The sequence below is a fragment of the Gilliamella sp. LMG 34361 genome, from assembly GCF_984569075.1.
On record NZ_OZ474903.1, the window covers coordinates 3,052,152 to 3,147,974 of the forward strand.

Genomic DNA, 95,823 nt, shown 5'->3' on the forward strand with positions numbered 1-95,823 from the left:
TTATATATAACACTTTAGACCGTTTTCGACGCAAGAAATAAGGATGTCATAATGAAGATTTTCGAGACGATTTTTGTATTTATTTTAGTCGCCATTATTATGGCAGCTGGTAACACAGTGGGATATAAAATTGATTTGATTTCATCGCTTGAAGCAGTAGCGATGCTAGTTATTATCTCTATTGTAGGGCTGTTAATAAGTAAGTTACCCGGATTTAATAAATTACCGGTAATTTTATGGGTATCTGTGGTTGCAGCTATCATGTCAGCACCAATATTCCCATACCATCAAGAAATTGTTGCAATTACTGATCAAGTGTCATTACTTGCTGTTTGTACACCTATACTTGCTTATGCGGGATTAGCTATCGGTAAAGATCTTGCACTATTTAAAAATATCTCTTGGCGCATTATTCCCGTATCTTTAGCTGTTTTTTCTGGTACATTTATTTTTGCAGCTATAATTGCTCAAGTCACACTACACTGGGAAGGCGTTATCTAAATTTAGATAAGGATTTTATTTATGACAAAAGAAGAACTAAAGAAAAAAGTTTGCGATGCAATTGCAAATCGAAAAGCAGATATCAAGTCAATTGCCGAGGCAATTTGGTCAGAACCAGAGCTTGGATACAAAGAACACAAAACCGCTAAAAAAGTAGAAGATACTTTTGAGAAATTAGGTGTTCCTTTTAAAAATAAATTAGCCTTAACCGGGGTAAAAGGTCGTCTTAAAGGCGGTAAAGGTAGCAAATATAGTATAGCGGTTATTGGTGAGCTAGATGCGATCATCTGTGCCGACCACCCTGCTGCTGATGAAACATCAGGTGCGGCTCACTGCTGTGGACATAATGCGCAAATAGCCAACATGATGGCGGTTACCATGGGATTAATTGACTCAGGTGCAATGGAATTTTTAGCTGGTGATGTAGTACCATTTGCCGTTCCAGCCGAAGAATATGTTGAAATTACGTATCGAAATCGATTAATAGAAGAAGGTAAGATTAAATATATTGGTGGTAAACCAGAATTAATTTCTCGTGGTGATTTTGATGATGTTGATATGGCATTACAAATACATTTAACCAGTGTTCCTGCTGAACGCCAAGATGGTTTTATTGAGATCTCAACTACAAGCAATGGCTTTATTGGTAAACTAATTAAATATAAAGGTGAAGCATCTCATGCTGCCGCAGCTCCTCATGCTGGTGTAAATGCATTAAATGCAGCTATGATGGGAATGATGGGTGTACATGCTATCCGTGAAACATTTCAAGAAAAAGATTACATTCGTTTTCATCCAATTATAACCCAAGGTGGTGATTTAGTGAATGTTGTACCAAGCGATGTCAGAATGGAAAGTTATGTGCGAGCAGGTAATGTACCAGCCATGATTGACGCGAATGAAAGAATTAATCAAGCACTAAAGGCAGGAGCAATGGCTGTTGGTGCTACTTGCGAAATTAAAGATCTTCCAGGTTATCTGCCGTTAAATAATAATCCAACACTCAATGATTTTCTAAAACAAAATGCTGAAAATTTAATTGGTGAAGAAAATGTTTCAATTGCACCCCATATGACAGGAAGTACCGACACAGGTGATCTATCGCATATTATGCCAGTAAGTCATCCTTGGATTGGTTCGGTTAGAGGCGTGTTACATGGTAAAGATTACACAGTATTTGATGAAGATATGGCTTATATCCGCCCTGCACAAATGATGGCATGTACCATTATTGATCTACTTTATGACGATGCGAAATCAGCTCAAACATTAATGACAAATTACAAGCCACTTATGACAAAAGAAGAATATTTAACATTCCTATCTGGTTTTGATAAATAAAGTTAAAAACTTGGCACAATCATGTGCCAAGTTTTTGTTATACTATACAAATCATTATCAACAATAACTATCACTTCATATGTTAACGCTTTCTGATCAAGAATTGCTACGCTACGACCGACAAATCACTTTGCATGGTTTCGATATCGACAAGCAGCAAATTTTAAAAAATAGTACAGCATTAATTATAGGATTAGGCGGATTAGGTTGTGCTGCTGCCGTCTATTTAGCTGCATCAGGTATCGGTAAACTAACATTGATTGATTTTGACACAATATCAGCGTCGAATTTAAATAGACAAATTTTATATACTCAACAATCAATAAATCAATATAAGGTTGAAGTCGCAAAACAAACATTGCGTAATATTAATGCTAATATGATTATTGAAACTATTAATCAGAAACTGAGTGATAATGAGCTAATTTCGCTAATCAAACAGCATGATATCATTATTGATTGCACCGATAATTTAATTAGCCGTGAACAAATTAATCGCTGTTGTTTTCTCGAAAAGAAACCTTTAGTTTCTGGTGCGGCAATCCGCATGGAAGGTTTACTCACTGTATTCAATTATCAAGATAATCAACCATGCTATCAATGCTTAAGTCAATTATTTGGGCAAAACCAGCTGACTTGTATTGAAGCGGGTGTAATGGCACCATTAGTTGGTATGTTCGGTTCAATGCAAGCTCTAGAGGCAATCAAAGTACTTACCAATTATGGAAAACCTTTAATTGGTCGAGTTCTAATGATTGATACTATGACGATGGAATTTAACCAAGTCATATTTACTAAACAAACTAATTGTATTGTGTGTGGAAACCAACATGCTAAACAGGATCTAAAATGCAAATAAATCGCATCATTTTAGCACCAATGGATGGGGTTCTTGATTATCATGTGCGGCAAATATTAACTGAAATCAATCAATTTGATTATTGTGTCACTGAGTTTGTAAGAGTAACTCAGCATAAATTATCAAACCGAACTTTTTATCGACTATGTCCAGAACTTTATAATGAAGGAAAAACCTTATCAGGAACGCCAGTCCGAGTTCAATTATTAGGACAATCTCCTGAATGGATGGCTGAAAATGCCATTAAAGCGCTTGAACTAGGTTCTTATGGCATAGATATCAATTTTGGTTGTCCAGCTAAAACCGTTGTTGGCAGCCATGGTGGTGCTTATTTATTACAATATCCTGAGCAAATATTTAATATTGTAGCTCAAGTTAGGACAGCAATTGGCTCTGCCTCAACTTTATCTGTTAAAATTCGATTAGGTTGGGATGATAAATCTCACTGTTACGAAATAGCTGAAGCAATTGAACAAGCTGGTGCTAATGAAATTGTTATTCATGGACGAACCAAAATAGATGGATATAAAGCCGAGAAAATTGATTGGCCAACCATTGGTAAAATTAAACAAAAATTAACCATTCCTGTTATTGCTAATGGTGAAATATTTTCTGCTGAAGATGCTAAAAATTGCATAACACAAAGTCATACAAATGACATTATGCTAGGACGAGGAATACTTAATATTCCGAATTTAGCCAATACAATTCGTTTTAATCATTCACCATTAAATTGGCAAGAAGTAATGCAATTATTGCTTCGTTATGCAATGACATCCATCGAAGATGCTAAACCACTTTACCATTCGGCTAGGATAAAGCAGTGGTTAGCTTATTTAAGACAATATTACCCACAAGCATCAATATTATTACCTGAAATCAGGCAACTAAAATCACAAAATGAAATCTGTAATTTTTTGAAAACCAAATTAGATAATGAATCTAACTAATTTTGACTCTTTCTAAATACTGCCTTACCAAAATAATATTTAGTTGTTTTATTAATAGTTAGACAAATCAATGAAATAAGCAATATCACTAAAAGTAATTTATTAATATTGTTAAAAACAGATATAAATGAATCAATATAGTATTTTGATGGATTATTATCAATGATAGTAAAGGCAATAAAAATAAAGAAGAAAATTAAACCACTTGATATTGATACACTTTTAAAAAGTTTTTCATATTGAATTTTATCAAAGAAAACATGAAAAGATTGTTTGCTTAATACCAGACCGAACAATATCGCAAACAGATAAATAGCCATTAAATGGTTATAAATAGTCGTTAACTGATTATAAATGGAATTACTAAATACATTTCTTAAAAAGGCTTGGTTTAGAAAAATAAAACACTTAATCAATATAAAGTAACTAAAAATAGAAAAAAGTATAAAGTGAATTTTTGGGGAGTTTTTTTTAGTTAAAATAAATTCATTTGGACTCTTAATAAAATAACCTTTACAAAAAACAATCAAATAATATAAAAGTAAGACAGCAAATAAATAATAAATAATAGCTAATGCAATAGGAAATATTGGTAACAAAGAAAATACTGTTTTTAAATAAAAAGTTGTATAAATTTTAATGAAATTGGTAACTATAGAATAAACCGACATTATAATAATCAACAAAGTAATATTAACTTTATTAACAACATAAACATGAACAGAATGAAAGAATAGAGTTAAAAGACCAAAAATAAATAAGGTATCCGTAAAATAGTGTTCAAAAAAAAGTCGTAATAAAGATGAAAAAGATACATAAAAAAACACATGCCAAGAAAAATTACCTAGGAAAAATTCTTCTGCGTGCAAATATAAAAAAAATATGTTAAATATTTTGCTTAACAAAAAATAGATTAAACAACCTATCAACGGTAATTTAAAAAAACTCTTTTCCATATGTATATTACACTCCATTTCATTGATTATTTTTTATTATCAAATTTTAAAAAATAATATTTAGTCACTTTATTGAATATCAGATAAGTTAATAAAAGAAAAAATACAACTAAAAAAAACAATTTAACATAATCTAAGATTAACGAGGAATAATCAAAATAAAAACTGTTAGACTCTCCTCTAAAAAGTAAACAAATTAAAACATTAAGTAACAACAAGACACTGGATACGAATACACTTTTAAATAACCTTGCATATTGAATTTCATCAAAAGAAATCATGAAATTTTTTTTACTAATACGCATACAAAATAGCATAAAAAGAACAAAAGTAAATTTTAAATTAGGATTAAAAGATTTATGGCAAAATAACATAATTAAATTTTCAATTATACTAAATCCACTATACAAAATTGGACAAATAAATGCTAATAAAAGTATCGCATGAATTAAACTACTATTTTGAGGTGTTAAACGAAAAGCTTCTCGATTTTTCAAAAAATATTTTTTTGATAATTCAACCAAATAATATAAAAGTAAAGAATAAAAAATATAATGAAGAAAAATGAATGCAGATTCACATAATACACTCTGTGATGAAGAAGATAGCTCATCAATATAAGTGTAAATAGAACGCCATATACAAAAAGTAATGCCTGAATACGCTAATATTAATAGCAATAATAAAAGGACATTATGTATGTTAACAAGATAAATATTATTAAAATGAAGAAATAATGTTAATAAGCCAAAAAGCCATAACGCTTCAAAAAAATGAGATAAAAAAAACGGCGAATATAAGTTAATAGAGTTAAGATATACCCAAAATAATTCTTGAGAGAAACCTATATCTGGTTTACAAGAACGATACAATATAATCAATAAAAGACTGAGAAACAAATAAATTGTACTACCTATCATCGACAATTTAAAAAAAGATGTTTTCTCCATCTTACTTCCTTGTTATCTATATTTATTCAATTCGTTTAATAAAATGCTTTATTTTAAAACCCATTAAAGCCAGTGATCCAAAATAGATGCCAATACCAATTATAACCAACAAGAATAGACGGCTAATTCTAGTTAACATTGAGCCAGTAGACCAATCTGGTAATAACGCTGCCCCAAACCACAATACTGCCGACATCAATAAAACTGCAGTAATGACCTTGATTAAAAATCGATACCAACCTGGCTGTGATTGATAGAGTTTCTTTTTACGAAGTTGCCAAAATAACAGCCCAGCATTAAAACATGCTGCCAGCCCAATTGATAATGAAAGTCCAGCATGTTGTAATGGCCCAATAAAAGCCAGATTCATCAATTGTGTTAAAATAAGGGTAATTAATGCAATTTTCACCGGTGTTTTAATATCTTGTCGGGAATAAAATGCAGGAGCTAATACTTTAATTAAAATAAGTCCAAGTAAACCAATTGAGTAAGCGACTAAAGCACGTTGAGTCATCAAAGTATCATTCAAAGTAAATTGTCCATACTCAAAAAGAGTTGATATTAATGGCTTTGAAATAACACCCAATGCTACGGTACTTGGCAAAGCTAATAAAAAACAGAGACGAAGCCCCCAATCTAATAGCTCTGAATATTGTTTTTGGTCACCTTTGGCAAAACTTTTGGCTAACGATGGCAATAAAATAGTACCCAATGCAACACCTAATACCCCGGCTGGGAATTCCATTAGTCTATCGGCATAATACATCCATGAAACAGAACCTGAAATTAGAAATGAGGCAAAAATCGTATTTATAATCAGTGATATTTGCCCAACTGACACACCTAAAATAGCCGGCCCCATCTGTTTTAACACTCGCCAAACACCGCTATCTTTAAAACTAATTCGAGGCAAAACTAACATGCCAATCTTTTTCAAATAAGGTAATTGATAAAGTAGCTGTATAACACCGCCCACAACGACTGAAACCGCTAACGCAAGTACAGGCGGATTAAAATAAGGGGTTAAAAATAAAGTAAAAGTAATCATGCTTACATTTAGGAATGTTGGCACAAATGCTGGTACTGAAAAACGATTCCAGGTATTAAGTATGGCCCCCACTAATGAGGCAAGTGAGATAAAAAAGATATAAGGAAACGTAATTCGCAACATGACCGTTGCTAGTTCAAATTTATCGCTTGATTCTTGCATAAAACCTGGCGCAGTTATCATTATGATAAATGGCGCTGTCACAACACCAATTAACGTAACAATAGCTAATACTAACGTTAATAAACCTGCAATATAGGCTACAAAAGTACGTGATGCCTCAATGCCCTGCTGATTTTTATATTCAGCCAGAATGGGGACAAAAGCTTGAGAGAATGCACCTTCAGCAAAAATACGACGAAGTAAATTAGGCAACTTAAAGGCAACAAAAAAGGCATCCGTTGCCATTCCCGCCCCAAAAAAGCGGGCAATAATAGCATCACGGACAAATCCTAAAACGCGTGAAACCATTGTCATCGAGCTAACAGTAGCTAAAGATTTTAAAAGATTCATATACGATCTATGTACCAATTACATAGCCAAAAACGATTAATTCCACATAGTCTACAAACTATTGTTCTAAATCACCACGATTTTTTAATAAACAGTTATTTTAATATTACCGTCAGAATGATACTGACGGCAAATAAGCTAACGATCTTTTAAAGGAATAAAAGACCTAAGTTCGCCAATATTTTTATAGGCAGGACGGATAATTCGACGATCATCAAAATTAAGTTCTTCAATACGATGAGCACACCAACCTACAATTCGCGACATAGCAAATAATGGTGTATACACTTCTTTAGGTAAGCCGATCATGTCATAAACAAAACCAGAATAGAAATCGACATTAGCACAGACTTGTTTTTTTGTTCTGGCATTTTTACGATTCACTACTGCATAAATAGCTCGTTCCTCAAGTAAATTTAAGAAGTTATATTCTTCTTCACGTCCTTTTTCTTGAGCCAACTGATAAGCCATCTCTTTTAATAACATGGCTCTTGGGTCCGATACAGTATAAACAGCATGGCCAATACCATAAATTAACCCTTTTTTATCGAACACTTCCTTATTTAAAATACGTTGTAAATAGGCATCAATCTCATCGGCATCAGTCCAATTTTTAATCTCTTGTGCAAGATGTTTAAGCATTTTCCCTACCTGCAAATTTGCTCCGCCATGTAATGGACCTTTCAATGATCCTATTCCTGCTGCAATCGATGAGTAAGTATCAGTACCCGTGGAGCTCGTTACTCGAACAGTAAAAGTTGAGTTATTCCCACCACCATGTTCGGCATGAATTATCATGGCTAAATCAAGCACTCTTACATCAAGTTCTGTATATCGCCCTGATCCTTTCATCATATAGAGAAAATTTTCCGCAATAGAAAAATCTTCATGTGGGTGACGGATATGTAAGGATTTTCCTTTTGCACTATGACTTAACATATTGTAAGCATAAGCGATGATTGCCGGAAATTTAGCAATCAAATCAATAGATTGACGCATTAAATTATCGCGTGAAGTATCATCAGGCTCGGGATCATAAGTGTACATTTCAAGGACAGTTCTAGCCAAAATGTTCATTACATCATGACCTTCAAGTTCCATAATAGCAATCTTGGTTTGCTTTTCTAATGCCATAGATTCACAAAGTAAATGTGAAAAATCCCGCAATTCCTCCTTATCAGGTAAATAACCAGATAATAAGAGATAAATGGTTTCTTCAAAACCTGTTCGTCGCTCTTGTTGAGCATTATGCACAAGCTCTTCAATATCAATACCACGATATAATAATTTACCTGCAATTGGTTTTAGTGAGCCATCATCTAAGCGTTCATAACCTAATACATCACCAATTTTGGTTAACCCAACTAATACACCGGTATGGTCAGCATTACGTAATCCACGTTTTACATTAAATTGTTCGAATAGCCGAGATTCAATTTTACTGGTATTTTTAATGGTTTCCGATAATTTATAAACTAAAAACTTTTCTTTCATTAACCATCCCCTTTGAATTATAAATTATCGATAACTGCTTGAGTAAATTGAGTTGTTGATAATGATTGCCCATTTTGCATAAAACGAGCTAAATCTGCAGTTGCTTTGCCTGATTGAAATAAGCTTTCCATGGCATTAGTAATTAGTTGCCCAACTTCATGCCATCCTAAATATTCAAACATCATCACGCCAGATAATAATAGTGATGATGGATTGGCCTGATTTTGACCAGCAATATCAGGAGCGGTACCATGAGTCGCTTCGAATATAGCATGTCCGGTTAAATAATTAATATTGGCGCCCGGTGCAATACCAATACCACCAACCATGGCGGCAAGCTGATCGGAAACATAATCACCATTAAGGTTTAATGTCGCAACAACCGAATAATCCTCGGGTTTTAACAAGGTATTTTGTAAAAATGCATCACAAATCACATCTTTTATAATTAGTCTACCAGCTGATTTCGCGGCTTGTAATGCTTGTTCTGCTGCTGCCTTACCTTCGGCTTTTTGAATTTTAGCATATTGATTCATGGTGAACACTACGTCAGTAAATTCTCTTTCCGCAAGTTCATAGCCCCATTGCTTAAATCCACCTTCTGTGAATTTCATAATATTACCTTTATGAACTAATGTAACCGATGGTAATTTATGTTGTAATGCATAGTTAATTGCGGCTCGGATTAAACGCTCAGAGCCCTCAATAGAGACAGGTTTAACCCCGAAAGCCGAAGTGTTAGGAAAACGGACTTTGGTCACTTTCATCTGGTCAGCTAAAAAATGATAAAACTTTTCAGCTTCGACCGTACCTTGTTGCCACTCAATACCGGCATAAATGTCTTCAGTATTTTCACGAAAAATGGTCATACTGACTTTTTCTGGGTGCTTTAACGGTGATTCAACACCTTTAAACCAACGCACAGGGCGCAAACAGACATAAAGATCTAACTCTTGACGCAATGCAACATTGAGTGAGCGGATCCCACCACCAACTGGCGTCATTAATGGTCCTTTAATACCGATAAGATAATGTTTGAAGGCATCCATAGTCTCTTGCGGTAACCATGATCCATTTGCATTAAACGACTTTTCACCAGCAAGTACCTCTTTCCATTGAACACTACGTTTGCCTTGGTAAGCCTTTTCAACTGCTTTATCAAAAATAGTTTGAGCTGCATGCCAAATTTCTTTACCAACGCCATCGCCTTCAATAAAAGGAATCGTTGGATGATTCGGAACGACTAATTGTCCATTTTCAATTGAAACTTGCTGATTCATATTGTCTCTTCCTCTTATTTCTTATTTAAATTCTTCTTTTAACTTATTCAATGCGCTACCCGCTTTGAACCACTCAATTTGTGCTTGATTATAAGTATGCGCTACTGCAAAAGAATCTTGACTACCATCACGATGATGAAGGGTTAATGTCAAATTTTCACCTGGTGCAAAATCGCAAAGTCCAGTAATGCTGATTTGGTCATCTTCTTGAATTTTGTCGTAATCATCCTTATTAACAAAAGTTAGCGCTAACATACCTTGTTTTTTCAGATTAGTTTCATGAATACGCGCAAACGATTTAACCACAATTGCTTTAACATTTAAAAAGCGCGGCTCCATTGCGGCATGCTCCCTTGACGAACCTTCACCGTAATTCTCTTCAGCAACGACTATTGAACCAATTCCTTGTGCTTTTAATTTACGAGCCAACGCAGGGACTTCAACATAATCGCCAGTTTGTGCATCAAACACACTGTTGGTTTTCTGATTAAAAGCATTAAACGCACCAATTAACATATTATTGGAAATATTATCTAAATGACCACGAAATTTTAACCATTTACCGGCCATTGAAATATGGTCAGTGGTACATTTACCGGTTGCTTTAATCAATAATGGCTGCGAAAGAATATCTTTACCATCCCAAGGTGAGAAAGGTAACAGCTGTTGTAATCGTTCTGAATTAGGTGCAATACGAACTTCAACTAAACTACCATCAGCCATCGGCTCAATATAACCGGCATCATCGACAGCAAATCCTTGTCTTGGTAACTCATCGCCAATGGGTTCAGGGAGTTTCACTTTTTCACCTTTATCATTGATGAGATTGTCGGTTAATGGATTAAAACTTAATTTACCAGCAATTGATAGCGCTACTACAATTTCTGGCGAACAAACAAATGCATAAGTGTTTGGGCTACCATCATTACGTTTAGCAAAATTACGATTGAACGAAGTAACAATCGAATTTTTGTGTTCATCAGCAACATCATCCCGACGCCATTGCCCAATACAAGGCCCGCATGCATTAGCCATAATAGCTGCACCAGCTTGTTCAAAACGACTTAAAATACCATCCCGTTTTGAAGTATATTTAACTTGCTCTGAGCCAGGATTGATAATTAATTTGGCATTTACTTTCAAACCTAACTTATTGGCATTATCAATCACTGAAGCTGCACGCATCATATCTTCGTAAGAAGAGTTAGTGCATGATCCAATAAGTCCAACTTCCATATTATCAGGATAATCATGTTCCTTAACAGCAGAGGCAAGCTTGGAAATAGGATAAGCTAAGTCAGGAGTAAATGGGCCATTAACATAAGGTTCTAACGTCGATAAGTTAATCTCGATAACTTGGTCATAATAATTTTCAGGTTGTTCTAGTACCGCTTTATCAGGATTGAAACAATCGGTTAATGTATTAGCTAAATCAACGATTTCTTGACGACCGGTCATGCTAAGATAATCAGCAGATTTTTTACTATAAGGGAAGATTGAAGTCGTTGCTCCCACTTCTGCCCCCATATTACAAATCGTTGCTTTACCGGTGGCAGATAATGACTCAGTACCTTCACCAAAATATTCAATAATAGAATTAGTACCGCCTTTAACTGTTAAGATACCGGCTAGTTTTAAAATGACATCTTTTGGTGATGCCCAACCCGATAATTTGCCAATCAATTTTACGCCAATAATTTTTGGCATTTTCAGTTCCCATGGCATACCAGCCATTACATCAACAGCATCAGCACCACCAACACCAATTGCAATCATGGATAAACCACCAGCATTAGGAGTATGTGAATCGGTACCAATCATCATTCCTCCAGGAAAAGCATAATTTTCCAGCACCACTTGGTGAATAATACCAGCATCAGGCTTCCAAAATCCGATGCCATATTTGTTCGAAACATCACGTAAAAATTGATAAACTTCATGGTTATTACTTTCAGCAATAATCAGGTCATCATGGGCATTTTTATAAGCTTGGATAAGGTGATCACAATGAACAGTTGAAGGCACAGCGACTCGTTTACGGCCTGAATTCATTAACTGCAATAGTGCCATCTGTGCGGTTGCATCTTGCATCGCGACACGATCGGGGGAGAAATTTACATAATCTTCCCCTCGTTTATAAGCTTTAAGTTCCTCTCCTTCAGCCAGATGAGCATAGAGAATTTTTTCCGTCAATGTTAATGGTTTTCCAATTTTCTGGCGGATAAGATCAATTTTTTGTGGATAATGTTGATAAATATTTTTTATTAAATCAATATCGAAAACCATAATTAAGCTCCCATTGCTTATATTATAATATCCTTTAGAGCCTTACTCAAAATCGGGATAATTGAATATTTATTCTTTTTTTATGATTAAATATTCATAACAATATAGCATTATTTTTGTTTTATGCAATCTTACGATAATACTTGCTGTTAACTTTGATTAAAAACAACAAATTTAGATACTATCGTTAATAGAATTCCTATACTAGCGAAATATCAAATATTATGCACATTAAAGAAAATTCAAAATTAGCTAATTTCATAAGTAAAAATAATGTAAAAAAAGTTGAGGAGCGGGGTTTTTTAAGGCGCTAAAACATCACCAACACGTTGTTTACTTACATTATTAATCTATGTTAAATTGTTTTACCGAATAATATTTACCTTTATTTTTTCATGAATCAAACAAAAAATCCGTCACCAGTAAAAAACGGTGGCTTTTTAAATACAATAGAACGAATTGGAAACAAAATCCCTGATGTCACAACTCTTTTCTTTTATGCTCTAATCATTTGTCTGGTTGCTTCATTATTACTTTCTTTTGTCAGTTTTAATTATATTAATCCAGTAACTCAAGAAAAGCTGGCTGTGGTGAACATGTTAGCGCCAAACCAGTTAGTGACTTTTTTTACTAAGCTGGTATCAAATTTTGTCTCATTTCCACCACTTGGGATTACCATTGTTGCTACATTAGGAATTGGCATTGCTGAGAGTAGCGGTTATATTCATGTTCTGCTGAAAAAATTATTGGCAATCACCCCAAAAAAATTGGTTACTCCATCAGTTATTTTTGTCAGTATGGTTTGTCATATTGCGTCAGATTCTGCTTATGTGATTTTAATGCCAGTATCGGCAATGATGTTTTATGCTACCGGCCGTCATCCATTAGCGGGAATAGCTGCGGCATTCGCGGGGCTCGCGGGAGGCTTTAGTTCAAGTTATACGCCATCAATCATTGATCCGATAATGCAAGGTTTTACCCAAAGTGCAGCGCAAATTATCGATCCAACCTATCAAGTCAATGTACTTTGTAACTACTTTTTAAGTTTTGGCGGCACGTTTTTTGTATTGATAGCCTGCTGGTTTGTTACCGACAAAATTGTTGAACCGCGATTAAATGCAACTATGCCTTTAAACAATGATATTCAATTAGATAATCTTGCCGATTCACCCGAGATTTCAACAATTGAAAATAAAGGATTTAAAATTGCCTCAGCGGTATTTTTAATTATCGCTCTTGGTTTAGTACTGGTATTACTACCAGAAGATTCACTATTGCGTGCACCTGATGGCAGTATGACTAGCAATAAAGCGCCAATCATGCAGATTATTGTGCCATTATTATTTGTATTTTTTGCAATACCTGGATTAATTCATGGCTTTATCACAGGCGCATTTAAATCGTCGCGCGATATCGTCAAATCAATGGAAAATATCACTAAATCACTTATTCCATTTATTGTTTTTGCTTTCTTTTGCGCACAATTTTTATATGTATTTTCGAATTCACAGATTGGCACCTTAATCGCGATTGGTGGTGCTGAGTTTTTAAAAGCCTTACATTTACCATCGGTAGTGACGATTTTTGGCGTAATCATTCTAACCAGTCTGCTTAATTTGTTAATTACTTCTGCATCGTCTAAGTGGGCTATTTTAGCGCCTATTTTTGTTCCGATGCTGATGTCAGTAGGAATCTCGCCAGAATTAACCCAAGCGGCTTATCGAATCAGCTCAGCTGTGAATGTCAGCACGCCTATGTTTGCTTTCTATCCTTTGATTATTGCTTATTGTCAACAATATTGTAAAAACACCGGCGTAGGTACCTTAAGTTCGATGATGATCCCATATACGGCGGCACTCTTAATTGCTTTGACAATAAATTTATTACTATTTTGGTTCTTAGGCTTACCTATCGGTTTTGATAGTGGTTATGTCTATCCACTAGTAAATAGTTAATCGCAGATAAGGATTTAAATTATGAATATTACCGAACAATTAGTTGACCGATTTTTACGTTATGTAAGTATTCCTAGCCAGAGCAAAGCTGGCTCGGCAATTGTCCCCTCTACCCTAGGACAAACTGAGTTAGCTAAACAACTCAAACAAGAGTTAATTGCATTGAATATGCAAGATGTTTTTCTTGATGAACATAGCATTGTCACTGCGAAATTAGCAGGTAACACACCGCATGCACCGAAAATCGGTTTTGTTGCACACCTTGATACCGTTGATGTTGCGCTATCTGATAAGATTAATCCACAACGTGTAACTTTTACGGGGGAAGATATCTTATTAAACAGCGAAAAAGATATTTGGTTTAAGGTAGCTGAACATCCAGAATTGAAAAAATATCTGAATGAAGAATTGATTGTAACTGATGGTACTAGTGTTCTTGGTGCTGATAACAAAGCAGCAATTGCCGTTGTCATGACCATGTTAGATCAATTGCAACAACGAAATTGTCAACATGGCGATATTTATGTCGCTTTTGTGCCGGATGAAGAAGTTGGTTTAAATGGCGCCAAAAAACTTGATTTACAACGTTTTAAACCTGATTTTGCTTATACTATTGACTGTTGTGAATTGGGTGAAGTCGTTTATGAGACATTCAATGCCGGAGCAGTTACCATTGAGATTGAGGGGGTATCAGCTCATCCTATGTCAGCAAAAAATGTCTTAATCAATCCTATCCGCATCGCAAATGATATTATTAACTGTTTTGATAGCTGTGAAACACCTGAACATACTGAAGGTAAAGAAGGATATTTCTGGTTTAATGATATTATTGGCAACCAAAGCACGACTACATTAAAAATGAGTATTCGCGACTTTGATCTAACTCACTATGAAGCTCGTAAGACTTACATTCAAGAGGTGATTAGTTTTATCAGCCGTAAATATCCTAGAGCAAAAATTGAATGTCAAATTACCGATACCTATAGCAATATAGCTAACTACTTAGGTGATGACCGTCGTTGTATTGACTTGATTTATCAATCATTTGAATTATTGGGAATTAAACCAAATACTATCGCCATGCGTGGCGGAACAGATGGTTCAGCATTATCAGCAAGGGGCCTAACCACACCAAATTACTTTACTGGCGCCCATAACTTCCATTCTTGCTTTGAGTTTTTACCATTATCATCATTCTTAAAATCCTTTGAAGTCACCATGAAAATTATTGAATTAGCGGCTAAAGTTTAAGAAGAATAAAAAAGAGGGAATGCAATTCCCTCTTAAAAGCACCTATCAAGTTTATAATTTATAACTTGCAGTTAACAAGAAAGCTCTAGGAGTACCAGGCATACTACTGGAACGCCAATACTTTTTATCAAGTAAATTGGTTAATGCTAAGGTTACATCAACCGATCGCGTTTGATACCCAATTGCAGCATTCCAAACTCCATAACCTGGGCGTTTAACGAGATTCTTATCATCATTATACATTGAGCCCTTATAATTAAATTCCACTTCCGTGAACCAGTTCTCATATGGTAGGTAGCGTATTCCTAAATAGCCACTTTGTTTAGCAGTATTAGATAAATATTTATCTTGGTTAGCTGGTGTTTTTTTATCTTTATGAACTTTAGCTTGTTGATAACCAATACCACTATTGATATACCAATTTTTATTTAATTGTCCAATAGCACTTAGTTCTATCCCTTGGCTGCGATCACTTCCTCTTACTTGCCAATTATAAGGATCATTGACCGAGTCTGGTTGGTAACGAACATTATAAAGCTCTAAGTCATAGAGTGCGATTTGCGAAGAGAGTTTATCATCAAACCAATCACTCTTAACTCCGATTTCATACTGACGTGAATACTGAGGTTTATCATCGTAAACCGTCTTAGAATCAGTCGCAATAGTTATGAGGCCACGACCACCATAAGGTGCAAAGTTTTTACTATATGAAGCATAGAAACTTTGTGATGCCATCGGTTGCCAAATCAAGCCAACCCGAGGACTTAATGAGTTACCATCATATGAACGACTTTGATGATTCAATTTATTATTTGAAGCGAACTCATAATTGTCATAACGTAATCCAGCAAGTAATTTCCATTGTTCGGTGAAACTGATTAGGTCTTGCCAATAAAATCCTTTAGAGGTAGCTTTATGATTAGTCTTAGTACTCAGTTTATTATAGTGAGGTTTTTTCGAGTTCCAGTGAGGGTGGTACGGGTCAATAGCTTCCGGATATAGGCTAGTTAAAGCTAATCGTGGTTCGCGTTTTTCAATATTATATTCAACACCGATTAACATATCATGAGCAATACTTGCGGTATTAAATTTGCCAGCTAAATCAAGAGTATTACTGTAGGTTTTATTCGATGTTTCTTGCCAAGCACGCCGGAATTTCAACTTACCTTTATAGTTACAAAGATTACCATTACTTAATTTACCATTCAAATCACAATAATTACCAGCATAAAGATGATCGAAATTTTGATCAGCTTTACGATACATATTGGTTAATTTAATAGACCAAGCATGATTAAATTCATATCCCATCACAGAACGTAATGAATTAAAATTATCCTTCACATAATCATCGGGGTGAGCATAGGCTGTTTTTATTGAAACACCTTTTGGTAAATCATAATAAGCTGGCGCCCTATCTGGTTTACGCCACAATTTATCATTAGTATATTGTACTAACCAATTGAATCCTTCTAAATTATCATACAATATACTTGGTGATACCATCGTATCTCGTTGTTTAATGCCTTTACGAAAACCTTTATCGGATTGATGATCAGCTGTCATTCGTACCGCAAACTTATCATTTAAAACATGGTTAACATCTATCATTCCACCATATTTATCCCAAGAACCACCGCGCAAACTAAACGTTGATGGTGAATCAAAGTTTGCCTTTTTACTGATCATATTGATTATTCCACCACCTGAACCTCTTCCATAAAGTACGGAAGCAGGCCCTTTTAATACTTCAATTCGCTCTATATTAGCAGTACTTTGTCTAACTTGTCCGCTTGCGCGCACACCATCACGGTAAATATCACCCGAACTTGCCGAAAAACCTCGGATTTTTATACCTTCATCCCGCATATCATAGGTTGCATCGACTCCAGGCAATTTATTTACAATGACACTTAGGTCGTTTTGTCCATAAATTTTTTGTTGCTCAAGGTTAATAGAATCAATGGTTTGAGGAATATCTTTAATATCAAAAGATGTTTTAGTTGCAGTAGATGATTTTTTTATGCGCTGATCATTATTATCCTTAATAGTTGCAACAACTTTCATAGTTTCAATATCATTATTATCATTAACTTTATCTTGGGCGTATGCTATAAAAGCAGATGAGCCTAATACGCAAGGTAAGACTAATTGATTAACTAATTTCATTATTTTTCCTATTTTTTATTGTGTTATTTGATTAATTTTAAAATAACAACTAATAATGATAATGATTATTATTTACGCTTACAACTTTTTTTCTATTTTCTAACTGTTTAATATATGGCTTAATTTATATATTATTGAATAATGTATATTTTATTTGATATGAAATAGAATCGATTTAATTAGTGAAAAGGTATGGTGATATTTTGATAAATTTGCTTTTTAAAGATTAATCTATTATTAGCTAATAGTTTGTTTTATCATGCTTTTTTATTAGCTGATTAATCAACAAGCTTAATTTGGCTAGATTTGTTTGAGTGAGTTTTTAATGTTAAAGGAAGTGGTGGGTCGTGAGCGATTCGAACGCTCGACAAACGGATTAAAAGTCCGCTGCTCTACCGACTGAGCTAACAACCCATTTTGATAAAATTACTTTCAACTTTATTTATTAATGCTTCAAGCAATTTCGGGTTGCTATAATACTTGTAATTATAAGGTAGTGCAACCTTTTTATTACTATTTTCGTTTAAAAGCTGTTTATTTATACATTTTATTACAAAGATGCTAATTTTTTATTTGCTAGATCAACTGTCTTTTTATCTTTAACATATTTGTTTACAATTTGTTGAAAAACGGCTTTAGCATTCTTTTTATCACCTTTATCAAGTAAAATTACACCTACTTTGTAAAGGCTATCTGCTGCTTTTGGAGAAGAAGGAAAATCTTTTACTACAGTTGCGTAGTAAAATGAAGCATCATCTTTTTTGCCTTTTTTATAGCAAAGTTGACCGAGCCAATAATTTACATTTGCACGGTAATTTGTTTTTGGGTAGGCTTTTAGATAATTTTGAAAGGCTACAATTACGTCATCACTCTGCTTGTCATCATTAATATATTGCATGATGAAATTATAATCCGTTTTATCATTACCTGAAGCCGACCACCTAGATAAATTTGAAGATGATGGTGCGGCATCAATACTTGATGTAGAGTCAGAACTGTCATTTGCAGCACTTGGGTTTGCTGAGAATCCTATCCCATTAGTCATTTGCTGTAAAATCATTTTTTGGCGCTCAATTGTTTGATTAAGTTGATGCTTAGTTTCTTCCAATTGACCACGAAGTGTGTCTACATCTGATTGTAGTTCATTAATTTTTTGTTGATTTTGAAGGATCAGCTGTCCTTGCGCTTGTATTATTCTATCCACATCAGAACTATCTGCTGCACAACCATATCCAGCAAATAAAAGAAATAAGGACAATGTGAGTAATTTTTTATACATATTATGTAAACTCGACGCAAACTTAAGAATAAAAAACGGCTGATAAATCAGCCGTCATAAGATGGAATTAAAAACCGGCGTAAGTGATTACTGCACGACGGTTTTTAGCATAAGCTGCTTCGTTGTGACCTAATACTGCTGGTTTTTCTTTACCATAAGAAACGATTGAAAGTTGTTCGCCAGAAACACCGTTACTTTGTAGGTAAGATTTAACTGCTGCTGCACGACGTTCACCCAACGCAATATTGTATTCTGGGGTACCACGTTCATCAGCATGACCTTCAATAATAACATTTAAAAATGAAGTAGCACGAATAAAGATTGAATGTGCATTTAATAATGTTGAATACTCTGATTTAACATTGTATTTATCATAATCAAAATAAACAGTGTTAATTTGTTGTAGTTTTTGAAGTTGCTCTAAAGCTTCTTTTGATAAAGAACCGTTACCTACTTTACTGATGTTGGTAGTAGTACATGCTGTTACAGCGATTAATGGTAAAGCAACTGCGGCTACCTTAAGAAATTTAGAAAATTGCATTGTATTAACTCCTTTGTGTTTAAATAAATTATTACTTATATTTTTTTATACTTCTAACCAACTTCAAAGTAACACTTGTTACCAACTCGATAGATTAGGTGTATATATTATAACGACCATAACATTTACACAATTTTAATAATTATAATATTGTCTAAAATTTAGCCGTTCCTCATAAATAAGGTGACCAAGAAGGGAATTTTACCTGCCCATCAGTCGCTGGTAACCTTGCTTTAAAATTACCATCAGTTGAAACAAGATTTAAAACTGTACCTAAACCTTGCGAAGAACTGTAGATAATCATCGTGCCATTTGGCGCAATACTCGGAGTTTCATCTAAGAACGTATCAGTTAATCGTTGATATGTATTAGTTTCTACATCATATCGAGTAATGTGTTGCTCGCCATTATTAGTAGAAATTACAGCAATAAACTTACCGTCTGGAGATACGCGAGCATTTTGGTTTTGGGTATTATCCCAAGTCACGCGTTGGGATGCTCCACTACTAACGTTGATTGAATAAAGTTGCGGGCGCCCTGCCTGATCTGAAGTATAAACTATAGTTTGATTATCTGGCATCCATGAAGGTTCAGTGTCATTACTGCGACCTGAGGTAATTTGGGTGATTTTTTTAGATCTTAAATTCATCATATATAAATTTAGGCTACCACCTTTCGATAACGCAAAAGCCAATTTGCTACCATCTGGTGAAAATGCTGGAGCGCCATTGTGTTGAGGAAAAGATGCAATAGTTTCAACAGCCCCGCTGTCTAATGTTTTTAATACTAATGCAGAACGACCGCTTTCAAAAGTTACATAGGCTATTTTTTTGCCATCAGGCGACCATGTTGGTGACATTAATGGTTCTTTTGAACGATGTACGGTGATTTGATCAAATCCATCATAATCAGATACACGTAATTCATGTGTATAAGGACCTTTACTATTTTTAACAACATAGGCAATACGTGTTCTAAATGCACCTTTAATACCAGTTAATGCTTCAAAAATTTCATCACTTGCTGTATGGGCAGCATAACGTAACCAACGCTGTTCTATGGAAAATTGATTTTGAGATAAGACAGTACCTGGACGATCAACCGTATCAACTAATTGATAGGTAATAAGATATTTTCCAGAGGCATCGGGTTGGATTGTTCCTACTACAACAGCAGAAACACCAATATTGCTCCAAACACTAGAATTGACTTCAGAAGCAGTAATTGGTCTTTGCGGCATTGCAGCCACATCAATTGGATTAAATTTACCACTATTGCGTAAATCAGAAGCAACAATATTATCTATAACTTGTGGCGGTGTGCCACTACCAGTCCATTTAAATGGGACGACTGCAATTGGTTTAGCAGAACTTACCCCATCAGTGATTACAATTCTAACTTCAGCAGTAACCATCATTGTAGATAATAAAACAAAACAAGCTATCAAAAAGCGAGAAGCAAATTTGATCATCTTAAATTCCTTAATCAAAACGAAGTACATTAAGTTAAAATAAATATAACAACCATGTATAAACACAAAAAGATCTAATCTTTAACAATTAACATAGTGCTATTACACAGTAGCCGATATCATTTTTTACAAAATATAAATAATTTTACAGCCTGAAAGATAGCCGAAATTACATAACAAGTCCATAGCCTTTTGAGTAAAAAAGATTTTTTATTTGCATTATTTTGTTATTTTTTATTCACAAATACTATTGTATATTAGCTATACAATTCAGATTTTAATGTAATTAAAAGTAATTTGTGAATATTTTTATTTAAATTGAATTCGACTAAAGTTATTCAAATATAAATAATGATCGATAAGAAAAAATTTAAAAAAATGTTTATTTACTATTTTTGGCAATTTTCACAATAGAATGTATTACGTTGCCCTATTCGATGAGACTTTATATCAGATTCACAAATTAAACATTTTTCGCCATCTCTCCCATATACTTTGAGTTCTTGTACAAAATAGCCAGGTTTACCATCAGACTGAACAAAATCTTTAAGTGTTGTACCACCTTGTTCTATAGATTTGGTGAGCACTTGCTTAATTGCTGTTACTAATCGCTTAAATTCTATTAAAGTTAGGCTCTTAACTTTTCGATGCGGATTAATTTTTGCCAAAAATAATGATTCTGAAGCATAAATATTACCAACACCTACCACAATATGGTTATCCATAATCCAGTTTTTAATTGGAATATTTCGATTAGTCGCTTTTTCCAATAGATATCTTGCAGAAAAATCATTACTTAGAGGTTCTGGGCCTAGATGCTTCATTTGAATTAATTCATCAATCGAATTAGTCCAAAGCCATGAACCAAAACGCCGTGGATCGGTATAGCGTAATATCACACCATTTTCTAATACCAAATCAACATGATCATGTTTATCTGGCGTTTTGTTTGAATCTAATATCCGTAAGCTACCAGACATACCTAAATGAATGACAATCCAATTATGTGTCAATTGTAATAATAGATACTTAGCACGCCTTTTAATATCTACTATAACTTGACCTTTAGCATCAGAAATAGCCGTATCAATAGGCCAACGAAGCTTGGGTTGTCGAACAATTACTTGCTTGATAGTTTGGCCTTTTAAATAAGGTAAAATACCACGTCGACTAGTTTCTACTTCTGGCAACTCAGGCATATGATAACCCCATTTAATTATTTAACATGTCAGTAACCCAACTTGGTGCCGATTGATTAGGCTCAGTTTGGGAGTTAACAACACACATGCTTTGTGGATTTACCGTCCATGCAGGTAAAGTCCTTACTCCTCCTCCATTACACTGCCATTGCCCCCCACTATCTATAGGTACCATAAAGATATTTTGTGGTATTGGGAGTTGTAATTTTTTCGGTGGATTATTTTGTAAGTATTCACTATATATTTTTAATGCACCTGTGGCCCCAGTTAATTTCATTGGAGAATGATCATCAAGTCCTATCCAAATTACAGCAACATTTTTACCATCAATTCCGGTAAACCAACTATCACGTGAATCATTACTCGTTCCGGTTTTAGCCGCTAAATTAAATGAGCCATATTTACCTTTTAATGAACGTGATGTCCCTGATTCAACCACTTGTTGCATTGCGTAAGTTGTTAAATAAGCAGCTTGTTGAGAAACCGCTTGAATCTGTTGTGGGTAATTTTGATAAACAAGCTCGCCTTTATCAGTTAATACATATCTTAAAATAGTAAGCGGCGCACGTTGCCCATTATTGGAAATAGTTTGAAACATTTGTGCCGTTTCTAATGGGGTTAATTCTAGGGCACCCAATAAACGAGAAGGTAAATTAGGAATACGATCTTCAGGTACTCCCAATGCTTGTAAAGTATTTTTGGTTGCATCTAAACCTAATGCCATACCTAAGTTAACTGTAGGTACGTTAAGTGAAAGCGCTAACGCATCAATTAACATCACCTTATCACGAAACTTCCGATCAAAATTCTTTGGTTGCCAATAAGTACCATTATCAAGCTTGATTGATAACGGGCTATCATTGAGCCAAGTATTAAGCTGATAACGTCCTGGTTGACCTAATGCAGTTAAGTAAGTTGACGGTTTAGCAAGTGAACCAATTGCGCGTCTTGTTAACCAAGCTCGGTTATAACCAGGGTAACGAGGCTCTGCACTACCAATAATTGAACGGATTTCGCCTGTCTCACGGCTAACAATGACCATTGCTGTTTGCAACTCTTTATTAGTCGATTTACGTAATGTTTCTATTTCATCGGTAACCGATTGTTCCGCTGCTGCCTGAGCAACAGGATCGAATGTTGTGAAAATTTTCATTCCTGAAAGATGATCAGCTTTATCACCCAGTTGTTTTCGAAGCTCACTACGGACAACTTGCATAAATGCTGGTTGTGGTGATATCACACCACCTTTTGGTAAAACCGAAAGTGGACGTTGGCTGAGCAAATTATATAATTCCTCATCAATAATTCCTTGTTGCTCAGCAAGTTTTAACACAACATTACGACGTTCAATTACTTGTTGTGGTTGTGTCCAAGGATTATAGTATGAAGCACCTTTAACCATACCGACTAAAACTGCTTGTTGATCTAATGTCAATTCATTTACTGGACGACCAAAATAGTAAAGACTTGCTAATGGGAAGCCATGAATTTCTTCACTACCAGCTTGACCTAAATAAACCTCATTTAAGTAAAGTTCTAAAATACGTTCTTTACTATAACGAGCATCTAAAATGATAGCCATATAAGCTTCACGAATTTTACGACTTATACTTCTTTCATTAGTTAAAAAGAGATTTTTAACAGTCTGTTGTGTTAGTGTACTTCCTCCTTCAGTGCGCCCAGTAGTTAAATTAACATATATAGCACGACCAATAGAATATAAACTCACACCGTGATGGTCATAAAAACGTTTATCTTCAGTTGCAATTAAGGTTTTTACTAACGAGTCAGAAAATTCTTTTAAAGGTACAAAAAGCCGTTGTTCACCATTTGGTGAATGCATCATTGTTATCAATTTAGGATCAATCTTAAGTAATCCAAAATCTCGACCAGTATCCAAATTAGATATACGATCGATTCTATTGTCATAGAAAGTTATTTTGGCACGGAAAGCTTGTTCTTCACCATCAGGGAAAGTAAATGGGCGACGATAAATTTCAACAGCACCATTTTGAACAATAAATTCACCTGGGCGAGTTACTTTACTATCTTGTTGACGATATTGCGCACCTTTTAGCAAAGTCACGACATCACTAAGGCTATAATCACTATCTGGTTCAAGATCAACTATTTGTCCATAGACAGCAGCTGGTAATTCCCAGACATTACCATCTATGCGTTCTTTAATTTGTTGATCTAGATAAATCCCATAAACGACCGTCACAGCAACAAAGATGAGAAATAATTTGAATAGCAACGACCAAAGTCGACGCCACAATCTTTTCTTATTTTTCTTTGAAGCTTTTTTTGCCGATTGCTTTTTAGTTTGTTTATTCAAACTGCACCTAATATTTTGATTAAATATAATTGCCTTATGATAACACAACTTTCAATGAATAATTGAGCTTGTTATAAATAGGAATTATTAGTTTAAATAATATATTTGAATATAAAAAATTAATTAAAAACTAAGTTGAGGCTTAATATTTTTAACTTTTTCTATGAATGCTTTTTTAGATTTACCGGTTAAACCTTCATTAATTGGTAAACTGGCCGTTAATGGATTAACAGGTTTATTATTAATATGTAGTTCAAAATGTAAATGAGGACCAGTTGATCGCCCAGTATTACCAGATAAACCTATTTTATCACCTTGTTTAACTTGTTGCCCTGGTTTTACTAAAATTTTGTCTAAATGCATATATGCTGTCATATATTGTCTACCATGGCGAATAGCAACATAGTTTCCTGCAGAACCACTGTATTTTGCAATAACAACTTCACCATTACCTACAGATAAAACAGGCGTTCCTCTCGATACTGCAAAATCAACACCATTATGAGGTGTAACTATTCCTGTAACAGGATTTAAACGACGCGGGTTAAATCCTGACGATACACGAGCCTTTTTAGCTAAAGGATATCGAAAAAAACTTTGAGATAAACTACTTGCATTAATATCATAGTATTTGCCGTCATCAGCTAGAATCGCATAATAATCTTTAGTGCCATTTTTAATGCGAACACCAAGCAATTTACTATTTGATAAATGGTTTCCGTGCATTTCACGAGCTAAATATACGGCAAATTTATCGCCTACTTTAAGACGTCTAAAATCCAATCGCCACTGTAATGCACGCGTAATAATACCAATTTCATTGCTAGACAAACCAGCTTTACGCGCATCGGCAACAAAACTAGTTTTCAGCTCACCAGTAATAATATTATTTTGTGAAGTTCCTTCGACAGTTTCATTACTTTCTATAAATTTATTACCAGACTTTTCAAAAATTCGAACATTATTCGTTGATATCGTCCAATTAAAAGTTAGCAAATTATGATTATCATCAGTTGTCCAACTAATCTGCTGACCAATTCTCAAATTTGCAAGTTGTTTATACTTACCTGTTAATTGTGCAATATCATTTTTATTGACATTATAACGATTCAAAATATCGTGTAGTGTATCACCCCGTGAGATGGTATATTGTACCGTGTTATCTTTTTCTTCAACAAGATCATCTAACTCATCTTTAGTGATATCATCTTCAGGAACATCAGACGATTCAGTGACATTGTCTGTTTTAGATTTATCACCAAGCATATCAATTCGTCCATCATCAACAACAACTGAAGACGAAGGAATATCTGTAACTGTGGTTTGAGATTGAGAATTTAAAGGAACATACACTGTGCGATCCAAATTTAAAGGTCGCCACAATATAGTTACTAAAATAACAACAACAAGGACGCCTAATACTGAAAAATAGGGAATTTTTAATTTATTTTTTCCAATATTTGAGGATTTAATCTGCTGTGCCAAAATTAACCTTAACTATCTTATTATCTAAACTATTTTTTATCTAAACAATCCAACAACTGTTGAGCCAATGCTAATAAAAAGCGTGAATAAGCATCTTTTTTTACAGGAATACCTGTCCCTAATGGATTTAACTCACCAATTTGAACATCTGTACCATTCACTAACTTCTTAATAACTGCAGGGCTAAACTGTGGCTCTCTAAAAACACAGGCGGCTTGGTGCTCCGCTAACTCTTTTTGAATTGCATAGACAGTTTGAATGCCAGGCTGTACTGCTGGATTTATGGTAAAACTTCCTAGATTTTTTAATCCGAACTGTGATTCAAAATACCCATAAGCATCATGAAACACAAAATACCCTTTATTTTGGACGTTAATTAGTTTTTTTGCAATGTTTTGTTCTGTTTCTGATAGATTTGTAATGAATTCGTCCAGATTTGCATCAAGCAACTGTGCTTTATTAGGGTAAAGTTCAACGAGTTTATCATGAATTGACTTTGCAATAATTTTAGCAATTTTAGGAGAAAGCCAAATATGCTCATCATATTCACCGTGATGATGAACATGATGATTATGAACCATTTGTTTATTATCGTCACGACGACTAGTTCTAAGCAAAGTTTCAATTTCTGGAATATCCATTAATTCTATCTGCTTTTGGTCATCAACATTTTTTAAAACAGTTGGCATAAAAGATTCCATATCTTCACCAACCCAAATTATTAAATCAGCATTTTTTATTTTAGCCAAATCGGAGGGTTTTAATGAATAGGTATGAGGGGAAGCACCATCTGGTAGCAATATATCTGTATTTGCTACGCCAGATACAATTGCTTCGGTAATAAAACCTATAGGTCTTACGGAAGAAATTATTGTGGCATTAACATTAGTAACAAATCCAATAAAAAATAAGGTAACTAATAAATGAAGATGTAGAATTTGTATAGTGTTTTTAGTCAAATTTTTCATTTAATCATCCAATATTATAAAATATGATAGAATAAAATCACATTATTGTTATAATATAACATAACATATTGGTCAGCAAGGACTATTGATATCATGACACAATTAATGGCGCTAAATAATATTTCGGTTGAAATAAATCAGCAAAAAATATTATATGATGTATCATTTACGATTAACTTAAACCAAATTATTACGATACTAGGTCCAAACGGTGCAGGAAAATCAACACTTATTAAAGTTATCTTAGGATTAATTTCACCTACAACTGGCACCATTAAACGTAATTCTGATTTGACTATCGGCTATGTACCTCAATCAATAAATTTAAATCCAACTTTACCAATAACCGTCGAACGGTTTATACATTTAAATAAACAATTACATTATACTGATATCATCAAAACTTTATCGTTAGTTAAAGCAGAGTATCTTATTGATCGATCTATGCATCAATTATCAGGAGGTGAATTACAACGAGTACTTTTAGCTCAAGCATTAGCAAAACGTCCAAAATTATTAATCTTAGACGAACCTACACAAGGTGTTGATATAAATGGGCAGGTACTATTGTATGATTTAATTATGGATGCTAGAACCGAATTTAATTGTGGTGTCGTAATGGTTTCACATGATCTACATTTAGTTATGGCAAAAACTAATGAAGTAATTTGCTTAAACCATCATATATGTTGTTCTGGAACACCAGCTAGCGTTTCAAATGATCCTGAATTTATTTCTTTATTTGGACAACATGGTGCATCACAAATTGCTTTATATAAGCACCATCATAATCATGATTTTTGCCAACACCACCATAATCAACATCAAAAAGTTATTTTACCTAATTTAAGAGGAACACAAAAATGATTGAGTTACTTCTACCCTCTTTGCTTGCAGGTTTATGCTTATCATGTTTAACAGGTCCATTGGGTACCTTTGTTGTTTGGCGAAGAATGTCCTATTTTGGAGATACTCTATCCCATGCTGCTTTATTAGGAATCGCTTTTGGTTTCCTTTTAAATATCAATTTATTTTATGCCATTATCTTAGTAACATTGATATTAGCCATCGGGCTGTTATGGTTAGAATCTCAAAAACAACTTCCTATTGATACATTATTGGGTATTTTAGCTCATAGCGCTCTTTCACTTGGTTTAGTTGTGATAAGTTTAATGCATAGCATACGTATTGATTTGATGGGCTATCTATTTGGTGATCTTTTATCTATAACCATGTTTGATGTTTATCAGATAGTAATTTGCGTAGTGATAATTGGTTCCTTTCTGATATGGCGCTGGAATCATTTTTTATTTATCACTGTTAGTGAGGAATTAGCATTTAGTGATGGTATCAATGTACCACTAGCAAAATTCATGCTAACAATACTTTTAGCATTAACAATAGGTATTGCTATGAAATTTGTTGGGGCTTTAATTATAACAGCGCTGTTAATCATCCCTGCTGCTACAGCAAAATACTATGCTAAAAATCCAGAATCAATGGCTATAATTGCAATATTAATTGGAATGCTATCAATTTTTGGCGGGATTTTGTTTTCATTAATTTATGATACTCCAACAGGTCCTTCTGTCGTATTGAGTAATACATGCTTATTTTTCATATCATTATTTATTTCTAAATTATTTTTAAAAATTAACTATCAGTAAGATTTGAAGATTTTTTGCGAGTGGACACGCATTTTTAGTTATTTGTTTCTGCATATTCTTAATGTTAGCAATAAAATTCTAAAAAAACTCGAACTAATGAAGATAAAATTATGTCCCTCGCTATTATTTACACCAGAGCCTCAATAGGAATACAAGCACCTCAAATTAATGTAGAAGTGCATATTAGTAATGGATTACCTGGTTTTGTTCTTGTTGGTCTTCCTGAAGCAACCGTAAAAGAATCCAAAGATCGAGTTAGAAGTGCTATTATTAATAGTGGTTTTACGTTTCCTACTAAAAAAATAACGGTTAATTTATCTCCGGCAGATCTTCCAAAAGAGGGGAGCCGATTCGATTTACCAATAGCTATTGCCATTCTTGCGGCAACAGAACAGATACCTAACGATAATCTTGCTAAATATGAGTTTTTAGGTGAATTAGCTTTATCTGGTGAAATTAAAGCTGTAAAAGGAGCTATTCCAGCAGCAATATCATCTAAAAAAAATAATCGTACTTTAATTATTTCTATAGAAAATCAATCTGAAATATCATTGATCCACCATAACAATACGTTAATTACTCATAATTTACTAGAATTATGTCAATATTTATACAATGAAATCAACCTACCTTCTGTTCAATACAGAGAATACAAAGATGATGATGATCAGCTACTAGTTAACCTACAAGATATAATTGGTCAAGAACATGCTAAAAGAGCCTTAGAAATCGCTGCAGCTGGTGGACATAATTTACTGTTAATAGGACCACCTGGAACAGGTAAAACAATGCTGGCTACTAGATTAACTTCATTATTACCACCATTATCAGATGATGAAGCACTTGAAAGTGCAGCAATCACAAGTCTAGTTAGTACAAATGGTTCAATTCAAAATTGGCGAATAAGACCATTTAGAGCACCACATCATAGTGCATCAATAGCCGCTTTAGTTGGCGGAGGCTCAATTCCTAAACCAGGGGAAATTTCATTAGCTCATAATGGTGTTTTATTTTTAGATGAGTTACCAGAATTTAATCGTAAAGTATTAGATGCCCTAAGAGAACCCATTGAGTCAGGAGAAATTGTTATATCAAGAGCCAATGCAAAAGTAAAATTTCCAGCTAAATTTCAACTTATTGCAGCAATGAACCCTAGTCCTACTGGACATTACCAAGGAACTCACAATAGAACAACACCACAACAAATAATACGTTACTTAAATCGACTTTCTGGTCCTTTTTTAGATCGTTTTGATATCTCGATTGAAGTACCATTATTACCTAAAGGTACACTAAGTCAGAAAATTACAATGACAGAATCAACGAATAAAGTGAAAAGGAGAGTTATTGATGCAAGAAAGATTCAAATAAAAAGGAACAAAAAGTTAAATAGTCAATTATTACCAAAAGAAATTCAAATTCATTGCTTATTAACTGATGAAGATAATGACTATTTGGAACAGGCTTTGATTAAATTAGGGCTTTCTGCACGAGCTTGGCATAGAATATTAAAAGTATCTCGTACTATAGCGGATTTAGATTGTTCAAAGAACATAGAACGAAAACACATTTCAGAAGCGCTTAGTTATCGTTCTATGGATCGATTATTAATTCAAATGCACAAAAATATTGGCTAAAAGATTAATCATCATTATCGACAAAGTCATCACTTACGTCTACTTGAGGTTTTCCACCTGATAACGTATGAAAACGTTTAGGTTTGTTAATTTTAGAAAGGTACTTTAACCATGTTTTTTCATAATCAGTAGATGGTTCCTTTTTACCTTTACAAACCGCAACAAAAGATTTCTCTTCTGGTGTAGCTGGCTTTTTAGTTTCTGTATCGAGATCTCTAAAAGCACAACCATATTTTTCTAAGATCTGTGCTTCTTTGATAGTAAAATCACCATGACGAGAAAATCCTCTTGGATAATTCTTATTATCAAAAAAACGTTGTTGACTTACAAAACTTTCAGCCATGTTATATCCTCTAGATTATAAAAGTTGTTGGGCGGGAATTATAATTGACAAAGTTAATCTGTAAACAAAATTTTTTTATTTATATAGATAAAATTGAATAAATGACTAAAATTAGAACAACTGTTAACTTTTATGGCAGGGGCGGAGAGTCTCGAACTCCCAACACCCGGTTTTGGAGACCGGTGCTCTACCAATTGAACTACGCCCCTAGAAAAGGTGGCGGAACGGACGGGGCTCGAACCCGCGACCCCCTGCGTGACAGGCAGGTATTCTAACCAACTGAACTACCGCTCCACCGTATTTGGTATGTATATATAAAATTTAAAAGTCTGGCGGCACCCTACTCTCACATGGGTAATACCCACACTACCATCGGCACTACGGCGTTTCACTTCTGAGTTCGGCATGGGGTCAGGTGGGACCACCGCGCTATTACCGCCAGACATATTCTGTCTTCTCTTCTCTCAATTGATGTGCATTATCTCATATCCACAACAATCGCTCAATCCGGAACAAACTGTTCGATTATCTATTAATCTATCTTTATCTTCGCGTACCCAAAACAACTCCGAGTTGTAAGGTTAAGACTCTCGGTTCATTAGTATCAGTTAGCTCAATGTATCACTACACTTACACACCTGACCTATCTACGTCTTAGTCTCAAACGGACCTTACTGATTCTCATCAGGGAAAACTCATCTCGAGGCTAGTTTCGTACTTAGATGCTTTCAGCACTTATCTATTCCGCACGTAGCTACCGGGCAATGCAATTGGCATCACAACCCGTACACCAGCGGTGCGTTCACTTCGGTCCTCTCGTACTAGAAGCAAACCCTCTCAATTTTCCTACGCCCATGGCAGATAGGGACCGAACTGTCTCACGACGTTCTAAACCCAGCTCGCGTACCACTTTAAACGGCGAACAGCCGTACCCTTGGGACCTACTTCAGCCCCAGGATGTGATGAGCCGACATCGAGGTGCCAAACACCGCCGTCGATATGAACTCTTGGGCGGTATCAGCCTGTTATCCCCGGAGTACCTTTTATCCGTTGAGCGATGGCCCTTCCATTCAGAACCACCGGATCACTATGACCTACTTTCGTACCTGCTCGAGCCGTCACTCTCGCAGTCAAGCTAGCTTTTGCCATTGCACTAACCTCCTGATGTCCGACCAGGATTAGCTAACCTTCGTGCTCCTCCGTTACTCTTTGGGAGGAGACCGCCCCAGTCAAACTACCCACCAGACAGTGTCCCTTACCTCGATTCAGAAGTATAGGTTAGAACATCAAACATTAAAGGGTGGTATTTCAAGGGCGACTCCACACACACTGGCGTGCATGCTTCTTAGTCTCCCACCTATCCTACACATTAAGGCTCAATGTTCACTGTCAAGCTATAGTAAAGGTTCACGGGGTCTTTCCGTCTTGCCACGGGTACACCGCATCTTCACGGCAAGTTCAATTTCACTGAGTCTCGGGTGGAGACAGCCTGACCATCATTACGCCATTCGTGCAGGTCGGAACTTACCCGACAAGGAATTTCGCTACCTTAGGACCGTTATAGTTACGGCCGCCGTTTACTGGGGCTTCGATCAAGAGCTTCTGCTTGCGCATAACCCCATCAATTAACCTTCCAGCACCGGGCAGGCGTCACACCGTATACGTCCACTTTCGTGTTTGCACAGTGCTGTGTTTTTATTAAACAGTTGCAGCCAGCTGGTATCTTCGACTGATTTCACCTCCATCCGCATGGGACTTCAATTACCATCAGCGTGCCTTCTCCCGAAGTTACGGCACCATTTTGCCTAGTTCCTTCACCCGAGTTCTCTCAAGCGCCTTAGTATTCTCTACCTGACCACCTGTGTCGGTTTCGGGTACGATTAACTATAACCTGAAGCTTAGAGGATTTTCCTGGAAGCAGGGCATCAATTACTTCAGCACCTTAGTGCCTCGTCATCACGCCTCAGGGTTTCAGTGACCGGATTTGCCTAATCACACCCCTACACGCTTAACCCACCATCCAATAGGTGGTAAACCTAGCCTTCTTCGTCCCCCCATCGCAGTTATAGCCAGTACGGGAATATTAACCCGTTTCCCATCAGATACGCCCTTCGGCCTCTCCTTAGGGGTCGACTCACCCTGCCCCGATTAACGTTGGACAGGAACCCTTGGTCTTCCGGCGAGCGGGCTTTTCACCCGCTTTATCGTTACTTATGTCAGCATTCGCACTTCTGATACCTCCAGCATACCTCACAATACACCTTCTACGGCTTACAGAACGCTCCCCTACCCAACGTATTTACATACGCTGCCGCAGCTTCGGTGCATAGTTTTAGCCCCGTTACATCTTCCGCGCAGGCCGACTCGACTAGTGAGCTATTACGCTTTCTTTAAATGATGGCTGCTTCTAAGCCAACATCCTAGCTGTCTAAGCCTTCCCACTTCGTTTCCCACTTAACTATGACTTTGGGACCTTAGCTGGCGGTCTGGGTTGTTTCCCTCTTCACGACGAACGTTAGCACCCGCCGTGTGTCTCCCATGATTAAACTTGTCAGTATTCGGAGTTTGCATCGGGTTGGTAAGCCGGGATGGCCCCCTAGCCGAAACAGTGCTCTACCCCCAACAGTTACTCATGAGGCGCTACCTAAATAGCTTTCGGGGAGAACCAGCTATCTCCCGGTTTGATTGGCCTTTCACCCCCAGCCACAGGTCATCCGCTAATTTTTCAACATTAGTCGGTTCGGTCCTCCAGTTAGTGTTAACCAACCTTCAACCTGCCCATGGCTAGATCACCGGGTTTCGGGTCTATACCCTGCAACTTTACGCACAGTTAATACTCGGTTTCCCTTCGGCTCCCCTATTCGGTTAACCTTGCTACAGAATATAAGTCGCTGACCCATTATACAAAAGGTACGCAGTCACTATTACCCAACGGCAACAGCTCCCACTGATTGTACGTACACGGTTTCAGGGTCTATTTCACTCCCCTCCTGGGGTTCTTTTCGCCTTTCCCTCACGGTACTGGTTCACTATCGGTCAATCAGGAGTATTTAGCCTTGGAGGATGGTCCCCCCATCTTCAGACAGGATATCACGTGTCCCGCCCTACTCTATAAGCTTCCACATAACGCATCTTCGTGTACGGGACTTTCACCCTCTATCGTGCGACTTTCCAGACGCTTCCACTAATACATTATGCTACCCGCTTGGGCTACTCCCCTTTCGCTCGCCGCTACTTAGGGAATCTCGGTTGATTTCTTTTCCTCGGGGTACTTAGATGTTTCAGTTCTCCCGGTTCGCCTCGTCTGACTATGTATTCATCAGATGATAGTGTAGTCGCCTACACTGGGTTTCCCCATTCGGACATCAACGGTTATAGCGCCTTTTATCGGCTTACCGTCGCTTTTCGCAGATTAACACGTCCTTCATCGCCTCTGATTGCCTAGGCATCCACCGTGTACGCTTAATTTCTTAACCTTACAACTCACAGTTGTCTTGGTTTTCATTACGCTTTTTTCTCTTTCTTATCTCAAACTAATATATTTTCATACATCAATTTGCCATAAAAACGAGAACTCGTTTCTTTCAGCTTGTTCCTAATTGTTAAAGAGCTTTATCTTTCTATTCATTCGAATATCAAATAAATACAAACATAATTTTTTTGAAAAATAGCTTCATCACATTTTATGGCGTCCCCTAGGGGATTCGAACCCCTGTTACCGCCGTGAAAGGGCGATGTCCTAGGCCTCTAGACGAAGGGGACTTAACTATTTTTCGATAAACAAACAATCTGTGTGAACACTTACGAGCTCTTCGTAAGGAGGTGATCCAACCGCAGGTTCCCCTACGGTTACCTTGTTACGACTTCACCCCAGTCATGAATCACACCGTGGTAAACGCCCTCCCGAAGGTTAAGCTATCTACTTCTGGTGCAACCCACTCCCATGGTGTGACGGGCGGTGTGTACAAGGCCCGGGAACGTATTCACCGTGACATTCTGATTCACGATTACTAGCGATTCCGACTTCATGGAGTCGAGTTGCAGACTCCAATCCGGACTTAGACGTACTTTGTGAGGTCCGCTTGCTCTCGCGAGGTCGCCTCCCTTTGTATACGCCATTGTAGCACGTGTGTAGCCCTGGTCGTAAGGGCCATGATGACTTGACGTCGTCCCCACCTTCCTCCGCTTTATCAACGGCAGTCTCCTTTGAGTTCCCGGCCAAACCGCTGGCAACAAAGGATAAGGGTTGCGCTCGTTGCGGGACTTAACCCAACATTTCACAACACGAGCTGACGACAGCCATGCAGCACCTGTCTCACAGTTCCCGAAGGCACTCTCTCATCTCTGAAAGATTCTGTGGATGTCAAGACCAGGTAAGGTTCTTCGCGTTGCATCGAATTAAACCACATGCTCCACCGCTTGTGCGGGCCCCCGTCAATTCATTTGAGTTTTAACCTTGCGGCCGTACTCCCCAGGCGGTCGATTTATCGCGTTAGCTTCGGAGCCCATCACTCAGGGCAACAAACTCCAAATCGACATCGTTTACAGCGTGGACTACCAGGGTATCTAATCCTGTTTGCTCCCCACGCTTTCGCATCTCAGCGTCAGTATCTGTCCAGAAGGCCGCCTTCGCCACCGGTATTCCTCCACATCTCTACGCATTTCACCGCTACACGTGGAATTCTACCTTCCTCTACAATACTCTAGTTAACCAGTTTTAAGTGCAATTCCTAGGTTGAGCCCAGGGCTTTCACACCTAACTTAATTATCCGCCTACATGCCCTTTACGCCCAGTCATTCCGATTAACGCTCGCACCCTCCGTATTACCGCGGCTGCTGGCACGGAGTTAGCCGGTGCTTCTTCTGTAATTAACGTCAATTAATGTACCTATTAGATACATCACCTTCCTCATTACCGAAAGTACTTTACAACCCGAAGGCCTTCTTCATACACGCGGCATGGCTGCATCAGGGTTTCCCCCATTGTGCAATATTCCCCACTGCTGCCTCCCGTAGGAGTCTGGACCGTGTCTCAGTTCCAGTGTGGCTGGTCATCCTCTCAGACCAGCTAGAGATCGTCGCCTTGGTAAGCCTTTACCCTACCAACTAGCTAATCCCATATGGGTTCATCAAATGGCGCATGGCCCGAAGGTCCCATGCTTTGGTTTCTCAACATTATGCGGTATTAGCAGTCGTTTCCAACTGTTGTCCCCCTCCATTCGGCAGATCCCCATACCTTACTCACCCGTCCGCCACTCGTCATCAAGTGCAAGCACTCATGTTACCGTTCGACTTGCATGTGTTAAGCCTGCCGCCAGCGTTCAATCTGAGCCATGATCAAACTCTTCAATTTAAAGTTTGATGCTCAATAACTGTCTCTGACATAATTCAAATGAATCTTCAGTGTCACTTATCAAGACTTAATTTTTTTCAGTCCGTAGACTTTTAATTTTTCGTCTCGCAAGTGCCCACACAGATTGTCTGTTTCTTCTTTTTAAAGAGCTGACAGCGTTTTAATTTACTTCACAATTGCTTGTTTCAGTTTGCTGTCTCAAGGGCTGCGTATACTACGCTACACCTTTTTATTCGTCAAGATCTTTTTTTAAAATTTTTGATCTTGCTCACTAACACTATTTTTGTCTGCTCGTCGCTGACGCCGTGTCAGTGGATGCGCATTATAGGCACTTCATTTTTTTTGGCAAGTGAAAAATAACACTTAGAATTCCGTTTGTTTTTTATTTGTTCAACCGCAATATTAGCATATTTGTGATAAAGTAATATATATTATTATAAATATGCTAAAAAAACAAAAAGTTGCGGTTTAGAAACATTTATTAATATTTTCAATCATAAAGAACTTAAACTCTTTGCTTAAATCATTTAGCTATGACTCTTCAAAATATTAACGATTACCTCCAATTAAATATTTTGCTTTATCTTTGAATACTAATTTAATGGTATATGCTATAAGAATACTTATTGCCAAAGTACATATTAAAAAGCTAATAGCACCAAGTGACGCTAATTGACCATTATCTGTTTTAATAATGTATCCAAAAGGCAAGTTAACTAATTGCGCTTCTAAAAATATCACGATAATTTCATGAATAAAGTAAATTGGAAAACTAACATTTGCCATGAATGAAAAAAATTTATATGTTTTGCTTTCATCATTTCTGTGGTTCAAACCATCTAAAAAATAAAGCGCTAGAATAAATAAAATAATCTTTTGTAATGTATCGTAATAAAGTTTTTCAACACCAAAATAATCAATATAACGATAAGCAAATGGAATAAAAAGACATAAACCAAAGAAAAATATTACTAAAGCCAAATTTTCTTTAACTAGTATCATGATTTTTTCATAATTTTGCTTTATCATCATACCGGTTAAATAAACTGGTCCATAATGCAATAAATTTAATAGTGGTTGGGTATAATCAGGCTTAGTAAACATTACGACCCAGAACATTGAAACTAATCCTACAATAATCAAACTTTTTTTTGACCATTTATATAATAAAGGGCTAATTGCGAAAATAATGATAATCATCGGCATAAACCATAACGGTAAAAGCTGGGTTCCGGTCAACATCATCTTAACAATCGAAGAACTTGAACTAGGTTCAGTTAACGAAAAAATAGGTAAGCTGGATAAATATTGGTAATGAAAATAGATAAAACAAAATATCGATACAGAGATATAGGGGCACACTACCGTTTTAAATTTAGATAAATAATACGCTTTTACATTATATTTATAAGTTAAATGCTGAAATAAAAAACCCGCAATTAATACAAAAAATGTAGTGAAATTAAAAGCAAATAAATTTAAAAAAGAAAATAAATAACTATTAGCAATTAAATGACTATTTTTAAATACACCTAAGCAATGGCTAAAAACAATCATAATGATGGCTACGCCACGCAATACATGAATAGAATGAATTTTTTGAGATTTGACTGTTGTCATTTCAATTATCAAAACATAATAAATAATTTGCTATACATTAGCACAAAATTCTTAGATAAAAACTAGTATTATTTTAGAAATTATACAAAATATCACTTGACATTTTTCTCAAATAATTACAAAGATTTATCAAATATAAATTCAATTAACTAGTTTACTCGCAGCAAAAGAACATAAAGGTATAATTTCACGTTTTTCTTGCTTTAGTGTCTTTACAACTAGCTCAAGTAATTTATCGGCAATTCCTTGTCCTCGATAATTAGGATCGGTATAGGTATGATTGATGGTTGCTTTATCTTGCCCAATTCGAGTAAATGTCATTTCTGCTATTTCTTGATTATTGTCATTACATACATAGAAACGCTCATTATCTTGCTTATATAGTAACGTCATAATATTACTCAATTAGTATGATTTTTAACGAAATTAGTTAAATATGATAGAAATAAATTATTGATATTTATTTGATTTTAAAAATAGTTATAAGACTAATAAAGTGAATAATCGATAAACTACTTTCAAACCCTAATATTATCAATTATCCACATCTTGTTTAATCATCAATGGAGCAATTTTTAGAATAAGCGTTTCGCGGTATTATAAAGATCCATATCAAAAGGTCTTTTCATATTATTGATAGCGTCAATAATATCATGATGAACCAATTTACCATTTTGAATACCAACACAACGTCCAGCATGACCATTTATAAGTAACTCAACAGCATAAGCACCCATTCGCGAACCTAAAATTCGATCATAAGGCACTGGTGAACCACCGCGCTGTACATGGCCCAAAACTGTTGCTCGAGTTTCATGATGAACCGCCGCTTCAATATCTTTCGCTAATTGGTTTACATCACACATATGTTCAGTAACAGTGACAATCGCATGTTTTTTCCCTTTAGCAAAACCTAATTTTATCTCTTCAATTAAGTCTTCTTTAGTATAAGAAACTTCAGGGATAATCATAAATTCACAGCCACCAGCTACTGATGCGCTCAACGTCAAATCACCACAATCACGACCCATAACCTCAATCACAGAAATTCGGTGATGTGAAGAACAAGTGTCTCTTAATCTATCTATAGATTCAACTACAGTGCTTAATGCAGTAAAGTAGCCAATGGTATAGTCAGTTCCACGAATATCATTATCAATGGTGCCAGGTAAACCGATACATGGAAAACCTTCTTCAGTTAATCGCATAGCTCCCATATATGAACCATCACCACCAATAACGACTAAAGCATCAATTTGATGTTTCTTTAAATTAGCAATACCTTTTTTTCTAACTTCTTGATCTTTAAATTCAGGAAACCTTGCTGATCCTAAAAATGTACCACCTCTTGTGATAATATCTGAAACACTAGAGCGATCTAACTTAACAATATGATCTTCACAAAGTCCCAAATAACCATCATAGATACCAAAAACTTCTAAGCCTTCAGTCAACGCAGTTCTCACAACTCCACGGATAGCTGCATTCATCCCTGGTGCATCACCACCACTTGTCAAAATACCTATTTTTTTTATCATAAAAAATAACTCCAATTTACAAACCTTTGGCTATTATAAGATCATAATAATTAACTAACAATATAAAGTTAGGAGCTATTTTGAATAGTTTTTCTACTGATTGATTTCTAGAGGAACAACAGAAACAGGATCTTGATGGATAATCACTGTTGCTGGGGCAAATTCTCGAGAGATATGTTTTTCAATTGCATCAGCAATTGCATGGGCTTTTATTAATGGCATGTCATCATCCAATTCAAGATGTAATTGTATAAATTTTACCGGCCCTGCTTGCCTAGTTTTCAAATCATGAAAACCACGCACGTTTGCATAAGAAGCAACAATTTCATTAATTTTTTGATTATCATTTTCTGGTAGCGCTTTATCTAATAAGTCTTGAATTGCATAATAAGCTATTTTGCAAGCATTATAAAAAATATATAACGCAATAAAGAATGCAAAGCAGGCATCAGCATAAGTAATACCGTACCAACTTAAAAATAGAGCCAGAATAACCGCAATATTCATAAACATATCGGAATAGTAATGTAGCATATCAGCTTTGATTGCTTTGCTACTTGTTTCTTTTATAACGTGCTTTTGGTATAAGACCAATGAAGCTGTCACAATAACCGAAATTACCGATACGGTAATACCTAATAAAGGTGACTCTATTGAAGTGGGATGAATAATAGATTTGATACTTGATAGTAACAAAATGGTCGCCGAACCAATAATAAAAGTACTTTGCGCTAATGCTGCTAATGATTCAGCTTTTCCGTGACCAAATGTATGATCATCATCAGCTGGTTTCAATGCATAACGGACTAAAAAAAAGTTCAGCCCTGATGCAAGCAAATCAATACTTGAATCCAAAAGCGAAGCGAATAGACTCATTGAGCCAGTAAACCAGCACGTAAATAATTTTATAATAATTAGGAAAACAGAAATTAAAACTGCGCTTAATGTTGCCCTTTTAATTAATTTCTCATACAAATGTAATTTTGACATTTGTTACCTATTATTGGTAGGATTCTATCCCTTGTGGAAGCACCAATTGTGCAGCTACTTCGCCTGCAGTTTTTTTATCCAATAAAACTTCAATTATTTTTAAGGCAAAATCAATAGAAGTTGCCGGACCTTGACTGGTAATCAGTTTATTTTGAACATCAAAATAAACTCTATCCGATTTCCAATTTTTAATTACATCTTTAGTCGATGGATAACCAGTCATATAAGCATTAGGGAATAAATTATGGTACTGAAAAACCATTGCTGGTGATGCACAAATAGCAGCAATGAAAGTTCCGGCCTGATGTGCTTGTTTTAATTTTTCAATTAATTGTTGAGAGTCTCGAAAATTTTCAGCGCCAGTTAATCCACCCGGTAGAATAATCGCATCAAAATTAAGATTATAAACCTCTGAAAGTGCTTTTTGGGCTAGAATAGTGACGCCACGAGAACATTCAACTTTTTTATCTTCAGTGATACTAGCGTAGGTAACTTTAATTCCTGCACGTGTTAACAGATCAATAGTTGTAACTGCTTCGGTTTCCTCACAGCCATTTGATAAAAAAACTAATGCTTGCTTTGTCATAATACACTCCTTTCTATCCAACAACTGTTATTACAAAACCTTAAATACGGCACTATTTTACACGTTCAATATTTGCACCTAATTTTCTCAATTTATCTTCAATATTATCATAACCACGATCGATATGGTAAATACGATCAACAATTGTTGAACCTTCGGCTATACACCCGGCTAAAACTAAACTTGCAGAAGCTCGTAAATCTGTTGCCATTACTTGAGTACCACTAAGTTTTTCAACTCCATGAGTTATCAATGTATTACCTTCAATTTCACCATGAGCCCCCATACGAATGAGTTCTGGCACATGCATAAAACGATTTTCAAAAATTGTTTCTTTGATAATTCCGGTTCCTTCTGCCACCATGTTTAATAAAGAAAACTGAGCTTGCATATCAGTTGGAAAACCTGGATGAGGAGCAGTATGAATATTAACCGCCTTTGCTCGTTTACCTTGCATATCTAAACAAATCCAATCCTCTCCCGTTTCAATATTAGCACCAGCTTCCTTCAATTTTGATAATACGGCATCAAGTAAATTTGGATCAGTTTTACGGCAAGTTATTTTACCGCGCGCAATAGCAGCAGCAACCAAAAATGTTCCTGTTTCAATGCGATCAGAAACCACTTCATGTACGCCACCACCAAGACTAGAGACCCCTTCAATTTCAATACGCATCGTACCAGCACCGGTAATTTTAGCACCCATCATATTTAAAAATTTTGCTGTATCAACAATTTCAGGCTCACAAGCTGCATTTTCAATTATCGTTTTACCTTCAGCTAAAGTTGCTGCACAAATAATAGTGACTGTCGCACCAACACTAACCTTGTCCATGACAATATAAGCGCCTTTTAAACGGCCATCAACTGACGCTTTAACATAACCTTCATCTAAAGTAATTGTCGCACCTAACTGTCGTAAACCAGTAATATGTAAATCTACCGGTCTTGCACCTATCGCACATCCACCTGGTAATGAAACTTGCCCTTGACCAAATCGCGCAACGAGTGGACCTAAAGCCCAAATTGAAGCTCGCATAGTTTTAACAAGTTCATAAGGTGCACAATAGTTATTAATCTGTCCTGCATCAAGATGAATTGAACCATTACGTTGGTATTTCACGCCTAATTGCGCAAGCAGTTCCAATGTAGTATCAATATCTTTTAATTTAGGAACATTTTGTAATTCGACTGGTTTTTCAGCCAAAATCGCAGCAAATAAAATAGGTAGCGCTGCATTTTTAGCGCCAGAAATAACAACTTCCCCGTTTAAAGAGGTCGGCCCTGTAACGTGAAACTTTTCCATTGTTAACTCATATTCATTTTAAATGGTCGGTATTATAGAAGTTATTTACTAATAGATAAATGAATTTTATCAAAATAAAGTGGCTAATTTATTATCACTAATCTAGATCAAAATAATTTCAATTATTTCTTCTGTATAAATAAATGGTCATTGAATAAATATTAAATGCAAACTATTATTTTTATTCATAAATTAACTAATTGAAAGCATAAAATAAGTTTCAAAAACCCCGTTCCTCAACTTTTTTATTAACTTTGATCAATTTGCTTATTTTGCTATTCACTACATTTTTATCGAAGTATGGTAAAATAGATAATATTTAATCTTATAAACCAAACAATATAATATGGATTACGATATTGCAATCATTGGACTTGGGCCTGCCGGTAGTACGCTCGCACGTTTACTTAACCCAACGTTTAAAATTATTGCATTAGATAAAAAACAACAAAAGGGTAATGAAGGTTTTCATAAACCTTGTGGTGGTTTATTAGCTAATGACGCCCAAAAATCATTTGTGCGACAAAAGTTAAATTTACCGGCTGATATATTGACTAACCCACAGATTTTTAGCGTTAAAACGATTGATCTTCAAACTAAACTGATTCGTAATTATCAACGCAGTTATGTCAGCTTTGACCGACATAAGTTTGACCTATGGTTAAAGTCACTGATTCCAAACAATGTTAACGTTTTACATAACACACTATGCAAAGAAATCAGAAGAATCATCGATGGATATCAAATCACTTATATTGATGAAAATAAAGTTGAACATAAAATTACGACTAAATATGTAGTTGGTGCCGATGGTGCTAATTCAGTTGTTAGACGTATGCGCTATCCTCACCATTCCATCAGGCAATATGTTGCGATTCAACAATGGTTTACTGAAAACCATCAACGCCCTTTCTATTCTTGTATTTTTGATAATCAATCAACAAATTGCTATGCGTGGAGCATTTCTAAAGATGGATATTTCATTTTCGGTGGCGCTTTCCCGAAAAAAACAGCAAATCAACATTTTGAGTTACTTAAAGAAAAATTAAATAAGCAAGGTTTTATTTTTGGAAAACCGTTAAAAACTGAAAAATGTCTTGTGGTTTATCCAAATCGATTCCGAGATTTCTATACTGGCAATGAAAATATCTTTTTAATCGGCGAAGCAGCTGGTTTTATTAGCGCTAGCTCATTAGAAGGTATCAGTTACGCTCTTGATAGCGCCGAAATTTTAAGCAAAATATTAAACAGTGGTGTAGCAAAACCGAATAAACATTATTACCAAAAAACAATCCCTTTACGTTTAAAACTCTATAGCAAAATAATTAAGGCTAAAATAATCACTACACCATTATGGCGCAAGTTAGTTATGAAAAGTAAAATCCAACATATAAAAACAATTTAACTAGTACAAAACTAATAAAATATCAAAACAATGAAATATAAAAAGGAATAGACATTATGTTTGATGTTAGCGATCTAATTCGCTTTAATCACGAATGGTCAGAAAAAATAGCGAAAGAAGATCCTGAATTCTTTAAACAGCTCGCTGTTGCACAAAACCCCAAATTTTTATGGATTGGTTGTTCGGATAGCCGAGTACCAGCAGAAAAACTTATCAAGCTAAAACCGGGTGAAATGTTCGTTCATCGCAACGTTGGTAACCAAGTGATTCATACAGATCTAAATTGTCTTTCAGTTGTTCAATATGCGGTTGATGTACTTAAAATCGAAGATATTATTGTTTGTGGCCATTTAGATTGTGGGGGCATCCGTGCTGCGGTTGAAAATCCTGATTTAGGCCTAGTTAATAATTGGCTACTTCATATTCGTGATTTATGGTTTCGTAATAGTTCTTTACTTGGTAAATTTCCTGCTAATATTAGAATGGACATTTTATGTGAACTTAATGTAATCGAGCAGATTTATAACTTAGGGCATTCCACCATTATTCAATCGGCATGGCAACGTGGTCAAAAAGTCAATTTACATGGTTGGGTCTATGGGATCGATAATGGCAAGATCACAGACTTACATATTACATCATCAAGTAGTGAAAATCTTGAAATCAACTATCGAGAAGCCATTTCTTATCTATTAAATTTGCATAAATTCCAATAATCTTATTTGAATCGATGGATAATTTGATTGCTACTACCTCGCCACAATAATTTAGGGTCAGCAAGTTCTTGCACAAATTTTCCATCAATCAAAACATCTATATAAGTAACTACAGCTTGTTGATCATCTGTTAATTCATCTAGCTTATAACCAGTCCATAGCCAAATATCTTTATTATCACATTCATTTTTTACTCGTTTTACTAGTTTTAAAATGGCAGGGACATTTTGTGGATGCAAGGGATCACCACCAGAAAGTGATAACCCTTGGCGCTTTATTTCAGTGTCTTGTAAATCTTTAATAATTTGATCTTCCAGTGATTGTGTAAATGGCTTACCAGAATTTATTCCCCATGTGCTTTTGTTATAACAGCCAGGACATTGATGTACACAACCTGCTACAAAAAGCGCACAACGAGTCCCTTCGCCATTAACAACATCAACAGGATAATAACGATGATAATTCATAATGACAGAATCATTTATTAACCTATTTGACCATTATCCAAATGCTTAACTCGACGCTTTACTTCTTCTTGCTTTCCTGCATTAAATGGACGAGCATCAGGACTGCCTAAATATCCACACACACGGCGCGTAACAGAAACTTTAGATGAATCATGATTACCACAGCTAGGGCAAACAAAACCCTTGCTAGTACATGAAAACTCACCGGTATAACCACATTCATAACATTCGTCAATTGGCGTATTGGTACCATAATAAGGTACACGTGTATAGCTGTAGTCCCACACATCTTCTAGCGCTTTTACATTATTAATCATATTAGGATATTCGCCATAACAGATGAACCCGCCACTCGCTACCGCTGGATAAGGTTTTTCAAATTCGATTTTTTCATATGGATTAACCTTTTTCTCAACATCAAGGTGGAAACTATTAGTATAGTAGCCTTTATCTGTTACTCCAGGAATAATACCAAATTCAGCGGTATCTAAACGACAGAATCGGTCACATAAATTTTCACTTGGCGTACTATATAAGCTAAATCCATAGCCAGTCTCTTTTTTCCATTGTTCAATAGCATTAGCTAAATGTTCAACGATTGCTAAACCTTTTTTACGTAAAGTTTCGCTATCAAATGGGTGAGTTTGATTACCATAAAGTGCATTTAATGTTTCATGTAGACCAATATAACCTAAAGAGATTGATGCACGGCCATTTTTAAAGATTTCAGAAACACTGTCATCTTCTTTTAAGCGAACACCACAAGCACCTTCCATATATAAAATCGGAGCAACACGGGCTTTTACGCCATCAAGACGAGCAATACGAGTCATTAATGCCTTTTTACAGAGCGTTAAACGTTTGTCTAAAATTTCCCAGAAACGAGCTTCATCACCTTTAGCTTCAATGGCGATACGAGGTAAGTTAAGACTAATTACACCTAAATTATTTCGGCCATCATGAATTTGTTGACCGTCTTCTTCATAAACACCTAAAAAGCTACGGCATCCCATTGGTGTTTTAAATGATCCAGTTACTTCAACGACTTTATCGTAATTTAAAATATCTGGATACATACGTTTACTTGCACACTCTAACGCTAATTGCTTAATGTCATAATTAGCATCGCCTTGCTTATGGTTAATACCATCTTTAATAGCAAAAACCAGTTTAGGAAATACTGCTGTTTTGTGATTTTTACCTAAACCTTTTATGCGCACTTTTAAAATTGACTCTTGAATTAGTCGTGATTCCCAACTTGTTCCTAAACCAAAACCAAAAGTGACAAATGGAGTTTGTCCATTAGCGGTATGGAGTGTATTAACTTCATACTCTAAAGATTGGAATGCATCATAACACTCTTTTTGTGTACGACTTTCTGCATAAGCTTCAGGATTTGGAATATTCCATTCTTCTGCAACTTTTTTATGTTTTTGATAACTAATCGTCACAAATTTTGCTAGAATTTCATCAATTCGATTTATAGTTGTACCGCCATAAATGTGACTAGCTACTTGTGCAATAATTTGAGCAGTTACTGCTGTTGCAGTTGCGATAGATTTTGGCGGTTCAATTTCAGCATTACCCATTTTAAAGCCATTAGTTAACATGCCATCTAAATCAATTAACATACAGTTAAACATTGGGAAAAATGGTGCATAATCAAGGTCATGATAATGTATTTCACCACTATCATGCGCGCGCGAAATATCCTTTGGTAATAAATATTGTTTCGCATAATGTCTAGCAACAATACCTGCTAATAAATCGCGTTGAGTTGGAATGACTTTACTATCTTTATTTGCATTTTCATTCAAAATCGCAACGTTGCTTTGTTCTATTAAACCACGAATATCTTGGTTCAAACGGCTACGTTCTTCACGCGCGCGATCACGATCATGTCGATATTCAATATAAGTTCTTGCTAATTTTTTATAAGGCCCTGACATAAGTTGATTTTCAACGACATTTTGAATCTCATTAATATCAACACTTTCGCGATCCATCATTTGATTGGTAACAACACGAGCAACAGCTGCACAGTAGTCTGGGTCATTAACATTAGCCGCAACAGCTGCTCTTATAATAGCATCTTTAATACGAGTCTCATTAAATGCAGTTTGACAGCCATCACGTTTGATTACTACGGGCATATATACTCCTCAATATTCATTAATAGTTAGCGCTTGGCATGAGTTTTATATCAACCTAAATAGTTGTTATGATTTTTCAAAACTATTGATTTTTTATTAAAATATGGATCTTTTGATATAAACTCGGATTTTCACATCACTTTGAAAAACACTATATGTAGTAAATATGAGAGAATTATACACCATATATTGTGTTTTTCCAGTTTATTTAAAAAATAAATTTGCTTGACATGGCCAACATTAATCACCACAACTCTTTCGATAAATAATTTAAGAGAAGTTTGGATAAATTGGATATAAAAGGTGTATAAATTTTGTAAGAGTGCAACTTATTTTACACTCTTATCTGGAACAAAAAAACAAAGATTAATAAAATTAAGATTCAATATTTAACCAATCAGTATGGAACACACCGTCTTTATCAATACGTCTATAAGTATGAGCACCAAAATAGTCACGCTGAGCCTGAATTAAATTAGCCGGTAACACCGCTGAACGATAGCTATCATAATATGCTATTGCTGCCGATAAAGTAGGAACAGGTATGCCTTGTGAAACCGCTAAACAAATAACTTCGCGCAATGATTGTTGATAAGCTTCAACAGTTTTACAAAAATATGACGCCAATAGTAAATTATCAATATCATTATTTTCAGTATAAGCGTCCGTAATTTTCTGCAAAAATTGCGCTCTAATAATACATCCCGCTCTAAAGATCTTTGCAATTTCACCATAATTTAATTGCCAATGATAATGTTCTGATGCAGCCTTTAATTGCGAAAATCCTTGGGCATAAGAGATAATTTTGCCCATATAAAGGGCTTTACGTACTTTTTCAATTAGTGCTTGTTTATCACCTGTAAAAACTACTTTTTCCGGTCCTTTAAGAACTTTCGATGCAGTTACTCGCTGATCTTTAATTGCTGAAATATAACGAGCAAATACCGATTCAGTAATTAAAGATAATGGTTCACCTAAATCTAATGCACTTTGGCTTGTCCATTTTCCAGTTCCTTTATTACCCGCAACATCAAGAATCATATCAACCAAATAATCACCATTTTCATCTTTATATTTAAAGATGTCGGCTGTTATCTCAGTTAAATAACTATCTAATTCACCTTTATCCCAATCAGCAAAAACATCGGCAAGTTCATCATTTGTTAATCCTATTACATATTTTAAAACACTATAACTTTCTGCAATTAATTGCATGTCTCCATATTCAATACCATTGTGGGCCATTTTTACGTAATGTCCTGCTCCATTTGGACCAATATAAGTCACACAAGGTTCACCATTCGCTTTAGCGGCTATTTTTTCTAAAATTGGTGCAACTAACTCGTACGCCTCTTTTTGGCCACCAGGCATAATTGAAGGTCCTTTCAATGCACCTTCTTCACCACCTGAAATACCTGCTCCTATGAAGTTAAATCCTTCATCAGACAGTATTTTATTTCGACGAATAGTATCCTCAAAATAAGCATTACCACCATCAATAATGATATCACCTTTGTCTAATAAAGGTCTTAGCTCATCAATTACGGCATCTGTTCCTTTACCTGCTTGCACCATAATTAATATACGACGCGGTTTTTCTAATGAATTTACAAAATTTTCAATACTATAATAAGGAACCAATCGTTTATCAGAATGTTCAACCATCACTTGTTCTGTTTTATCTTTAGAGCGATTATAAATTGATACCGAAAATCCACAACTTTCAATATTAAGTGCTAGGTTTCGCCCCATAACGGCCATTCCAATGACACCGATTTGCTGTTTAGACATAATTTGGCTCCTTTATTTAATATCTATAGCCTTAAGAAGTTTTTAGTACTACTACAGTAATGCTTATTAACAATTAAGGTATATATTGCCATAAAAAAACCGTATCAATACATAATACGGTTTTTTTCATTATTTTAATTAAATTGCTTTGGAACTAAGTGAATCATGAACGCTTCATCATTTCAAAAAACTCGTCATTAGTTTTAGTCATGGCGAGTTTGTCAATTAAAAATTCCATTGCATCAATTTCACCCATTGGGTTGAGAATTTTACGTAAAATCCACATTTTTTGTAATTCATCAGGTGAAGTCATTAAATCTTCTTTACGCGTACCAGAACGATTAAAGTCAATAGCTGGGAATACGCGGCGTTCTGCAATTTTACGCGATAAATGTACTTCCATATTACCGGTACCCTTAAACTCTTCGTAAATAACTTCGTCCATTTTAGAGCCAGTATCAATTAAAGCAGTCGCAATAATTGTTAAACTACCGCCCTCTTCCACATTACGTGCTGCGCCAAAAAAGCGTTTAGGACGATGTAAGGCATTAGCATCAACACCACCAGTTAATACTTTACCTGATGATGGGATAACAGTGTTATATGCACGAGCTAAACGAGTAATTGAATCTAATAAAATAATAACATCTTTTTTATGTTCAACTAAACGTTTTGCACGTTCAATTACCATTTCAGCAACTTGAACATGCCTTGCTGCAGGCTCATCGAACGTAGAAGCTACAACTTCACCCTTGACTAAACGTTGCATTTCAGTAACTTCTTCTGGTCGTTCATCAATCATCAATACAACTAATTCACATTCTGGGTGATTTACCGCTAAGCTTTGTGCAATGTTTTGTAATAACATTGTTTTACCTGCTTTTGGTGGAGCTACAATTAAACCACGTTGACCTTTACCAATCGGTGAAGCTAAATCAAGCACTCTTGCTGTAATATCTTCTGTAGAACCATTACCACGCTCCATACGTAAGCGAGAATTAGGATGTAGAGGAGTTAGGTTTTCGAAAAGGATTTTATTGCGAGCGTCTTCAGGTTTATCGTGATTAACTTCATTTACTTTTAGTAACGCAAAATATCGCTCACCTTCTTTTGGTGGTCTAATTTTGCCGGCTATGGTATCGCCAGTTCTTAAATTGAATCGTCTAATTTGGCTTGGTGAAACATATATATCGTCAGGCCCAGCTAAATAAGAACTATCAGCAGAGCGCAAAAAACCAAAGCCATCTTGCAAAATTTCAAGTACACCATCGCCAAAAATATCTTCACCACTTTTAGCGTGCTGTTTTAATATTGCAAAAATAATATCTTGTTTTCTAAGGCGGGCAAGATTTTCAAGCCCCATTTTTTTCTCACCAAGCGCTATTAGCTCGGAAACAGAAGTGTTTTTTAATTCAGTTAAATTCATAGTTTATAAATTCTTGAGGATAAAATTGATATGTTTGCAATTACTGCTATTTTTGTATATTTCTTTCATTTACTTATAAAAAATTCTCTTTCTAGCAACGTGTAAAATTGATTTATTACTTTGCTTTCGATGATAATTATATATTTGGATATTGAATTTTCACCACTTTATCAAGAAAAACAATGGATTGCTGAAAGGTGTTTATGTAAGAGTTTAGCAATTTACACTAAATTTATGGGGATGTCTATATTTTTAGTTATATTTTATTGGAATAAAAAATAATAAGCGCCATTTTAAACGCTTATTATATTACTAAACAAATTTAGATTTTTATTAAAGCTGTGGTTCAATAAATGCTTTAAGTTGCGCTTTTGATGATTCGCCTACATGAGTAGCAATAACTTGACCATTTTTAAAAATTAATAACGTTGGAATACCACGAATACCAAATTTAGGGGCAATACTAGGATTTTGTTCCACATTTAATTTAGTAAAAATAATTTTGTCACCGTATTCTTCAGCGAGTTCCTCTAAAATAGGGGCAATTTGTTTACAAGGTCTACACCATTGAGCCCAAAAATCGACTAGAATCGGTTTAGTTGATTCATTTATCGTCTTATCAAATGTAGCTTCAGAAAGTGCAACAATGTTATGACTCATTTAATTATCTCCTAAGGAATTTATCTAAAATTATATTAGGATATTTTCATATCTACCGCTAGTAATTATTCTAATAGGACATAATTATTAGTGAAGTAGTTGTATTTAGTATGCTACAATTATCAAATTCTGATAATTATACTCTTAAACAATAATGATTCAATCTTATCTTACAAAAACAACTTTCAATCAATTTCCCCTTCATCCATTAGTCATCAAAGCGCTGGAGAAAAAAGGTTTCGTTTACTGTACCCCAATTCAAGAGCAAACATTGCCATTAACAACCAAAGGAATTGACATTGCAGGACAAGGACAAACCGGTACGGGCAAAACGATTGCGTTTTTGGCATCAACATTTAATCATTTATTGAATAATGATCCACTACCCGATCATAAATCTAATCAACCAAGAGCAATCATTATTGCACCAACACGTGAGTTGGTTGTACAAATATATAATGATGCTAAACCGCTTTCAGAAGAAACAGGTATTAAATTAGGATTAGCTTATGGTGGAGATGGTTATGATAAGCAATTAAAAATGCTTTCTGCTGGGGTTGATATGTTGATTGCAACGACAGGAAGATTAATTGATTATGCAAAACAAGATTATATCAATTTAAGTGCAATCCAAGTTGCAGTTTTAGATGAAGCTGATCGTATGTTTGATTTAGGCTTCATTCGTGATATTCGATGGATATTTAGGCATATGACTACACCACAAAATCGTCTCACAATGTTATTTTCTGCAACGTTAACCCATAATGTGCGTGAACTTGCCTTTGAATACATGAATGAACCACAATATGTTGAAGTCGAGCCCGAACAAAAAATTGGTCATAGAATAAAAGAAGAGTTATTTTTCCCATCAAATGAAGATAAACTAGCTTTATTACAAACGCTTATTGAAGAAGAATGGCCTGACCGTAGCATTGTATTTGCTAATACTAAAATAGCCTGCGAAAAAATTTGGCGTCATTTAGTGGCTGATGGCCATCGAGTAGGATTACTCACTGGTGATATCGCACAAAAAAAACGTCTATCCATTCTTGATAAATTTACTCAAGGCGATCTAGATATATTAGTAGCAACAGACGTAGCCGCCCGTGGCTTACATATTCCTAATGTTACCCATGTTTTTAACTACGATCTCCCTGATGATTGTGATGATTATAGGCATAGAATTGGCCGTACAGGACGAGCAGGGGCCGAAGGCTACTCAATTTCACTAGCTTGTGAACGTTATTCGCAAAACTTACCTGCTATTGAAAAAGCTATTGATCACGCTATTCCAGTTAGCCAATATGATCCTAAGGCCTTATTAAGTGATTTGCCAACACCTAGACCAATTAAAAAACCAATGCGTAGAAAACCATCATAAAAGGATTTTTTTGTGGTTAATCCCTGAATAAAAATCAATATAATACCACCATTAAAAACCAAATTTAATGATGGTATTTTTCTTATTACAAATTAATTTATTAACTCAAATCTTGCTTTTTGCTCAAGAAATCCTGATAAGCTAATTCAATTTTTTCTTTCGATTCAGAGGATAGTGTTCCAACATGTCGACCATGTAATGCACCATATAAACTAAATAGAATATTAATCGATAATTTTGGATTTTTACTTTTTATTCGATAAAAAGTTTCCAAATATCCAACTTCTTTAAAAATTTCTACATTGGTAATATCAGAGCTTACCATTAATTTTTCCAAAGAAACTGACATGTTGGGTAACGATTTTAAGCGACTTTGGCATTTAACCAATTTTTCGTCTAGATCTTGTTTGGCATGTTCAATGACCATTTTCACTATAGTATGCAATTTTTGTCGATCTTGGCGTAATGCATCATCTACTTTGTAGTAATCAAGCAGTTTATGTGATCCATCAAACACCAAATCTAGCGGTTGCATACCAAGTTCAACAAACATTGAGCGATACTTATCGTGGGCTCTCAAATAAACATCATTTTGATCTAACCAAGCAAACATAATTGATTCACTATTAAGACTAAATCCTCCAAAAAATGACCTTAAAGAAACGTCTTCAACGCAAGAAAACTCCTGTTTAATATTTACTGCTGTAGTTTTTAGCATATAAAATTCCCTTTTTCACTTACATTTATGAATAACTCTAATTAGTGAGTTTATGCTAAACTATATTAATTCTATTCATATTCAAACAACTATTTACGATTAATTAATAAATATGAGATCTGTCTTCCATAAATGAATATTTGTTTGATTTGTACTTGATTAATTATATTTTTTTTGCTCTAAAAAAAATATAAGACTTTTTCAGTAGTTAAATATATATCAAATCTTAATATTTCTTAAAAAAAGAAAAAACGCTTTGGCGTTGTTATTCTGTTGTAATAATTATACAATCACAGCTAATTCACTAAATGGTATCTATTATTGTCAATTTTAATCAACATGTTCAAAAACGTTATAATCACGCTTTTTATGTTTTATTCATTTGCCATATCAGCAGATAAAAAACCGCTGATTGAAGAACTGACATCCTGTAACCCTGACTTTTTTAATTACGTCTATGAGTATAGAGAAGAGTTAAAAAATCACACTAATATTAAAACTTTTAATCAGGATCAAGCTTATATTCCTGTTGAAAGTCGCACAGATACCAATAAAAACTTTATTTATTTTAAAACGCCAATTCAATATAAAAACCTAAAACTCATCGGCTATTATGATAGTGCAATGGATTTAAAAAAAATGGGTAAATATTATTTTTGGGGATTCATCATTGATAATGATATAAATGAAATACATGACAGTTTGGATTTTTTAGAGTGGAAAAATATGGAAGATAACCTTCTATATATCGCTAATCCAAAAATCCGAAATATTAATGACGATATTCTAGTTTGGCATAGAAACACTGGAACAGTTGTTGGTGTGAAAACAATTCCAGCACCAAATACCACCGAGAAGTTATTACTGCTTGAAAAAGGTGATAATATGCAGCTTCTTATTTGTTCTATTCAAGGCATAGTCACCAATAGTCTACTTCAGCAAGAACGCCCTGATATTTATGCAGATAAAGTTAAATAGCCGACTCGCCCATCTCACCTGTACGAATACGAATCACCTGTTCAACGTTATAAACGAATATTTTACCATCACCAATTTTACCTGTTTGTGCTGTTTTCATAATAGTTTCAATGCAGGTTTCTAAAATATCATCAGGTACAATAAGTTCTATTTTTACCTTTGGTAAAAAATCAACCATATATTCTGCACCACGATAAAGTTCAGTATGTCCTTTTTGACGACCAAAACCTTTCACTTCAGTCACAGTCATACCTGTAATACCTTGATCAGCAAGTGCTTCTCGAATATCATCTAATTTAAAAGGTTTGATGATTGCTTCAATTTTTTTCATATCTATTTACCCTTAATTCGAGATTACCAATTTTTAAATCCAAAAGCAGAAGTAATTGGATAACGCCTGCCTTTACCAAAATTACGAGTAGTGATTTTCGGTCCCACTGCTGATTGCCGTCTTTTATATTCGTTGATATCAACTAATTTAATCACTCGCCTTACAGTTGCTTCATCATAACCTTGCGTAATCAGTTGTTCAACGGAAAAATCTTGTTCAACATAGCTTTTTAATATTCCATCTAAAATATCATAAGGAGGCAAACTGTCTTCATCTTTTTGATCCGGAGCTAGCTCTGCTGAAGGAGGACGAGTAATAACGCGTTCAGGAATAACATACGATCGGCTATTTCGATATTTAGCTAATTCAAATACCATGGTTTTAGGTACATCTTTAAGCACATCAAATCCCCCAGCCATATCACCATACAGTGTAGCATAACCAACCGACATTTCGCTTTTATTACCTGTCGTTAATACTAACCTTCGACGTTTATTTGATAATGCCATTAAAATGACACCACGACAACGTGCTTGTAGATTCTCTTCTGTAGTATCTTTCTGAGTCCCCATAAACATAGGTGTTAAAGAAGACATAAATGCATCAAACATCGATTCAATTGAAATAATATCAAATTCAATTCCTAATATTTCCGCCTCTTCTTTTGCATCAGCGATACTAATATCAGCAGTATAACGAAATGGCATCATAACCGCCTGTACTTTATCTTTACCCAACGCATCAACGGCAATTGCCAATGTTAAAGCAGAATCAATACCACCAGATAACCCCAATACCGCTCCTTGGAAACCATTTTTGGTAATGTAATCGCGAGTCGCGAGAACTAATGCGTCATAAACATCAGCTAGTGGTTCATTTTTAGAAACAGAGACAGGTTGATAATTATGCCCCATTTGAAAAACGGAAATTTGCTCTTCAAAAGAGCTTAATTGATGAATGATATCGCCTTTTTCATTACATACAAATGATCCACCATCAAAAACAAGCTCGTCTTGACCACCTATTTGATTAACATAGATAATTGGTAAACCGGTTCTTAGAGCATGTTGTTTAATCAGTTCATGGCGATATTGCTGTTTTTCATAAGTATAAGGTGATGCATTGATAGAGATAACCAAATCTGCACAATTCGCATCAATTCGATCGATAGGTTCAGATTGCCATAGATCTTCGCAGATTAATAAACCAATTTTTTTACCTTTAAAATCAACAACGCAAGTTTGCTCACCAGCAGTAAAATAACGTTTTTCATCAAATACATCATAATTAGGTAATTGCTGTTTATGATAACACGCTAATTGCTGTCCTTCAAAAAACAATGATAACGCATTATAAACTACCCCATCTTGCCAATGGGGATGTCCAACAATTACTCCACATTGTTTACTAGATTGCTTAATAGCCAATAATGCTTGTTGGCAACGGTTTTTAAAATCGTTACGATAAATTAAATCTTCTGGCGGATAACCGCAAATTGCAAGTTCAGAGAAAATAATAAGATCATGAGATGAATAGTGTTGCATCAGTTCAATGATTTGCTGAGTATTACCTTCTATATCACCTACTCGCCAATTTTTTTGTGCTAATACTAAAGATAAGGACATATAAATTCAACATCACAGATAAAAATTGGCAGTAAGTTTAAATGATTCTAAGTTGCGCTGCCACTTTTTTATCGTTAACATGCAATATTAAATTGGCATATACTTGTTTGGAAATAATTATGCAAAAGATCCTCAATGTAGCTTTAGACAATCGCAGTTATCCCATTACAATTGGTGAGAACTTACTTAGTCAATTTGAACATTTTAAACTGCATAATGGTCAAAAAGTACTTATTGCCACAAATGACACCATTGCTCCAATTTATTTACAGCATCTAATTGATATGCTTGAAGCTAATGGCGTCAAAACAGATTTTGTTATAGTCCCTGATGGTGAAAAATACAAAACCATGGAAACATGGAACCAAATTTTAACCGCTTTACTTGCTAACAATCATACTCGAAGTAGTATACTTATTGCACTCGGTGGGGGGGTTATTGGTGATGTAGCCGGATTTGCGGCTTCTGCATATCAACGTGGAATTAAATTTATACAGGTTCCAACAACTCTATTATCTCAAGTCGATTCTTCGGTTGGCGGTAAAACTGCTATTAATCATCCTCTAGGTAAAAATATGATTGGTGCATTTTATCAGCCTCAATCAGTCGTAATTGATATTAATTGTTTAAAAACCTTACCACAAAGAGAGCTTTCTGCTGGCTTAGCTGAAGTAATTAAATATGGCATCATAATGGATAATGCATTTTTTAGTTGGTTAGAAACACATATTGATGATTTACTTAGTTTAAATGTAGATGCGTTAAGTTATTGTATTTATCGTTGCTGTGAATTAAAGGCTCAAGTGGTTGCCGCCGATGAAACCGAACAAGATATGCGCGCTATTTTAAATCTTGGTCATACCTATGGGCATGCCATTGAAGCCGAGCTCGGCTATGGCAATTGGTTACATGGCGAAGCAGTTAGTGTTGGTATGTTAATGGCGTCACAAACAGCCAAATTGCTAGGCCTGTTGGCAGATAAAGATATTGAAAGAATAAAAAATTTATTAATTAAAGCTAAACTGCCAGTTAAAAGACCAGAACAGATGGCAATCGAATCTTATATTCCCCATATGTTACGAGATAAAAAAGTTATTTCTGGTAAGCTTCGGCTAGTAATTCCAACTAAAATTGGTCAGGTTGAAGTAATGGATGGAATAGAGAAAAGTGTGGTACTTGAGTCAATAAAAAACTCATAAAATTTATTTAACTGCGTTAAATGATATTGTATATGTAAATAAAGGAGCACTAACAGTATGCTCCCTTTACCAATATAATAGACAATAAACTCAAGTATTATTGTCTATTCTTTAGTGATTTATAGATTATATTTAATATTAAACCAACGAATGCCACTGAAATAGCGATATAAAACGCATAGGTATAACTTCCACCATTATTTGCCAAAATATCAGCGGTTACTTTGGGGGCAAAAAAGGCTGCTGAAGAATAGCCTATAAAAATGACACCATAGTTTACGCCTTGATTAACTGGACCATAATTTTCCATTACCATTGGCGGGAAAACGCCCATCACACCACCAAAACATAAACCTAACGCTATAATTCCTATTGCAAAACCTATTTGCGATGGTATATATAAAAACGATATAAAAGCAAAGATAATTACCAAAAAAATGATATTCAATGTTTTATTTCGTCCTAGTTTATCTGACACCGTCCCCCAAACTACACGCCCTGCACAATTACTTAGTGAATATAAACTAACATAAAATGAGGCCACAACAGCTGTTAATCCAAACATTTGTTGCCCTATGCCAGAAGCATTTGATGCAATCATTAAACCTGAAAAAGCCCCTGTACCAAGCATAAAAAATATTAAGTAAAAATATGGAGTTTGTAACATTTCCAGCCAATTTTTATTAATAACAGATCCACCTTGTTGAGTATTAGTAGGAATCCAACCTTCTGGTTTATAATTAACCGGAGCAACTTTAATAAATAAACTCGCTACAATAACCACTACAAGATAAGAACATCCAAGTACTTGAAAAGCATGCAGAACACCATAATTTTCTATTAGAAAATGGCCAATCGGTGCAGCAACAATTGACGCACCTCCCATACCTGCTGTAATAATTCCGGATGCAAGACCTTTTTTATCCGGGAAAAACCTTATTGTATTACTCAAACAACCAGAATAGGCCAATCCTTGGCCAAAACCGCTTAATAATCCATAAGTTACATACAACATAATTGGACTGGTAACAAAACCTGTTAGAAAAAAACCAAGACCAAACAACAATCCGCCGATAACACTAGACCATTTTGCTAATCCTTTATCGGTCAAAAAGCCACCTAATATCATAGGAATCGGACCAACTGCTGCATTAATTGAAAATGCAATCATGACATCGGCTTTACTCCAGTTTTTTGCAAGACTTAATGGCTCAGCAAACACACTAAAAGCATAAATTGCCCCAGTACAGAGTAAAATCGAAGTTGAAGCAATCAGCACTACCCATCGATTTATAGTATTACTTATTTTCTCCATGATTTATATCCTTCCTTAGATTTATGTCGTGTGAAGCTGTTTTTCCTGCAATTCGACCAAATGTAAAAATATCAGTTAGAGAGTTACCGCCCAAACGATTACCAGCATGGATACCTCCTGCCACTTCACCTGCAGCATATAGACCTGAAATTTTATGTCCCTTACTATCTAATACATGAGTTTGTGTATCAATTCTTAAACCACCCATTGTATGATGCACTGCCGGTTTTCTTGGCGTTGCATAGAATGGCGGAATTTCAACTTTTAGATCAAACACATCTTTACCAAATTCAGGGTCGTGTCCAGCATCAACATAAGTATTATAATCAGCAATAGTTTGTTTAAAGATTGTCGGATCCATTGCTAGTTTTTCAGCTAACTCTTCTAAGGTATTAGCACAAAATAGCGTTCCGGCAGCAATTTGCTTATTAATTTTTTCTTGCGAAGTGTTGTAAGCCGTTTTTTTAATTTGCTCATCAGCAATTAAATAAAATAACCCACCATTATCAATAGCAGCCTGAGTAAGCTTATCTCGACTACCATATTCATTCACAAATCGCTTACCTTGTTTGTTTACCATAATGAAATTTTGCGGGGGTACTTGTAATCCACTGAATAATGCACCTGTATCAGGATCGGAAACCGGCATCATTTGAGAAAATCCCATACCAACCAAATCAGCGCCAACACTTTGCCCTAAAATAATACCATCGCCTGTAATAGCTGGTGAGTTAGAGGTTTTAATATCATCGTCAATCTCTGTCCAATAAGTATTATACTCTTTTAACATTTTAGTATTAGCACCAAAACCGCCTGATGCCAGGATGACTGCATTAGCTTTAACAGTAATTTTTTTACCATTTAAACCAGTACCAATAACTCCAGATACATGTCCATCCTCGACTATCAATTCTTTAACCGCCGTATCAGTAATGATAATGCCACCATGATCTTCAACATATTTCTGCAAAGCAGAAACATATGCATAGCCTTCACTTTTTAACGGTTTATGACCTCTACGCCATAAAGCACCAACTGGCATTGTCACGTCATGTTTGTCAAACTCAACACCAACATCTTCAAGCCACTTGACCGATTCTAACGCCTCATCGGTTAAAATCTTAACCAAATCATATTGACCATAAATAATATTACCTAATTGGTCTGTACGTTTACCACCAAGATAAGTTTGGATACGATGTAATAATGCTGAATCGAACAAATAACCCGTTTTACCCGTATTTTCAGCTAAATAGTTGGTAATTTGTTGTTTTAACTCTTTAAAATCATCAAGATATTCACTATCAATCGTTGACTCATCAATAGCTGAAATTTCCTGTAGAGTATGGCTTTCACCCGCAATAGCATCAAAGGTATTTTGCCATTGCGGATTTGCTGCATTCATTGGGCCGCCAGTCCGTACAGTATTACCACCAACTGCAGGAAATTTTTCAACAACAATTACCTTTTTACCTTCCTGCAAAATGCTTGCAGCAGCAGATAATCCAGCCCCACCAGCACCAACAACAACTACATCAGTAGTAAATTGTGCGTCAGAAGTATCGACAGCACTCGGTGCTTTCGGTCTTTTACGTAATACATCAGGATTAGCACCTGCCATTTTTATTGCTTTAGCAACCCCGTCGATGACACCATTACTCGTTACCGAAGCACCTGATAAAATATCAACATTAAGCGTCTGACCTTCAAGAATTTGTGAAGGAATACGCTTAAATACTACATCAGCAATTCCCTCTGATTCACCTTCAGTATCAATATCAATTGATTCAATACGATCAGTTGATAATGTAACAGCCATCGGTAAATCGCCATTATGCCCAGGAGCAGTTACATTATAGGTACCTGGTTCATAGGTGATTTCTTCCGGTACATTAAGTAAATTAGCAATTTGAGTAAAACGTAAAAATCGTAAAAAGCAACTTTCTAGAAAATCAATAGTACGTTCTGATTTAATATTTCCCTTTTCATCAAATGCGTGATGAGCACGGCCAAGCAAAAATTCATATCCTGGCATAACGGTTGCATTAACACCAGGAGCATCAAGAATTTGGCGTAAATGTAATTGAGCGCGAGAAGAGCCTTGTACATCATAAGATGCACCTACAATCATCACCGGTTTACCATCAAAAGGATGTAAATTAAATGAGAGCCACTCAAGGATGCTTTTCAAAGCTGAAGGAATAGAATGATTATGTTCTGGTGTTGCAATAATAACACCATCAGCTTCAATAATTTTATTATTAAAATACTGAATAATATCACAATTAGACTTATCATCTGACTCATTAAACATAGGGACATCGGTCAATTCTAATATTTCAATTTCCGCTTTATGCATAAAATGTTTTTGCATAAATTGAAGTAGCAGTCTGTTATAAGATTCTTGAGCATTAGTTCCAACAATTCCAATTAATTTCATGATAATGCTCCTTCTTCTGATGCCTCTTTCCAACTGAATTTTTTATTTTGCTCGGTATTAAATTTCCCTGTTGCAAGTAGTTGATTAGTTAAATTTACAAATAATAAAAATTCATCAAAACACTCTTCCAATTCTTTCACTTTATCTAAATAAACAAGATTACCTTTTTCATCAAAAGCTTGCAGTGATTGACCCAATAAAAATTCAGAACTAGGCATAATACGAGCTTTCAATTCGGGAGCATCTAGGATTTGCCTTAAATGAGCTTGGGCTCTTGAAGAACCTAACATACCATGCGATGCACCAACAATCATGACACATTTATTAATCAGTGGTCTGGTAGTATAAGACAACCATTCAATAGCGCTTTTCAATGCGGCTGTTATTGAATGATCATATTCTGGAGTCGCGATAATAATTCCATCAGCTGATTCAATTTTATCTGATAACATTTTTACCGCTAAAGGAGGGGTTTTATCCTTCGGTTCATTAAATGCTGGTAACGATTTTATTTCACAAACTTCAATTTCGGCTTTATCTGAAAAATGCTCTCTCATATAATGAAGTAATTTTCTATTAGTAGAACTATCTGAATTAGTTCCAACTATACCAACGAATTTCACTTTATAACCTCACTTAGTACCTTGCGGTACAATTAAATCAATATCAAAATTTTAGTAATACAAATCCTTTAGTCGATAACACAAAGTGATAGATTGAGTTTTTGTTATATTAGGTCTATTGACTATTGTGTAAATCATTATGTAAGCTAGTGTAGAACAGAAAAAAAGGTTTGTGAAATAGCTGATTAATTATGGGGTTATAAGTAATTTATTATAATGAGGTTTAATAAAAGAATTTAAACAAATGGCAAAAATTAACTCGCTCAGTATGTTGCAATACATTGATGTTTTACTTAAGCATGGCAATTACACTAAAGCTGCGCAGAATCTGTATATTTCTCAATCATATCTAACCCAAACAATAAAAAAAATAGAAAATGAACTAGGGATTGATATTATCAATCGGCAAAGTACCCCCTTACAATTAACCGAAGCTGGAAAGATCTATTATCAGTATTTAACATCATTAGTTAACGAACAAGAACAATTTAAAAGAAAAATCAAAAAATATACTGACAGTGATTATACCGTTATCCAAATTGGTGTATTACCAAGTTTAGGGACTTATCTACTACCGCTATTTTTACCTAAATTTATAAATAAACATCCTGATATTAAAATAGAATTACATGAATATATTCCTAAAAACAGTGAGGAAAAAACAGAAAATCAAATCCTTGATTTTTTTATAGGGCAAAATCCAGAAACAATATCCCAAAATTTAATTTGTCATAAATGTGGTAAGCATCGTTATTATGCATTGATACCAGAAACGTCAAAATTATACCGAAAAAAAGTTAATTCTAATGAATATAATCATAAATTCATGAAATCATTATTACAAGAAAAACTGATTTTGACTGCACATGGTTCAGCAATTCGTCAACAAGTTGATTATCTTATTCAAAAATACAAAATTCAACCCAATATTATTCTTGAAAGTAGTAACATTTTTACGCTTGTTGAGTTAGCTAAAAAAGGACTTGGAATTACTTTTATTCCAGAAAGCGTTTGTATCAATGAAAAACCAAATGATTTAGCATATAATTTAATACCACTGCCTTTGGATCTCATTTCGTTGAGTTATTTTATTGCCTACTCTACTCATAAAATGCTAAGCAGTGTAGAAAAAGAGCTCATTAACCTATTCATCTCCTCTATGCCATAAGTTATCTGGTTAATGACTAATCTTGATTAACAAAATCAGTTGTAGACTAAGTCAATAACCCATTTGAACAAGCAAATTCTTTATTGGTGGTAATAACCATGCCTTCTATATTTGTTAATTGATTAATTTTTTTAATAGCATTCACAGGACTATAGCCATAGAGTTGTGTTGTCAAAATTTCGCCATCTATTGAATGAGTAGATACAATGGTTATGCTTTCGATTTCAGTTTCTACAGGATAACCCGTTTGACTATTAAAAATATGATGATAAGTTTTTCCATTATAATTAAATGTTCTTTCATAAAGACCAGATGTGACTGCTGATTGATTTTTAATCTTTAATACCTTAATTACATTACCGCGAATTTGAAACGGGTTTTGAATACCTACTTGCCAAAATCCATCATCATGAAAAGGACACTCACCATAAGTTAATACATTACCCCCTAAATCAATAAATGCAGATTTTGCATTTTGTTTTTTAAAAATTTGCATTATTTTATCGGCAAAATATCCTTTAGCTAAAGCACCAAGATCAATGGCCATTCCTTTATATTTTAAAAATACCGACTTATTCACCTCATCCAAAACAATATCATTAGGATCGATGAGAGTTAAAAGTTGCTTAATTTCTGAATCAGGTGGGTATCTAGCGTCATGAAATCCGACTCGCCATGCTTGGATAAGCGGACCAATTGCAATATTTAAAAAACTATTATTAATTAGACTTTGAGCCTTACCTATTTTAATCAAGGTAAAAAGATCTGATTTTACCGTAACAGGTTTAATACCGGCATTAAGATTGATTTGCATTAAATCTGAATTGCCACAATTTGCACTAAAACGACGCTCATAATCTATCAACTTTTTTTCAGCGATATCTAATAGATCTTTAGCATAATCATGTTCGACCCAAATTTGAATTATGGTTCCCATTAAGTTGAGCAAACGCTTATCATTTTTCATGCTGATTAGTTCCTGATATTAAAAATTATGTTAGTCACAACTACCCAATCTTAACCCAGTTATAACAAAAAAAAAATCAACTATCAAATCAATCATACAAAACGTAAATATATTTTTACAAAATCAAATTAATTAAGTGAAACACCGAAAATATAGTTTACCTTAATGTAATTTTGTGTTTACATATAACGTGTTTATGTATTTATTTTTTTACATATAAAAAATATGAATGATTTTAACAAGGAAAATAAAATGTTAAAAGACACACTAAATAATGTTCGAATAAGAGATGAGCACATGTTAGTTACACCGGAAGAAATTAAAAATCTTTATCCATTATCATTTGAATTAGAAAACCAAATTGCCTCTTCCAGACAAACCATTGTTGATATTTTAGAACGTCGTGATCATCGTTTACTGATTGTTTGCGGACCTTGTTCTATTCATGATACTAAAGCAGCGATTGAATATGCGCACAAACTAAAAAAACTATCTGATGAAGTAAAAGATAACTTATTTATTGTAATGCGTGTCTATTTTGAAAAACCGAGAACTACGGTTGGTTGGAAAGGTATGATCAATGACCCACATATGGACAGCTCGTTTGATATTGAACATGGTCTGAAAAAAGCTCGTAAATTACTTCTTGATATCACTAAGATCGGATTACCCATTGCGACCGAAGCATTAGACCCAAATACACCTCAATACCTTGGTGATTTAATCAGCTGGTCGGCTATTGGAGCCAGAACCACTGAATCACAAACCCACCGGGAAATGGCGTCGGGGTTATCAATGCCAGTTGGCTTTAAAAATGGTACAGATGGCAGTTTGGATGTGGCGATTAATGCCATGAAATCAGCTTCTATGGCTCATCGATTTGTGGGTATTAATCAGCAAGGGCAAGTTACCGTATTACAAACCTTAGGCAACCCGCACGGTCACGTAATCCTAAGAGGTGGAAAAGCACCTAATTTTGATGCTGAAAATGTTGCATTATGCGAACTGCAAATGAATAAGGCAAAATTAGTACCTAACCTAATGATAGATTGTAGTCATGCCAATTCAAACAAAGATTATCGTAATCAACCAATTGTTGCTGACTCAATTATTGAGCAAATTAAGCAAGGCAATAATTCAATCATCGGTGTCATGATAGAAAGTAATTTATCTGAAGGCAATCAACCCTCCGAACAACCAAAAGAAAATTTCAAATATGGGGTATCCGTTACTGACGCTTGCATTAACTTTGAAACAACTGAGCAATTATTGCGAAGAATGAATAATGATTTAGCACAGCCGTTACAGAGTAGGAAAAAGTAAACGGTTAAAGCTGAAATTATGTTTATAAATCGCCGACAATAGTCGGCGATTTTTTTACTAACCAAGTTGCTTACGAGCATTACGGAAAATACGCATCCACGGACTATCTTCACCCCAATTATCAGGATGCCACGAATTAGTTACTGTTCTAAATACTCGCTCTGGGTGCGGCATCATAATCGTTGCTCGACCATCACTTGAGGTTACTGCGGTAATCCCATTTGGTGAACCATTTGGATTTGCCGGGTACTGCTCTGTCACTTTACCAAAATGGTCAATATATCGAACTGCAACCAAGCCAGAAGCTTCTAAACGAGTCAAATGATCTAAATCGCGGGTTTCGGCTTGACCTTCACCATGTGAAACCGCAATCGGCATATGCGAACCAGCCATATCGGTAAACAGTAATGACGGACTAGATTGAATTTGAACTAAACTGAAACGTGCCTCAAAACGTTCCGATACGTTGCGTACAAAACGCGGCCATAACTCAGCCCCCGGTATCAGATCTTTTAGATTCGACATCATCTGGCAACCGTTACAGACCCCTAATGACAAAGTATCATTACGATGGAAAAACTGTTCAAACTCATGGCGAACTTGTTCATTAAATAAAATAGACTTAGCCCAGCCTTCACCTGCCCCTAATACATCACCATACGAAAAACCACCGCAAGCAACAAGTGTATTAAACTGACTCAAGGTTATTTGGCCAGATAATAAATCCGTCATATGGACATCAACTGATTCAAAGCCAGCGCGAGCAAATGCAGCTGCCATTTCAATATGTGAGTTCACGCCTTGTTCGCGTAGAATTGCTGCTTTCGGTTTCACTCCTTTGACGATATAAGGTGCAGCAATGTCTTGCGCTGGATCAAAAGTAAGTTTGACATTCAAGCCCGGATCATCATCATTTTGTTTGAGTTGATGCTCTTGATCAGCACATGCTGGATTATCGCGTAAACGTTGCATTTGCCATGTGGTTTCGGCCCACCATGTTCTTAAGGTTAGACGCGATTCGCTATATACCACAGCAGTATTATTGCGTACAATAAATTGCTGTCCGACTTTAGCTTTACCTAGTGTGTGAACCACATGCGAAAGCCCAAACTGGTTAAAACAGGTCATGACTTTGTCTAGCTCACTGCCGCAAATTTGAATAACTGCGCCGAGTTCTTCATTGAATAGCGATGCAATAACATCACTACCAAGTGGGTGAATATCAACATCAATACCACAATGTCCTGCAAATGCCATTTCTGCCAATGTAACCAATAAGCCACCATCTGAACGGTCATGATAAGCCAGTAAGCTTTTTTGAGCGACTAACGCTTGGATAGCTTGATAAAAATTCGCTAACTCTTTAGCATCATGAACATCCGCGGTTCTTTGTCCTAGATGACGATAAACCTGAGCTAATGCTGTTGCCCCTAGTGATTGATGACCTCTGGATAAATCAACAAATAATAATAGATTATCTTCATCGATAGAAAGCTGCGGTGTAACAGTTTTACGTACATCTTCGACACGCGCAAATGCAGAAATCACTAACGATAACGGTGAAGTTACCGTTTTTTGTTCACCATCTTGTTGCCATGTTGTTTTCATAGACATGGAATCTTTACCGACTGGAATAGCCAGTCCCAAAGCCGGGCATAACTCTTCGCCAATGGCTTTAACCGCTTGATAAAGACCGGCATCCTCACCAGGGTGACCGGCGGCAGCCATCCAGTTAGCCGAAAGTTTAATACGTTTAATATCACCAATGTTTGTCGCGGCAATATTAGTAATTGCTTCACCCACAGCTAAACGTGCTGATGCCGCAGAATTAAGCAAAGCTACCGGCGCACGTTCCCCCATTGACATTGCTTCACCATAATAACTATCTAAGCTTGCTGTTGTCACCGCACAATCGGCCACCGGCACTTGCCAAGGTCCAACCATTTGATCACGGGCGACCATACCAGTTACTGAACGGTCACCAATGGTAATTAAAAAGGTTTTTTCCGCCACAACTGGCAAATGTAGTACCCGTTTTACAGCATCATATAAATTGATATCCGCTGTTGAAAAATGATCCCCTTGTGCTTGGCTAGATTTGACGTCTCGTAACATTTTAGGGGTTTTGCCCAATAACACATCTAACGGTAAATCTATCGGATTATTGTTGAAATGTTCATCATGTAACACTACCGCTTTATTTATTGTGGCTTCGCCAATAACAGCATAAGGTGTACGTTCACGCTTACAAAGTTCATCAAATAACGCTAGGCTTTGCGGATGAATCGCTAGCACATAACGCTCTTGTGATTCATTGCACCAAATTTCTAATGGTGACATGCCTTGTTCATCACTTAATATTTTACGCAATTCAAACTGACCACCACAGCCACCATCACTAACCAGCTCTGGCATAGCATTAGACAAACCACCTGCGCCCACATCATGGATAAATAAGATTGGGTTTTTATCACCAAGTTGCCAACAACGATCGATTACTTCTTGACAACGACGTTCCATTTCTGGGTTATCACGTTGAACTGAAGCAAAATCAAGATCAGCATCTGATTGTCCTGATGTCATAGATGAGGCCGCACCACCACCTAGACCAATATTCATGGCAGGCCCACCTAATACAATTAATTTGGAGCCGATCGGAAATCCACCTTTTTGAATGTGTTCTCGACGAATATTTCCCATACCACCGGCTAACATAATCGGTTTATGATAGCCTCTGACTTCTTCGCCATTAAAGCTATTAACTTTCTCTTCATAAGTACGGAAATAACCTAATAATGCTGGGCGACCAAATTCATTGTTAAAAGCCGCGCCACCTAAAGGTCCATCCATCATAATATCGAAGGCGCTAACAATTCGATCGGGTTTACCAAAATCTTGTTCCCAAGGTTGCTCAAAATTAGGAATACGCAGATTCGAAACCGAAAAACCTACTAATCCTGCTTTGGGTTTGGCACCTTTTCCGGTCGCTCCCTCATCACGAATTTCACCACCACTACCAGTTGCCGCACCCGGCCAAGGAGATATTGCTGTTGGATGATTATGCGTTTCAACCTTCATTAAAATATCAGCATATTCCTGATGATAATTGTAAGTTCGATTCTCATAATCAGCAAAAAATCGCCCAACTTTAGATCCATCCATTACCGCGGCATTATCTTTATAAGCGGATGACACATAATCTGGCGTATGTTCAAAAGTATTTTTGATCATTTTAAATAATGATTTTGGCTGTTTAACACCATCAATAATCCAATCAGCATTAAATATTTTATGACGACAGTGTTCAGAGTTTGCTTGACTAAACATATAAAGTTCAATATCGGTTGGGTTACGGTTCAATTTTTGAAAACTCTCAACCAAATAGTCAATTTCATCCGATGCTAAAGCTAAACCTAATTTGATGTTAGCTTCTTGTAAAGCTTGGCGACCTTGACCTAATAAATCAATTGTGCTTACTGGTTTAGGTTGTTCAGTCTTAAATAATTGCTGAACTTGTTCAAAGCTACTTAACACCATTTCCATCATTCGATCATGAATTAATGCAAAAAAGCTATTTTGTTGTATGGCTGTTAAAGGTGAACTAACTTGCACATAATAAGCAATACCACGCTCTATTCGACGAATTTGTGATAGTCCACAATTATGTGCAATATCAGTGGCTTTTGATGACCATGGTGAAATAGTGCCTTCACGAGGGGTAACTAAAAAGAGTATTTTACTCGCTAAATTTTCTACCTCTATCTGCGAACTTTTAGGGCCATATTGCAATAGCTTGTCCAAAGTTAATTGTTGTTCACAAGTCAATTCATTGGTTAAATCAATAAAATGAACGAATTGTGCTTCAATATTGATAACTGGGATAGATTGTTCACGACATGAGGATAAGATTTTATTAATACGAAATGTAGATAGAGCAGAAGAACCAGCTAAAATTTTCATGCTAAGTACTCTTTTTAAGCCAAAATAGGAAAAAAATAGAGCAACATTATAAAAGAAAGTCATTAAAGAGGCTATCTTAAAAATTATCAAATCATTCAATAAAAAAAGTTGAGGAACGGGGTTTTTGGACACTAAATTCCGCAATTATACTGTAATTTAGCGCTTTGATTACTATTTAAAAAAACGAATTTGTGATGGGAACATCTTGTCAAATTCAAAAAAATAATTGATTTATCGAATAAATATTGCTTTACTGCAACTTAAAAAATAAATATATGTACATATTTTAGAAAATATAAAAGCAATAAGTATTTTTTAGAAGTATAAGGAAAGTAGAGTGGAATTCTTTTTTTATTTCCTCATTATCGTTCTGTTTATTGCAGTATTTGCTAATTTTGCTAATTTGAAGCAACAAATAACGGCCTTACAGAGCCAATTAACAGAATTGCAACAACAGCTCTTATCATTTACACAGCAGCTTTATCAATCTGATAAAACGCATGTAGAGAAAGAAAACGATACGACCCAAGAAGAATCCGTACTCAATACCCCTTCTATCCCTCAAAATGAAACTAATTTTATTGAGATTGAGCAAGAAATGGTTCAATCAACAGTTAACATGCATTCTGATGAAATAGAAGAAAATAGTTCAGAATCAGTAACGGCAGAATTAGAGATAATACAACCGTTAAAACCATCCCATCAACAAGAAACATTTTCAAACTTGGCACTTAATGAGCAAAATGAACCCGTTTTACCTGATACTACTGGGCAATCTGATTTTGAATCGATAGTTGAAAGCCCATTAAGTGTTGAACATGATGAAGCAAAAGTCGAAACCCTAACAATTATTGAGCAAGCATTCTCAGCACAAAACACCGAACCGGATAACCAACCTGAGATTAAACAAGCTTCATCCGACCCGTTTGAATCATACCATAAATATACTCGTAGCAATGAAACTAATATCGGTTACAGTTTGTTTAATTGGTTAATTAAAGTCAATATTATCACTAAAATTGCTATCATAATTCTATTTTTGGGGCTGACTTATCTATTTAAATACGGGATTGAACATCAGCGCCATTATCTTTCACCTGAAGTTAGAATTTTAAGTGCACTTATATTAGGAATTAGTTTACTAGCTATTGGTTGGAAATTACGCCTCAAACGTCAAATTTATGCCCTTATATTACAAGGTGGTGCAATAGCAATTTTATATCTGACCATTTTTGCTGCCTTCAAGTTATATGAGTTAATCCCAGCATTAATCACCTTTGCTATTTTAGTTGTGATATGTTCTTCCAGTATTTTATTTTCTATTTTGCAAAGAGCCATAAGTTTGGCAATCATTGCCTGCGTTGGTGGCTATGTAACACCAATTTTACTATCCGATGGTTCTGGTAATCATGTTGCGTTATTTAGTTATTATTTAATGATTTCAACCGCAATCTTGATAATCAGTATCACACAATCTTGGCGAATTCTTAATCTAATAGGATTTACTTTTACTTTTGTTGTATCGCTAGTTTGGGGAATACAGAGTTTTACGCCAGAATTTTATAAAGAATGTCAAATCTTTATACTTGGTAATTTAGTAATTTACGGTGTATTAGCGGTATTGTTATCAATCCGAAGTATCCATAATAAAGAGAAATACCAGAATATTATTGATTTGTTATTACTGTTTGGCGCCCCTTTATGCGGATTTGGATTGCAATATGCTATTACCCAGCAATGGGAATTTGGTCCAGCATTTTCATCACTAGGCTTTGGATTATTCTATCTTGGTGGTGCCTTTATTATTTTCCATTTGTGGAAATCATTAGCGAAAACACTATCGTTATATTGGCTTGCTATTGGTGTTTCATTTATCACATTATCTATTCCGCTTGCACTTAGTGCCAATTGGACTGCTACATTGTGGATGTTTGAAGGAACCGCTATTACATGGATTATGCTCTCTCAAAAATACTACCGTACAGCGCTATCAGGCACCTTAATCATGTCATTAGGGATTATATCTGCGGCAATATCGTTAGAAAACAATCAACTAACTCCTACACTTTACACTTCGCTTTTAGGAATTAGTAGCATTATTTTATTAGTTAATGCTTGTTTATGGCACCAATATGGACAAAAAACCGAAGTAACAAAATTAATCAAATCTTTTTGCTTATCTATAGCTGTCGTTGTTTGGATATTGTGGATTTTATTAACCATCCCGCTATTTTTACAGCAAATTATTTTACAAATACCATTAATTTTATTATGTTTTACTGTTTCCTTTTGGTTATGGTATTTCATTGGTAAAAAGATTAATTGGAATATCATCTGTCATGGAATGGTATTACTTTGGGCGGTACTGGCAATAAGTTTGTTAAAAAGCCATGCAGTTTCCTATTACTATTTTTCTAGCTATTGGCCTAGCAATCTAGCATGGATCGCAGCCTTCATAAGTGGTTATATCTATCTATATAAAATCCAGGATAGTAAAATAAATAGTAATACCAGTATAAATAACAAATTAATTTTATTACATATTAGTCTATTTTGGCTGTTACTGATCTGGTTAGCTAGAGAAATATTCCATGTATTTGATATCTTATCATGGGGATATGAGGTAATAAAATGGAGTTTATTGGCAACTATTGCAAGCGGTATCACTTTACTATTGTATATTCTTATTAAGCGCCGATATATTACTTCATTATCATTGATAAAAAGTTATTGGTCTATAGGTTTGCTCCCACTTATTAGTTATATGGCATTTTATTTAATTGTAGGACTTGGTATGAGTGGACAAATTATCTATTGGCCTTATATACCAATTGTTAATCCACTTGAAGAAAGTGCTATTTTTAGCTTAATCATGCTTTGCGCTGATGAATCCCCTAATGATTTTGGTAAAAATCATTAAGTTAAGGTGGATACACATCTTGTCATATGATCAAATGGTTTCGCGAAAAATCAATAATCAGACAACAAGATGTGCGAACTCGATATTTTACACGACTCTCTTTACCAATTCTGCCCCGAATTACACTTAAAACGACTCAACAGCTTAACGTTGGCTTGCCACGCATTACTTGACTGTAAAACTCTCACTCTTACCGAACTTGGCCGTAACCTGCCAACCAAAGCGAGAACAAAACATAACATCAAACGAATCGACCGATTGTTAGGTAATCGTCACCTCCACAAAGAGCGACTCGCTGTATACCGTTGGCATGCTAGCTTTATCTGTTCGGGCAATACGATGCCCATTGTACTTGTTGACTGGTCTGATATTCGTGAGCAAAAACGACTTATGGTATTGCGAGCTTCAGTCGCACTACACGGTCGTTCTGTTACTCTTTATGAGAAAGCGTTCCCGCTTTCAGAGCAATGTTCAAAGAAAGCTCATGACCAATTTCTAGCCGACCTTGCGAGCATTCTACCGAGTAACACCACACCGCTCATTGTCAGTGATGCTGGCTTTAAAGTGCCATGGTATAAATCCGTTGAGAAGCTGGGTTGGTACTGGTTAAGTCGAGTAAGAGGAAAAGTACAATATGCAGACCTAGGAGCGGAAAACTGGAAACCTATCAGCAACTTACATGATATGTCATCTAGTCACTCAAAGACTTTAGGCTATAAGAGGCTGACTAAAAGCAATCCAATCTCATGCCAAATTCTATTGTATAAATCTCGCTCTAAAGGCCGAAAAAATCAGCGCTCGACACGGACTCATTGTCACCACCCGTCACCTAAAATCTACTCAGCGTCGGCAAAGGAGCCATGGGTTCTAGCAACTAACTTACCTGTTGAAATTCGAACACCCAAACAACTTGTTAATATCTATTCGAAGCGAATGCAGATTGAAGAAACCTTCCGAGACTTGAAAAGTCCTGCCTACGGACTAGGCCTACGCCATAGCCGAACGAGCAGCTCAGAGCGTTTTGATATCATGCTGCTAATCGCCCTGATGCTTCAACTAACATGTTGGCTTGCGGGCGTTCATGCTCAGAAACAAGGTTGGGACAAGCACTTCCAGGCTAACACAGTCAGAAATCGAAACGTACTCTCAACAGTTCGCTTAGGCATGGAAGTTTTGCGGCATTCTGGCTACACAATAACAAGGGAAGACTTACTCGTGGCTGCAACCCTACTAGCTCAAAATTTATTCACACATGGTTACGCTTTGGGGAAATTATGAGGGGATCTCTCAGTGCATTGCCTCCAATTCCCATAATTTATTACGCCGATAATAACTTGGTGTAACCTTAAAAATGTACTTAAATCGACGTGTAAAAGATTGTTGGGAATCAAATTGATATTTTAATGCGATCTCAAGGATAGTTTTTTTCGTCAACCTCAACTCAACAGCCGCTTTCGTCAAACGACGAGCACGAATATAGCTAGCCAGTGTGACCCCTGTTACTTTTTTGAACAGCCGCTGAAAATACCACTTGGTATAACCCGCTTTATTCGCCACATCATCAAGCAGTAAAGACTGATCTAAATTATGTTCAATCCATAATAGAACATCTTTGATAACCGTTGTATGAAACTGCTTATCATCATATCTTAATTGGATGTTATTAGCTTTATTTTGATAGCGAGAATGCTGTTCAATATACATAAAATAACCTAAATGTTCTTAAGATTGTCACGACCACATCATCATGATACCATAAACATACTGACGGTATGTTATTTTAAATCTATCATGGAAAATAAAAATCATCAACAAGAAAATTTTAAGAGTACCTATCAATCACTGGTTAACTCAGCACGAATATTGTTTGTTGAAAAAGGCTATCAAGCTGTTTCAATAGATGAGATCTCGGGAAAAGCGTTGGTGACCAAAGGTGCCTTTTATCATCACTTTAAAAATAAAAAACAATTACTCAGTGCCTGTTATAAGCAGCAATTAATTATGATTGATGCCTACATCACAACAAAAACTGATTTAACAAATGGTTGGTCTGCCTTAGAAAGTATATTTGAACATTATCTTGATTATATTATTGATAATAATAAAAACCTTATCCCTATCCAAGAAGTGATGCCTATCATTGGTTGGAATGAACTTGAAAAAATTAGCCTTGAATACATTACTGGTAAGGTAAACGCCATTGTCAGCAAATTGATCCAAGAGAACCAACTTAAAGCTTATGATGATGATGTGCTTAAAAACTTACTCAATGGCTGGTTTATGCATATCGCAATACATGCGAAAAACCTAAAAGAGCTTGCCGATAAAAAAGGCCAATTTATTGCTATTTACCGCGGCTTTTTATTGAGCTTGAAAGATAAATAAAATAGATAGGTTTTATTTGAAGCTAAATCTTCTTTATCGTAAAAAATGCCCTCTTGGGTTATCAAGAGGGTCATTATATTTCGCGGAATAACATCATTTGGTGACGAAATAACTAAGCACTTGTCTCCTGTTTACTCCCCTGAGCTTGAGGGGTTAACATGAAGGTCATCGATAGCAGGATAATAATACAGTAAAACGCTAAACCAATAATCCAAATCCAGCCATCCCAAATTGGTAGTGAATGATTATAAATAACAGCAAACAGTAATGGGCCAATAACACCGGTTGCATTGGTAAGGCTCACCAATAATCCCTGTAAAGCACCTTGCTGATGACTCTTTGTTTGGATAGACATCACTCCCTGTAATGCAGGTAAAGCGATCCCACCACCAGCCAATAAAATTAAAACAGGGAAAACTAACCAACCTTCAGATATAAACGCTAAAAAGGCAAATGCACTACTATCTGCAATAAATCCGAGCAGTACTGCCGTTTTTTCGCCCCATTTAGTGGCTATTCTTCCTGCCACAAAGGCTTGGAATACTGAGTGTAAAAGACCAAGACCCGCTAATGAAAAGCCAACCATCATGCTATTCCATCCAAAACGATTTTCGGTAAATAGCACCCACACCGTTGCGGGAATTTGGCCTATCAATTGCGCTGAAAAATAAATAATCAACAAAATGGGCATCGTTTTAAATAAAGTGATGTATACCGAATTCGATTGCGTCTCAACCCCTACTTCGGTATCTGTATTATCACGTGTATTTTTGGTTTCACGGAACCAAAACATAACCACAAGGAAAGTGACAATATTTAGCAACGCAGCGATAAAAAAGGGACTATGCGGTGAAATCTCTCCTGCAAAACCACCAATAATAGGCCCCGCTATTAAACCAAGCCCAAAACTTGCCCCTAACCAACCGAACCACTTCACGCGTTGAGAAGCTGAGGTGGTATCGGCAATGACCGATGCCGCGACAGCCCCAGTAGCTCCTGTGATCCCTGAAAGCAAACGGCCTAAATACAGCATCCAAAGCGCACTTGAAAAAGCCAGCAATAAGTAATCCAGCGATGCGCCTATTAATGACAACAACAGCACTGGGCGCCGACCAAATCGGTCAGACATTTTTCCAAGCCAAGGAGCAAAGATAACCTGCATTAACGCATAAAGTGCAAGCAATACGCCAAAGTGGTTAGCGATATCTTCCGAAGCAATAAATTCACGTAATAACGTTGGCAAGACTGGCATGATAAGGCCAATCCCCATGGCATCGAGTAACGTAATTACCAATGCGATCTTTGTCGAACTATTCATTTCACTTTTCTCTATTACTGATAGGGAGTGGTAAAATAACTCTATCAATGATAGAGTGTCAACAAAAATTAGGAATTAATGATGTCTAGATTAGATAAAAGTAAAGTGATTAACAGCGCATTAGAGCTGCTTAATGAGGTCGGAATCGAAGGTTTAACAACCCGTAAACTCGCCCAGAAGCTAGGTGTAGAGCAGCCTACATTGTATTGGCATGTAAAAAATAAGCGGGCTTTGCTCGACGCCTTAGCCATTGAGATGTTAGATAGGCACCATACTCACTTTTGCCCTTTAGAAGGGGAAAGCTGGCAAGATTTTTTACGTAATAACGCTAAAAGTTTTAGATGTGCTTTACTAAGTCATCGCGATGGAGCAAAAGTACATTTAGGTACACGGCCTACAGAAAAACAGTATGAAACTCTCGAAAATCAATTAGCCTTTTTATGCCAACAAGGTTTTTCACTAGAGAATGCATTATATGCACTCAGCGCTGTGGGGCATTTTACTTTAGGTTGCGTATTGGAAGATCAAGAGCATCAAGTCGCTAAAGAAGAAAGGGAAACACCTACTACTGATAGTATGCCGCCATTATTACGACAAGCTATCGAATTATTTGATCACCAAGGTGCAGAGCCAGCCTTCTTATTCGGCCTTGAATTGATCATATGCGGATTAGAAAAACAACTTAAATGTGAAAGTGGGTCTTAAAAGCAGCATAACCTTTTTCCGTGATGGTAACTTCACGGTAACCAAGATGTCGAGTTAACCACCCTTTAGATTCATAAAGCGAAAATAATGCGGCTCCAACGTACCCACCTAAATGGAAACGGCGTTCACTCCAATCTAAACACGCACAACAGATTTTACGTGAATGTTTGGAAGGAACGTCAATTCCCATTTCATGAAAATATTGAATACCACTTAATGTGATCATTGAACCATTTTCAGTGATCCATTGCTGTTGACAAAGGGAATCATAGATCTTAACGGCAACTTCGCCAGCTAAATGATCATAGCAAGTACGTGCTTTTCGTAAATGCACTGGCGTGGAAACTTTGGCATGTACGCCATGGTTTAAGGAGATCCCCATCATACTTTCCATCAATTCAGCAATATCTTTTCCTGCTAGCCGAAAATAACGATGCTTGCCTTGAGCTACTACTGTGATTAGCTGGCAATCTAATAATTTAGATAAATGACTGCTCGCCGTTGAAGCTGATATATTCGCCACAGAACTTAGCTCAGTGGCCGTCCAAGCTCGCCCATCCATCAAAGCACTGAGTATTTTAACTCGTGAAATGTCAGACATAGCCGCCCCTATCGCGGCTATTGAGGACTCAAAGGTAACCTCTTTTCGTATTAAATTAGCCATCGCAAGTTCACTTTATTGCCCAAGGGAGCGTAACAGATGCAGCCATACTATCATTGTCCGTTATTAATATCAGTTGGTTAGCATGGTCACTGTATTGCACTAAAATATTAATGTTATTCTCCGCCAATACTCGTGCTATTTCGCCAAGTTCCCCCGGTTTTTCCTGTTTTAACTTACGAATTAATGGTGTCCGGATCGCAAGTACTAACAGTCCAGCTTGCTCTAGCGCTATTTTAGCTTCCTTTCCTTGTTCAACAAGAAAATGAGCATGGCATTCATCACCAACCGTAAATATCCCTCCCCCTTCCAATCCAATACCTTTATTACCTAATGTTTTTCCTAGTAATGCTAATTGTCCTATTTGATTATCTAAAACAACGTGAACATCAAACATTATCCTTGTCCTTTTTAAATGAATATTCGCGAGTAATATGAGCAATACTAATTTTGTAAAAATCAAATATTGACTCTCGCCCTTCTTGTTGAGCTTTCGCATGTAAAACATGATTTTTCCATTGCAGAACTGCGTATTCGTTTTCCCACCAAGATAGCGATAACATTTTTCCTTCTGTAGCTAGACTTTGAAAACGTTCAATTGAAATAAAACCAGCTACATGACTTAATAGTGGTCTTAACTCCTCAGCTAAAGTCAAATAGCGAGTTTGTTGGTCGGGTTGTATTTGCACCTCAAATATTACAGCAATCATATTTTTCTCCGTTATTAATCAACAAACAGAGTAATCCACCCGAAAATTAACACTTCGATAAGCAACGAAATATAGAAAGGTCATGCTGCTGTTTTATGTTGTATATCACACTTCTTTAAATTGCTCGGCCTGCGCTTATCATGTTCTCCTTCTCTTATAATTTTGTTTATTATTTATACTTTTTTATTTTTTGCTATCACCGAAAATAGTGCGGATCCCGCATGGTATTTAGGTTTACCCATCATTAAATACCATTGTTGTTATTTTAATCTTTTTAATATTTCATGATTAAGATCACACTAAAATTATGACCCTATTAACTAAAAGTTATGGATACCCTAATAAAACTCATTGTTAAAGATTAGTTAACCAAAGTAACTTCATTTTTCACTATTGTTAAATTGTTATAGTGAAAATTCTGGTAAACTAATAGAGGTAAAAAAATGATCCTAGATGCCAGTTATACATTATTAGTCGCATGTATCGCGCTACTCATAGGAATGTTTGTCGTAAAATTTACCCCGTTCCTACAAAAAAACCACATACCAGAAGCCGTCGTTGGTGGCTTTATTGTTGCAATTGTTCTGTTAATTATTGATAAAACATCAGGTTATTCGTTTACTTTTGATGCTTCATTGCAAAGTTTATTAATGCTCACATTCTTTTCCTCTATCGGGCTAAGTTCTGACTTTTCTCGACTGATTAAAGGAGGAAAGCCGTTAGTTCTATTAACTATTGCAGTAACGATCCTAATCGCCATTCAAAATACTGTCGGCATGAGTATGGCTGTCATGATGAATGAAAGTCCATTTATTGGCTTAATTGCAGGTTCAATTACTCTAACAGGTGGTCATGGTAATGCCGGAGCATGGGGCCCTATTCTCGCTGATAAATATGGTGTAACAGGCGCCGTTGAATTAGCGATGGCTTGTGCAACACTTGGATTAGTGTTGGGTGGTTTAGTTGGCGGCCCTGTTGCCCGTCATCTTTTGAAAAAGGTCTCTATTCCTAAAACAACCGAGCAAGAGCGCGACACTATCGTTGAAGCTTTTGAGCAACCAAGCGTCAAAAGAAAAATCAATGCAAATAACGTTATTGAAACCATTTCAATGCTGATTATCTGTATTGTTGTTGGTGGCTATATCAGTGCATTGTTTAAAGATACTTTTCTGCAACTGCCTACTTTTGTCTGGTGTTTATTTGTCGGTATTATTATCCGTAATACACTGACTCATGTATTTAAACACGAAGTGTTTGAGCCGACCGTCGATGTATTAGGTAGCGTTGCTTTATCGCTTTTCTTGGCAATGGCGTTAATGTCATTAAAATTTGGTCAATTGGCAAGCATGGCAGGGCCAGTATTAATTATCATTGCTGTACAAACTGTTGTCATGGTGCTATTTGCCTGCTTTGTCACCTTCAAAATGATGGGCAAAGATTATGATGCTGTCGTGATCAGCGCGGGTCACTGTGGCTTTGGTATGGGAGCAACACCAACAGCAATTGCGAATATGCAAACAGTCACAAAAGCATTTGGACCATCACATAAAGCTTTCCTTGTCGTTCCTATGGTCGGTGCCTTTATTGTTGATATTTCAAACAGTATCTTAATTAAAATATTTATTGAAATTGGTACATACTTTACCTAATAGCTACACACTACTCGGCGTACTTCTCCTAACAATTTATTATAGGGCAGTATGCCGAGCCGCTTTCTTACCCCGTATATTCCCCTAGTCAATCTATTTAGCTTGCACGTTTACGAATTAATTCTCGTGACAACTAAACCAAAATTTGAATTATGACGAGTATATCTGATTATTTATACTTTATTCGTTAGAATAGTCCGTAGAAATAAATAATCAGTAGGCTACATGGAATGAAATTAAGACATCTCGATATCTTTTATGCTGTAATGACTTGTGGTTCCTTAACGCGTGCGGCTGAAGTTTTACATATTTCTCAACCCGCGGCGAGTAAAGCACTCAAACATGCTGAGCACTGAGAGATCCCCTCATAATTTCCCCAAAACGTAACCATGTGTGAATAGATTTTGAGTAAGCAGGGTTGCAGCCACGAGTGAGTCTTCCCTTGTTATTGTGTAGCCAGAATGCCGCAAAACTTCCATGCCTAAGCGAACTGTTGAGAGTACGTTTCGATTTCTGACTGTGTTAGCCTGGAAGTGCTTGTCCCAACCTTGTTTCTGAGCATGAACGCCCGCAAGCCAACATGTTAGTTGAAGCATCAGGGCGATTAGCAGCATGATATCAAAACGCTCTGAGCTGCTCGTTCGGCTATGGCGTAGGCCTAGTCCGTAGGCAGGACTTTTCAAGTCTCGGAAGGTTTCTTCAATCTGCATTCGCTTCGAATAGATATTAACAAGTTGTTTGGGTGTTCGAATTTCAACAGGTAAGTTAGTTGCTAGAATCCATGGCTCCTTTGCCGACGCTGAGTAGATTTTAGGTGACGGGTGGTGACAATGAGTCCGTGTCGAGCGCTGATTTTTTCGGCCTTTAGAGCGAGATTTATACAATAGAATTTGGCATGAGATTGGATTGCTTTTAGTCAGCCTCTTATAGCCTAAAGTCTTTGAGTGACTAGATGACATATCATGTAAGTTGCTGATAGGTTTCCAGTTTTCCGCTCCTAGGTCTGCATATTGTACTTTTCCTCTTACTCGACTTAACCAGTACCAACCCAGCTTCTCAACGGATTTATACCATGGCACTTTAAAGCCAGCATCACTGACAATGAGCGGTGTGGTGTTACTCGGTAGAATGCTCGCAAGGTCGGCTAGAAATTGGTCATGAGCTTTCTTTGAACATTGCTCTGAAAGCGGGAACGCTTTCTCATAAAGAGTAACAGAACGACCGTGTAGTGCGACTGAAGCTCGCAATACCATAAGCCGTTTTTGCTCACGGATATCAGACCAGTCAACAAGTACAATGGGCATCGTATTGCCCGAACAGATAAAGCTAGCATGCCAACGGTATACAGCGAGTCGCTCTTTGTGGAGGTGACGATTACCTAACAATCGGTCGATTCGTTTGATGTTATGTTTTGTTCTCGCTTTGGTTGGCAGGTTACGGCCAAGTTCGGTAAGAGTGAGAGTTTTACAGTCAAGTAAGGCGTGGCAAGCCAACGTTAAGCTGTTGAGTCGTTTTAAGTGTAATTCGGGGCAGAATTGGTAAAGAGAGTCGTGTAAAATATCGAGTTCGCACATTTTGTTGTCTGATTATTGATTTTTGGCGAAACCATTTGATCATATGACAAGATGTGTATCTACCTTAACTTAATGATTTTGATAAAAATCATTAGGGGATTCATCAGTGCTTTGCGTTTGGTTAAAATTAACGATAAATTATTTGCAAATTGAAAATAAGACAACTAATTTTGCTAACTTTAAAGTACCACTCCCTAATTTGATTTTAATCCTACTAGTGGTATTAACATTCCTTTGGGCTAACAGTATTGTTCTACGTTGCTTGAGTCAAACCTTTGATATTACTTGGAGTACATTTACTTTATGGCACAACAATATTGTACAAATGACCGCTTCACTTCTTTGGATGTTAAGCGCGGTGATTTTAATTGCTATTGGACATCGTTATTCACTTCGAAAAATATGGTTTTGTGGTCAATTAATTCAAATCATTGTTATTATTAAGTTGATATTTGTTGATATCAGAGAAATTGACGGTTTACTACGAGCATTTGCATTTATTGGCGTAGCATTATTGATGTTACTAATCGGTTATTTAGCACCTTTACCACCGAAACAAAATAACGAAAGCGTAGTAGAAAATGAATAAAAATGAATATTAAAAATACAATTTAATTTATAAGCGAATATCTCGCAAATTCAGGAAGATAAAAATTAAATTACTCTCAATTAAAATAAATACAACTTCCTGAATATTATTTAAACTAATGGATAGAAAGTTATGAAAAAAATCTTATTAAGCTCGCTTTTGCTAATAAGTGGATTGAGTCACGCTGCTGATAAAACTAATCAATATGCTTATGGTGCTATGATTAAGCTTAGCGACAGCGAGAGTATGTATAATCGAATAGACCTGACTAGTGATATATATACTCAATCATTATCAAGCACGTTAGATGATGTTCGAGTTTTCAATCAAAAAGGCCAACCTGTCCCTTTTGCATTAGTTAACGTTTATCAACAAAATGATGAAAACCAGACTTTTCCAGTCACTGTTTATACGTTAGATAATAATCAACAAACCGATAAAAATAATCATGAAGAATTAGATGAGGAAGAGCAAAAAAATCAATCTCCAGTTGGGACGTACAATATCAATATTAATAATAAGAATGTACAAATTAATCTTGATAACACCAATAAACCAGATGGGTATCATGCAACCTATTTGTTACAAATTCCTAGTGTGATTAAATTAGAACAACCATTTAGTCGTTTATCTATCGATTTCGATAAAATGCAGAATTGGCAGGCAACCGCAAAACTCCTATATAGTAACAATTTGAAAACATGGCAAACTGCGATAGATGATGTTCCGATAATGTCTTTAACAGATAATAACAATAATCAGTCATTAAACGTTAATACGATTGATTTACCGTCGGGTATGAATTTCAAATCTACCTACTGGATTTTACAATTAAATTCAGATAAGCAATTAGTACCTAGTATTAAAACCGTTAAATTCACATCGATAAAATCAGCACCATTAAGGTCCCTTTTTCCAATCGATTTAAATTTAATTTCAGCTGATGAGCAAGAAGCTATTTATCAATTACCTACATCACTACCGATTAAAGAACTTACTATTCAGCTACAAAATAAGCGTACTGTTTTACCGGCAAGTGTTTTTTATAAAACCAGTGATAACGATAAAACATGGCATAAACTTGATGATTATATTTTTCGTAGTATAAATGATACTAATCAAAGTCAAACAATTAGTATTAACAATTCGACTTTAAATATTAAACAGTTAAAAATTGAAGCAATTAATGCCTCTTTAGATAAGGCACCCTATGTTACCGCTTATTTATACAAGATGAGTATTATCTTTAATAGCGCTAATAATGGACCTTTTATTCTTGCCTGGGGTTCAGCAAAGGCTAAACCTGCCTCATTAAGTGAAAAAGCGCTACTATCGGACACAACCTCTGCACAAGATGTGCCTGAAGCTCATTTAGGTGATAAAGTTAAATTAGGCAACAAAGAAGTATTATCGCAAACCGATGATGATTTGAGCAAATCATCCTCTTTATCTAAATGGCTAATTTGGGGCGTTTTAATAGCTGGCGCACTATTTTTAATGCTGTTAGCCTTGAAATTACTAAAAGAGGTTAAAAAAGCCGAATAATGCAATTATAGAGATGAAAATAAAAACGCCAATTGAAATTGGCGTTTTTATTATAATTATGCTTCGTTCCAGCTATCTCTTAAACCCACCGTTCGATTAAAGACTAAAGTATCTTCAGTCGAATATTTACTATCTAGGCAGAAATAGCCTTCACGTTCAAATTGATAGGCCTGTTCGGCTTTAGCTTTTTGCAAACTTGGCTCAACAAATCCTTGCTTAATAATTAAAGAGTTTGGATTAATGGTTGATAAAAAGTCTTCAGCGCTACCAGGATTTGGAGTATTAAATAAACGATCATAAAGACGAATTTCGGCTGGTTTGGCAAATTTAGCTGACACCCAATGAATAACACCTTTTACTTTACGTCCATCTTCTGGATTTTTATTTAAGGTAGCTGGATCGTAGCTACAATAAATAGTTTGGATATGACCTTGCGCATCTTTTTCAACGCGAACAGCGCGTATCACATAAGCATTACGCAGACGTACTTCTTTACCTAATACTAGACGTTTATAATTTTTATTAGCCTCTTCTCTAAAATCAGCACGATCGATATAAATTTCGCGAGTAAACATAACTTCTCGATGACCAAGCTCTGGTCGATTAGGATGATTTGGCATGCTTAATACTTCATCGATTGTTGTCGAAAAGTTTTCAATAATCACTTTAACCGGATCAAGTACCGCCATCGCTCGCGGCGCATTTTCATTGAGATCTTCACGAATACAAAATTCAAGAGTACTCATTTCAACGGTATTTTCTTGTTTAGTTACCCCGATTCGACGGCAAAATTCACGGATTGAAGATGGAGTATAGCCACGACGACGCAAACCAGAAACAGTTGGCATACGTGGATCATTCCAACCATCAACAATTTGTTCAGTAACTAATTGGGTTAATTTTCGTTTAGAAGTAATCGCATATTCAAGATTTAATCTTGAAAACTCATACTGATGAGGTCTGGCTTCAATAGTAATATTATCTAAAACCCAGTCATATAAACGACGGTTATCTTGGAACTCAAGCGTACAAAGTGAATGAGTAATATTTTCTATAGCATCAGATATACAATGAGTAAAATCGTACATTGGGTAGATACACCATTTATTACCAGTTTGGTGATGCTCAGCAAATTTAATACGGTATAAAACTGGATCGCGCATAACAATAAAAGGCGAAGCCATATCAATTTTTGCTCGTAAACAAGCTTTACCTTCAGCAAATTTACCCTCTTTCATTTGGATAAATAATGCTAGATTTTCTTCAATACTTCGATCGCGATAAGGGCTATTTTTACCTGCTTGTGTTAAAGTGCCACGATACTCACGAATTTCATCAGCAGACAGTTCATCGACATAAGCAAGACCTTTATTGATAAGCTCTAATGCATATTCATATAAACGTTCAAAATAGTCAGATGAATAGCAAATCTCACCATCCCATTCAAACCCTAACCATCGAACATCTTCTTTAATTGATTCAACATATTCAATATCTTCTTTAGCTGGATTGGTATCATCAAAACGTAAATTACATTTACCATGGTAATCTTGGGCAATACCGAAGTTTAAACAGATAGATTTTGCATGGCCAATATGTAAATAGCCATTAGGTTCAGGCGGAAAACGGGTATGCGTTGTTTTATATTTTCCAGCCGCAAGATCTGCATCAATAATTTGACGAATAAAGTTAGTTGGACGAGTTTCGTTCGGTAAATCACCGCTCATAAAAAACCTCTGATTATATATTTATTTACTCATGACCAATTTAGAAATGAGATTTATCATTTTGACCGACGAATATAGCAAATTTTTTGTTTTTTCGAAACTTTAAAACAAGAGATTTAAATGTTCTTAAAAAATTTTTGTGCTCAAATGGATAACACTCCTCAATAATTTTAACAGATTATTTAATTTTAACTTAAACTATTCATCACCTGATTTTATCGAAACCACAAATCGTGCACCTCCTAGTGGACTAGTAACAACAAAGGCTTTTCCGTCATGAAATTCTGCCATTAATTTTACATAAGCTAACCCTAATCCATACCCACCTGTTGATCGGGTACGGCTGGTATCAAGACGAGCAAATGGCATAAAGATTTTTTCACGCGCATTAAAAGGAATCCCTGCGCCATCATCATCAATTTCCAAAATAACACGATTATCTTGTTTAGTGATATTTAATACCGCTTTATGCGCTGCATATTTAAAGGCATTGAGTAGCAGATTTTTGACAATAGTTTCGGCTAAATTAGTATCAATTCTGGCGTTAGCATCTTGGCTGTGGCAAACGAGCTCAAAACCTTTAGGTTTAAATAGTGCTAATGACTGACAAACTTTTTCACCCCACTGTTTTAATGAAACTGTAGTGAGATTTAATTCAATATTGCTTTGCTGCATCTTGAAATAACTTAAACTTGCGTTAATCAGGGTTTCAAGTTCATCTATATCATCATTCATTCCTTTTTGTAACGCGATTCTTTCATCTTCGTTAGTAGATTCTTCAAGCATACTTAATTCAAATCGCATTCGTGCAAGAGGAGTGCGTAGTTCATGCGCCATTGCATGCGAAATCGTTTGGTTAGTGCTGACCAGATGCTCTATATGAGTCCCCATATTATTTAAAACGTTGGCTAATGGTTTGAATAGCCAACCTTTCACATTTTCGGTACGTGCTTTTAAATTGCCCTGTCCTAGTTGTTCGGCAGTTTGACGTATATTAACTAGATCTTTCCATACGGCGCTGAACGCAAAATAGATTAAAATAAAAAAGATTATGGCACTAAATAATGCCCAAATAATAAGAAAGACACTTAACGACATAGTATTTGATTCTAATATATCTCGCATTAAAATCGGACCTAATTGCAATAAATGCCCGTCATTGAGATCGATATATACCACTTCGTCATCACCATCATAAGCAAAATCAAGCTGTTCTAACTCTTTTTTTACCGAGTGAGATAATGCTGTATTTGCAGATAAAACTTTTATGGGATAGCCGAAATAAGGTTGTAACTCATCAACGACTGTTTGCAGTGGTCGCTGTTTATTCTCATCAATGTGTTTACGAATTAAGTTAACTGTTCCTCGCTGTGACTCACGAAAAACGATATGATCATCAGGCATATCAGTTAATGACGAAGGTAATGAATCAAATACTAATAATGCACCATAGGCAATAATACATTGTAATGAAAGTAAAACGACCAGATAAAAGACGATGCGGCGATTGAAAAATAGCGGTTTAGCTAATAATCGTTTCAATGGTTTTCCCCTTCACGCATAAATAAATACCCCTTTCCTCGAACCGTTTTAATTCGTGAGGAGTTATCAGGATCATCAAGTAGCTTGCGCCGTAATCGAGAAATTCGAGCATCAATTGAACGATCACTACCGTCAAAATCAATACCTCTTACTTGGGAAAATATATCATCTCGAGATAGAATCTTACCGGCGTTATTAGCTAATAACCAAAGTAAGTCAAATTCGGCAGTCGTTAAATCAATTTCTTGTGCGTCTAATAGCACTTTGCGATTTTCACCATCTATCACTAAATTGTCAAAAGCTAGTGTATTATTGTTAAATAAGGCTATTTGCTCTTTAAAACCTTCTTTATCATTTTCGATCTGTTTGCGTCGTAGCAATGCTCGAATCCGAGCTAGTAATAATCGAGGCTCAACGGGCTTGGCTAAATAATCATCCGCACCCAACTCTAACCCGACAATTTCATCAATATTGTCTTCGCTAGCGGTCATAATAAGAATATAGTTAGTAAACCATGAGCGTATATCTCGACAGATGTCAAAACCTGATTTTTCAGGGAGCATTACATCTAAAATAACCAAATCAGGATTGATTTGTTGTATCTTTTCTTCTGCACCTTCACCACTATTATGCCAATCAACCATATATCCTTGACGGACTAGGTAGACTTGTATTAAATTGGCTAATCTTTCATCATCTTCGATAATTAATATACGTTCACTCATTTCGGATTCTCTTTACCGTAACGTCGACTTTCGAGATGCTTCATTATACAAGCAAATTAAACACCGTTACAAAATATATACAAAGAGCCAACAAAGCTAATCATCACTCTGTGAGAAAATGGGCGACAATATCTATAACCAAGCAGTTTTTACTTTGAATATGAATAATTTTTCATCAATTACTAATCATCTTTTTCAGCCAGCTTATACTCATCATCATAAACCTATTATTTTGTGCGATTTTGATGGCACCATTAGTGTTAAAGATGTAACTGATACTTTACTAAGCCAGTTCGGCCGAGATGGGTGTGATGAACTTGAAGAATTATGGGTCAGTGGTAAAATTGGTTCTCAAGAGTGTATGAGCAAACAGATCGCCTTAATGGATGCGAGTTTAGAAGAACTTAATTCTGCATTGGCAAAAATTGAAATTGACTCTAATTTCAAAGCATTCATTGATTACACCGAAAAAAATCATATTCCCGTTCATGTAGTTAGTGATGGTTTAGATTATGCTATCCAATTTGTTTTAAAGCGTCATGGCATTGAGCATCTACCGATTTATGCTAATAAGTTATTGCATGATAATCATCGAAGTTGGCGTCTTGAGTTTCCTTATGCTAATAAAGATTGTATTAAACAAAGTGGTAATTGCAAATGCAATCATGTAAAACAACAGCAACATTTTCCTCAAATACTGTATGTTGGTGATGGGACTTCCGATTTTTGTGTATCTCATCATGTCGATCTGGTTTTTGCTAAAGACAAACTAGTCAATTATTGTGAGAAAAACCATATTAAACACACGGCTATTGCTAGCTTTGCGGATGTTACCAAGGCGTTAAAACAAACAGAACAATCACTAATTCCAGTCATGATGGTAAAATAAAGGAAGAATAATGAGTACAATTGAAGATTTATCTTATTTTTTACCAGGTAATAAAAATGGGGTATTGTTAATTCATGGTTTAACCGGCACTCCAAATGAAATGCGAATTTTGGCCAATGGTTTACATAAAGCAGGATTTACAGTTTATGCAATACAGTTAGCCGGCCACTGTGGTACTGAAGCTGATCTATGTAAAACAACTTGGCAAGATTGGTATAAAAGCGTGCAAGATGGTGCTGATTATTTAGCCAAACAGGTAGATAATCTTTTTGTTGCAGGTTTATCAATGGGTGCCCTTCTAGCGTTGAAACTAGCTGCCGATCGCCCCAATCAAATTAAAGGCGTCGGTGTTTTAGCACCTACTTTTTATTATGATGGTTGGAGTATGCCTTTTTGGGCTAAAAAATTCTTCTTTTTATTGGTCTATTTTAAGAAATTAGGTATTTTTCAAAAAGTCTCTTTTATTGAAAAACCACCTTATGGCCTTAAAGATGAACGAATTCGAGCAGTAGTATCTGAAAGTATGTTAAGTGGTGACGCCGCATCGGCGGGGCTTGCTGGAAATCCATTTCCTGCATTAGCAGAAATGCAATTATTAGCAAAACATGTTCGCCAAGAATTACCAAAAGTTACCTCACCTTGTTTGATTATGCATTCAGGTAATGATGATATTGCCAATATTGAAACGAATGCAAAATTAGTTGAAAAACTCGTCTCAGGTCCTAAAAAATTAATTGTATTAAATGATAGTTATCATTTAATTACTATTGATAGCCAACGCCGAGAAGTAATTAAAGAGTGCACTTCATTTTTTAATAATTTGGCAGAAGGAATTCAAGCATAATGTCATCCTTAGTTATTTTTCTTTGGGTTAGTAATATCTGTTTTGATACCTTAGGACAAGTTGCTTTTAAATATGCTGCAACATCGCCGACCAACAGAGATGGATGGTACTACTGGTTGGATCTCGCCAAAAATCATTGGATTTGGATAGGAATATCATCATACGTTGCTGAATTTTTACTGTGGTTAGCCTTTTTGACTTTAGTCCCGCTTTCCCAAGGTGTATTACTCGCCTCATTTAATATTATTACGATTATGTTAGTAGGCCGAGTTCTATTTAGAGAATTACTTACGCTTTATCGTATTATTGGCATGTTATTAATTACGGCTGGTGTAATCTTTGTGGGGATGTCTTAATATGGCTAGATTCTATCTAATTGGTTTTACAGTATTATTAATGTTTGATACCGTTGCACAATGCAGCTTCAAATTAGCTGCTGAGCATGCCCAACCCCTTGCAATGAGCATTGAATGGTTAGTCAGAGTATTTTCCAGCCATTGGATATATGTATCAATTGCTGGCTACATTTTAACCTTCTTTACCTGGATGACTTTATTAAAAAAAGCGCCTGTAGGCCCTGCTTTTGCAGCTTCGCATTTCGAAGTTGTGACGGTAATGATTGTTTCTGTTTGGCTATTTCATGAGCCTATTACATTATTTAAGTTAATTGGTACGATATTGATTGTTTCTGGGATTTTGTTTTTGGCACTGGCGGAAAGCAAACTAGCAAAAAAAGTGAATAATCACAGTGATTAATAACTTAAAACCGTGAATTTAAAAGCCTAGATAATTCAATATGTTATACAGAATACTAGGCTTTTAACGCTTTTAATAAGGTTAAATTGAGCTGATGTTGTTCTTGTTGCCAATCATTTAATTTTTCTAACGATATTTCTGGCTGTTTATCAAGTGAACTTAGTAAGCGCTTAAACCAACTTTTTGGTTGCCATATTGATAACTCACCAGTGATATCACTGCCTATAATTCGCGACTTAACTGAAGAAATAGTATCTAATAAATGGTACGTCTGTAGCTTGCCTTGGTCCCAATTGGTGTGAATAACCTCTTCACTTAATACATCTTTATCTATCGATAAATATATCGGTTTAGCATTACGATATTGTTCAGATAGAAACTGAGTAATAAGATCATCTGGCGAATCAAAATAACGAAAAGCATGACTCAAACCAATTTTCTTAGTCCACGAGACATTGACATCTAAACTCCAATAAGTCAGCTTTTTATGAAAAAGTGGTGACCATCTATTTTCCCAAAAATGCCATAAGCCAATATCATGCGATGTAATGCCTAACACATGGACATGACTTACGAATGGTAAACTTGCTACATAGCTCACCCATGAGCCACAGTGAACACCAAATAGATAACGCATATTGTCTGGATGGTTATCAAAAATAACTACTTCAATTGGATTATCTGCACAATAGTGCTTAGCTAGCTGCTCAATCAATAATAATGAAATATGATGGTAATCACCACTGCCCATTAACACTGTACCATAATGTTCTGGTAATGATTTTTGCAATAATTTTTTAAATTTATGGAATTTTTTTTCGCTACAGCCAAAGCGAATGACATCTTGCCACTGAGTAAAATCAATCGTTTTAGCATCACTAAGTTCACCAACACTTTGATCAAAGTTAAGGATAACTGGCGATGTCATACTACTTTCTCCTTATCCGTTTCAAAATGGCCAATTAATTTACGTAAAATCGTTCTTAATAAAGGATTTCGAATATAGACTAAGTGTTTAGTTAAAGTAAAACTAGCTCCCAAAGAGGCTTTAACTTCTGGGTCAGTCCAGCCGGCTACATAACTTCTCAGATTTTGTTGCAACGCATATTCAAGATTAACAAACCAACTAACAAAATAGAGGTTTAATTCTCTTGCTTGTGGATAAACCATACCAATGTATTTATCGATTAAAACGTTATTTACTACAAAACAGATGTTATAACCAATTAATTGTCCATCATAATAATAAGTGAAAATACGTCCATTTGCTGCTTTGTTTTGCAATAATTCGACAAAAAATGGTTTGGTTAATAAATCAAAATGTACTTCACTCTGTTCATATACATTGAGATAAAGTTGATAGTACAAATCAAGATTGTCATCATCAAAAAAACAATCATCGCCTGTTTGCAAAATGTTAATCACCAATTTTTCACGAGACTTTAGTTTTCTTCTTAAATTCTTACGGCGACTATATGACAATTTTGCCAAAAAATCACTTATCGACTCAAAATCAATGGGAACCCAAGCTAACGCTTGTCCTTCAACTTCAATAAAACCACGCTCTTTTAAGCAATTAATAATCTCCTTTGAATATTGATTATCCTGCTTGCTAAGTAAAGGTGAGTCAGATGGTAAATCTTTAACAATGACAAAAGGATATTTTTTAGTATAGGCTTTTTTAACATTATCCGCTAATTGATGAGCATCGACTTTATTCGTCAATAGACTATATTCTGAAACTGTTGTTCCCACAAAACATGTTTTTGGTTGTAACCAATGTCGCCATTTTTTATAAAAAGGCAATTTATGAACTTTACGTTTAAAATCATCATCAGCTGTTGTGAGCAAATCAAACTTAGCAGAAAAAGCAGGTATACCATCTTCACTCACCCAGCTAGTAAACTCTTGTGGAGGGTGAGAAATGAAATTATTTATTAGTTCATTAGGTTCTAGTTGATTGATATATTGCATAACTTTTTATAACTGATTAGGCATAACTCTAATCCCGCTAATTGATATTAACGGGATTATCTTGATTTAAGGCTTAAAGTTCTTTTTTAGCTCGAGTGATTAATTGATCGAGTAATTCAATACCTTGGTCAATTTCTTGACGAGTAATATGTAATGATGGAGCAAAAGTGATAACATTTTTGTAATAACCGCCAATATCAAGCACCAAGCCCATTTTGTTACCTTTCCAGTCAAGATCACCTGACATACCAATATCAACCATTTTATCAACTAACGCTTTGTTAGCTGTGAAACCGTCTTCGGTACAAATTTCAGCACGAAGTGCTAGGCCTAGACCATCAACTTCACCAATCTCTTTATGTTTCTTCTCAAGTGTTTTTAATCCTTCAAGGAAGTATGCACCACTATCCATTACCATTTTTTCGTAGTCGGTTTCTGAAGTCATTTTTAATACTTCCAAACCAACCGCAGTACCTAAAGGATTTGACGCAAACGTTGAGTGAGTGGATCCAACTGGAAATACCTCTGGATTGATTAACTCTTCACGAGCCCATAAGCCACCTAATGGGTTTAAACCATTAGTTAACGCTTTAGCAAATACCACCACATCAGGTTTAACATCAAAATGCTCAATTGACCATAACTTACCAGTACGATAAAAGCCCATTTGGATTTCATCAACAACTAATAAAATACCGTATTGATCTAAAACTTTTTTCAGACCTTTAAAATAGTTACGAGGAGGAACAATATAACCTCCGGTTGCTTGTAGTGGTTCTGCATAAAATGCCGCATATTCAGCTTGACCTACTTTAGGATCCCAAACACCGTGATATTCAGTTTCAAATAAACGTGCAAACTCGGCAACTAAGTGTTCGCCATACTCTTCAGCTGTCATTCCTTTAGGACGACGGAACGGATATGGGAATGGAACAAACATGGCACGATCACCAAAGTGGCCATAACGGCGACGATAACGATAGCTTGAAGTAATTGAAGATGCACCCAAAGTACGACCATGATAACCACCTTGGAAGGCGAACATTAGTGATTTACCTCCAGTAGCATTACGAACTACTTTTAATGAGTCTTCAATACATTGTGAACCACCAACATTAAAATGAACTCGTCCTTGGTAACCAAATCGCTGTTCCATGCCTTGAGCAATAGTTTTTGCTAATTCAATTTTAGTTGGATGTAAATACTGGCTAGCACATTGTGGTAAAGTATCGATTTGCTTTTTCAGTACATTATTTAAACGCTCATTAGCATAACCAAAGTTACAAGCAGAATACCACATTTGTAAATCAAGGAAGGCTTTACCTTCTTTGTCATACATGTAACTACCTTCACAACCATCAAAAATCTTCGGTGGTTCAACGTAATGCACTGTATCACCAAATGAGCAATATTTTGCTTCATCCGCTAATAAAGTTGCATCGTCAGGGCGACTGTTAATCATTTCTTTAGTTGGTTTACTCATAATTTATCTCACTAATCCATATTCAAATATGACAAAATGTGGCATTATTATCAAAGAAAACGGATTGTAACAATGTACAATTAATGTATAGATTTTGTGACGATAAACGCAGAATGACAGAATTACTACAATAATTGTCTTAAATCGTATCGCTATAAGTGAGTATCAAAATGAAAAATTTAAGTTGCATAATTTCGGTCTTATCAATATTTTCTTTTGGATATACTCAAGTTGCATCGGCAGATCCAACATCATTAGGCATTGGTTTAGGTTGGTCTAATTCACCATATAAAAGTTATAGTCCAAGTTACTATCCTGTTCCCCACATTGATTATGATAATGGTTCATTTTTCATTGATGACCTATCAGGTGGTATTTACGCTATTAATGACGATAATCAAAATTTATCCTTTGGTGTTCGGTATCTTGCTAATGAATTTAAACCGCATAATTCAGATAATCATAAAATGAAACAACTTGATAGCCGCCATTCCACAGTACTAGCAGAAATTGATTATGCTATCAATACTAATTGGGGGATTTTTGCAAGCAATATTGGCGCAGATATTCTCGATAATAGTAACGGAATCTTAGTTAACGCCGACTATACGGTGCCTTATATTCAAGGTAAGTTAATTGTCGCACCTACTATTGGTATAAACTGGGCTAATAGTAAACATAATGACTATTATTATGGTATTTCCCGTAAAGAATCCACACATTCAGGTTTACGCTATTTCAATGCAAATAGTTCTTTTACACCTTACTTTGAAATTGGTGCACAATACTCTTTAACAGATAATATCGCTACTTTTGGTGGAGTTCATTTTGATAAACTAACTGGTGATGCAGCTGACAGCCCCATGGTTGATGATAGCACAATATCTTCAATATATATGGGCTTATCTTATAAATTTTAAAACACTTATTAAATATCATTAACAAGACAATATGCTTTAATTTTCATCAAACTAATTTTTGGAAATATTACACTATGCTTTGGTTCAAAAACGCAATTATTTATCAACTTAACAATGACAATTTACTTAATAAGCAAACTATTGAAAATGCACTAAAATCTCCTTCATTTTCTCCTTGTGGTAATTTAGATACCAGTAAAATGGGCTGGGTATCTCCTTATAATGATAATAATTTGGATGACTTTATTATTGATATGCAAGGACATTTATTATTACGCATAAAAAAAGAAACTAAAATTTTACCTGCGCCTGTCATCAAACAAGCTCTAAATGAAAAAATCGACAAGCAAGAAAAAGCGTTAAGTCGTAAACTTAGTAAAAATGAAAAAGCAACATTAAAAGATGAAGTAATGATCGATTTAATGCCGAGAGCATTTAGCAAATATAACTATTATTGGTTGTGGATCGATACGCAAAACAAACGGATTATTATTGATTGCAGTAGTTTTAAACTTGCTGAAGATATTCTAGCTATTTTACGCAAAGAACTTGGTGCACTAGCATTAACGCCACTATCTATAGAAAAACCACTTGAAAAGATTATGACAACTTGGGTTAAAGAAAAATTAAGTTTTCCTCCTTTTATATTAGGTGATGAAGCTGAATTAAAAGATCCGCTTGAAGGTAATGGAATTATTAGCTGCAAAAATCAAGATATCACAAGTGATGAAATGTTAGTTCATTTAGATTCTGGTAAATGGATCAGCAAGCTTAAGATTGTTGATGAAAGAGGGATCAATTTTATTATTAATCCTGATTTAACATTGAAAAAAATTAAATTCGACTCGGTTATTTTGGATGAAAATGAAGATATTGGATCAGATGAATTTGATAAACGTCTAGAAGCCGATTTCTATATTATGGCAAACACATTATCAAACTCAATTAACGATTTGTATATTACTATAAATAAAATTGTTTAATTTTTTGACTAAATATTATCAATTGAGCTAGATCAGAATAATATTTGTGCTATAATTATACTAGATTATGTTTAACATAATTGGCCATAAATATAAACACTGTAATTATAAAGAAAAGTTAAACAATAAAAGCAAATTAAACAACGTCTATTACAACAAATAAGTTGAGGCAAAAAATGAAAAAAACAACTCTAGCTCTAGCAATTGCAGTTGCAAGTTTAACCGCTACTGCTGCTAATGCTGCATATGAAGATAATACTTTTTATGTAGGTGCTAAATTAGGTTGGTCAGAACTTTATAGATTAGATGCAAGTAAAGTTCGTGTATATGATGATGTTGGTATTAAAACATCTAATCGCAGTAATGTCGCTGGTGGCGCTTTCTTAGGTTTCCAAGCAAACCCTTATTTAGCGTTTGAATTAGGTTATGACTGGTTAGGCTCAGCTAAATATAAAAGATCTTATAGTAATGCTGGCCATAGCTATAATGTAGGTAATAGCAAATTATCTGCTCAAGGCGTGTCTTTGACTGGTAAATTAAGCTATCCATTATCATTTATTTCTGACGATTTAGATATTTATGGTCGTGCAGGTGGAATGGTAACTATTGCTAAATGGAAAAATGGTGGTTACATTAGAGCTAATGATAAACTTGATCATGGTACAAAAACTGATTTATCACCAGTTTATGCTTTAGGTCTTGACTATCGTCTTAACGAAGATTTCTCTACTCGTTTAGAATATCAATATGTTCAACATATTCATACTAAAACTCACGCATCTCCAGATGCAGGTACTGTAAGTTTAGGTATTACTTACCGTTTAGGTTCTCCATCTGTTGCCGCTCCAGTTGAAATCAAAACTGAAGTAAACCGTTATGTTTTAAATGAAGATGTATTATTTGCTTATGCAAAAGCTGATTTAAAAGCAGAAGGTCGTCAGGCGCTTGATAATTTACTAACAGCTCTTGTTAAAATTAACCCAACTCAAAGTGCTATCGTAGTAATTGGTCATACTGACCGTATCGGTTCAGAGAGTTATAATCAAAAATTATCAGAACGTCGTGCACACACCGTATTGAACTACTTGGTTCAAAAAGGTGTTCCAGCTGAAATCATCAGCTCACGTGGTATGGGTAAAGCACAACCAGTTACTGGCAATAAATGTAATGCACTTCGCGGCGCTGACTTAAAAGCATGTTTAGCACCAGATCGTCGTGTTGAAATTGAAGTTAAAGCACGTAACGTGCAAGAGGTCCAAGTAATTGATCAAACAAATTAGTTTTTGTTATTAATTACACCTTTAAACCCAGCTTCGGCTGGGTTTTTTTATATGTTAATAATTAAATTATATTTCACTTAAACTCTACAAATTATCCACAAAAAATACTATAATTATTTCAGTA

General features: G+C 35.6%; 76 protein-coding genes, 4 tRNA genes, 3 rRNA genes and 2 pseudogenes (1 of these 85 cut by a window edge). 32 read left to right on the forward strand and 53 right to left on the reverse strand.

What is annotated here, in order from left to right; translation table 11 throughout:
- The 5 genes from AC5LXI_RS14185 to dusC form a co-directional block, all read left to right on the forward strand.
- Positions 1-41: the 3' portion of a DUF3100 domain-containing protein gene (locus AC5LXI_RS14185; protein ID WP_493442920.1), read on the forward strand. It extends 736 nt beyond the left edge of the window; 41 of the gene's 777 nt are visible here — the last part of the coding sequence; its start codon lies off the left edge, out of view; it ends in the stop codon at positions 39-41.
- 10 nt (positions 42-51) lie between these two features.
- A complete protein-coding gene (locus AC5LXI_RS14190; protein WP_065577773.1) occupies positions 52-501 on the forward strand; it encodes a hypothetical protein in 450 nt (149 codons plus the stop codon).
- 21 nt (positions 502-522) lie between these two features.
- Positions 523-1,842, forward strand: a complete 1,320-nt coding sequence (locus tag AC5LXI_RS14195) for an amidohydrolase (RefSeq protein WP_493442921.1) — start codon at positions 523-525, stop codon at positions 1,840-1,842.
- Positions 1,843-1,921: 79 nt separating this feature from the next.
- Positions 1,922-2,701 (forward strand): molybdopterin-synthase adenylyltransferase MoeB, encoded by a 780-nt coding sequence (locus AC5LXI_RS14200; RefSeq protein WP_493442922.1) that lies wholly within the window; start codon positions 1,922-1,924, stop codon positions 2,699-2,701.
- Positions 2,692-3,651, forward strand: a complete 960-nt coding sequence (dusC, locus tag AC5LXI_RS14205; protein ID WP_493442923.1) for a tRNA dihydrouridine(16) synthase DusC — start codon at positions 2,692-2,694, stop codon at positions 3,649-3,651. The genes AC5LXI_RS14200 and dusC overlap by 10 nt, the downstream gene beginning before the upstream one ends.
- Here the strand turns inward: dusC and AC5LXI_RS14210 are convergent.
- From AC5LXI_RS14210 to AC5LXI_RS14235, 6 genes are all read right to left on the reverse strand, one after another.
- On the reverse strand, positions 3,648-4,607 hold the full coding sequence (locus tag AC5LXI_RS14210; RefSeq protein WP_493442924.1) for a hypothetical protein: 960 nt from the start codon (positions 4,605-4,607) through the stop codon (positions 3,648-3,650). The genes dusC and AC5LXI_RS14210 overlap by 4 nt on opposite strands.
- 26 nt (positions 4,608-4,633) lie before the next feature.
- The gene (locus tag AC5LXI_RS14215) at positions 4,634-5,557 is read right to left on the reverse strand and encodes a hypothetical protein (protein WP_493442925.1); all 924 of its coding nucleotides are present in this window, start codon (positions 5,555-5,557) and stop codon (positions 4,634-4,636) included.
- Positions 5,558-5,579: 22 nt separating this feature from the next.
- On the reverse strand, positions 5,580-7,118 hold the full coding sequence (gene murJ / locus AC5LXI_RS14220; RefSeq protein ID WP_493442926.1) for a murein biosynthesis integral membrane protein MurJ: 1,539 nt from the start codon (positions 7,116-7,118) through the stop codon (positions 5,580-5,582).
- A gap of 138 nt (positions 7,119-7,256) precedes the next feature.
- A complete protein-coding gene (locus AC5LXI_RS14225) occupies positions 7,257-8,612 on the reverse strand; it encodes a citrate/2-methylcitrate synthase (RefSeq protein WP_493442927.1) in 1,356 nt (451 codons plus the stop codon).
- A 17-nt stretch (positions 8,613-8,629) separates the two neighbouring features.
- Positions 8,630-9,892, reverse strand: a complete 1,263-nt coding sequence (gene icd, locus AC5LXI_RS14230) for an NADP-dependent isocitrate dehydrogenase (RefSeq protein WP_493442928.1) — start codon at positions 9,890-9,892, stop codon at positions 8,630-8,632.
- Between the two features lie 21 nt (positions 9,893-9,913).
- The gene (locus tag AC5LXI_RS14235) at positions 9,914-12,178 is read right to left on the reverse strand and encodes an aconitate hydratase (RefSeq protein WP_493442929.1); all 2,265 of its coding nucleotides are present in this window, start codon (positions 12,176-12,178) and stop codon (positions 9,914-9,916) included.
- Between the two features lie 395 nt (positions 12,179-12,573).
- Between AC5LXI_RS14235 and AC5LXI_RS14240 the strand changes: the two genes are divergently transcribed.
- Together AC5LXI_RS14240 and pepT are read left to right on the forward strand one after the other, a co-directional pair.
- On the forward strand, positions 12,574-14,133 hold the full coding sequence (locus AC5LXI_RS14240; RefSeq protein WP_493442930.1) for an AbgT family transporter: 1,560 nt from the start codon (positions 12,574-12,576) through the stop codon (positions 14,131-14,133).
- A gap of 21 nt (positions 14,134-14,154) precedes the next feature.
- Complete coding sequence (gene pepT / locus AC5LXI_RS14245) at positions 14,155-15,384, forward strand: peptidase T (protein ID WP_493442931.1); 1,230 nt, start codon at positions 14,155-14,157, stop codon at positions 15,382-15,384.
- Positions 15,385-15,435: 51 nt separating this feature from the next.
- Here pepT and AC5LXI_RS14250 read toward each other — a convergent pair whose 3' ends face one another.
- The 9 genes from AC5LXI_RS14250 to znuA form a co-directional block, all read right to left on the reverse strand.
- Positions 15,436-17,553: a TonB-dependent receptor gene (locus AC5LXI_RS14250; protein WP_493442932.1), complete on the reverse strand. Its 2,118-nt coding sequence runs from the start codon at positions 17,551-17,553 to the stop codon at positions 15,436-15,438.
- Between the two features lie 338 nt (positions 17,554-17,891).
- A tRNA-Lys gene (locus AC5LXI_RS14255) sits at positions 17,892-17,967 on the reverse strand.
- A gap of 136 nt (positions 17,968-18,103) precedes the next feature.
- Positions 18,104-18,832 (reverse strand): tol-pal system protein YbgF, encoded by a 729-nt coding sequence (ybgF, locus tag AC5LXI_RS14260; RefSeq protein WP_493442933.1) that lies wholly within the window; start codon positions 18,830-18,832, stop codon positions 18,104-18,106.
- A 67-nt stretch (positions 18,833-18,899) separates the two neighbouring features.
- Positions 18,900-19,373, reverse strand: a complete 474-nt coding sequence (gene pal / locus AC5LXI_RS14265; RefSeq protein ID WP_493442934.1) for a peptidoglycan-associated lipoprotein Pal — start codon at positions 19,371-19,373, stop codon at positions 18,900-18,902.
- Between the two features lie 172 nt (positions 19,374-19,545).
- Complete coding sequence (gene tolB, locus AC5LXI_RS14270; RefSeq protein ID WP_493444321.1) at positions 19,546-20,841, reverse strand: Tol-Pal system beta propeller repeat protein TolB; 1,296 nt, start codon at positions 20,839-20,841, stop codon at positions 19,546-19,548.
- 392 nt (positions 20,842-21,233) lie between these two features.
- Complete coding sequence (gene mutM, locus AC5LXI_RS14275) at positions 21,234-22,043, reverse strand: bifunctional DNA-formamidopyrimidine glycosylase/DNA-(apurinic or apyrimidinic site) lyase (RefSeq protein ID WP_493442935.1); 810 nt, start codon at positions 22,041-22,043, stop codon at positions 21,234-21,236.
- A 13-nt stretch (positions 22,044-22,056) separates the two neighbouring features.
- A complete protein-coding gene (gene mrcB / locus AC5LXI_RS14280) occupies positions 22,057-24,381 on the reverse strand; it encodes a bifunctional glycosyl transferase/transpeptidase (RefSeq protein ID WP_493442936.1) in 2,325 nt (774 codons plus the stop codon).
- A 123-nt stretch (positions 24,382-24,504) separates the two neighbouring features.
- Entirely contained in the window at positions 24,505-25,866 is a 1,362-nt protein-coding gene (gene mepM, locus AC5LXI_RS14285) for a murein DD-endopeptidase MepM (RefSeq protein WP_493442937.1), read from the reverse strand.
- A 29-nt stretch (positions 25,867-25,895) separates the two neighbouring features.
- Positions 25,896-26,834, reverse strand: a complete 939-nt coding sequence (gene znuA / locus AC5LXI_RS14290; RefSeq protein ID WP_493442938.1) for a zinc ABC transporter substrate-binding protein ZnuA — start codon at positions 26,832-26,834, stop codon at positions 25,896-25,898.
- A gap of 93 nt (positions 26,835-26,927) precedes the next feature.
- Between znuA and znuC the strand changes: the two genes are divergently transcribed.
- From znuC to AC5LXI_RS14305, 3 genes are all read left to right on the forward strand, one after another.
- Positions 26,928-27,701 carry a zinc ABC transporter ATP-binding protein ZnuC gene (znuC, locus tag AC5LXI_RS14295; RefSeq protein ID WP_493442939.1) on the forward strand — a complete coding sequence of 258 codons (774 nt, stop codon included), beginning with the start codon at positions 26,928-26,930 and terminating at the stop codon, positions 27,699-27,701.
- Positions 27,698-28,501 (forward strand): zinc ABC transporter permease subunit ZnuB, encoded by an 804-nt coding sequence (znuB, locus tag AC5LXI_RS14300; protein ID WP_493442940.1) that lies wholly within the window; start codon positions 27,698-27,700, stop codon positions 28,499-28,501. The genes znuC and znuB overlap by 4 nt, the downstream gene beginning before the upstream one ends.
- Positions 28,502-28,611: 110 nt before the next feature.
- Positions 28,612-30,138 carry a YifB family Mg chelatase-like AAA ATPase gene (locus AC5LXI_RS14305; RefSeq protein ID WP_493442941.1) on the forward strand — a complete coding sequence of 509 codons (1,527 nt, stop codon included), beginning with the start codon at positions 28,612-28,614 and terminating at the stop codon, positions 30,136-30,138.
- A 4-nt stretch (positions 30,139-30,142) separates the two neighbouring features.
- On the opposite strand, the gene AC5LXI_RS14310 is transcribed toward AC5LXI_RS14305, so the two are convergent.
- From AC5LXI_RS14310 to murA, 13 genes are all read right to left on the reverse strand, one after another.
- Positions 30,143-30,481: a MaoP family protein gene (locus tag AC5LXI_RS14310; RefSeq protein WP_493442942.1), complete on the reverse strand. Its 339-nt coding sequence runs from the start codon at positions 30,479-30,481 to the stop codon at positions 30,143-30,145.
- A 133-nt stretch (positions 30,482-30,614) separates the two neighbouring features.
- A tRNA-Trp gene (locus AC5LXI_RS14315) sits at positions 30,615-30,690 on the reverse strand.
- 8 nt (positions 30,691-30,698) lie between these two features.
- Positions 30,699-30,775 (reverse strand) — tRNA-Asp (locus tag AC5LXI_RS14320).
- 33 nt (positions 30,776-30,808) lie between these two features.
- Positions 30,809-30,924 (reverse strand): 5S ribosomal RNA (gene rrf, locus AC5LXI_RS14325).
- 134 nt (positions 30,925-31,058) lie between these two features.
- Positions 31,059-33,957: ribosomal RNA gene (locus AC5LXI_RS14330) — 23S ribosomal RNA — on the reverse strand.
- Between the two features lie 210 nt (positions 33,958-34,167).
- Positions 34,168-34,243 (reverse strand) — tRNA-Glu (locus AC5LXI_RS14335).
- A 53-nt stretch (positions 34,244-34,296) separates the two neighbouring features.
- Positions 34,297-35,834, reverse strand: a 16S ribosomal RNA gene (locus AC5LXI_RS14340).
- The 16S, 23S and 5S rRNA genes sit together here with 3 tRNA genes alongside, the layout of an rRNA operon.
- Before the next feature lie 549 nt (positions 35,835-36,383).
- A complete protein-coding gene (locus AC5LXI_RS14345; RefSeq protein ID WP_493442943.1) occupies positions 36,384-37,454 on the reverse strand; it encodes an acyltransferase family protein in 1,071 nt (356 codons plus the stop codon).
- A 141-nt stretch (positions 37,455-37,595) separates the two neighbouring features.
- Positions 37,596-37,847, reverse strand: a complete 252-nt coding sequence (locus tag AC5LXI_RS14350; RefSeq protein ID WP_493442944.1) for a GNAT family N-acetyltransferase — start codon at positions 37,845-37,847, stop codon at positions 37,596-37,598.
- 182 nt (positions 37,848-38,029) lie between these two features.
- Complete coding sequence (gene pfkA / locus AC5LXI_RS14355; protein WP_493442945.1) at positions 38,030-38,992, reverse strand: 6-phosphofructokinase; 963 nt, start codon at positions 38,990-38,992, stop codon at positions 38,030-38,032.
- Positions 38,993-39,085: 93 nt separating this feature from the next.
- Positions 39,086-39,982 carry a cation diffusion facilitator family transporter gene (locus AC5LXI_RS14360; RefSeq protein WP_493442946.1) on the reverse strand — a complete coding sequence of 299 codons (897 nt, stop codon included), beginning with the start codon at positions 39,980-39,982 and terminating at the stop codon, positions 39,086-39,088.
- A gap of 10 nt (positions 39,983-39,992) precedes the next feature.
- Positions 39,993-40,568: a DJ-1 family glyoxalase III gene (locus AC5LXI_RS14365; protein WP_493442947.1), complete on the reverse strand. Its 576-nt coding sequence runs from the start codon at positions 40,566-40,568 to the stop codon at positions 39,993-39,995.
- A gap of 52 nt (positions 40,569-40,620) precedes the next feature.
- Positions 40,621-41,874, reverse strand: a complete 1,254-nt coding sequence (gene murA / locus AC5LXI_RS14370; RefSeq protein ID WP_493442948.1) for a UDP-N-acetylglucosamine 1-carboxyvinyltransferase — start codon at positions 41,872-41,874, stop codon at positions 40,621-40,623.
- A gap of 346 nt (positions 41,875-42,220) precedes the next feature.
- Between murA and AC5LXI_RS14375 the strand changes: the two genes are divergently transcribed.
- Together AC5LXI_RS14375 and can are read left to right on the forward strand one after the other, a co-directional pair.
- Entirely contained in the window at positions 42,221-43,279 is a 1,059-nt protein-coding gene (locus tag AC5LXI_RS14375) for an FAD-binding protein (RefSeq protein ID WP_493442949.1), read from the forward strand.
- Positions 43,280-43,335: 56 nt separating this feature from the next.
- Positions 43,336-43,995, forward strand: a complete 660-nt coding sequence (gene can / locus AC5LXI_RS14380; protein WP_493442950.1) for a carbonate dehydratase — start codon at positions 43,336-43,338, stop codon at positions 43,993-43,995.
- A 2-nt stretch (positions 43,996-43,997) separates the two neighbouring features.
- Here the strand turns inward: can and nrdG are convergent, their stop codons facing one another.
- The 5 genes from nrdG to trxA all read right to left on the reverse strand — a co-directional run bounded on the left by nrdG (position 43,998) and on the right by trxA (position 50,492).
- The gene (gene nrdG / locus AC5LXI_RS14385; protein WP_493442951.1) at positions 43,998-44,462 is read right to left on the reverse strand and encodes an anaerobic ribonucleoside-triphosphate reductase-activating protein; all 465 of its coding nucleotides are present in this window, start codon (positions 44,460-44,462) and stop codon (positions 43,998-44,000) included.
- A 17-nt stretch (positions 44,463-44,479) separates the two neighbouring features.
- Complete coding sequence (gene nrdD / locus AC5LXI_RS14390; RefSeq protein WP_493442952.1) at positions 44,480-46,615, reverse strand: anaerobic ribonucleoside-triphosphate reductase; 2,136 nt, start codon at positions 46,613-46,615, stop codon at positions 44,480-44,482.
- A gap of 375 nt (positions 46,616-46,990) precedes the next feature.
- Positions 46,991-48,406, reverse strand: a complete 1,416-nt coding sequence (gene gnd, locus AC5LXI_RS14395) for an NADP-dependent phosphogluconate dehydrogenase (protein ID WP_493442953.1) — start codon at positions 48,404-48,406, stop codon at positions 46,991-46,993.
- Positions 48,407-48,569: 163 nt separating this feature from the next.
- Complete coding sequence (rho, locus tag AC5LXI_RS14400) at positions 48,570-49,832, reverse strand: transcription termination factor Rho (RefSeq protein WP_493442954.1); 1,263 nt, start codon at positions 49,830-49,832, stop codon at positions 48,570-48,572.
- A 333-nt stretch (positions 49,833-50,165) separates the two neighbouring features.
- A complete protein-coding gene (trxA, locus tag AC5LXI_RS14405; protein WP_493442955.1) occupies positions 50,166-50,492 on the reverse strand; it encodes a thioredoxin TrxA in 327 nt (108 codons plus the stop codon).
- Positions 50,493-50,646: 154 nt separating this feature from the next.
- Here trxA and rhlB point away from each other — a divergent pair, with 154 nt between their 5' ends.
- Positions 50,647-51,873 carry an ATP-dependent RNA helicase RhlB gene (gene rhlB, locus AC5LXI_RS14410; RefSeq protein WP_493442956.1) on the forward strand — a complete coding sequence of 409 codons (1,227 nt, stop codon included), beginning with the start codon at positions 50,647-50,649 and terminating at the stop codon, positions 51,871-51,873.
- A 100-nt stretch (positions 51,874-51,973) separates the two neighbouring features.
- On the opposite strand, the gene AC5LXI_RS14415 is transcribed toward rhlB, so the two are convergent.
- Positions 51,974-52,591, reverse strand: coding sequence for a TfoX/Sxy family DNA transformation protein (locus tag AC5LXI_RS14415; protein WP_493442957.1), 618 nt, complete (start codon positions 52,589-52,591; stop codon positions 51,974-51,976).
- 369 nt (positions 52,592-52,960) lie between these two features.
- Between AC5LXI_RS14415 and AC5LXI_RS14420 the strand changes: the two genes are divergently transcribed.
- The gene (locus tag AC5LXI_RS14420; RefSeq protein WP_493442958.1) at positions 52,961-53,569 is read left to right on the forward strand and encodes a hypothetical protein; all 609 of its coding nucleotides are present in this window, start codon (positions 52,961-52,963) and stop codon (positions 53,567-53,569) included.
- On the opposite strand, the gene glnB is transcribed toward AC5LXI_RS14420, so the two are convergent.
- Positions 53,562-53,900: a nitrogen regulatory protein P-II gene (gene glnB, locus AC5LXI_RS14425; RefSeq protein WP_493442959.1), complete on the reverse strand. Its 339-nt coding sequence runs from the start codon at positions 53,898-53,900 to the stop codon at positions 53,562-53,564. The two genes, AC5LXI_RS14420 and glnB, sit on opposite strands and share 8 nt — an antisense overlap.
- 23 nt (positions 53,901-53,923) lie before the next feature.
- Positions 53,924-55,531, reverse strand: coding sequence for an NAD+ synthase (locus AC5LXI_RS14430; RefSeq protein WP_493444322.1), 1,608 nt, complete (start codon positions 55,529-55,531; stop codon positions 53,924-53,926).
- A gap of 113 nt (positions 55,532-55,644) precedes the next feature.
- On the opposite strand from AC5LXI_RS14430, the gene aroB reads away from it, so the two are divergent.
- Complete coding sequence (gene aroB, locus AC5LXI_RS14435; protein ID WP_493442960.1) at positions 55,645-56,724, forward strand: 3-dehydroquinate synthase; 1,080 nt, start codon at positions 55,645-55,647, stop codon at positions 56,722-56,724.
- A gap of 97 nt (positions 56,725-56,821) precedes the next feature.
- Here aroB and AC5LXI_RS14440 read toward each other — a convergent pair whose 3' ends face one another.
- From AC5LXI_RS14440 to AC5LXI_RS14450, 3 genes are read right to left on the reverse strand one after another with little or no spacing between them, the layout of a single operon-like run.
- Positions 56,822-58,030 carry an L-lactate MFS transporter gene (locus AC5LXI_RS14440; RefSeq protein WP_493444323.1) on the reverse strand — a complete coding sequence of 403 codons (1,209 nt, stop codon included), beginning with the start codon at positions 58,028-58,030 and terminating at the stop codon, positions 56,822-56,824.
- Entirely contained in the window at positions 58,023-60,479 is a 2,457-nt protein-coding gene (locus tag AC5LXI_RS14445; RefSeq protein WP_493442961.1) for a flavocytochrome c, read from the reverse strand. The genes AC5LXI_RS14440 and AC5LXI_RS14445 overlap by 8 nt, the downstream gene beginning before the upstream one ends.
- Complete coding sequence (locus AC5LXI_RS14450; protein WP_493442962.1) at positions 60,476-61,102, reverse strand: NADPH-dependent FMN reductase; 627 nt, start codon at positions 61,100-61,102, stop codon at positions 60,476-60,478. Before AC5LXI_RS14450 ends, AC5LXI_RS14445 begins: the two co-directional genes overlap by 4 nt.
- Positions 61,103-61,346: 244 nt before the next feature.
- Here AC5LXI_RS14450 and AC5LXI_RS14455 point away from each other — a divergent pair, with 244 nt between their 5' ends.
- Positions 61,347-62,270, forward strand: coding sequence for a LysR family transcriptional regulator (locus AC5LXI_RS14455; protein WP_493442963.1), 924 nt, complete (start codon positions 61,347-61,349; stop codon positions 62,268-62,270).
- Positions 62,271-62,316: 46 nt separating this feature from the next.
- Here the strand turns inward: AC5LXI_RS14455 and AC5LXI_RS14460 are convergent, their stop codons facing one another.
- The gene (locus AC5LXI_RS14460; RefSeq protein WP_493442964.1) at positions 62,317-63,237 is read right to left on the reverse strand and encodes an FAD:protein FMN transferase; all 921 of its coding nucleotides are present in this window, start codon (positions 63,235-63,237) and stop codon (positions 62,317-62,319) included.
- A gap of 252 nt (positions 63,238-63,489) precedes the next feature.
- Between AC5LXI_RS14460 and AC5LXI_RS14465 the strand changes: the two genes are divergently transcribed.
- The gene (locus AC5LXI_RS14465; protein ID WP_493442965.1) at positions 63,490-64,560 is read left to right on the forward strand and encodes a 3-deoxy-7-phosphoheptulonate synthase; all 1,071 of its coding nucleotides are present in this window, start codon (positions 63,490-63,492) and stop codon (positions 64,558-64,560) included.
- 57 nt (positions 64,561-64,617) lie between these two features.
- On the opposite strand, the gene purL is transcribed toward AC5LXI_RS14465, so the two are convergent.
- Positions 64,618-68,520: a phosphoribosylformylglycinamidine synthase gene (purL, locus tag AC5LXI_RS14470; RefSeq protein ID WP_493442966.1), complete on the reverse strand. Its 3,903-nt coding sequence runs from the start codon at positions 68,518-68,520 to the stop codon at positions 64,618-64,620.
- A 337-nt stretch (positions 68,521-68,857) separates the two neighbouring features.
- On the opposite strand from purL, the gene AC5LXI_RS14475 reads away from it, so the two are divergent.
- A complete protein-coding gene (locus tag AC5LXI_RS14475) occupies positions 68,858-71,440 on the forward strand; it encodes a DUF2339 domain-containing protein (protein WP_493442967.1) in 2,583 nt (860 codons plus the stop codon).
- 69 nt (positions 71,441-71,509) lie between these two features.
- Positions 71,510-72,718: an IS4-like element ISVsa5 family transposase gene (locus AC5LXI_RS14480; RefSeq protein ID WP_001339197.1), complete on the forward strand. Its 1,209-nt coding sequence runs from the start codon at positions 71,510-71,512 to the stop codon at positions 72,716-72,718.
- Between the two features lie 30 nt (positions 72,719-72,748).
- Here the strand turns inward: AC5LXI_RS14480 and AC5LXI_RS14485 are convergent.
- Positions 72,749-73,144, reverse strand: a pseudogene (locus AC5LXI_RS14485) (helix-turn-helix domain-containing protein); the annotation flags it as partial.
- Between the two features lie 87 nt (positions 73,145-73,231).
- On the opposite strand from AC5LXI_RS14485, the gene tetC reads away from it, so the two are divergent.
- Complete coding sequence (gene tetC, locus AC5LXI_RS14490) at positions 73,232-73,825, forward strand: tetracyline resistance-associated transcriptional repressor TetC (RefSeq protein WP_000428546.1); 594 nt, start codon at positions 73,232-73,234, stop codon at positions 73,823-73,825.
- A gap of 112 nt (positions 73,826-73,937) precedes the next feature.
- Here the strand turns inward: tetC and tet(B) are convergent, their stop codons facing one another.
- Complete coding sequence (tet(B), locus tag AC5LXI_RS14495; protein ID WP_001089072.1) at positions 73,938-75,143, reverse strand: tetracycline efflux MFS transporter Tet(B); 1,206 nt, start codon at positions 75,141-75,143, stop codon at positions 73,938-73,940.
- An 81-nt stretch (positions 75,144-75,224) separates the two neighbouring features.
- Between tet(B) and tetR(B) the strand changes: the two genes are divergently transcribed.
- Entirely contained in the window at positions 75,225-75,848 is a 624-nt protein-coding gene (tetR(B), locus tag AC5LXI_RS14500) for a tetracycline resistance transcriptional repressor TetR(B) (RefSeq protein WP_000088605.1), read from the forward strand.
- On the opposite strand, the gene AC5LXI_RS14505 is transcribed toward tetR(B), so the two are convergent.
- From AC5LXI_RS14505 to AC5LXI_RS14515, 3 genes are read right to left on the reverse strand one after another with little or no spacing between them, the layout of a single operon-like run.
- The gene (locus AC5LXI_RS14505; protein ID WP_001284954.1) at positions 75,826-76,512 is read right to left on the reverse strand and encodes an ArsR/SmtB family transcription factor; all 687 of its coding nucleotides are present in this window, start codon (positions 76,510-76,512) and stop codon (positions 75,826-75,828) included. The genes tetR(B) and AC5LXI_RS14505 overlap by 23 nt on opposite strands.
- A 7-nt stretch (positions 76,513-76,519) precedes the next feature.
- Positions 76,520-76,906 (reverse strand): hypothetical protein, encoded by a 387-nt coding sequence (locus AC5LXI_RS14510; protein ID WP_000460651.1) that lies wholly within the window; start codon positions 76,904-76,906, stop codon positions 76,520-76,522.
- Positions 76,899-77,219: an antibiotic biosynthesis monooxygenase family protein gene (locus AC5LXI_RS14515; RefSeq protein ID WP_000562370.1), complete on the reverse strand. Its 321-nt coding sequence runs from the start codon at positions 77,217-77,219 to the stop codon at positions 76,899-76,901. The genes AC5LXI_RS14510 and AC5LXI_RS14515 overlap by 8 nt, the downstream gene beginning before the upstream one ends.
- A gap of 443 nt (positions 77,220-77,662) precedes the next feature.
- Here AC5LXI_RS14515 and gltS point away from each other — a divergent pair, with 443 nt between their 5' ends.
- Positions 77,663-78,868: a sodium/glutamate symporter gene (gene gltS / locus AC5LXI_RS14520; protein WP_000599533.1), complete on the forward strand. Its 1,206-nt coding sequence runs from the start codon at positions 77,663-77,665 to the stop codon at positions 78,866-78,868.
- A gap of 230 nt (positions 78,869-79,098) precedes the next feature.
- Positions 79,099-79,218, forward strand: a pseudogene (locus AC5LXI_RS14525) (LysR family transcriptional regulator); the annotation flags it as partial.
- Positions 79,219-79,233: 15 nt separating this feature from the next.
- On the opposite strand, the gene AC5LXI_RS14530 reads toward AC5LXI_RS14525, so the two are convergent.
- Positions 79,234-80,442 (reverse strand): IS4-like element ISVsa5 family transposase, encoded by a 1,209-nt coding sequence (locus AC5LXI_RS14530; protein ID WP_001352368.1) that lies wholly within the window; start codon positions 80,440-80,442, stop codon positions 79,234-79,236.
- Between the two features lie 142 nt (positions 80,443-80,584).
- Between AC5LXI_RS14530 and AC5LXI_RS14535 the strand changes: the two genes are divergently transcribed.
- Together AC5LXI_RS14535 and AC5LXI_RS14540 are read left to right on the forward strand one after the other, a co-directional pair.
- Positions 80,585-81,031 (forward strand): DUF2339 domain-containing protein, encoded by a 447-nt coding sequence (locus AC5LXI_RS14535; RefSeq protein WP_493442968.1) that lies wholly within the window; start codon positions 80,585-80,587, stop codon positions 81,029-81,031.
- Between the two features lie 132 nt (positions 81,032-81,163).
- On the forward strand, positions 81,164-82,576 hold the full coding sequence (locus AC5LXI_RS14540) for a DUF3999 family protein (RefSeq protein WP_493442969.1): 1,413 nt from the start codon (positions 81,164-81,166) through the stop codon (positions 82,574-82,576).
- Between the two features lie 56 nt (positions 82,577-82,632).
- Here the strand turns inward: AC5LXI_RS14540 and glnS are convergent, their stop codons facing one another.
- The 3 genes from glnS to AC5LXI_RS14555 form a co-directional block, all read right to left on the reverse strand.
- Positions 82,633-84,303: a glutamine--tRNA ligase gene (gene glnS / locus AC5LXI_RS14545; RefSeq protein WP_493442970.1), complete on the reverse strand. Its 1,671-nt coding sequence runs from the start codon at positions 84,301-84,303 to the stop codon at positions 82,633-82,635.
- A 198-nt stretch (positions 84,304-84,501) separates the two neighbouring features.
- On the reverse strand, positions 84,502-85,845 hold the full coding sequence (locus tag AC5LXI_RS14550) for an ATP-binding protein (protein WP_493442971.1): 1,344 nt from the start codon (positions 85,843-85,845) through the stop codon (positions 84,502-84,504).
- Complete coding sequence (locus AC5LXI_RS14555) at positions 85,842-86,570, reverse strand: winged helix-turn-helix domain-containing protein (protein ID WP_493442972.1); 729 nt, start codon at positions 86,568-86,570, stop codon at positions 85,842-85,844. Before AC5LXI_RS14555 ends, AC5LXI_RS14550 begins: the two co-directional genes overlap by 4 nt.
- A gap of 160 nt (positions 86,571-86,730) precedes the next feature.
- Between AC5LXI_RS14555 and AC5LXI_RS14560 the strand changes: the two genes are divergently transcribed.
- From AC5LXI_RS14560 to AC5LXI_RS14575, 4 genes are read left to right on the forward strand one after another with little or no spacing between them, the layout of a single operon-like run.
- Positions 86,731-87,459, forward strand: coding sequence for an MtnX-like HAD-IB family phosphatase (locus AC5LXI_RS14560; protein ID WP_493442973.1), 729 nt, complete (start codon positions 86,731-86,733; stop codon positions 87,457-87,459).
- A gap of 10 nt (positions 87,460-87,469) precedes the next feature.
- Entirely contained in the window at positions 87,470-88,303 is an 834-nt protein-coding gene (locus tag AC5LXI_RS14565) for an alpha/beta hydrolase (RefSeq protein ID WP_493442974.1), read from the forward strand.
- Positions 88,303-88,659: a DMT family transporter gene (locus tag AC5LXI_RS14570; protein ID WP_493442975.1), complete on the forward strand. Its 357-nt coding sequence runs from the start codon at positions 88,303-88,305 to the stop codon at positions 88,657-88,659. Before AC5LXI_RS14565 ends, AC5LXI_RS14570 begins: the two co-directional genes overlap by 1 nt.
- Position 88,660: 1 nt before the next feature.
- Positions 88,661-89,059, forward strand: a complete 399-nt coding sequence (locus tag AC5LXI_RS14575; protein WP_493442976.1) for a DMT family transporter — start codon at positions 88,661-88,663, stop codon at positions 89,057-89,059.
- Positions 89,060-89,114: 55 nt separating this feature from the next.
- On the opposite strand, the gene AC5LXI_RS14580 is transcribed toward AC5LXI_RS14575, so the two are convergent.
- The 3 genes from AC5LXI_RS14580 to AC5LXI_RS14590 form a co-directional block, all read right to left on the reverse strand.
- Positions 89,115-89,987, reverse strand: a complete 873-nt coding sequence (locus AC5LXI_RS14580; protein WP_493442977.1) for an arginase family protein — start codon at positions 89,985-89,987, stop codon at positions 89,115-89,117.
- Positions 89,984-91,033, reverse strand: coding sequence for a GNAT family N-acetyltransferase (locus AC5LXI_RS14585; RefSeq protein WP_493442978.1), 1,050 nt, complete (start codon positions 91,031-91,033; stop codon positions 89,984-89,986). Before AC5LXI_RS14585 ends, AC5LXI_RS14580 begins: the two co-directional genes overlap by 4 nt.
- Positions 91,034-91,106: 73 nt before the next feature.
- A complete protein-coding gene (locus AC5LXI_RS14590) occupies positions 91,107-92,516 on the reverse strand; it encodes an aspartate aminotransferase family protein (RefSeq protein WP_493442979.1) in 1,410 nt (469 codons plus the stop codon).
- A gap of 170 nt (positions 92,517-92,686) precedes the next feature.
- On the opposite strand from AC5LXI_RS14590, the gene AC5LXI_RS14595 reads away from it, so the two are divergent.
- From AC5LXI_RS14595 to ompA, 3 genes are all read left to right on the forward strand, one after another.
- Positions 92,687-93,436, forward strand: coding sequence for a MipA/OmpV family protein (locus AC5LXI_RS14595; protein ID WP_493442980.1), 750 nt, complete (start codon positions 92,687-92,689; stop codon positions 93,434-93,436).
- A gap of 74 nt (positions 93,437-93,510) precedes the next feature.
- A complete protein-coding gene (locus tag AC5LXI_RS14600) occupies positions 93,511-94,419 on the forward strand; it encodes a recombination-associated protein RdgC (protein WP_493442981.1) in 909 nt (302 codons plus the stop codon).
- A gap of 176 nt (positions 94,420-94,595) precedes the next feature.
- Positions 94,596-95,699 (forward strand): porin OmpA, encoded by a 1,104-nt coding sequence (ompA, locus tag AC5LXI_RS14605; RefSeq protein ID WP_493442982.1) that lies wholly within the window; start codon positions 94,596-94,598, stop codon positions 95,697-95,699.
- The last annotated feature ends 124 nt before the right edge of the window (positions 95,700-95,823 follow it).

Bases quoted from the DNA above. Each gene is read 5' to 3' on its own strand.
- AC5LXI_RS14190 (WP_065577773.1), top strand. From the start codon at position 52: ATGAAGATTTTCGAGACGATTTTTGTATTTATTTTAGTCGCCATTATT.
- AC5LXI_RS14195 (WP_493442921.1), top strand. From the start codon at position 523: ATGACAAAAGAAGAACTAAAGAAAAAAGTTTGCGATGCAATTGCAAAT.
- AC5LXI_RS14200 (WP_493442922.1), top strand. From the start codon at position 1,922: ATGTTAACGCTTTCTGATCAAGAATTGCTACGCTACGACCGACAAATC.
- dusC (WP_493442923.1), top strand. From the start codon at position 2,692: ATGCAAATAAATCGCATCATTTTAGCACCAATGGATGGGGTTCTTGAT.
- AC5LXI_RS14210 (WP_493442924.1), bottom strand. From the start codon at position 4,607: ATGGAAAAGAGTTTTTTTAAATTACCGTTGATAGGTTGTTTAATCTAT.
- AC5LXI_RS14215 (WP_493442925.1), bottom strand. From the start codon at position 5,557: ATGGAGAAAACATCTTTTTTTAAATTGTCGATGATAGGTAGTACAATT.
- murJ (WP_493442926.1), bottom strand. From the start codon at position 7,118: ATGAATCTTTTAAAATCTTTAGCTACTGTTAGCTCGATGACAATGGTT.
- AC5LXI_RS14225 (WP_493442927.1), bottom strand. From the start codon at position 8,612: ATGAAAGAAAAGTTTTTAGTTTATAAATTATCGGAAACCATTAAAAAT.
- icd (WP_493442928.1), bottom strand. From the start codon at position 9,892: ATGAATCAGCAAGTTTCAATTGAAAATGGACAATTAGTCGTTCCGAAT.
- AC5LXI_RS14235 (WP_493442929.1), bottom strand. From the start codon at position 12,178: ATGGTTTTCGATATTGATTTAATAAAAAATATTTATCAACATTATCCA.
- AC5LXI_RS14240 (WP_493442930.1), top strand. From the start codon at position 12,574: ATGAATCAAACAAAAAATCCGTCACCAGTAAAAAACGGTGGCTTTTTA.
- pepT (WP_493442931.1), top strand. From the start codon at position 14,155: ATGAATATTACCGAACAATTAGTTGACCGATTTTTACGTTATGTAAGT.
- AC5LXI_RS14250 (WP_493442932.1), bottom strand. From the start codon at position 17,553: ATGAAATTAGTTAATCAATTAGTCTTACCTTGCGTATTAGGCTCATCT.
- ybgF (WP_493442933.1), bottom strand. From the start codon at position 18,832: ATGTATAAAAAATTACTCACATTGTCCTTATTTCTTTTATTTGCTGGA.
- pal (WP_493442934.1), bottom strand. From the start codon at position 19,373: ATGCAATTTTCTAAATTTCTTAAGGTAGCCGCAGTTGCTTTACCATTA.
- mutM (WP_493442935.1), bottom strand. From the start codon at position 22,043: ATGCCTGAGTTGCCAGAAGTAGAAACTAGTCGACGTGGTATTTTACCT.
- znuA (WP_493442938.1), bottom strand. From the start codon at position 26,834: ATGAAAAATTTGACTAAAAACACTATACAAATTCTACATCTTCATTTA.
- znuC (WP_493442939.1), top strand. From the start codon at position 26,928: ATGACACAATTAATGGCGCTAAATAATATTTCGGTTGAAATAAATCAG.
- znuB (WP_493442940.1), top strand. From the start codon at position 27,698: ATGATTGAGTTACTTCTACCCTCTTTGCTTGCAGGTTTATGCTTATCA.
- AC5LXI_RS14305 (WP_493442941.1), top strand. From the start codon at position 28,612: ATGTCCCTCGCTATTATTTACACCAGAGCCTCAATAGGAATACAAGCA.
- AC5LXI_RS14310 (WP_493442942.1), bottom strand. From the start codon at position 30,481: ATGGCTGAAAGTTTTGTAAGTCAACAACGTTTTTTTGATAATAAGAAT.
- AC5LXI_RS14345 (WP_493442943.1), bottom strand. From the start codon at position 37,454: ATGACAACAGTCAAATCTCAAAAAATTCATTCTATTCATGTATTGCGT.
- AC5LXI_RS14350 (WP_493442944.1), bottom strand. From the start codon at position 37,847: ATGACGTTACTATATAAGCAAGATAATGAGCGTTTCTATGTATGTAAT.
- pfkA (WP_493442945.1), bottom strand. From the start codon at position 38,992: ATGATAAAAAAAATAGGTATTTTGACAAGTGGTGGTGATGCACCAGGG.
- AC5LXI_RS14360 (WP_493442946.1), bottom strand. From the start codon at position 39,982: ATGTCAAAATTACATTTGTATGAGAAATTAATTAAAAGGGCAACATTA.
- AC5LXI_RS14365 (WP_493442947.1), bottom strand. From the start codon at position 40,568: ATGACAAAGCAAGCATTAGTTTTTTTATCAAATGGCTGTGAGGAAACC.
- murA (WP_493442948.1), bottom strand. From the start codon at position 41,874: ATGGAAAAGTTTCACGTTACAGGGCCGACCTCTTTAAACGGGGAAGTT.
- AC5LXI_RS14375 (WP_493442949.1), top strand. From the start codon at position 42,221: ATGGATTACGATATTGCAATCATTGGACTTGGGCCTGCCGGTAGTACG.
- can (WP_493442950.1), top strand. From the start codon at position 43,336: ATGTTTGATGTTAGCGATCTAATTCGCTTTAATCACGAATGGTCAGAA.
- nrdG (WP_493442951.1), bottom strand. From the start codon at position 44,462: ATGAATTATCATCGTTATTATCCTGTTGATGTTGTTAATGGCGAAGGG.
- nrdD (WP_493442952.1), bottom strand. From the start codon at position 46,615: ATGCCCGTAGTAATCAAACGTGATGGCTGTCAAACTGCATTTAATGAG.
- gnd (WP_493442953.1), bottom strand. From the start codon at position 48,406: ATGTCTAAACAGCAAATCGGTGTCATTGGAATGGCCGTTATGGGGCGA.
- rho (WP_493442954.1), bottom strand. From the start codon at position 49,832: ATGAATTTAACTGAATTAAAAAACACTTCTGTTTCCGAGCTAATAGCG.
- trxA (WP_493442955.1), bottom strand. From the start codon at position 50,492: ATGAGTCATAACATTGTTGCACTTTCTGAAGCTACATTTGATAAGACG.
- rhlB (WP_493442956.1), top strand. From the start codon at position 50,647: ATGATTCAATCTTATCTTACAAAAACAACTTTCAATCAATTTCCCCTT.
- AC5LXI_RS14415 (WP_493442957.1), bottom strand. From the start codon at position 52,591: ATGCTAAAAACTACAGCAGTAAATATTAAACAGGAGTTTTCTTGCGTT.
- AC5LXI_RS14420 (WP_493442958.1), top strand. From the start codon at position 52,961: ATGTTTTATTCATTTGCCATATCAGCAGATAAAAAACCGCTGATTGAA.
- glnB (WP_493442959.1), bottom strand. From the start codon at position 53,900: ATGAAAAAAATTGAAGCAATCATCAAACCTTTTAAATTAGATGATATT.
- aroB (WP_493442960.1), top strand. From the start codon at position 55,645: ATGCAAAAGATCCTCAATGTAGCTTTAGACAATCGCAGTTATCCCATT.
- AC5LXI_RS14445 (WP_493442961.1), bottom strand. From the start codon at position 60,479: ATGAAATTAATTGGAATTGTTGGAACTAATGCTCAAGAATCTTATAAC.
- AC5LXI_RS14455 (WP_493442963.1), top strand. From the start codon at position 61,347: ATGGCAAAAATTAACTCGCTCAGTATGTTGCAATACATTGATGTTTTA.
- AC5LXI_RS14460 (WP_493442964.1), bottom strand. From the start codon at position 63,237: ATGAAAAATGATAAGCGTTTGCTCAACTTAATGGGAACCATAATTCAA.
- AC5LXI_RS14465 (WP_493442965.1), top strand. From the start codon at position 63,490: ATGTTAAAAGACACACTAAATAATGTTCGAATAAGAGATGAGCACATG.
- purL (WP_493442966.1), bottom strand. From the start codon at position 68,520: ATGAAAATTTTAGCTGGTTCTTCTGCTCTATCTACATTTCGTATTAAT.
- AC5LXI_RS14480 (WP_001339197.1), top strand. From the start codon at position 71,510: ATGTGCGAACTCGATATTTTACACGACTCTCTTTACCAATTCTGCCCC.
- tetC (WP_000428546.1), top strand. From the start codon at position 73,232: ATGGAAAATAAAAATCATCAACAAGAAAATTTTAAGAGTACCTATCAA.
- AC5LXI_RS14505 (WP_001284954.1), bottom strand. From the start codon at position 76,512: ATGGCTAATTTAATACGAAAAGAGGTTACCTTTGAGTCCTCAATAGCC.
- AC5LXI_RS14510 (WP_000460651.1), bottom strand. From the start codon at position 76,906: ATGTTTGATGTTCACGTTGTTTTAGATAATCAAATAGGACAATTAGCA.
- AC5LXI_RS14515 (WP_000562370.1), bottom strand. From the start codon at position 77,219: ATGATTGCTGTAATATTTGAGGTGCAAATACAACCCGACCAACAAACT.
- gltS (WP_000599533.1), top strand. From the start codon at position 77,663: ATGATCCTAGATGCCAGTTATACATTATTAGTCGCATGTATCGCGCTA.
- AC5LXI_RS14530 (WP_001352368.1), bottom strand. From the start codon at position 80,442: ATGTGCGAACTCGATATTTTACACGACTCTCTTTACCAATTCTGCCCC.
- AC5LXI_RS14540 (WP_493442969.1), top strand. From the start codon at position 81,164: ATGAAAAAAATCTTATTAAGCTCGCTTTTGCTAATAAGTGGATTGAGT.
- glnS (WP_493442970.1), bottom strand. From the start codon at position 84,303: ATGAGCGGTGATTTACCGAACGAAACTCGTCCAACTAACTTTATTCGT.
- AC5LXI_RS14555 (WP_493442972.1), bottom strand. From the start codon at position 86,570: ATGAGTGAACGTATATTAATTATCGAAGATGATGAAAGATTAGCCAAT.
- AC5LXI_RS14560 (WP_493442973.1), top strand. From the start codon at position 86,731: ATGAATAATTTTTCATCAATTACTAATCATCTTTTTCAGCCAGCTTAT.
- AC5LXI_RS14565 (WP_493442974.1), top strand. From the start codon at position 87,470: ATGAGTACAATTGAAGATTTATCTTATTTTTTACCAGGTAATAAAAAT.
- AC5LXI_RS14570 (WP_493442975.1), top strand. From the start codon at position 88,303: ATGTCATCCTTAGTTATTTTTCTTTGGGTTAGTAATATCTGTTTTGAT.
- AC5LXI_RS14575 (WP_493442976.1), top strand. From the start codon at position 88,661: ATGGCTAGATTCTATCTAATTGGTTTTACAGTATTATTAATGTTTGAT.
- AC5LXI_RS14580 (WP_493442977.1), bottom strand. From the start codon at position 89,987: ATGACATCGCCAGTTATCCTTAACTTTGATCAAAGTGTTGGTGAACTT.
- AC5LXI_RS14585 (WP_493442978.1), bottom strand. From the start codon at position 91,033: ATGCAATATATCAATCAACTAGAACCTAATGAACTAATAAATAATTTC.
- AC5LXI_RS14590 (WP_493442979.1), bottom strand. From the start codon at position 92,516: ATGAGTAAACCAACTAAAGAAATGATTAACAGTCGCCCTGACGATGCA.
- AC5LXI_RS14595 (WP_493442980.1), top strand. From the start codon at position 92,687: ATGAAAAATTTAAGTTGCATAATTTCGGTCTTATCAATATTTTCTTTT.
- AC5LXI_RS14600 (WP_493442981.1), top strand. From the start codon at position 93,511: ATGCTTTGGTTCAAAAACGCAATTATTTATCAACTTAACAATGACAAT.
- ompA (WP_493442982.1), top strand. From the start codon at position 94,596: ATGAAAAAAACAACTCTAGCTCTAGCAATTGCAGTTGCAAGTTTAACC.